Source organism: Stratiformator vulcanicus (assembly GCF_007744515.1).
Classification (GTDB): domain Bacteria; phylum Planctomycetota; class Planctomycetia; order Planctomycetales; family Planctomycetaceae; genus Stratiformator; species Stratiformator vulcanicus.
Map to the genome: position 1 here is coordinate 5,075,613 of NZ_CP036268.1, position 115,343 is coordinate 5,190,955.

General features: G+C 59.2%; 98 protein-coding genes (1 of these 98 only partly in view). 63 read left to right on the forward strand and 35 right to left on the reverse strand.

Translation table 11 applies throughout. The annotated features are described in order from the left end of the window. Window positions 1-112: 112 nt before the first annotated feature. Complete coding sequence (metG, locus tag Pan189_RS20410; RefSeq protein ID WP_145365922.1) at window positions 113-2,143, forward strand: methionine--tRNA ligase; 2,031 nt, start codon at window positions 113-115, stop codon at window positions 2,141-2,143. 7 nt (window positions 2,144-2,150) lie between these two features. Here the strand turns inward: metG and Pan189_RS20415 are convergent, their stop codons facing one another. Beyond that, window positions 2,151-3,500: a glycosyltransferase family protein gene (locus Pan189_RS20415; RefSeq protein WP_145365923.1), complete on the reverse strand. Its 1,350-nt coding sequence runs from the start codon at window positions 3,498-3,500 to the stop codon at window positions 2,151-2,153. Between the two features lie 285 nt (window positions 3,501-3,785). On the opposite strand from Pan189_RS20415, the gene Pan189_RS20420 reads away from it, so the two are divergent. The 3 genes from Pan189_RS20420 to Pan189_RS20430 all read left to right on the forward strand — a co-directional run bounded on the left by Pan189_RS20420 (window position 3,786) and on the right by Pan189_RS20430 (window position 7,343). Next, window positions 3,786-4,049, forward strand: coding sequence for a hypothetical protein (locus tag Pan189_RS20420; protein ID WP_145365924.1), 264 nt, complete (start codon window positions 3,786-3,788; stop codon window positions 4,047-4,049). Window positions 4,050-4,087: 38 nt separating this feature from the next. Then, entirely contained in the window at window positions 4,088-4,744 is a 657-nt protein-coding gene (locus Pan189_RS20425) for a 3-keto-disaccharide hydrolase (protein WP_145365925.1), read from the forward strand. A gap of 265 nt (window positions 4,745-5,009) precedes the next feature. Further along, a complete protein-coding gene (locus tag Pan189_RS20430) occupies window positions 5,010-7,343 on the forward strand; it encodes a M1 family aminopeptidase (protein ID WP_145365926.1) in 2,334 nt (777 codons plus the stop codon). 130 nt (window positions 7,344-7,473) lie between these two features. Here the strand turns inward: Pan189_RS20430 and Pan189_RS20435 are convergent, their stop codons facing one another. After that, the gene (locus tag Pan189_RS20435; RefSeq protein WP_145365927.1) at window positions 7,474-8,736 is read right to left on the reverse strand and encodes an NAD(P)/FAD-dependent oxidoreductase; all 1,263 of its coding nucleotides are present in this window, start codon (window positions 8,734-8,736) and stop codon (window positions 7,474-7,476) included. Between the two features lie 179 nt (window positions 8,737-8,915). Here Pan189_RS20435 and Pan189_RS20440 point away from each other — a divergent pair, with 179 nt between their 5' ends. The 9 genes from Pan189_RS20440 to Pan189_RS20480 all read left to right on the forward strand — a co-directional run bounded on the left by Pan189_RS20440 (window position 8,916) and on the right by Pan189_RS20480 (window position 17,274). Then, window positions 8,916-9,539, forward strand: a complete 624-nt coding sequence (locus tag Pan189_RS20440; RefSeq protein ID WP_145365928.1) for a hypothetical protein — start codon at window positions 8,916-8,918, stop codon at window positions 9,537-9,539. 25 nt (window positions 9,540-9,564) lie between these two features. Next, complete coding sequence (locus Pan189_RS20445) at window positions 9,565-10,107, forward strand: hypothetical protein (protein ID WP_145365929.1); 543 nt, start codon at window positions 9,565-9,567, stop codon at window positions 10,105-10,107. Continuing rightward, a complete protein-coding gene (locus Pan189_RS20450; protein ID WP_145365930.1) occupies window positions 10,100-10,675 on the forward strand; it encodes a hypothetical protein in 576 nt (191 codons plus the stop codon). The genes Pan189_RS20445 and Pan189_RS20450 overlap by 8 nt, the downstream gene beginning before the upstream one ends. Continuing rightward, entirely contained in the window at window positions 10,672-11,190 is a 519-nt protein-coding gene (locus Pan189_RS20455; RefSeq protein ID WP_145365931.1) for a hypothetical protein, read from the forward strand. Before Pan189_RS20450 ends, Pan189_RS20455 begins: the two co-directional genes overlap by 4 nt. 109 nt (window positions 11,191-11,299) lie before the next feature. Next, window positions 11,300-11,860, forward strand: coding sequence for a hypothetical protein (locus tag Pan189_RS20460; protein WP_145365932.1), 561 nt, complete (start codon window positions 11,300-11,302; stop codon window positions 11,858-11,860). Window positions 11,861-11,944: 84 nt separating this feature from the next. After that, window positions 11,945-12,442 (forward strand): hypothetical protein, encoded by a 498-nt coding sequence (locus Pan189_RS20465; RefSeq protein ID WP_145365933.1) that lies wholly within the window; start codon window positions 11,945-11,947, stop codon window positions 12,440-12,442. 72 nt (window positions 12,443-12,514) lie between these two features. Further along, window positions 12,515-14,041, forward strand: coding sequence for a radical SAM protein (locus tag Pan189_RS20470; protein ID WP_145365934.1), 1,527 nt, complete (start codon window positions 12,515-12,517; stop codon window positions 14,039-14,041). Window positions 14,042-14,250: 209 nt separating this feature from the next. Further along, window positions 14,251-14,985 (forward strand): prolipoprotein diacylglyceryl transferase, encoded by a 735-nt coding sequence (locus Pan189_RS20475; protein WP_145365935.1) that lies wholly within the window; start codon window positions 14,251-14,253, stop codon window positions 14,983-14,985. 186 nt (window positions 14,986-15,171) lie between these two features. Then, entirely contained in the window at window positions 15,172-17,274 is a 2,103-nt protein-coding gene (locus tag Pan189_RS20480; RefSeq protein ID WP_145365936.1) for a cytochrome c peroxidase, read from the forward strand. A 121-nt stretch (window positions 17,275-17,395) separates the two neighbouring features. Here the strand turns inward: Pan189_RS20480 and Pan189_RS20485 are convergent, their stop codons facing one another. From Pan189_RS20485 to Pan189_RS20495, 3 genes are all read right to left on the reverse strand, one after another. After that, window positions 17,396-17,797 carry a ribosome-binding factor A gene (locus Pan189_RS20485; RefSeq protein ID WP_145365937.1) on the reverse strand — a complete coding sequence of 134 codons (402 nt, stop codon included), beginning with the start codon at window positions 17,795-17,797 and terminating at the stop codon, window positions 17,396-17,398. 343 nt (window positions 17,798-18,140) lie between these two features. Next, a complete protein-coding gene (gene ilvB, locus Pan189_RS20490; RefSeq protein ID WP_145365938.1) occupies window positions 18,141-19,949 on the reverse strand; it encodes a biosynthetic-type acetolactate synthase large subunit in 1,809 nt (602 codons plus the stop codon). A gap of 430 nt (window positions 19,950-20,379) precedes the next feature. Further along, on the reverse strand, window positions 20,380-22,446 hold the full coding sequence (locus Pan189_RS20495; protein WP_145365939.1) for a vWA domain-containing protein: 2,067 nt from the start codon (window positions 22,444-22,446) through the stop codon (window positions 20,380-20,382). Window positions 22,447-22,654: 208 nt separating this feature from the next. On the opposite strand from Pan189_RS20495, the gene Pan189_RS20500 reads away from it, so the two are divergent. Then, window positions 22,655-23,593: a cell division protein FtsQ/DivIB gene (locus Pan189_RS20500; RefSeq protein WP_145365940.1), complete on the forward strand. Its 939-nt coding sequence runs from the start codon at window positions 22,655-22,657 to the stop codon at window positions 23,591-23,593. Window positions 23,594-23,858: 265 nt separating this feature from the next. Then, window positions 23,859-24,230 (forward strand): aspartate 1-decarboxylase, encoded by a 372-nt coding sequence (gene panD / locus Pan189_RS20505; protein WP_145365941.1) that lies wholly within the window; start codon window positions 23,859-23,861, stop codon window positions 24,228-24,230. 56 nt (window positions 24,231-24,286) lie between these two features. Here the strand turns inward: panD and Pan189_RS20510 are convergent, their stop codons facing one another. Further along, entirely contained in the window at window positions 24,287-25,342 is a 1,056-nt protein-coding gene (locus tag Pan189_RS20510; protein ID WP_145365942.1) for a DUF1559 domain-containing protein, read from the reverse strand. Window positions 25,343-26,097: 755 nt separating this feature from the next. Between Pan189_RS20510 and Pan189_RS20520 the strand changes: the two genes are divergently transcribed. Then, window positions 26,098-27,030: a ParA family protein gene (locus Pan189_RS20520; protein WP_145365944.1), complete on the forward strand. Its 933-nt coding sequence runs from the start codon at window positions 26,098-26,100 to the stop codon at window positions 27,028-27,030. 78 nt (window positions 27,031-27,108) lie between these two features. Here the strand turns inward: Pan189_RS20520 and Pan189_RS20525 are convergent, their stop codons facing one another. Continuing rightward, a complete protein-coding gene (locus Pan189_RS20525) occupies window positions 27,109-27,810 on the reverse strand; it encodes a metallophosphoesterase family protein (protein WP_145365945.1) in 702 nt (233 codons plus the stop codon). A 170-nt stretch (window positions 27,811-27,980) separates the two neighbouring features. Here Pan189_RS20525 and Pan189_RS20530 point away from each other — a divergent pair, with 170 nt between their 5' ends. Next, the gene (locus Pan189_RS20530) at window positions 27,981-28,304 is read left to right on the forward strand and encodes a hypothetical protein (protein WP_310820842.1); all 324 of its coding nucleotides are present in this window, start codon (window positions 27,981-27,983) and stop codon (window positions 28,302-28,304) included. Window positions 28,305-28,468: 164 nt separating this feature from the next. Next, window positions 28,469-31,336, forward strand: a complete 2,868-nt coding sequence (locus tag Pan189_RS20535; protein WP_145365947.1) for a serine/threonine-protein kinase — start codon at window positions 28,469-28,471, stop codon at window positions 31,334-31,336. Between the two features lie 40 nt (window positions 31,337-31,376). On the opposite strand, the gene Pan189_RS20540 is transcribed toward Pan189_RS20535, so the two are convergent. Further along, on the reverse strand, window positions 31,377-32,369 hold the full coding sequence (locus Pan189_RS20540; protein ID WP_145365948.1) for an adenosine kinase: 993 nt from the start codon (window positions 32,367-32,369) through the stop codon (window positions 31,377-31,379). Between the two features lie 418 nt (window positions 32,370-32,787). Between Pan189_RS20540 and thiC the strand changes: the two genes are divergently transcribed. Next, a complete protein-coding gene (thiC, locus tag Pan189_RS20545; RefSeq protein WP_375154918.1) occupies window positions 32,788-34,491 on the forward strand; it encodes a phosphomethylpyrimidine synthase ThiC in 1,704 nt (567 codons plus the stop codon). 51 nt (window positions 34,492-34,542) lie between these two features. Here the strand turns inward: thiC and Pan189_RS20550 are convergent, their stop codons facing one another. Beyond that, window positions 34,543-35,511, reverse strand: coding sequence for an IS1 family transposase (locus Pan189_RS20550; RefSeq protein WP_310820843.1), 969 nt, complete (start codon window positions 35,509-35,511; stop codon window positions 34,543-34,545). Between the two features lie 630 nt (window positions 35,512-36,141). Here Pan189_RS20550 and Pan189_RS20555 point away from each other — a divergent pair. From Pan189_RS20555 to Pan189_RS20585, 8 genes are all read left to right on the forward strand, one after another. Further along, the gene (locus Pan189_RS20555; RefSeq protein ID WP_310820844.1) at window positions 36,142-36,690 is read left to right on the forward strand and encodes a DUF433 domain-containing protein; all 549 of its coding nucleotides are present in this window, start codon (window positions 36,142-36,144) and stop codon (window positions 36,688-36,690) included. Continuing rightward, window positions 36,687-37,073, forward strand: a complete 387-nt coding sequence (locus Pan189_RS21780) for a DUF5615 family PIN-like protein (protein WP_375154893.1) — start codon at window positions 36,687-36,689, stop codon at window positions 37,071-37,073. The genes Pan189_RS20555 and Pan189_RS21780 overlap by 4 nt, the downstream gene beginning before the upstream one ends. A gap of 101 nt (window positions 37,074-37,174) precedes the next feature. Further along, the gene (locus Pan189_RS20560) at window positions 37,175-37,603 is read left to right on the forward strand and encodes an aspartyl protease family protein (protein WP_145365952.1); all 429 of its coding nucleotides are present in this window, start codon (window positions 37,175-37,177) and stop codon (window positions 37,601-37,603) included. Between the two features lie 89 nt (window positions 37,604-37,692). Next, on the forward strand, window positions 37,693-38,190 hold the full coding sequence (locus Pan189_RS20565) for a transposase (RefSeq protein WP_145365953.1): 498 nt from the start codon (window positions 37,693-37,695) through the stop codon (window positions 38,188-38,190). Window positions 38,191-38,311: 121 nt separating this feature from the next. Next, on the forward strand, window positions 38,312-39,724 hold the full coding sequence (locus Pan189_RS20570) for a sulfatase (protein ID WP_145365954.1): 1,413 nt from the start codon (window positions 38,312-38,314) through the stop codon (window positions 39,722-39,724). A 128-nt stretch (window positions 39,725-39,852) separates the two neighbouring features. Beyond that, the gene (locus Pan189_RS20575) at window positions 39,853-41,691 is read left to right on the forward strand and encodes an ATP-binding cassette domain-containing protein (RefSeq protein WP_145365955.1); all 1,839 of its coding nucleotides are present in this window, start codon (window positions 39,853-39,855) and stop codon (window positions 41,689-41,691) included. Window positions 41,692-41,877: 186 nt separating this feature from the next. Continuing rightward, complete coding sequence (locus Pan189_RS20580; RefSeq protein WP_145365956.1) at window positions 41,878-42,591, forward strand: DUF4058 family protein; 714 nt, start codon at window positions 41,878-41,880, stop codon at window positions 42,589-42,591. A gap of 8 nt (window positions 42,592-42,599) precedes the next feature. After that, window positions 42,600-43,034, forward strand: coding sequence for a hypothetical protein (locus tag Pan189_RS20585; RefSeq protein WP_145365957.1), 435 nt, complete (start codon window positions 42,600-42,602; stop codon window positions 43,032-43,034). Window positions 43,035-43,058: 24 nt separating this feature from the next. On the opposite strand, the gene Pan189_RS20590 is transcribed toward Pan189_RS20585, so the two are convergent. The 6 genes from Pan189_RS20590 to Pan189_RS20615 all read right to left on the reverse strand — a co-directional run bounded on the left by Pan189_RS20590 (window position 43,059) and on the right by Pan189_RS20615 (window position 49,662). Beyond that, window positions 43,059-43,691, reverse strand: a complete 633-nt coding sequence (locus tag Pan189_RS20590) for a vWA domain-containing protein (RefSeq protein WP_145365958.1) — start codon at window positions 43,689-43,691, stop codon at window positions 43,059-43,061. Between the two features lie 169 nt (window positions 43,692-43,860). Further along, window positions 43,861-45,093 (reverse strand): glycosyltransferase, encoded by a 1,233-nt coding sequence (locus Pan189_RS20595; protein WP_145365959.1) that lies wholly within the window; start codon window positions 45,091-45,093, stop codon window positions 43,861-43,863. A 153-nt stretch (window positions 45,094-45,246) separates the two neighbouring features. Beyond that, the gene (locus tag Pan189_RS20600) at window positions 45,247-46,131 is read right to left on the reverse strand and encodes a CAP domain-containing protein (RefSeq protein ID WP_145365960.1); all 885 of its coding nucleotides are present in this window, start codon (window positions 46,129-46,131) and stop codon (window positions 45,247-45,249) included. 160 nt (window positions 46,132-46,291) lie between these two features. Continuing rightward, window positions 46,292-47,359 carry a hypothetical protein gene (locus Pan189_RS20605; protein WP_145365961.1) on the reverse strand — a complete coding sequence of 356 codons (1,068 nt, stop codon included), beginning with the start codon at window positions 47,357-47,359 and terminating at the stop codon, window positions 46,292-46,294. A gap of 232 nt (window positions 47,360-47,591) precedes the next feature. Beyond that, window positions 47,592-48,719 carry a hypothetical protein gene (locus Pan189_RS20610; RefSeq protein WP_145365962.1) on the reverse strand — a complete coding sequence of 376 codons (1,128 nt, stop codon included), beginning with the start codon at window positions 48,717-48,719 and terminating at the stop codon, window positions 47,592-47,594. Between the two features lie 133 nt (window positions 48,720-48,852). Beyond that, window positions 48,853-49,662, reverse strand: coding sequence for a hypothetical protein (locus Pan189_RS20615; RefSeq protein ID WP_310820845.1), 810 nt, complete (start codon window positions 49,660-49,662; stop codon window positions 48,853-48,855). A gap of 277 nt (window positions 49,663-49,939) precedes the next feature. Between Pan189_RS20615 and aroA the strand changes: the two genes are divergently transcribed. Genes aroA through Pan189_RS20630 form a run of 3 tightly spaced genes read left to right on the forward strand, consistent with a single transcriptional unit; the run spans window position 49,940 to window position 52,774 of the window. Continuing rightward, a complete protein-coding gene (gene aroA, locus Pan189_RS20620) occupies window positions 49,940-51,217 on the forward strand; it encodes a 3-phosphoshikimate 1-carboxyvinyltransferase (protein WP_145365964.1) in 1,278 nt (425 codons plus the stop codon). 12 nt (window positions 51,218-51,229) lie between these two features. After that, window positions 51,230-52,105 carry a sulfite exporter TauE/SafE family protein gene (locus Pan189_RS20625; RefSeq protein ID WP_145365965.1) on the forward strand — a complete coding sequence of 292 codons (876 nt, stop codon included), beginning with the start codon at window positions 51,230-51,232 and terminating at the stop codon, window positions 52,103-52,105. A gap of 33 nt (window positions 52,106-52,138) precedes the next feature. Then, entirely contained in the window at window positions 52,139-52,774 is a 636-nt protein-coding gene (locus tag Pan189_RS20630) for a putative signal transducing protein (RefSeq protein ID WP_145365966.1), read from the forward strand. Window positions 52,775-52,820: 46 nt separating this feature from the next. On the opposite strand, the gene Pan189_RS20635 is transcribed toward Pan189_RS20630, so the two are convergent. Beyond that, window positions 52,821-54,245 (reverse strand): sulfatase, encoded by a 1,425-nt coding sequence (locus Pan189_RS20635; RefSeq protein ID WP_145365967.1) that lies wholly within the window; start codon window positions 54,243-54,245, stop codon window positions 52,821-52,823. Window positions 54,246-54,443: 198 nt separating this feature from the next. Between Pan189_RS20635 and Pan189_RS20640 the strand changes: the two genes are divergently transcribed. Together Pan189_RS20640 and Pan189_RS20645 are read left to right on the forward strand one after the other, a co-directional pair. Beyond that, complete coding sequence (locus Pan189_RS20640; RefSeq protein WP_145365968.1) at window positions 54,444-55,025, forward strand: DJ-1/PfpI family protein; 582 nt, start codon at window positions 54,444-54,446, stop codon at window positions 55,023-55,025. A 95-nt stretch (window positions 55,026-55,120) separates the two neighbouring features. Further along, window positions 55,121-55,579, forward strand: a complete 459-nt coding sequence (locus Pan189_RS20645) for a DUF423 domain-containing protein (protein WP_145365969.1) — start codon at window positions 55,121-55,123, stop codon at window positions 55,577-55,579. Window positions 55,580-55,692: 113 nt separating this feature from the next. Here Pan189_RS20645 and Pan189_RS20650 read toward each other — a convergent pair whose 3' ends face one another. The 3 genes from Pan189_RS20650 to Pan189_RS20660 all read right to left on the reverse strand — a co-directional run bounded on the left by Pan189_RS20650 (window position 55,693) and on the right by Pan189_RS20660 (window position 59,703). Then, a complete protein-coding gene (locus Pan189_RS20650) occupies window positions 55,693-56,091 on the reverse strand; it encodes a hypothetical protein (RefSeq protein ID WP_145365970.1) in 399 nt (132 codons plus the stop codon). Between the two features lie 921 nt (window positions 56,092-57,012). After that, window positions 57,013-58,149, reverse strand: a complete 1,137-nt coding sequence (locus Pan189_RS20655; RefSeq protein ID WP_310820847.1) for a hypothetical protein — start codon at window positions 58,147-58,149, stop codon at window positions 57,013-57,015. Window positions 58,150-58,386: 237 nt separating this feature from the next. After that, window positions 58,387-59,703 carry a M28 family metallopeptidase gene (locus tag Pan189_RS20660; RefSeq protein ID WP_145365972.1) on the reverse strand — a complete coding sequence of 439 codons (1,317 nt, stop codon included), beginning with the start codon at window positions 59,701-59,703 and terminating at the stop codon, window positions 58,387-58,389. 294 nt (window positions 59,704-59,997) lie between these two features. On the opposite strand from Pan189_RS20660, the gene Pan189_RS20665 reads away from it, so the two are divergent. The 4 genes from Pan189_RS20665 (at window position 59,998) to Pan189_RS20680 (ending at window position 63,460) form a co-directional block, all read left to right on the forward strand. After that, complete coding sequence (locus Pan189_RS20665; protein WP_145365973.1) at window positions 59,998-60,300, forward strand: hypothetical protein; 303 nt, start codon at window positions 59,998-60,000, stop codon at window positions 60,298-60,300. Window positions 60,301-60,619: 319 nt separating this feature from the next. Further along, a complete protein-coding gene (locus Pan189_RS20670; RefSeq protein WP_145365974.1) occupies window positions 60,620-61,930 on the forward strand; it encodes a tetratricopeptide repeat protein in 1,311 nt (436 codons plus the stop codon). A 59-nt stretch (window positions 61,931-61,989) separates the two neighbouring features. Next, window positions 61,990-62,496: an LPS assembly lipoprotein LptE gene (gene lptE, locus Pan189_RS20675; RefSeq protein ID WP_310820849.1), complete on the forward strand. Its 507-nt coding sequence runs from the start codon at window positions 61,990-61,992 to the stop codon at window positions 62,494-62,496. Window positions 62,497-62,677: 181 nt separating this feature from the next. Further along, window positions 62,678-63,460: an endonuclease/exonuclease/phosphatase family protein gene (locus tag Pan189_RS20680; protein ID WP_310820851.1), complete on the forward strand. Its 783-nt coding sequence runs from the start codon at window positions 62,678-62,680 to the stop codon at window positions 63,458-63,460. Between the two features lie 18 nt (window positions 63,461-63,478). On the opposite strand, the gene Pan189_RS20685 is transcribed toward Pan189_RS20680, so the two are convergent. After that, window positions 63,479-63,976 (reverse strand): hypothetical protein, encoded by a 498-nt coding sequence (locus Pan189_RS20685; protein ID WP_145365976.1) that lies wholly within the window; start codon window positions 63,974-63,976, stop codon window positions 63,479-63,481. A gap of 211 nt (window positions 63,977-64,187) precedes the next feature. On the opposite strand from Pan189_RS20685, the gene lpdA reads away from it, so the two are divergent. The 3 genes from lpdA to Pan189_RS20700 all read left to right on the forward strand — a co-directional run bounded on the left by lpdA (window position 64,188) and on the right by Pan189_RS20700 (window position 67,704). After that, window positions 64,188-65,570, forward strand: coding sequence for a dihydrolipoyl dehydrogenase (gene lpdA / locus Pan189_RS20690; protein WP_145365977.1), 1,383 nt, complete (start codon window positions 64,188-64,190; stop codon window positions 65,568-65,570). A 113-nt stretch (window positions 65,571-65,683) separates the two neighbouring features. Next, window positions 65,684-66,952: a sulfatase family protein gene (locus Pan189_RS20695; protein ID WP_145365978.1), complete on the forward strand. Its 1,269-nt coding sequence runs from the start codon at window positions 65,684-65,686 to the stop codon at window positions 66,950-66,952. After that, window positions 66,949-67,704, forward strand: coding sequence for a lipoate--protein ligase family protein (locus tag Pan189_RS20700; protein ID WP_145365979.1), 756 nt, complete (start codon window positions 66,949-66,951; stop codon window positions 67,702-67,704). Before Pan189_RS20695 ends, Pan189_RS20700 begins: the two co-directional genes overlap by 4 nt. A gap of 191 nt (window positions 67,705-67,895) precedes the next feature. On the opposite strand, the gene Pan189_RS20705 is transcribed toward Pan189_RS20700, so the two are convergent. The 3 genes from Pan189_RS20705 to Pan189_RS21555 form a co-directional block, all read right to left on the reverse strand. After that, window positions 67,896-69,773, reverse strand: coding sequence for a hypothetical protein (locus Pan189_RS20705; protein ID WP_145365980.1), 1,878 nt, complete (start codon window positions 69,771-69,773; stop codon window positions 67,896-67,898). Window positions 69,774-70,241: 468 nt separating this feature from the next. Continuing rightward, complete coding sequence (locus Pan189_RS20710; protein WP_145365981.1) at window positions 70,242-72,503, reverse strand: serine/threonine-protein kinase; 2,262 nt, start codon at window positions 72,501-72,503, stop codon at window positions 70,242-70,244. A 49-nt stretch (window positions 72,504-72,552) separates the two neighbouring features. Then, complete coding sequence (locus tag Pan189_RS21555) at window positions 72,553-72,720, reverse strand: hypothetical protein (protein WP_310820853.1); 168 nt, start codon at window positions 72,718-72,720, stop codon at window positions 72,553-72,555. A gap of 34 nt (window positions 72,721-72,754) precedes the next feature. Here Pan189_RS21555 and Pan189_RS20715 point away from each other — a divergent pair, with 34 nt between their 5' ends. Both Pan189_RS20715 and Pan189_RS20720 read left to right on the forward strand, forming a co-directional pair. Beyond that, window positions 72,755-73,417, forward strand: a complete 663-nt coding sequence (locus tag Pan189_RS20715) for a sigma-70 family RNA polymerase sigma factor (RefSeq protein ID WP_310820854.1) — start codon at window positions 72,755-72,757, stop codon at window positions 73,415-73,417. Between the two features lie 12 nt (window positions 73,418-73,429). Next, entirely contained in the window at window positions 73,430-73,684 is a 255-nt protein-coding gene (locus tag Pan189_RS20720) for a hypothetical protein (protein ID WP_145365983.1), read from the forward strand. Here the strand turns inward: Pan189_RS20720 and Pan189_RS20725 are convergent. From Pan189_RS20725 to Pan189_RS20740, 5 genes are all read right to left on the reverse strand, one after another. Continuing rightward, a complete protein-coding gene (locus Pan189_RS20725) occupies window positions 73,663-74,472 on the reverse strand; it encodes an Fpg/Nei family DNA glycosylase (RefSeq protein WP_145365984.1) in 810 nt (269 codons plus the stop codon). The genes Pan189_RS20720 and Pan189_RS20725 overlap by 22 nt on opposite strands. A 108-nt stretch (window positions 74,473-74,580) precedes the next feature. Then, complete coding sequence (locus tag Pan189_RS20730) at window positions 74,581-74,916, reverse strand: hypothetical protein (protein WP_145365985.1); 336 nt, start codon at window positions 74,914-74,916, stop codon at window positions 74,581-74,583. Between the two features lie 107 nt (window positions 74,917-75,023). Next, window positions 75,024-76,388 carry a transcription antitermination factor NusB gene (locus Pan189_RS20735; RefSeq protein WP_145365986.1) on the reverse strand — a complete coding sequence of 455 codons (1,365 nt, stop codon included), beginning with the start codon at window positions 76,386-76,388 and terminating at the stop codon, window positions 75,024-75,026. A 39-nt stretch (window positions 76,389-76,427) separates the two neighbouring features. Further along, complete coding sequence (locus Pan189_RS21560; protein ID WP_310820857.1) at window positions 76,428-76,565, reverse strand: hypothetical protein; 138 nt, start codon at window positions 76,563-76,565, stop codon at window positions 76,428-76,430. 220 nt (window positions 76,566-76,785) lie between these two features. Then, a complete protein-coding gene (locus Pan189_RS20740) occupies window positions 76,786-77,961 on the reverse strand; it encodes a hypothetical protein (protein ID WP_145365987.1) in 1,176 nt (391 codons plus the stop codon). 445 nt (window positions 77,962-78,406) lie between these two features. Here Pan189_RS20740 and Pan189_RS20745 point away from each other — a divergent pair, with 445 nt between their 5' ends. Both Pan189_RS20745 and Pan189_RS20750 read left to right on the forward strand, forming a co-directional pair. Continuing rightward, entirely contained in the window at window positions 78,407-79,300 is an 894-nt protein-coding gene (locus tag Pan189_RS20745) for an ADP-ribosylglycohydrolase family protein (protein ID WP_145365988.1), read from the forward strand. Beyond that, on the forward strand, window positions 79,300-79,749 hold the full coding sequence (locus tag Pan189_RS20750; RefSeq protein WP_145365989.1) for a hypothetical protein: 450 nt from the start codon (window positions 79,300-79,302) through the stop codon (window positions 79,747-79,749). The genes Pan189_RS20745 and Pan189_RS20750 overlap by 1 nt, the downstream gene beginning before the upstream one ends. Before the next feature lie 33 nt (window positions 79,750-79,782). On the opposite strand, the gene Pan189_RS20755 is transcribed toward Pan189_RS20750, so the two are convergent. The 3 genes from Pan189_RS20755 to Pan189_RS20765 form a co-directional block, all read right to left on the reverse strand. Further along, window positions 79,783-83,169: an efflux RND transporter permease subunit gene (locus Pan189_RS20755; RefSeq protein ID WP_310820859.1), complete on the reverse strand. Its 3,387-nt coding sequence runs from the start codon at window positions 83,167-83,169 to the stop codon at window positions 79,783-79,785. A 190-nt stretch (window positions 83,170-83,359) separates the two neighbouring features. Continuing rightward, window positions 83,360-84,751, reverse strand: a complete 1,392-nt coding sequence (locus tag Pan189_RS20760) for an efflux RND transporter periplasmic adaptor subunit (protein ID WP_145365991.1) — start codon at window positions 84,749-84,751, stop codon at window positions 83,360-83,362. Window positions 84,752-84,786: 35 nt separating this feature from the next. Beyond that, window positions 84,787-85,272 carry a MarR family winged helix-turn-helix transcriptional regulator gene (locus Pan189_RS20765; protein ID WP_145365992.1) on the reverse strand — a complete coding sequence of 162 codons (486 nt, stop codon included), beginning with the start codon at window positions 85,270-85,272 and terminating at the stop codon, window positions 84,787-84,789. A 469-nt stretch (window positions 85,273-85,741) separates the two neighbouring features. On the opposite strand from Pan189_RS20765, the gene Pan189_RS20770 reads away from it, so the two are divergent. Continuing rightward, window positions 85,742-86,860, forward strand: a complete 1,119-nt coding sequence (locus tag Pan189_RS20770; RefSeq protein WP_145365993.1) for a serine hydrolase domain-containing protein — start codon at window positions 85,742-85,744, stop codon at window positions 86,858-86,860. 158 nt (window positions 86,861-87,018) lie between these two features. Beyond that, the gene (locus Pan189_RS20775) at window positions 87,019-87,504 is read left to right on the forward strand and encodes a hypothetical protein (RefSeq protein WP_145365994.1); all 486 of its coding nucleotides are present in this window, start codon (window positions 87,019-87,021) and stop codon (window positions 87,502-87,504) included. An 812-nt stretch (window positions 87,505-88,316) separates the two neighbouring features. On the opposite strand, the gene Pan189_RS20780 is transcribed toward Pan189_RS20775, so the two are convergent. Then, complete coding sequence (locus Pan189_RS20780; RefSeq protein ID WP_145365995.1) at window positions 88,317-89,267, reverse strand: GDP-L-fucose synthase family protein; 951 nt, start codon at window positions 89,265-89,267, stop codon at window positions 88,317-88,319. Window positions 89,268-89,828: 561 nt separating this feature from the next. Here Pan189_RS20780 and Pan189_RS20785 point away from each other — a divergent pair. Next, window positions 89,829-91,586, forward strand: a complete 1,758-nt coding sequence (locus Pan189_RS20785; RefSeq protein ID WP_145365996.1) for an Lpg1974 family pore-forming outer membrane protein — start codon at window positions 89,829-89,831, stop codon at window positions 91,584-91,586. A gap of 90 nt (window positions 91,587-91,676) precedes the next feature. Here the strand turns inward: Pan189_RS20785 and Pan189_RS20790 are convergent, their stop codons facing one another. Further along, a complete protein-coding gene (locus Pan189_RS20790; protein ID WP_145365997.1) occupies window positions 91,677-92,597 on the reverse strand; it encodes an HDOD domain-containing protein in 921 nt (306 codons plus the stop codon). A gap of 452 nt (window positions 92,598-93,049) precedes the next feature. Between Pan189_RS20790 and Pan189_RS20795 the strand changes: the two genes are divergently transcribed. The 9 genes from Pan189_RS20795 to Pan189_RS20835 all read left to right on the forward strand — a co-directional run bounded on the left by Pan189_RS20795 (window position 93,050) and on the right by Pan189_RS20835 (window position 106,938). Then, complete coding sequence (locus tag Pan189_RS20795) at window positions 93,050-95,002, forward strand: coiled-coil domain-containing protein (protein ID WP_145365998.1); 1,953 nt, start codon at window positions 93,050-93,052, stop codon at window positions 95,000-95,002. Window positions 95,003-95,195: 193 nt separating this feature from the next. Next, complete coding sequence (locus Pan189_RS20800; protein WP_310820860.1) at window positions 95,196-97,343, forward strand: diguanylate cyclase; 2,148 nt, start codon at window positions 95,196-95,198, stop codon at window positions 97,341-97,343. 280 nt (window positions 97,344-97,623) lie between these two features. Continuing rightward, window positions 97,624-98,832 (forward strand): FAD-dependent oxidoreductase, encoded by a 1,209-nt coding sequence (locus Pan189_RS20805; protein ID WP_145366000.1) that lies wholly within the window; start codon window positions 97,624-97,626, stop codon window positions 98,830-98,832. A 40-nt stretch (window positions 98,833-98,872) separates the two neighbouring features. After that, window positions 98,873-99,661 carry an aldo/keto reductase gene (locus Pan189_RS20810; protein WP_145366001.1) on the forward strand — a complete coding sequence of 263 codons (789 nt, stop codon included), beginning with the start codon at window positions 98,873-98,875 and terminating at the stop codon, window positions 99,659-99,661. A 75-nt stretch (window positions 99,662-99,736) separates the two neighbouring features. Beyond that, window positions 99,737-100,729: a glycosyltransferase family 2 protein gene (locus Pan189_RS20815; RefSeq protein WP_145366002.1), complete on the forward strand. Its 993-nt coding sequence runs from the start codon at window positions 99,737-99,739 to the stop codon at window positions 100,727-100,729. A gap of 137 nt (window positions 100,730-100,866) precedes the next feature. Beyond that, on the forward strand, window positions 100,867-103,485 hold the full coding sequence (clpB, locus tag Pan189_RS20820; RefSeq protein ID WP_145366003.1) for an ATP-dependent chaperone ClpB: 2,619 nt from the start codon (window positions 100,867-100,869) through the stop codon (window positions 103,483-103,485). 81 nt (window positions 103,486-103,566) lie between these two features. Beyond that, window positions 103,567-104,877, forward strand: a complete 1,311-nt coding sequence (locus tag Pan189_RS20825; protein ID WP_145366004.1) for a Gfo/Idh/MocA family protein — start codon at window positions 103,567-103,569, stop codon at window positions 104,875-104,877. A gap of 208 nt (window positions 104,878-105,085) precedes the next feature. After that, window positions 105,086-105,661 carry a tetratricopeptide repeat protein gene (locus tag Pan189_RS20830; RefSeq protein WP_145366005.1) on the forward strand — a complete coding sequence of 192 codons (576 nt, stop codon included), beginning with the start codon at window positions 105,086-105,088 and terminating at the stop codon, window positions 105,659-105,661. A gap of 131 nt (window positions 105,662-105,792) precedes the next feature. Continuing rightward, window positions 105,793-106,938: a WD40/YVTN/BNR-like repeat-containing protein gene (locus Pan189_RS20835; protein WP_145366006.1), complete on the forward strand. Its 1,146-nt coding sequence runs from the start codon at window positions 105,793-105,795 to the stop codon at window positions 106,936-106,938. A gap of 152 nt (window positions 106,939-107,090) precedes the next feature. Here the strand turns inward: Pan189_RS20835 and Pan189_RS20840 are convergent, their stop codons facing one another. Together Pan189_RS20840 and Pan189_RS20845 are read right to left on the reverse strand one after the other, a co-directional pair. After that, window positions 107,091-107,369 carry a TM2 domain-containing protein gene (locus tag Pan189_RS20840; protein ID WP_145366007.1) on the reverse strand — a complete coding sequence of 93 codons (279 nt, stop codon included), beginning with the start codon at window positions 107,367-107,369 and terminating at the stop codon, window positions 107,091-107,093. 34 nt (window positions 107,370-107,403) lie between these two features. Then, the gene (locus Pan189_RS20845; protein ID WP_145366008.1) at window positions 107,404-107,739 is read right to left on the reverse strand and encodes a TM2 domain-containing protein; all 336 of its coding nucleotides are present in this window, start codon (window positions 107,737-107,739) and stop codon (window positions 107,404-107,406) included. Between the two features lie 176 nt (window positions 107,740-107,915). On the opposite strand from Pan189_RS20845, the gene Pan189_RS20850 reads away from it, so the two are divergent. The 8 genes from Pan189_RS20850 to Pan189_RS20885 form a co-directional block, all read left to right on the forward strand. Further along, window positions 107,916-110,219, forward strand: coding sequence for an ATP-dependent DNA helicase RecG (locus Pan189_RS20850; RefSeq protein WP_145366009.1), 2,304 nt, complete (start codon window positions 107,916-107,918; stop codon window positions 110,217-110,219). A 148-nt stretch (window positions 110,220-110,367) separates the two neighbouring features. Next, a complete protein-coding gene (locus Pan189_RS20855) occupies window positions 110,368-110,829 on the forward strand; it encodes a DUF1569 domain-containing protein (protein ID WP_145366010.1) in 462 nt (153 codons plus the stop codon). A 193-nt stretch (window positions 110,830-111,022) separates the two neighbouring features. Beyond that, window positions 111,023-111,532 (forward strand): REP-associated tyrosine transposase, encoded by a 510-nt coding sequence (locus Pan189_RS20860; protein WP_145366011.1) that lies wholly within the window; start codon window positions 111,023-111,025, stop codon window positions 111,530-111,532. A gap of 391 nt (window positions 111,533-111,923) precedes the next feature. Continuing rightward, window positions 111,924-112,517, forward strand: coding sequence for a TetR family transcriptional regulator C-terminal domain-containing protein (locus Pan189_RS20865; protein WP_310820861.1), 594 nt, complete (start codon window positions 111,924-111,926; stop codon window positions 112,515-112,517). A gap of 72 nt (window positions 112,518-112,589) precedes the next feature. After that, window positions 112,590-112,931, forward strand: a complete 342-nt coding sequence (gene trxA, locus Pan189_RS20870; protein ID WP_145366013.1) for a thioredoxin — start codon at window positions 112,590-112,592, stop codon at window positions 112,929-112,931. A 106-nt stretch (window positions 112,932-113,037) separates the two neighbouring features. Next, the gene (locus tag Pan189_RS20875; protein ID WP_145366014.1) at window positions 113,038-113,607 is read left to right on the forward strand and encodes a carboxymuconolactone decarboxylase family protein; all 570 of its coding nucleotides are present in this window, start codon (window positions 113,038-113,040) and stop codon (window positions 113,605-113,607) included. A gap of 391 nt (window positions 113,608-113,998) precedes the next feature. Beyond that, entirely contained in the window at window positions 113,999-114,982 is a 984-nt protein-coding gene (locus Pan189_RS20880; RefSeq protein WP_145366015.1) for a hypothetical protein, read from the forward strand. A 97-nt stretch (window positions 114,983-115,079) separates the two neighbouring features. Continuing rightward, window positions 115,080-115,343, forward strand: partial view of an NAD(P)H-dependent oxidoreductase gene (locus tag Pan189_RS20885; RefSeq protein WP_145366016.1) — the beginning only. Its footprint extends 315 nt past the window's final position; the window shows 264 of its 579 coding nt (coding positions 1-264); the start codon lies at window positions 115,080-115,082; its stop codon lies beyond the right edge, outside the window.

The window sequence follows — 115,343 nt, forward strand, 5'->3', positions numbered from 1 at the left end:
AGAATCGGCGTCCGCTTTGGCGGCTCGAAGGGCACAACTCGATCCTGTAGACTTCGTACAGCGGCCGCGCCGTTGACTACTTACCCTCGACTCTCAACTCTAGACTCTCGCCTTGTCCCGCCGCATTCTCGTCACCGCCGCCCTGCCCTACGCCAATGGGCCGATTCATATCGGCCACCTGGTGGAGTACATCCAGACCGATATCTGGGTGCGGTTCCAGAAGCTGCGGGGGCATGACTGCCGGTTCTTCTGTGCCGACGACACGCACGGCACGGCGATCATGATCTCCGCCAAACGAGCCGGGGTCAGCGAGGAGGAGTTCATCGCGAAGGTCTCCGAAGAGCACCAGCGGGACTTCGCGGCGTTCGATGTCGATTTCGACCACTACGGCAGCACCAACAGCCCCCAGAACCGCAAGCTGTGCGACGAAATCTGGACGGCCCTGCACGAGCAGAACCTCGTCGTCGAGAAAATGGTCTCGCAGCTTTACGACCCAGTGGAGAACACGTTTCTCGCCGATCGGTTCGTGAAGGGGACGTGTCCTGAGTGCGGCCTCGAAAACTCCAACGGCGACAGTTGCAACAACGGCCACACTTACACCCCGGCCGACCTTGTCGATCCGGTAAGCGTCCTTTCAGGCGCGACGCCCGAGGTCCGGCAGGCTCCGCACCTGTTCGTGCAAATCGAACCGCTGCGGCAACAACTCGCCGAGTGGGTCGACTCGGGAACGGTGCAGCCCGAGGTCGCTAATTACCTTAAGGGGCAGTTCCTCGGTGATGAACTGCGCGACTGGGATGTCAGCCGGCCCGCGCCGTACTTCGGCTTCGAAATCCCCGATGCCCCGGGCAATTACTGGTACGTCTGGTTCGACGCACCGATCGGCTATTTCGCCAGTTGCACGACGTGGTGCGAAGAGAACGGCGAGGACGCCCACCAATGGCTGCGAGACCCGTCGACCGAAATCCACCACTTCATCGGCCGCGACATCACCTATTTCCACTGCCTGTTCTGGCCGGCGATGCTCTATTCCTCGGGCTTTAATCTCCCGAAGCAGGTGCATATCCACGGCTTCCTGTTGGTCGACGGCGAGAAGATGTCCAAGAGTAAGGGCACCTTTATTAAGGCCGAGACTTACGAGAAGTATCTCGACCCGAGCCACTTAAGATATTACTACGCCAGCAAACTCGGGCCGCGGTGGGACGACCTCGACCTGAACCTCGAAGACTTCGCCAATAAGGTGAATGCGGACCTCGTCGGCAAAGTCGTGAACTTGGCCAGCCGGACGGCGAAGTTCGTCAGCGGTCAACAGCTCGCCGCGACTTATCCCGACGACGGCGGCCTATTCAAGAACGCCGCCGCGAAGAGCGATGCAATCGCCGAATGCTATGAAAAATGCGATTTCAATGCGGCCATGCGTGAGGTCATGCTGCTGGCCGATGCGGCGAATCAATTTGTTGAAAACGCCGCACCGTGGACGCTGAAGAAAGACCCTGAAAAGGCAGAAGAATTAAACGCCATCTGCTCGGTAGCGCTCAATCTTTTCCGGCAGATCGTCGTGTATCTCACACCGGTTCTGCCACAGTTGGCGGAGCAGACGGGGACGCTACTGAATACGCCGATTAAGTCATGGGACGACGCGCAGACGCCGCTCACCGGCACGCCCGTCGCACCCTTCAAACATATGATGCAACGAGTCGATCTCAAGAAAGTCGAGGCGATGGTGGAAGAGAGTAAAGAAGATGCCCCCCAAGCCGATGCCATGGCATCGACGCACCAGGATTCGAAGGAATACCTCGAAGCCGAGCCCCTCGCCGAGGAATGCACGATCGACGACTTTATGAAAGTCGACTTTCGCGTTGCCCGGGTGATCGAGTGCGAAGAGGTTCCCGAGGCGCGTAAACTCTTAAAGCTCACACTCGGTCTCGGCGGCGACGAAACCCGACAAGTCTTCGCCGGTATTAAGAGCGCCTATAAACCCGAAGAACTGCAGGGCAAGCTCGTCGTCATGGTCGCCAATTTAAAACCCCGCCAAATGAAGTTCGGCCTCTCCGAAGGCATGGTTTGCGCCGCCGGAGCCGGTGGCTCCGAAATCTTCGTGCTGTCCCCCGATGAAGGGGCCAAGCCGGGGATGCGGGTGCATTGATGCGCGGTTAGCTGTCAGGGTGACGACCGCATTGCCCGCACTCGACGACCTTATTCGGATACCCGCGAAGTAACATTTTTGTGAACCATAAGGCCCCCGCAACGGCGAAGCCTTGCTCGACGATCAATAGCGGCAGCCGAAAGCGGCCTTCAACAGACCAGGTAATGGCGACGACTCCCAGCTCAATGGCAAGTAATGCCAGAGCAATCCAGGCGATGCGTTCTCGATAGGAAGCGGCGATACCGATCAACATAAAAAGCGCAAGAGTTGCTTCAGCGACGCTGCGTGGTCGGACTTCCTGCCAAATCTTCAGCGGCATCAACGCGATTGTCTTCACAAGATGAGCTGTGATCCAATTCAGCGCAATCCGCCGGCCGTGTTCTGCCTTTAAGACCTCCGTCTCGATGAAGTTGTCCGCCGAAATATTTTGATAGAAACCGGCTACGTAGGGATTCTGCCAGACGCCTTGATGCTTCCATGCCAGGTCGCTGTAGCCGGTTGGAAGATCGTGCAGACCGTGGACGCCCGCCGGCATGAATCTTCCCGTCACGAAGCAGTTACGGACTGCCCAGGGGGCGAAGACCATCACGGCTATTAACCCGACGACAGCCGCACCGGCAAACGAGCGTCGCACGCCTGCTCCGGCCTGCCAAGCGATTAAATAGATGAGAGCAGCGATACCCGGCAGCCATAAAATGCATGCTAATCGGGTCAGCATCGCCACCCCGAACACGGCTCCGGCGAGAGCCGCGGGGGCTAAGACCTTTCCCTTCCTCACGCGGAGTAACAAGATCAAGAGAACGCATCCAAAGAGGGCAGATAGCGGCTCGGTCAGCAGCGTGCGACCGTAAAGCCTGACGCGGACATCGAGGACGAGAAACGTCAGCACGAAGACAACAACGGCGATGAGTCCGTCCCTGCGAAAGAAGTACGTCGCAACAACTGCCCCGACCGCGCTGATGCAACAGGTATTCAAAACCCGCATTATCCAAAACTGACGATCGGCTGCGAAATTCGAGAGCGCGATCAAAGCCGGAAATACCGGCGGCCGCTTCACATCCGGCTTGGCCGTCCAGTCCGGCGGCACGGCATCGGGATGAGCTTCGGCATAAGGGCGGATGAAATCGCGACGTGTCAGGTCGACCTGATACCCCCGGCCGCCGGCCAACTCCCAACCCAGTGAGTCGTAACCAATCTCATCGCCGCTCGATGACGGCGGGCCTGTCAACCATCCGCGAGCAGAGTAGTAGCCCAGCAGCATTAGTGTGATGAGCAGCCAAATGGCCACCGCGGTCAGCAACGCCCGGCACGTTGGCGAACTTACCGCGGACGAAGTTTGACTAGTGCAGTCCGACATACAGCGGATTCAAATTCGGATTGAAAAGGCTTGGAGTTGCGGCGTTAGAGCGTACCTCCCGACCGCAATCGTCCCAACCTTAATGGCAACTTCCGATCATGTGAACAAATAAGTCATTCGGCTCGTCACTGACCCGGCGAAACTCGAAACCGGAAGGCTCTACCTCACTCGCGTTCTTGAATGGTTGTTGCATCGGACTTGGGGAATGCCTGACAAATGCGGTAATATCGGGCTCGACTGGTGCCGGTTCGTCGGTGCCCCATCAATCATCGAACGGACTCCAAAATGATTTCCCGTCCTATTCGTTTTCCAAACATGATCATCCGAGTCACGATGGTTGTGGTGCTTGCCGGATTTGCAGTGACCGCTGTTGCGCATCCCGGCCACGGCAGCGACGGGGGTTCGCATTCCCCGATGCACTATGCGACGGAGCCGCCTCATTCGACGGTGTCGGCCCTCACGATCGCGGTCGTCGTTATGGCGGTGCTCCTTGCGATCGCCGGTCCGGGTCTGGTTGTCGCGTGGCGTCGTTCCCGTCAGGGTCAATAAGTCGCTGACCATTTCTCTGCTGCTCGAGGAGACCACCTGTGATTCGCTCATTGACGACCGCCGCACTTGTCTGCTCCGCCGCAACCTTGCTCGCGCAGGGCAGCGAACGCCCCTTCGATGCTGAAAATCTCGACGCTTGGGATTTCGTCGCCTCAAAGGAGGGCTTCGCGAAGGATGATGTCTGGTCGATCGAAGACGGGGTTGTCCGCACAACGGGAAAGCCGTCCGGATACATCAAGACGAAGAAATCGTACCAGGACTATAAGCTCGACATCGAATGGCGTTGGCCACCGGGGACCGAAGGCGGCAACAACGGCGTCCTCGTTCACGCGACTGATCCGAACGCTCTCGGCGTGTGGCCGCAATCATTGGAAGTGCAACTTTTTAAGAATAATGCGGGTGATTTTTGGGTGATCGGCACCGAGATCGACGTTCCCGCTGAAGGCGTTCCCGGCTACGAAAAGCGCATTCAGGGCCGCCGACACCTCAACTTCACCGACGGCTCCGAGAAGCCGCTCGGCGAGTGGAACAAGATGACGATCATCTGTCGCGACGAAACCGTCACGGTCTTCGTCAATGGCGACCTCGTCAACTACGGCTTCGACAGCAGCGTCGATGAAGGTTCGATCTGCCTGCAGTCCGAGGGAGCCGCGTGCGCGTACCGCAATCTTGTGATCACGCCGCTTGAGGATTGATCGCGATTTCTAAAATTCTTGGCCTGTGTCTTCAATAAGGCGTGGTTCGAGAGCGAATCCCTTGCTTGCGCTGCGGGCTTGTGTGGCTCGATCGCACTTAATTGCCGCGTCGTTCAGCCGCGACCGTTAGGGAGCGCTCCGCAAATTTACAAGGGAGCATCCTTGCTTGCGGTGTGATACCTACTTTACCGTCGTCAGGAATCTCTCTCGTCGTGACCTATGATTTAGGGTCTACGGAGAATCCGACCTCGCGATAACCGATAATATGCGCATCATCGTACCCCTCGTCGCCGCCGCAGGCGCGTTGCTCGTTCCGAGTCTCAGCAGCGCTCAAGACCCAACCCTGCCGCCCAATCCGTTTCGGCAGCTTGATACCGATGGGCTGCTCTCGACACCGACCGATGAGCGGCTCGCCAGTGGGGCGCCGGGGCCGGGGTATTGGCAGCAGCAGGTCGATTACGAGATCGACGTGACGCTCGACGAGGAGGCGAAGACGCTCTCCGGCGAGGCGACGATCACCTATCACAATAATTCGCCGCACGAACTCGACTATCTGTGGTTGCAGCTCGACCCGAACCGCTTCAGCCCCGACGCCGATGCACGGCTGTCCGATGCCCGCGGCGTGCCGAAGGATATGTCGTTTAATGACATGCAGCGGCTGCTCGCGGCGGCGACTTTTGACGGGGGAATCAAACAGCTTCGCGTGACCGACGCGGCAGGCGAGAAACTTTCTCACCGCGTGATCCGGCAAATGATGCGGGTCGATCCGCCACAACCAATCGCCAGCGGCGAGACGTTCTCATTCCACGTCGCCTGGAAATACACGATCAACAACGCTGAGGAGGTCGCGGGGCGCACCGGTTACGAGCTATTCGGCGAAGATGAATTGCCGGTGTTCTGCATTGCGCAGTGGTACCCCCGGATGTGCGCCTACACCGATTACGGCGGCTGGCAGCATAAACAGTTCCTGCGGTTCGGCGAGTTCACGCTCGAGTTCGGTAAATTCAAAGTTCGGATCACCGCTCCCGACAATCACACCGTCACCGCGACCGGTTCCTTAACGAACGCCAAGGATGTCTTAACGAAGAAGCAACGCCGCCGATTGAAAGAAGCCGGAGGCGCCGACGCGCCGGTTTTCATTATCAATGACAAAGAAGCGGCGAAGAATCGGAAGTCGAAAGCGAAAAGCACGAAGACGTGGGAGTTTGAAGCGGAGAACGTTCGCGACTTCGCTTGGGCCTCATCGCGCGGATTTGTCTGGGATGCGATGGCCGCCAAATTGAGTGAATCGGACGAGACCGTACTCGCCCAGTCGTTTTATCCGAAAGAAGGGATGCCGCTCTGGGACAAATACGCGACGGAGTCGGTCGCTCATGCGGTCGAAGTCTACTCGCGATATGTCTTCGACTATCCCTACCCGACGGCGATTGCCGTCATGGGAGTCGTCGGTGGCGGAATGGAATACCCGATGATCAGCTTCAACGGACCGCGACCGGAGAAAGATGGCACTTACAGCAAGGCGACACGCGACAAGTTAATTTTCGTCATCATCCACGAAACGGGGCACAACTGGTTCCCGATGATCGTTAATAGCGATGAAAGACAGTGGATGTGGATGGACGAAGGCTTAAACTCCTTTGTGCAATATATCGCCGAACAGGAGTGGGACGCGAACTTCGAAGGCGACAACGGCGAGGCCGCCGGGGCCGTCTGGTATATGAAGTCGAAAGACCAGCAACCCATCATGACGCAGGCCGACTCCGTGACCGTGCTGGGCGGTAACGCCTATCAGAAGCCCGCTTCGGCATTGGGAGCACTGCGAGAGACGATTCTGGGCCGCGAACTCTTTCATGACGCGTTTCGAGAGTATGCCCGCCGATGGAAGTTCAAACGCCCGACGCCAAGCGACTTCTTTCGCTCGATCGAAGACACCTCCGGGACCGATCTCGACTGGTTCTTCCGCGGCTGGTTCTTCACGACCCAGCATGTCGACTTCGCGATCAGCAACCTCCGGCTGTACCGCATCGACGCCAAGGACCCAGCGGACCTGAAGAAGCGGGCCGAGCAGAAAAAGACTGACGCACCCAAGCCGATCGCCCGCGTCCGTAACGAATCACTGACTCGACGCACCGAGGGCAAGCCGGAACTGGAGGACTTCTATAGCACCTTCGACCCGCACGCGGTGACTGAGAAAAAGCTGAAGAGCTACAAAGAATTCATCGAGAAACTGTCACCCGAAGAATTCGAGTTGCTGAAATCGAATCGACTGTTCTATGTGCTCGATATTAAGAATGAAGGCGGCCTAGTGATGCCGATCATTCTTAAAGTGACCTACGAGGATGGCTCCACCGAAGAACTCCGCTACCCCGCGGAGATCTGGCGCAAGTCGCCAACGAATATCTCACCGATGATCCTCGCCGACCAAAAAATCACCCGCATCGAACTCGACCCCCGCAACGAAACGGCCGACACGGACCGGGACAACAATTACATCCCGCGGCAGGTGCCAGAAGACTACTTCAAACTGAACAAGCCGGATGAGGCCATTAAGAATCCGTTGAAGGATTCGCTTGAACTCAAAGAGACGGGAGAAGAGTGAGGGCGAAGGCAAGGGGTCTTCGGTGCGAGGGGGCGTTCGTCACCGGAAACAATTTCAAACTACGTTTGTAACTCCTGTCTTCTGACTTCTAACTACTGACTTCTGCCTCCTTACTACTCGCTCCCCGCTCCTACGCCTCCACCTCACGCTCAAGCACCGCCTCTGCCGCGCGGCGGCCGGTTTCCATGGCGCCGTTAAGTGACGAGTTGGCCCAATGATCGCCGCAGACATAAACGCCTCCCGCGTGAAGCGGATCGCGGCCATCGAGATTACTCGTCGGCGGAATCATCTTGGGCAGCGCTTGCGGGATACGGTATGTCTTGAGAAGTCGCCAGTTTTCAACTGATTGCCCGAACCATCGCTTCGCCTGACGCTTGACCGGGTCGATGAGTTCATCGCCATCACCGAATTCTGACTTGGTCGAAATACAAATCAACGAACGCCCCTGCGGCGCATAGCTCCGGCAAATCTGACTCGGAACCGTCAGGTTACTGATCGGCCCGTCGTTTTCGGTCGCGCTTAAGACCAACAAGGGTTCCCTTAAGGGCGGGCGGTCAGCCTCGAAGTACAGGCAGGTCGTCGAGTTCCACTGTGGCGGCTCGACATCGTCCAGCCACGTCGCGGCCGCAATGCCATCGGTCGCAATGATCACGTGCGAGGAGTCGACACGTTCGCCACTCTCGAGCGTCACCCCCGCCTTGTCAACGGAAGAAACCGGAGTGTTCAGGCGAAGCGAACCGGCGGGAAGACGATCGGCCAACTGTTGGGGAATCGCCTGCATCCCCGCGGCGGGAAGTGCCGCGTGACCCTTGGCAAACATCCCGAACACGAACATCAGCATCCGATCGGTCGTGGCGAGATCATGCTCCAAATAGATGCCGCCGAGAAATGGTCGGAAGAACCGGTCGATCATCCGGTCGGTAAATCCGAACTCATCTCGCAATGCGGTGAGCGTCGACTTTTCTTCCCGTAACCAGACGGCATCGAGCGATATGGCCTCGGCAGCGCGACGCAATTTCGCAACCCGCAGTTTGTCCGTGAGTGATCCCGCCGGGTTGGTCGCCGTCGCGACGAGATGCTGCGGACGTCGCCAAGGATCGACAAACCGGCGCAGCGAACTTCCGATCGCAAGCATTGCCCCGGGGTCGAATCGGCCGAGCCGGAGCGCATCGTAGTCGAGATGCTTCCGCGCTTCAGGGTAGGCGGTCAGCAGCACCTGAAAGCCGCGATCGAGTTGAAAACCATCGACGGCGTCAGTCCGCACGCGTCCGCCGACGGCATCAGCCGCTTCGAGAACCAGGACGCGGCGACCGGCTTCAGTAAGAACTTTAGCGCAAGTCAGTCCGGCGACACCGGCACCGACGATAATCGTCTCTGGTGATTCATTCGGCATGATTGGCAGGGGAGCAGAGAAGTTTGAGTTTGGATGACGGACATCGGCGGTTTGATGGTTTCATAGGCAGCCGTGGCGCGACATTCAAGAAACGGGGAGAATCCCGATCCTTTCAGGAATTGCGCTTGTCGCTTCGGGTGTGGGGGATTCCAATGAGCAGGCATCGTGTGGAGCCACCCATGTCCAGCAGCAATGCCGCGACCCGATCACCAACCGACGCGGCACCTTCAACGGTTTCGATATCGCGATCGTCAGCGGAGCGGATCAATCTCATCCGATTGATCTCGGTTGCCGCGTTCTACGCCGTTGAAGTTCTCAATTACTACAACGTCTCGCTGGGGCCCTACGGCTTTCCGGACGAAGTCTGGGAGTCGACGCACCGTTCCATTACGGCAATCGCGTCGGCGTGGGTGCTTCTGGGGGCTGCCTCGGCGTTTATGCCGACTCAGATTCGTTGGTTCGCGGCCTTTGAAACGGTCGCCGATCTGTTATTGCTCAGCCTGCTGATGTGCGTCGCCGGCGGACCGCGCGGCCCGATGGCGGTCGGCTATTTTCTGATCATTGCGCTCTCAGGCCTGCGATTTCGCCTCCCACTCGTGCGGCTGGCGACGCTCGGATCGATCATCGGCTATCTCTGCGTCAGCGGTTACGCCCGCTGGTACGCGGTCGATCCCTCGGAACTGGTCGTGCCGCGTTACCATCAGGTGATCGTGCTGATTGCTCTCGGGTTGTGCGGGGTCACCATCGGTCAAATCGTGCGAATCGCGGCCAATGCGACGGGCGGCAACGGTAGAGCCACTTGAGAAGGGATTGAACCCGGGCTAATTCATGAACGATTCCGACGATTCGTCCGACAACTCGAACGACTTTGACGGAGCGTTCGTGCCCGAAGTCGTCGTCGAAGACGGCGTCCCGCAGGGCAACCAGTCGACGGCGGTGCTGATCGCGCTGGGCATCACGCTCACTCTTGTCGTCGGCGCGTCAATCCTAACGGTTCCGGGTATCGGTATCGCCCTTTTGATTCTGGGACTCGTGCCACTTGCGCGGACGGTCATCGTCGTTCGCCAGCGGTCGCAGTTCGGTCGCGACACGTCGACCGGCAAGACCATCGGGATGTTCTTGCTGTCGTCCGCCGTGACTTTGGGGCTGGCCTGGTTCCTTTGCGGTGCGGTCCTGCTCGCGTCGTTTCTCGCCTTCTTCGTCGTCTGCTGGGGGGTGATCGGGACTTCGCAAGCTTTGCCGCAGGAAATGGCCGAGTTTGTCTTATTTGCAGCACCGATCACCGCAGGAGTGCTTTCGTTGCTGTTCGGAGGTTGGATGATCTGGCAGGTGGCCCGCGCCCGGTACAAGCATGATTTGAAACGTGACTGATCTCGATTCCCCAATTCAGTTCGAAGCATTAGAGGCAATCGGCGAGCGCTATGAGCATGACGAAAAGCGCATTGACGAGCGCTCCCAACGCAGCCAGTTTCGTCGCTCGTTATTGATTTGGTCGGCCGTTTCGGCATTTCTCATGGGCTGCTTCGGCTTCGGTCTGCTTGTCGCCATTGTCGCAGCACCAGACCTTGTGAACCGGTATCTTCGGATTCACCGATATCGCAGACCGCGCGACTCCGTGTTCCCGCCACTATTCCTGTGGATTGTCGTCGCATTCGCGATTCAGTCGTCGGCTATGTGCGGCTTCGCGGGTTTGGCAGGGTCGATGTTTCTGTTTGAGAAAGCTGGTATCGGACCGCTCGATATCGACAAAGCTTGGTTCGGCTTCTCCGATCTCACTTCGACGTTCATCTACGCGATCGTAATCTTCTTGGAAGCAATCGCCGTCTTAGCATTCGTGCTGGCGGCCATTGGAATACCCACCACGATTTGGAGCCACTTTCTTCTCTCGCCAGGCTGCCCGTTCGGTTTGCCGGAACGCGAGGCGGAGCATCCGTCGTGAGTGACGCTTCAGACGTTAATAGGTCGCCTCGACGCTGCAGTCGCGATGTTGTCCCGCCACCGTCGATGCGAGAGGACCCGCGGGCAAATCGATCTCCGGCCGCGCAAGTTCTCGGTCTGATTATCGCCATCGCCGCCATAGAAATTTTGACGATCTGGATGTTGGGGCTGGGAGTTCTGCTGTCGATCGCGATGATCGGTCCGCTCGCCAAGGCCATTGGGCAATTGCGACGCAGCAACCCGGACGAAGAGTCGCGCGTCGAGAAGTTCGGCCGCATCATGCTGGCAATTCTTATCGTTCAATCAGTGACGACTGCCGGAATTACGGTACTGGCCGTCGCTTGCTACACGGCCGCAATCGGGGCTGTGGATTCCTCCGTCGCCTCGCTAATCGGACTACTCGGGGCCGCAGGCGTTGTTTGGCTCGCCGCAATGATTTGGATGTACATTCTGGCTTCAAACCGTCAGATTCAATTAAATGGATCAGACGGCGAAACCCCCGCAGACGCAGGTTAATTATGCTCCCTCTTTGCGGCCGTAGTTTGCTCGGCCTGAAGAATTCGCTCTGTCCGAAGTGCGGGCCGCGGGCCGAAGTCGAACGCAGTGCCGCTGAGGGGCGACTGTAATGATGCCGCTCTTCGAACCACCGAAGACACCTTCCTCACTGCCCGAACCGGCGACCGCCGGTCCGACCCGGCCCTACCAACCGTCGGCCGAGCGAAAGCTCATGGGCCAAATCATGGGTCTTGCGTTCATCGAACTTGTTACCATCGGTTTCTACGGCCTCGGCCTCGTACTGCTCATTTTGATGTCGATCCCACTCGCCCGGACGCTGAAAGAATTGCGGACCCGACCCGATCACGTCGACACGCCTTTAGAACAACTCGGTCGGATTGCACTGATGATCGTGGTCGTCCAATCGGTCGCAGTCGCCGGCTTCACCGCAACGCTCGGTTCCTGCACCCTCGGTTCAATGATTGCTTTCGGCGCGATGGGCAGCGGGGGCGAATCAATTTTCATCGTCGCAATGCTATTATCGATCGGTATTCTGCCGCTGAGCCTGTGGGGCGCATCTAAAGCATGGATGCACTTCCTAATGCCGGCGCCTGAATTCCGACCGCGTGCGTCTCCCGACGAAGTTCCCGAACAGATCGACGAAAGCCATGCTCCCTCTCCGCGGACATAGTTTGCTCGGCCTGACGAAATCACTCTGCCCGAGTTGCCTCGACACGGTCGAAGCCGAGATAACCGGACCGCCGCGGAGCCTGCCGTGAGCGATCCCCATGCCGAGACAGACGCACTCTGGCGGGCGAATCGCCGTGAGGAGCGGGACGACGCGTTGCGGTTTCATATCCTTGCGATCGCCACGATCGAATTGTTGACAGTCTGGTTCTACGGTATTGGATTGCTCTTTGCAGTTGCCGCAGCCATTCCGCTATCGCGCAAACTCAGGAATTTACGGGAAGACGTTTCGATACCCGCAACACTGACCGAACGGTTTGGTTATTTTGCGCTTACGGTCGTCGTACTGCAGTCGGTTGCGGTGGCAGCCGGCACTGGGTTCGCTGTCCCCTGTATCTCCGGGCTGTTTCTGGCAAGCACGGTGCTTAGGCCGATCAACAGCACTGTATTCGCGCTTTGTTTCTCGCTCGGCGGAATCGTACTCTCATTTACTTTGCTAGGCTTTACTCTCTGGTATGCGACACGAATTTGGATACGAATCCTTACACCTGACTATCAACAACCTGAAGAGATCAAACGCGATTAAGCATGATACTTTATCATATAAGTACAAACTGCGTACGCTCGACTGGCAATCCAACAAACGAGATGATCCCCCATGCTCCCTCTCCGCGGACATAGTTTGCTCGGCCTGACGAAATCGCTCTGCCCGAGTTGTCTCGACACGGTCGAGGCGAAGATCATCGAACGCGGCGGGCGGGTTTACTTCCGCAAGCGCTGTCCGAAGTGCGGCCCGCGTGACGATTTCGTGTGCAGCGACGTGACCTGGTACGACCGGCTTGAGTACGTCACGCCCGGGAAAATCCCCAAGATTCATGCCATCGAGCCGAAGGAGGGCTGCCCGCGCGACTGCGGACTTTGCACCGATCACGAGCAACACACCTGCATCGGCATTGTCGAACTCACCGACAGTTGTAATCTCAAATGCCCGATGTGCTACGCGGGTAGTGCGCCGGGCTTAAAACATCACTCCGTTGATGATTGCAAACGCGCGATCGATCGCCTCGTGGAAGTCGAAGGCCGACCCGAGGTGGTTCAGCTCTCCGGCGGCGAGCCGACCGTCCATCCGCAGTTTCGAGAAATCTACGACTACGCCTGCCAACAGCCGATCGACTATGTGATGATCAATACGAACGGCTTAAATTTTGTGCGAGACCCATCACTGGTCGAGTACGTCGCCGAGCGGAAAAAACGGACCGAAGTCTACTTTCAATTTGATAGCTTTAAGGAATCGGCCACGTTGGAACTGCGCGGGGCGAAACTCGTCACCGAAAAATTAAAGGCGATCGATGCCCTGTGCGATGCCGATATCCATATCATTCTGGTCTGCACCCTGCAGCCCGGCTTAAATGATGACGAAATCGGGAAGCTCGTCGACTTCGGATTACAGCGGCCCTGTATTACGGGGATCAGCTTTCAACCGGCCACCTATTCGGGACGCAATTTCACGCCGGAAGTGCTGGAGAATCGGATCACATTCCCTGACGTCATCTCCAAGGTTTGCGAGCAGACCTCCGAGGGTACGGTCTTCACGCCGCAGGACTTTATGCCGCTGCCCTGTGCTCATCCGAATTGCCATCAACTGACCTACGCCTATCGCAAAGGTGGTCAGGTCACGCCGCTGCCCCGCTTCATCGATGCCAAAGAAAACCTTGATCTGCTCGCCAACGGAATCACGTTCACCCGCCCCCGCGTTCGCGCACTCGTCGAGCGGTTCTTAAGTCGCATGGGACAGGGCTGCTGCGCGGGAGGGGACTGCGAGACGGAAGAGGCAAACGTCCGGGAGATAGCGGGAGACGCAAACGGGCTTTCAATCCTTGAGTCTTCCATTCCCTCCTTCGCCAGCTCTCCCGCTCTCCAAGGCGACGGCTTCATCGCCTCCAACGCCCGTAAATTCTTCGCCGCCGGGCTCGCCGAGACGCTCACGCCGAAAGACGTCTTCCGCATCACGATTACGAACTTTCTGGACGCCTATAATTTCGACGTCCGTCGCTTAATGAAATGCTGCACGCACCACGTTCTGCCGAGCGGGCATGTCGTCCCGTTTTGCGCCTACAATACGCTCTATCGCAACGGCCATATTCCGTTGCCCGCGCTTAATCAGGAAGATGCCATGCTAATTTAGATGGCTCGAGAACTAATGACACAGCCGATGTCGAGTGACGCCTCTCGAGAATGACCTTGCGACTTTTGAGAAAGCGAGTTTATAGGAAATTGAACAGACAAGATTAACGTCGGAACTTAACCGAGAGTGTTTCGGGTTCCAAAGCGACCGCGTCTTGTTCTGACATTTTCTTAAAATCATTCAATGACGGCTTAATCGAAGTTGGCTTGATGCCCGTACCACCCGCCTATCCGCTGATCATGCTGTGCGCCGTCGCTGCGGGGATCCTGCTGTCGCGCGGGCAGCGCAAATCGCTCGGCCTGTCTCGTGCCGAGCGATTCGCCATTGCCCTCGGAGCGTTTTGCGGGGCGATGGTGGGGGCGAAGGTGCCGTTTCTGCTGTATGACTTAGAGGGCTTCGCGACAGGGACGGCGTGGCTGGCGAGTGGGAAGACGATTCTGGGCGGTCTCGTCGGCGGCTATCTGGGCGTCGAACTGGCGAAGTGGTCGGTCGACGTGAAAGTCTCGACGGGCGACACCTATGCCGTGGCGGTTCCGACTTCGATTGCGATCGGGCGACTCGGCTGCTTCGTCGCCGGCTGTTGCTTTGGGACGCCTTCAGCGATGCCTTGGGCGGTCACGTTCGGCGAGTTGGGTCGACGGCACCCCACCCAACTCTACGAATCGGCGTTTCATCTGCTCTGCGCGATCGCCTTGTGGGGACTGCGACGGGACGGCATGCTCCGAGGGCACCTGATTCAGCTCTACATCATCGGCTATTGCGGTTATCGCTTCGCGACGGAGTTCATTCGGCCGGAGCCTCGGCTGTGGGGCGGGCTGACGGGCTATCAATGGGCGGCCGGCGCAATCATGATGCTTTTGGTGGGGCTGTGGATTTGGCAGAGCCGCTCGGCTTCGGCCCTCGCCGGGCGGAACGAGTCGGACAAAATTTCGCCGCAAGTGTGAGGCATTTCGCATCCGCGGGTGGAATCCTGGTGAATACTACCACGGGACGGCGTAAAATCCTGCGGGCTGGATGCGTCTGAACGGACGTGTTCGAGGGCGTTTGCGGGATTGTCGCATGGCGCCATAAGACTCCGAACGTGCTTCGAGTTTGGCACGCATCTCAATCCGCATTTCGAGAAGACCTTCGTGTCGCAGGAACCCGAAAAGACTTTCATTTCCAATGCATCGGAGGGAGTCGATCAGACGCTCGTCACGCCGTCGTCGCTGGGCAATCCTGCTGCGATTGATTCGGTCAATGCCGGCGTAGGAGAGACCGTGGTCCGGAAATCGGACCTGCCGCAGATCGAAGGTTACGAGCTTCACGATCAGATCGGCCTCGGAGCGATGGGAGCGGTCTACCGGGCGAAGCAGCACCGGCTGAACCGGATCGTCGCGCTGAAGATCCTGCGGCCTGAGGCGGCCAAACAGGCCGATCGCTTCCGCGTCGAGGCCGAAGCTGCGGCACAACTCCAGCATCCGAACGTAGTGCAGGTCTTCGATGTCGGCATCGATCGGGGTCGCCCGTTCGTGGCCCTCGAAATGGTGTCGGGGCGAAGTCTCGATCGCAAGATGAAGGGGCAACCTTGGTCCGGCCGCGACGCCGCTGAAATCACCACCAAGATTGCTCGGGGCGTTCAAGCCGCGCACGACAAAGGCATCATTCACCGCGACCTCAAGCCCGCCAATATTTTGCTCGACGACCAGGGTGAGCCGAAGGTCTCGGACTTCGGTCTGGCGAAGCGGCTCGACACCGATTCGAGCCAGACCAAAGCGGGGGATGTGCTTGGCACTCCGAATTACATGGCGCCGGAGCAGGCATCGGGGCGGCTGCAGAATCTCGGTCCGGAGGCTGATGTCTACGCGCTCGGCGCGATCTTGTACGACCTGACGACGGCCCGTCCGCCTCATGTCGCCGACACGGTGATCGAGACCCTCGAGCTGGTGAAGCACGCGGACGTGAAACCGCCGCGGGTCTACAACCCGGCGTTGCACCGCGATCTCAGCACGATTGTGATGAAATGCTTGCGGAAAGAGCCTCGGCTGCGCTACCGAAACGCCGGAGAATTGGCCGCCGACCTCGAGCGGTTTATGCGGGGCGAGGTCATTGCCGCCCGGCCGATGTCGCTCGGGGAGAAGGTCGGCCGGACACTGAAAAAGCGAGCCGTTCCACTTTCGATCGCAGCGGTCCTCTTTGCGGCCGTGACAGCGACGGCGGCGGCGGTTTTCGCATGGGGCGAGGCGTCGCAGAAGTCGAAAGAGGTGGTAGCACTTCGGGAGAAAGCGGAGACCGAGACGGAACAGTTGAGGGCATTGCAGGCAGTGGCCCTCGAAGTGCCGTTGGGACTTTCCTCACCACCGGTGCCGGGAGACAACCCGCTGACCGAAGCGAAAGTCGAACTTGGGAAGCAACTGTTCTTTGACAAGCGATTGTCACGGGATAACTCGATCTCATGCGCCGATTGCCACAACCCGACCGCGGGCTGGAGTGAACGGCGGATGAAGTCGGTCGGGATTGAGGGCCGTATGGCGACACGGAACTCGCCGACGGTGGTAAACGCGGTCTATCACAGATTCCTGTTTTGGGACGGCCGGTCGCCGTCGCTTGAACATCAGGCGGGGGGACCTATTCAAAATCCGAACGAGATGGGAATGTCGTCGGTCGATGAGGTCGCCGAGAAGCTATCTGAGATCCCCGGCTATGTGGAAGGCTTCGAGAAAGCGTTCGGCGAGGGGCCAACGGCCAAGACAGTGACCAAGGCCATCGGCGCGTTCGAGCGGACACTGATCGCCGGCAACAGCCCGTATGACCGATACGAAACGGGCGACGAGAGCGCGTTGAGTGCCGCGGCGGTCCGCGGGAAGAAGCTGTTCTTCGGCAAAGCCCACTGCTCGGCCTGTCACGTGGGCGAGCACCTGACCGACTTCGCCTTCCATAACATCGGGACGAGCAGCGGCGACGTGGGGCGATTCGCCGTCAGCGGACTTCTTGGCGACAAAGGCGCCTTCAAGACCCCGACGCTGCGTGATGTCGACCGGACCAGCCCCTACATGCATGACGGGAGTCTGAAGACGCTCGAAGAAGTCATCCGTCACTATGATAAAGGCGGAAACCCGAACCCGCGACAGGACGAAGAGATCTTCCCGCTTCACCTGTCCGAGTCAGAGCAGCAGGACCTGCTCGCTTTTCTGACCGAGGGACTGCGAAGCGACGACTACCCCATGATCAGTCTGCCGGAGCTGCCGAACTGATCACTATTCGAGGTCAAGTGGAAGCACCATCAACAAGCCGCGCATGACGTAAGCGGTTGTTACAATTTAGCAATCCCCTTATGTCGTGCGCGTCTTGTGTGACGCCGAACGCCCAAGGCAATCAGCCATCCATTGCCTCCGATGAATACCCCGTTTCGCCGCGCTCCGCGTCGGAGGGTTCGCTGGCGACGGTGAAGTGCAGTTCCGGAACTTTGCGACGGCTGATCGATGCGGCGACTTCACTGCGCAGCTTTCCGCCGACAATACCGAGCCGCTCAACGACGTCGGCCGGCTCGGGCGGATTTTCACGATCGAGACTCGAGACGGTCACGAGTAGATTGGATGCATCCGGCAACGGATTGACGCTCTCCACGTAGAGCCCGCGGAGCACGTCGTCGTCACATTCGCCCGTGAGGACGTATTCGAGCGTGTGCTTGACCTGTTGGCAGAGCTGAAGCGTTTTCCGGTCGGGGCGGCGATCGCGACGCCCGGCCGATGCTGCTCCTTGACGACGTGATCGCACGAGTCTTCTCCCGCCTGTGTTTCGGTTATTCACACAATGCTATCAGCCCGATCGGCCGATTCCGAATCGGCTCTTGGAGACCGCTTATCGGTCTGGCAAGAAAGAACCGCGGAGACGATCAGTCGCCTCCAGCAAACTGAGAGGTTAGGACGACGCGGGGTTCGGTGAGAGGTCAAGCGGTCTTGTGGGACGCTGCTTACGCGACGGTGATCGAACGCCAAGGGCGCTCTTTATCGGCCGAAGTCTCGACTCGGCAACGAGTAGACCGATCGTCACCGAGAACCGAGCAACTGAAATGGTGCCAGCCGATCGCTCGAGTTCCCCATCTCAATTCGGCTTCACACTACTCCGTAATGATATCCCGCACCGTCTTACCCGACGGGATCATCGGCAGGACGTGTTCCTGATAGGGGCAAATGACCTCGAGCAGGTAGGGCCCGTCGGTTTCGACCATCCGCTTCACTGCGGCGTCGTATTCCGACTTGTCACGCACCTGCTCGGCCGGGATGCCGTAGCCCTTCGCGATTGCGACGAAATCCGGGTAGGTGTCGGACCCGTGGGTGCCGTCTCCCTGCCCCAGTGCTTCCGGCTTATCGACCGGACCGAGGTACGTGTGAGCCCGGCGACCGTCCATGAAGCGGTCTTCCCACTGCGTGACCATGCCGAGGTGCTGGTTGTTGAGCAGCAGGATTTTGACCGGCAAGTTCTCGCAGCGGAGCGTGGCCAGTTCCTGGATATTCATTTGGAACGAGCCGTCGCCGTCGATGTCGATAACAAGTTCGTTCGGGAACTCGGCGGCCACGCCCATCGCGGCGGGCAGACCGAAGCCCATCGTGCCGAGGCCGCTTGAAGAGAGCCAGTGACGCGGCTTGTTGAAGCGGAAGAATTGAGCCGACCACATCTGGTGCTGACCGACGCCAACTGCCACATAGGGATCGCGCTCGCGGACGAGTTGCCACAGTCGCTCGATCGCGTACTGCTGAAGGATTTCGTCGCTGCTGTCGCGAAACTTGAGCGGATACTGCTGTTTCCACTCGTCGATCTGGCTGTGCCAGTCGCTGACGTCCGGAATGGCCTCGTCCTCGACCATCGCGTTGAGTGCCTGCAGTGTCTTCTTCAGATCGGCGACGATCGGAATGTGAGCCTCTTTGTTTTTGTGAATCTCCGAGGCATCAATGTCGACATGGATGATTTTGCCGTGCTGGGCGAACTCATCGAGCTTGCCCGTCACGCGGTCATCGAAGCGGACACCGAAAGCAAGCAACAGGTCGGCTTCGTTAATCGCGCGGTTCGCGTAGACGGTTCCGTGCATCCCCAGCATGTGCAGGCACTGCGGGTCTTCAGCCGGAAAGGAGCCGAGGCCCATCACGGTCATCGTCACGGGGATGCCGGTCTTCTTGGCAAACTTGGTCAGCTCTTCGGAGGCGCCCGACGTGATGCAGCCGCCACCGACGTACAGAATTGGCCGCTTGCTGTGGCGGATCGCCGCGAGGATCTGCCGCACCTGATCGGGATGCGGGCCGTGCGTCACCGGATGGTAGCCCGGCAGGTTCATCGGCGGGTCAAAGTCGATCTCGTCGGCTTCGAGGGTCGCGAGCTGTACGTCTTTCGGGAAGTCGATCAACACCGGTCCCGGACGACCCGTTGTGGCGATCGTGAAGGCTTCTTTAACGATCCGCGCGACATCGTGAATGTCGGTGATCATGTAGTGGTGTTTGGTAATGGCCCGAGAGACCTCGACCATCGGCGTCTCTTGAAACGCATCCGATCCGATGACGCTCTGCGGCACCTGTCCGGTGATCGCCACCATCGGCACGCTGTCGAGCTTGGCATCGGCGATCGAGGTAACCAGGTTCGTCGCACCCGGGCCGCTGGTCGCCATACAAACGCCGGCCTTGCCGGTTGTGCGGGCTACACCCTGAGCGGCGAAGGCGCCCCCTTGCTCGTGTCGCGGCAGGATCGTCCGCAGTCGCTCTCGGCCCTTCAGCAGAGCTTGGTGGAGCGGCATACTTGCACCGCCCGGATAGGCGAACACGAAATCGACATCATGCCTGATCAGGCACTCGACGAGGATTTCGGCCCCGTTCAACGTGCTCGTTTCAGTCTGTGGCAGCGTGGGTGAAGCGGTCGACACTGGCAGTTCCTCACTCATCGTGCGTCGGCAAAGCGACGGACTCTATTGCACCGGGCAAGCCCAATGGCGGTTCATGAAATCAAACGAGAATGACTTAAGCTTTGGGAGAACGTCTCGCCGAGGCAATCAATTTTGTCTGAAAAACGACAGGCGGATGACGAAACGAAGCCGGGCAACATGGAATCAAGGTTGAGCCAAGAGTGGACCGAACCGTTTTCCAACCACTTCTGACTCGACCGCAATCGTCTCTACCGTCCGCCAAGCAGGGAGAGAAATTGCGACCGCCAGGACGGATTCTGCCCTGCGAAATGACAAGGCTAACGTTGACGCCCACCAAATTCGAGGCCCGAAGCGGTTCGGACTCCGTTGGCAGCAACGGCTCGATTTCGAAACCGTTATTTCCTGCTCAACCCCCCTGACCACCTTGGTCCGTGAGAGGTTCGGAATTCTATCCCGTTCGGGCTAAGAGGAAATCGATCGAGATCGCCGCGAGGCAGAGGCCCAATAGGAGAATCCGCAGGGGAAGGACATCGGCTTGAACAAAGCTCCACCCGCCCCGGTCAGCCGGCCCCAATGGCGACAGGTCCGCGATCGCCGTCGGTTCTTCCCCCCTAGAAACTTGGACTGCGAAGCCGGTCAGGACTTCACCGGACTGAGACAAAACCTCGTAACATCCCGGCCATTGCGTCTCGCTGAATCGATATTCGCCCTCGGGACCAACATCCGCTTGCCACTCGGCAGAGCGCGCCTTCCCGTCCGGGCAGCGAATTGAAACTTGTGATCCCGACACAGTTCCGGGCAGCACGAAAGAGACCGACTCGCCGACCGCTACGTCTTCAATCGAATGCCCGTTTGCAACGTACCTCACCGTTTCCTGAAGCAGCGGCAGATAGCTATTCCCCCAGACCGGCCAAGGACCGGCCAAGTCGGTATCAAGGGATGTCGTGACCACGGCAAACCGTCCCCGGCCCAGCGCACCCGTGACGAGAAAAGGTTGCCCGTTCGAAAGTTCGAGTACCTCATCGATCGACACATCCGGCGACTCGACGGGCATCATCGGAACAAAACCCGTGACGAAGTCGGCGGTCAACCAGCCGTCGCTTCGTGCCCCGATATTCGTCAAAATCGGGTGTTGGGCGTTGGTATTACGGAGTTCAAAAACGGACCCGTCGTCGAGCACTTGAACCGGAGCCTCCGATCGAACTGGAATGCCGAATTGCGACAGGTTCGTTGATTCGGCCAATCCGACAATCAAACCGGTGCCCGCCGACACCTTCTGCGCAATCGACTCCCATTCGGCCGGGGTGATTCGCGACGGACTCGTCACCACGATCACACCCCCGGAAGACAGACTTCTTACGTCGCCCGCACTCGCCGTTCGTCGAATCTCAAATGGAGCTTCCGCGCCTCCAAATCTTTCGGCGGCCCGGAGCGCCTCGGTAGTAAATCTTCCACTACGGTCGTCACCGGTCACGGTCGATTCGACAATGAGAACCGAGATTTGATCGTGGAGCGGGACGACGCGGTAGCGGTTATTGTCCGGGGGAAAAGCGTCGTCAGGAATCGATACCCGCAATGGCAACGCCGCGGCGGACCGGTTGGTCGGAATTTGGATCGATGCGACTTGCCGATTCCGTTCTCGAGTCGGATTCGCTTGGGCCGAGATGCGCCGGCCATTGTAATCAAAAAAGACGCGACGATTCGTCGGCCCGCTCGCTGCGGCATCGGTGGAGATTTCGACGGTGACGTCCAAGGGATCGCCCGCGATGGCCACTCGATCCGGCAATATGATCGAGTCGATCCCCACATTGACGATCGGTTGACCGACTCGGATGGCTTCCGCCTTCAGAAGGCTCAGACCATTGATCGCCCCAGAAGTCCAATCGCCGCGTTCGAAATCACTGGCGACCCAACATGCCGAAACCTGATCCCGCGAATCTGTCGCTCCATGACAGAGCTTCTCGATTTCGCCGACGAATTCCTCCGCGTCGAGTGTTCCGTACGTCGGCTTCAGTCGATGCAGGACTTCGATCGTGCGCGACCGGTCGATCGAAGACCGTGTCAATAATTCGGTCTCTCCGCGGAAGTTCGACGCGGCGATCAGAAATCTCGACGTGTCGCCGGCCGACTCGATTCGATTCGTAAGCTCAGTAATTGCGTCCTCGAAACGGGTGCCCGAGTCGCTTTTTGCTCGCATGGAAGCCGAACGATCCAAGGCGATCAGCACTTCCGGCGAGCCGAGTTCTTCGCCGGGGATCTTCGCATTCGACGAGAGCTGCGGTGCGGCGATCGCCGTAATCAAAGCGGCGACGGCGAAGCATTGCAGCAATGCGGAGAGGGTTCGGCTGCGCAATCCCACCTTCCGCCGCGCTGCGATCGCACGTTCCAACACTCGCATCGGCCCCCATTCGGTGCTCCTCGGGCTCGGCGAAAGCCAACGGGCGGCCAGCCACGGCACTAGTGCCAGCGGCAGCAGCCACAAGAAGTTCGGGTTGAGGAAATTGAGAGAGGTCATGCCGAAAAAGTGAAAACCGATGCGCGGGCGGCCGAAGCAACAACCTGACCATCATATCCGGCGGGAGGCTCCGAATTCCTTCGCGAGCGAAGGATCGAGCCGTAGACGAGTCGCAACGCGAGCCGATGATGACCGATGCCCACACTATCCCGGAATGGATCCGGCTTTTCGCCACGGACGGTGCCTCGCGACGCGCACCCCGATTCTCATGGCGAAAGTCCGCAAGAACCAGACATCGGAGAAAGCGGAGTCGCGAGACGACGAGCCGCCAAAACCGAGCTTACTCGCCAAAGCCCGGCGGCGTGCGATCGCGTTCCTATTTCAGCCGAAGAGATTGGCCCTCGCCGCGATCGCACCGGCGGTCCTGTTGCTCGTGCCGAGCCTGCTGGCCGCGTTGCCGGACATCGGCGATGCCCCGGAATATCAACTTCGCGGCCGCGACATTCAAATCGCCGGAGATCGACCGAGCCTCGTCCCGCACGATTTGCTGGAGCAAGTTGTCGGGACCAACGCTCTCGACGAAAGCTTCAGCATCCTCGACCCGACGCTCGCCCCGCGACTGTCGGAGGCCTTCGAGCGACACCCCTGGATCTCGGACGTGACTCGCGTCACAAAAGACTTTCCGCCACGGGTCGAAGTGTTCGCCTTGTTCAGACGACCGATCGCGATGATCGACACAGGCGACGGCCTGTTTCCCGTCGACGCGAATGCGGTGGTGCTGCCGACGGAAGACTTTGATCTCGCAGCCGCGCGCCGCTTCCCGCTCGTGAAGAATGTCTCATCGAAGCCCTCAGAACCGGCCGGGGTGAAGTGGGACGACCCCGCCGTATTGGGCGCAGCACGAATTGCCGAAGCACTAACGCCCGTGTGGGACGAGTTGGGCCTGACGTCAATCCGTGCGCCCCGGCGCCTAAGTGAACAGGATCGGCTTGTCGACCTGCACTTCGAACTCGATACCGTCGGCGGTTCACGCATCCTGTGGGGACGAGCCCCCGGCAGCGGGCATCCCGGAGAACTGACCATCGCCCAGAAGATCGGACGGCTCAAAAAATATTTGTCCGACTTCGGCAAGTTCGACAAACCGGCCGGGCCCTACGAAATCGACATTCGCCACTGGCAGGAAATGACGCGTCGATCGATCGAATAACAGGAGCGGCGAGAAATCAGATCCCACTCAACAAGCCCGACGCGCCAGCAAGGGACCACGCTCCTCATCTCGCCGAATTTCAGCGGCACACACCAAATGACTGCTCAAAGAATCTGATCGACCCACGTCACAAACGGCAGATCGGAATCGTCATATTTCCCCCGGCGGAAATCCTCACGCGCGGATGGGCTGGTTGCTCTCTGATTGTCCGTGAACACGGCTCTGCTAAGATGGGGGTAGACTTCGAATTGAACCGAGATTTCTCATGCGGCGGACGCTGCTCAAATCGAAAATTCACCGCGCGACCGTGACGGAAGCCGACCTCGACTACGTCGGTAGCGTGACGATCGACCCGGACCTGATGCGCGCCGCCGACATCGTGCCGCATGAACGGGTCGAGATTTACGACATCACCAACGGTCATCGGCTCAATACCTACGCCATCGAAGGCCGGGCCGAAAGTGGTGAGATTTGCATCAACGGCGCCGCCGCGCATCTCGTGACGGCGGGCGATCTCGTTATTATCGCCTCGTACGCCGAGTACGATCGCGACGAGGTCGTCACGCACGAACCGGTGGTCGTGCATGTCGACGCGGAGAACCGCATCTGCTCTGCCGTTGCGAACGCCAATACATAAAAAGCCCACGGGTTGCGACCCGTGGGCTTAAAACGCGTAAGCGCGACACTTCCGGTTTAAAACTCGCCGACGACTTCGCCGCCGTTCATTGAGCCGATGGCCCCAAAGATGGCGTCATCGATATTCTCGCTGATGAACGTGACGTGCCCGTCAGCGAGGATGAACTGCGCACCTCCGGTGTGTGCGCTGCTGAAGTCCTCAAGGTGAACTTCACTGCAAGCGCTCGTGTTTTCCGGAAAGTTCGGCGGATGATCGGCGACGGCCAAAATTCGGGCAAAAGCCTCTTCGCCTTCGGGAATCACACCAGCCCAAGTCGATTCAAACGGGCCCGATTCGGCAACGCAATTCGGGTTGCGAATCAAGCTGCGACGTTCGCCGACCATGATCGTATTGCTCGTGCCGTCTGTAATGTCGCGGATTTGGTTATTCGAATTGTGCGAGAACAAACCGTTCGACTGGCATTCCTGCCCCAAACCGTCGACTCCCTCGCAACCATCGATTTCCAACTCCGCACCGACGCCGCCGATCGCGTTCGGATTCGAATTCACACCCCCGCCGTTACCAAAAATGCCGGGGTAGTTAGAAGATGCGAGATCAACAAGCGCATCCGCCGGGAGCGTTCCGCCCTCTTCCACAATCGTCCAAGTATCTAGTTTTGGGTCCGACGGACAGGCGAACGTCGGGATGAACGTGGAAATCGCGGCTTGGTTGGCGGCGTTGTCGATCGACAAATTGAAGTTCATCGACTCATACAAGTTGGTCTGTTCGAGCTGCGGAAGGATGAATGCCGACCACGCGAAACCGTTGCGGATGTCGGTCCCGCCACCGTTCGAGTTCGTGTCCCCTTCGTAGTCGCCACTCGGGATCGACGCCGAGCCGTCGATGTCGTTACCGACCCACCCCGGCGGGAAGACGCCGTGCGTGTCATGGTAGTTATGCAATCCCAGCCCGATCTGCTTCAGATTGTTCTTGCACTGGCTGCGGCGAGCGGCCTCGCGGGCCTGTTGCACGGCTGGAAGCAACAGGGCGATCAGGATCGCGATAATCGCGATCACAACGAGGAGTTCGATCAGCGTGAATCCGCGGCGGGCGCGGATATTCCGAGTCGTCATGGTTATTCCTTTCGAAGCGACCGTTACGGTCGCCGAATTGCTTGAAAATAAAGTCGTTCGAAGTCGTGCATGCACCGACCGAACCCGAAATCGGGATCTTGGCGCAAGCGGTCGTCCTTCGTGCGAACACGAAGAAAAGCGCAAAATCAACGCTAGCAGCCGATCGTCGGCGGCCCACGCGATTCGAACGTCCGGGGCAAAGCGTGCCCGCGGCAGGACTTCAGCCGCTCAATAGTCGCGGCCAGCAATTCGCCTTCATCGACGATGGCCGGAAGAACCGGCCCGGTCGCCCAGAGGGCTCGAAACTCACAGATCGGACATTCCGAGTGATCGCAGGGAGCTTCTTCGGAGGTCGGCTCGGCGGCGTCATCCGTTGCGGAACCCGAATGCGAATGATCGTGCCCGTGACCGTCATGGTGCCCGCACGAATGCGGGTGCGAGTGAGCACGCGAATGCGAATGCCCGCACCCGGTGATCTCAGATCGCTCCGCAGTTCCCGGGCCAAAGTGTGCGTGATCCCCTCCCGACAAAATCAGCGCAGCCGCATAACCGGCCAACGCTAAAGTTGCGGCGAGTCTTCGCAGGTGAAGCATGGTTCGGGACGTAACGGTCGCCGGATTCGTTTTGGCGATCCTTCGCCGACCTACCGATAGTCTATGCGGGGCCACTGGTGGAAATCAAATTCCGCCCCCGTGAATCACTGGTGAAGAGCGTGCTTCAAGGCGGAAGTACGTCTGACTTGAAAAGGATTTCGCATGCGCACGATTGCGTTGATGAACCAAAAGGGCGGCGTCGGCAAGACGACGACCAGCGTCAATCTCGCGGCCGGTCTGGCCCGCATGGGCCACCGCGTGTGTGTGATCGATCTCGACCCTCAGGGTCACTCTTCGATGCATCTGGGCATCGAAGCGGCTAAGCAGAAGGCGACCGTTTACGACGTTTTTTCGGGTCAGGCAAAACTGGTCGACGCGCGGCGGATGGCCGCGGCGAATCTGTGGGTCGTCCCCGCCGATCTCGACCTTGCCGCCGCAGAGATGGAATTGGTCGATGCCAAGAATCGCGAGTTCGTGCTCAAGCGGGCGATCCGCGAGATGGTCGCCGTTGACCCGTTCGACTACATCCTGTTCGACTGCCCGCCGTCGCTGGGCGTTTTGACAATTAATGCCCTGACCGCCGCCGACGAGGTCATCATTCCGCTACAGCCTCACTTCTTCGCGCTGCAGGGCCTCTCGAAATTGTTGCAGACGACGCAACTGATCTCGCATCGCCTCAATCCGCAGCTCGAAGTCTCAGGCGTCGTACTTTGCCTGTATGAATCGGGAACACGCCTCGCGGCCGACGTGACGGACGACATGACCGAGTTCCTCAAGAAAGCTCCCGCGAATGCCCCTTGGGCAGGTGCGAAAATCTTTGACGCGCGGATTCGGCGGAATATCAAACTCGCGGAAGCCCCGAGTTTCGGTCAGTCGATTTTTGCCTACGCCCCAAGCTGTCCCGGCGGCAAAGACTACGAAGCGCTCGCCGGCGAAGTTCACGCACTGAAATTGACGAACGCGACTGCCGACTCGGAAACGACGGACGAGCCGACGACGATTCCGTTCTCACCGCCAGGCGAATCGAATTCGTCGGAAGCGGAGAATGTCGCAGCCGAGGGCAATCTCGCAGACGATGCCCGAAGCGCTGCGTGACCTGAACGGGGAGCGAGATTTTGCTGCAACGTGCGGTGGCTGCGTTGTCGCTTTGATTCAACGTTCTTTCGCGAAGTTCTACGCGGACTTGTCGGTGCTTCCAGTTCGCAAAACCTGCTCCGCTCTCATCATCACCTGGATGGGAACCGCGGCTTCTCGCAGCGTCGCAATAGTCGCTTCGACGTCATATTCGGTCCGTTTCAACGTCACTACGCCATCGTCGATAATCGCGTAAGCGGCCCGCGCATCGCCATCGCGCGGTTGACCGAGGCTTCCCGGATTGAGGACGGTCTTGTCGCCCAATTCGAGCACGAACGGCAAATGGGTGTGCCCGACGAGCACGAAGTCGGCGTTCACGTGCTTGAGCCTGTCGCGCCACATGTCGGGATCGGCCCCGATGTATTCGTCCATCGGATCTCTGGGCGTGCCATGGACGAGAAAGAATGTGCGATCGTCGAGCACCAATCGCCGTGTGAGCGGGAGCCGCGCGAGGTATTTCATCTCTTGAGGGCCGAGCAACTGCCACTGCAATGCCCGCGTCGCTGCAGACCACTCGCGAAATCGGCCGCCCCCCTTCCCGACCACACGCTGAGCGACGGCATGATCGTGATTGCCGCGAACTCCGGCCGTGACGTTTTCTCTCACCCAGCGCACGCATTCGACCGGTTGGGCCCCGTAGTCAACGATATCACCGGCACACAGGCACGCGTCAAACGGCTCGTCGATAGCGCGTAACGCCTCCCAGTTGGCATGGATGTCGGCGAGGACGAGTATGCGCATGACTGCTCAACCGGCAGGTCGCTGCGTTCGACGCCGGGCCCCTGTTGCGGCGACCAATGCAAACAGGCGGCAAGGAGGGTAAATATACTTAAACGTCAGCGCCATCAAATGTTAAATGAAAACTGCGACAAAGATTTCTTGTCCGCCCCCGGCGATTCCTGATACCCTCTATGGGGCAAACACATCAGGAGCAATTGATGACCGACGACCCGACCTCGAGCTTGACCCTTCGCGAGCAGGTCGTTGAAGCGATCCGACTCAATCGCGAATTGGTCGAGCACCTGAGTTTGGGATTCACGCCGAAAGCGCATGACCTCAAGCGCCTGACACGTTCGGAAAAAAACGATCCGGAACTCGTCAGCGACAACGCCGTCCGGCATCAGGCTGCGGCTGTGCTCGATTCGGACATGTTCGCCCGGCAGCTATTCGAGAAAGTCGATCGTTTCTGCACGTCGATCGAATCCGCAATGGAAGAAATTGCGGACAACCGTTGATTGTCGCAGAAACGTCGCGATCGTCTTTCAAATGACCGTTTTCGATCTGGTCCGTCGAAACGAGAACGAACATCCTTCTGCCTTCAATGTCCTATACTTAGACGCGGCTCGTTTTTGTCGCGACCGACTTTCCCGCCCCGACCGATAGCCAACCGAAGAAACTGATGCACAACGTCGAATCCGACAGTGCATTCACTTCCGAAGAGTCCGTCGAAGCAGACCTGCTCGACGGGCCGCCGCACATTCCGCGCAACGACACCGTCGTGCGTGACGACACAGGCTCTGAGCCGTCGGCCGAGTCCGACCTGTCGGGATCAACCGAGACCTATCACAACCCCGAACTTGACTCGGCAATCGTCCGCCGACTGTTTCCCCCGGCCGATGGAACCCCGGCGGAGCAACTCGCCCCCGATGCGGGCGGTATCGAAATCGACTATTTTACGATCGAAAAACGCATCGGCATCGGCGGCATGGGCGCGGTGTTTCGCGCACTTGACACCCGGTTGCAGCGAATCGTCGCATTGAAAGTGCTCTCGCCATCACTCTCGGCAGAGCCGAATGCCGTGCTACGCTTCAAGAACGAAGCCCGCGCTGCGGCGCGGCTCGACGACTCCGGGATCGCCCGCGTCTACCATTACGGCGAAGCCTCCGGACTGCACTACATCGCGTTTGAATTTATTGAAGGCGTCAACGTCCGCGATCAGATTTGTAAGGTCAATCGCGTCGCCCCGGCCGAAGCCGTCCGCATTGCACTGCACATCACGGCCGCCCTGAAGCACACTGCCGCGATGGGGGTCGTCCACCGCGACATCAAGCCGTCAAATATCATCTTGATGCCGGACGGCCGGGCGAAGCTGGTTGATCTCGGCTTGGCCAGAAAACCGTCGACCGACTCGTATGGAGAATTGACCGTTCCGGGCACCACGCTCGGCACGTTTGATTATATTTCGCCCGAGCAGGCCAAAGATCCGCGGACCGTCGACGTCCGTGGGGACATCTATTCGCTCGGCTGCACGCTGTACCACATGCTGACCGGCGAGCCTCCCTATTCCGAAGGAACGCTGCTTCAGAAACTGCTCGACCATCAAGGAAAATCGGTCCCCGATGCGCGAGTCAAGAACTCATCCGTTCCGGTCGCCCTGTCGGCTGTGCTGAAAAAGATGATGGCGAGCCAGCCGAAACAGCGCTACGCCACGCCGGACGACCTGCGGTTTGATCTGGAACGCGTTGCGAGGGCCGTCGGCTTGCGACTCGACGTGCCGGTCTCCCCCCTTCCCGATCGCCAACCGCACGGCGCGTTCTGGGAGCGCAACGCCATCTGGTTCCTGGCTGGTTCGGTTCTGCTGCTACTTGTCGCCGGGGTTGAGCACTTCGCGACGACCTCGGATGTCGATTCCGGCGTCGAGAATCTCCTCGCCGGCTTGGAACAAGTCGGCCCGTCGACAACCGAAAGCGACGAGGTCTCTCCGACCTCTTCGATGGGGGGAACGTCAGGCTCATCGCAACTAGTCGATGGCTCGGCTGACGGTGCGACGCAACCAGTCGGCGTCGCAATCGGGAGTCCGGAAAGCACGGACGAGTCTCCTTTCCTCTTAGGCACAGACTTGGCCGACGGCCCGGTCCCTCCGTCGCCCGCCGCACCAATCAATCTCCCGAAGCCTCCCTGGAAGGCACCGATTGCCGCCATTGGACCGGCCGAATACTCAGGGGGAGGTTCCGTCAAACCGCAGACGCTGGCCGACCCTCCCGGCGCATCGGGACCTGCGGCTGGCGAGACCGGAACTGTTCTCGCACCACGACCGACGGAAACGCCCGACGGAAAACTGGTACGGCTGATCTCAGCGGACTCCGGCACCTCGACTGCCTTTCGAAGCATCGAATCGGCGTGCGCTTCGGCAGCCAACAATGACGTCATCGAACTGGCATTCGACGGCCCAGCCCAACTTGGGCCCGAACGCCGACCGATTTTGATCGACGGCAAGAACCTGACGATCCGGGCCGTTGAACGGTCTGACGACGGCAAACCCTACCGGCCCGTGCTGCAATTTGAGTCCGATTCGACCATGACTGCTCCGACGAGCGCTCGGATCATCATTCGCGACGGATCGCTGCGGCTTCAAGGCGTCGCCATTTCGGCCACCGTTCCTACCGACGCGAGCGCATGGACTCTAATTTCGTTCCCCCCCCGAGGTTCGCTTCGAATCAGCGACGCCTCGATTACGGTCCGCAATCCGTCGCGCCGCCCCGGCGCCGTGTTCACACCGGCTCCAAGGTCGTCCACAGCGATTTCAACAGTGGTCGCACTTGGCAGTGCCAAGCCGCCAGCGAGCTTTAGCGTTGAAATCGACAATTCGTTCATCCGCGCGGAATCTGCCCTGCTCAAGACGAACGGGAATTCTCCCGGTCGACTCGATTTGAGAAACGTCGCCATCGCGACCGACGGGCCAGTGATGCAACTGACCGGCGGCGTCGAAAACGTGGCCGAAGGCGCCGCGATCGACATGCGGCTTGATCACACCACGATCGTCAGCCGCGGTCCCTTTTTGACCGCAGATGCCGGCTCCGTCCGACAGTCACTCATGCCCATCGGCGTGACCGCGCGTGATTCCATTTTCCGAATCGGTTCTGATCAGCCGTTGATCTCGTTTGTCGGGGAATCGGATGTTGATTCGTTGCGGCGGCTGCTGACATGGACCGGCGAGAACAACCGGTACGACGGACCGGTGGAATTCTGGAGCATCGAAGCGCCGGGCCAAATGATTCCCTCATCGTCACGCGATTTCGATCAGTGGGTCGCCTACTGGTCGGATTCGATGCAAAGCGGCAACGAAGCAACCGCCTCGACCGAACGATTGCCCTGGCTCAACGACCCCGCCTTGATTCCACCCATCGAAATGACACCCGACTACGTTGCCTTCTCGATTAGTTCGATATCCCCCGAAGACATTCCGCTCATTCAGGGAACGCAACATTCGCCCGTCGGCGTCAAGCCGGACGAACTGCCGAGATTTCTCGACACGTCTCGTCCATGACGTCGGCTTCATAATTCAGTTAGCAGGCGCGGAATCGGCTCTAAACCATTCCCGCAAGCTCGTTCACTTCAGCTTCAGTGAACGGCTTCTTCAGACGCGCGCCCATTTGCGACACGATTCTCGCTGCGGCGTGGCTGGCCAAATGGCCGGACTGCTTCCAAGTCAGGCCGTTGGTCACGCCGTACAAAACGCCTGCGGCATACATATCACCGGCCCCGGTCGTGTCGATCGCATCAACAGACACGCCCTCGATCGGGATCACCTCGCCGCCGTGCATTACGATCGACCCGTTCGCGCCGAGTGTCATCGCGACGTTCGAGCAGTGCTGGTGCAACTCTTGAGCACACTCGATCGGATCGTTGAGCGTTGTCAGTGCCCGCGCCTCTTCCAAATTGCAAAACAGCAAGTCGACCGGCCCCTCGATCAGCTTCAGAAACTCGTCCCGGAACTGATGAATGAGAAACGGATCCGACACCGTAAACGCCACCTTCACACCGTTGCGGACGGCGACATCGATGCAATGCAGCGCCGCCGACTTCGTCGGTTCTCCCGAGAAGAGATAGCCTTCGATATAAACGTAGTCCGCCTGCTTGATTTCTTCTTCGCTGACATCTTCGGGGCTGAGAGAAGCCGACACTCCAAGGTGCGTCAGCATCGTTCGCTCGGCGTCCGGCGTGATCAAAATCACGCACGTCCCGGATTGCCCATCGGAAGCTTGGGGGACCTCGATTTCGACCCCGAGCGACCGCATGTCCTGAAGAAAGAAATCGCCAATCTCGTCGTCCCCGACTTTCGCCGCGTAGGCGACCTTGCCGCCGAAGTCGGCAATGCCCGCCACCGTATTCGCCCCACTGCCGCCCGCGCAGCGCGTCGTTTCGGCCCCGTCGAGCGAATTCAACACGCGGATCTGTGTCTCCTCGTCGACCAGAGTCATGATCCCTTTGGCGAACCTCAGCTCCGTGACCAGATCGTCCGATATCCGGGCTTGGATATCGGTCAACGCGTTTCCGATCGCGTATACGTCGTAGGACATCCGTCGTTCCCTTCGCTGCGGCCTGCTGTCGCTGTGAAATTGGAATTCGCCAATTGATCGAGGATGCCGCAGATCGGCCCGAACATCAACCAAGGCACCGGCTCACAGACTCCGGCAGCCCCACCACGCGTTGCATTCCCACCGGCCCCATCTACGATACGGGTTGCGACGGTCGCGCTCCGATTGCGCTGCCCTTCGCTGCAATTTGCCACCAGCCCGAAGACATCCCGCGAGTACGCCGGGGCGTCCATCAGGAGATACCTTCGAGATGACCGACCGCAGCTACGCCTACCCGACGCTCGGCTCCAATCCTTCCACCGCCGCCCAAGGCACCACGCCGGGCAGCTTCGCGAACCGGCCGCAGATCGCGCCCGGAATCGACGGCCGGCTCACCTACTCCTCCCCCGACACCCCCGGCATGCCCGAGCCGAGCGACAAAACGGCTTGGGACTTCCTGCCAGAAGGCTGGAAAGTCAACATGGCGAGCCGGGCGGCGTCAGCCCCCGGAGCCCCCGAGTCAAACGGCCATCACGCCGCAAAAAGCATTGAATTCACCCAAGCCGACGGTACCCCGGTCACCGTCACTCACCCCGCCGACTTCACCCCCTCCACCCAGCTCGAACACGCGCGCCTCGGCATCATCACGCCTGAGATGAAACGCGTCGCCGAGCGAGAGCCGCATCTCACCGCGGCTCAGGTTCGGGACGAAGTCGCCGCGGGGCGGATGGTCATCCCCGCCAACAAGCAGCACCTGAAGTATCAGCTTGACCCGATGGCGATCGGCCGGGCCTCGAAGACCAAGGTCAACGCCAACATGGGGGCCAGCCCCGTCTCCAGCGGCACCGACGAAGAGGTCGAAAAACTAAAGTGGGCCGAGAAGTGGGGAGCCGACACCGTCATGGACCTCTCGACGGGAGGCGACCTCGACGAATGCCGTGAGGCAATTATTAAGAACAGCACGACCCCCATTGGCACCGTGCCGATTTATTCGATGATCATCGGTCGCAAAATCGAAGATCTCGATAAGGCGATGATCCTCGAAACCTTAGAGCATCAAGCCGCCCAAGGAGTCGACTACTTCACGATCCACGCCGGCACGCTCCAGGCACATATCGACTTAATTAAAGATCGACTAATCGGCATTGTTTCCCGTGGCGGTTCGCTCCTCGCGAAGTGGATGATCCACCACGACGCCGAGAACCCCATGTATACGGCGTGGGAAGACATTTGCGATGTCATGCGGGAGCATGACGTCACCTTCAGCATCGGCGACGGACTCCGCCCCGGCGGCTTGGCCGACGCCTCCGACGCGGCTCAATTCGCAGAGCTGCAAGCGCTCGGTGAATTAACCGAGCGGGCCTGGCGGAAGGGCGTGCAAGTTATGATCGAGGGGCCCGGGCATGTGCCGTTCGACCAGATTGAATTTAATGCCAAGTTGCAGCGCCGGCTGTGCCACGGGGCTCCCTTCTATGTGCTCGGCCCCCTCGTAACCGATATCTTCCCCGGCTACGACCATATTACGAGCTGCATCGGTGCGACGAGCATGGCCTACCACGGCGCGAGCATGCTCTGCTACGTCACCCCGAAGGAGCACCTCGGCCTACCCAAGAAGGACGACGTTAAGCAGGGCTGCATCGCCTATAAGATCGCCGCCCACGCCGCCGATGTCGCGTTGGGCATTCAAGGCACCCGCGACCGCGATGACGAATTAACGAAAGCCCGTGCGGCTTTAAACTGGGAGAAGCATTTCGAATTAAGCTTCGACCCCGACACCGCCCGCGCCTATCACGACGAAGACCTCGACGTCGACACCGACTTCTGCGCCATGTGCGGCCACGACTGGTGCAGCGTCAGGATCAGTAAAGAAATCCAGGAATTCGCCAGCGGCAAAGCCGCCGACTACGCCTGGGAGAAGGCCAAGAAAAGCGAAGCTCTCACCCCCGAGCAATTAGAGATTCTTAAGAGCCGCGGCAACCTCAGCCCCCAAGAAATCCACAAACTCGCGTCGAAGACGAAGAAAGCCGTCGGAGCGGAAGAAGGTGAAAAGGCGAGTTGCCACTCGGACTATGTGGATGACAACACGGCGAAACAGGTGCAGGATGAATTGGTGGTTCTCGAATAAATCGTTCAGCCGCGGGCGCCAGCCCGCGCACTTCGACAACCCGGTACTGTCCTAAGAGTGTGTTGCTTTTGCGGCCTCAGTCAGAAGCCGTTCCATGCTCCACTGCTCCGATTCTAACTTGTGAGCGACGGCGGGCGTAGTCTTAATTGTTGAGTGCTTCCGCACGAAGTTATACCACGCGAAGTAGATCGCGAGCATAGCGTCGTGCTGCTCCCACGTCTTGCTGAATCCGTTTGTAAGGCGGGTCATGCGGCGGCACTGCATCCGCAGCGTGAGGTTGCTACGTTCAATGTGTGACGTGCAGACTTTGCTTTTCATCGGTCGGCCAAGTGCGGCAGTTCGTTCGATGCCTATTATTGCGGCCGGGCTGTAACGCCGCGGCCCGTCTCCGTTCGGATCGTTGCCGTACTTCTTAACCAGAACGCCGTGGTCGACTCGACCGTTCAGGTGCGAGTAGACCGCCGTGCGGTACGGATGAAAGCCGTCTGTCGACAACTGGAAGTGCCCGGAAGTCGCTCCGTCGAGTTGTTCGATGAAGGCGTCCGTCGAATCACTGTTCCGCTTGCCGATCATGTAGCAGTAGACCAGCTTCGTTTTGCGTTCGATCGCGATGAAGGTGTAGGCATCGCCGTTCAGCGGGTCGTGATTCAGGCGGCGGGCGTTCTTTTCTTTCGCGCCAACGAATCCCCAAATCTCGTCGCACTGAACATCTTTGGCCGGGATGTTCTGCATCCGGTTGTCGAGGAACTTCTGGCAGTTCGCCCCGACTGTCGAGACGAGTGAGCAAATTGTGTCGCGGTGCAGGTTCGTCATGCGTTCCACGGCCCGAATGCTCATGCCTTCCAGAAGCAGATTGAGGGCAAAGACGGCTTTGTCCATTTCGATCCGCATATCGCCCAACGGACGAACGCCAGTGTCGACGGTCGTCTTCTTGCAGTCCCGGCACCGATACCGCTGGTTGCCGTTCCGGTCTTTGCCATGTTTTGCGAGGCGTTCCCCGCCACATTCCGAACACTTCACGATCACACCTTTTCGCCGTTGCGGCGAAGCCGTATAATCGTCTCTGCCAAGAGTGATTCGGGCTTCGCCTGATTCGCTGTGCCCGGTCGGTGCCAGCCGACCGGGTGTTTTCTTGCGCCGTGGTGCCAGCCACGACCGACTTATTGTAATACAGAAAGTCGACATCACAAGGCTTGATCTGTTACTTTTTTTGTATTACGGTAAGTGCATGAGCAAGCGCATGGGGAGACCACCAAAGCCGGAGTCGGAATCTCTGTCTGAACTCCTGCAATGCCGCGTTACAGCGGAAGACCGCCGCATGTTTGAGCAAGCGGCGCAAGACTCGGGTGGTGTTCTGTCGGATTGGATGCGCGAGCAACTTCGCAGGGCTGCGAAACGTCGGATTGTGAGACAGAAGCGAGAGCGTGTTGAGAAGAGTGCCTGACTACAATGCAGGTGACGTAGACACTTGTTGCGACTCAGGGTATGACAACAAGCACTCAGCGCGGTTCGGGGGGCAACAGCCTAATGGGTATGAAGACGACACGTAAATACGTCGGGAAGGGGCTATACACCGTCCCGGAGGTGGCACGGATCATTGGAGCGCCGTCGTCAACTGTACGCAATTGGGCCGGAGATCGGCCTACATTTGTGCCAATCATTTCACGCGAGCTATCAGCCGATCGGATTATTACATTTGCCGAGTTGATGGAGCTTTATTTCGTCAATCTCTTTCGGCGAGAAGGCGTATCGATGCACACGATTCGCAAGGCTGCCAAAGCAGCAGAGAGGCGGTTCGGAACAAAGCTGCCGTTTTCGGTGAAACGCTTCGATACCGATGGTAGAGCGATCTTTTCCACTCTCTGTCGCTTCGAAGATAACAAAGAGATTGTCGAAGACTTAGCTCGTGCTCAACTAGTCTTCGGCGAGATAATCAAGCCATTCTTTCGTAAGCTTGAGTACGGCACACAAATGATTGAGCGATACTGGCCGCTCGAAAAGTCGGGTCGCATTGTGCTAGACCCAGAGAGACGTTTCGGGCAGCCAATTGACGCCGAAACGGGAGTGCCGGTCGACGCGATTCTTACTGCACTAAAAGCTGGACACGGTCAGGATGAAAAAGCCGTGGCATTTGAATATGAAATCCCTGTGGAGGCCGTGAAGGCAGCGATCAAATATAACAAGTCGCTTGCGGCGTGACCTATTATTTTGACAACAACATTTCGCCGCACCTTGCGCGAATGCTCTGTGAGTTGGAAGTGGATGCCATTGCATTGCGCGATGACATCCCGGCGAACACGCCCGACCACGAAGTATTGATGCGACTGGCGAATAGTGGGCGGGTGTTTGTGACCGGCGACCGAAAAATGCGCCGCGACCCACTGACTAAGGTTGTACTTCAAGATAGGAATGTAACCTGTCTCTTCTTTGCCCCATTTTGGGACCACCTCCAGTTGTGGCCTTGCGCAGCTTGGATGACTCGACATTGGCCTAAAGTGGATGGGTTTGCCGCCAAGATGAAAAGGGGCGAGTGCGCGGAGATTAAGCAACGCGGCTCGTGTGAGTTTCGTCCGATCACATGAGTTTGATACCAACACACTCTTAGGACAGTACCGACAACCCGACCAGCGTGGACATCGGCTTCGCCCTATGATGGAATAGTGACCAGAAAGGAACCTCTTCCATGAACGAGCAACAGATGGGTCGCTTCAGCGTCGAGTTCGAGATCGTAAACGACGAGGACCTGATCCTTGCGAAGCGAGGGCATTTGGACCCATCGCAGGTTCGCCGCAAGACGATCTCCGGCTGCGTCGACACAGGTGCCAGCCGACTCGTACTGCCCCAATCGGTGGTCGAGGAACTCGGCTTGCCAAGCCGCGGTACGATGCGTGTCCGCTACGCCGACGAACGCAAAGCGGTCCTTAACGTCGTGGACGAGGCCCGCGTGTTCCTCTTTGGCCGCACCGGCACCTTCACCGCCGCCGTGGAACCGAATCGCGAAGAAGCCCTGATCGGCGCGATTGTGTTGGAAGACCTCGATTTCCTGGTCGACTGCCCGACTCAGAAACTCGTGCCGCGGGATCCGGAGATGGTATTTACGGAGCTTGAGTAGGAAGCCAGTAACAGCCCGAGGCATTAAACGTCGAAAAAGACAAGCCCGAGGCGCAAGCCGTCGGGAGAGAGCGGAGGGGAAGTTCGAACATGGCCCAACCTCCGCAGCCGGAACCGCTCGCCTTCCTGCTCACTTGGACGACTTACGGCACGTGGCTGCCGGGCGACGCGCGTGGGTGGTTCAAAAAACGAACTTATCGTCAAGAGACTGGCGATGCCGTGAGGCTTCGGCGAGCGAACGAACTGATGTCAGAGTCAGCCGTGATTCTTTCGCCGGAACAACGGCAAGTAGTCGACGCAATCATCCGCCGACATGCTGAGGTGCAGGAGTGGAACCTTCTTGCCGTGAACGCGCGAACGAATCATGTGCACGTCGTGATTGGCTACGCGGGCATTAACCCCAAGATAATGCGTCAGCAGTTTAAACAATGGAGTACACGGGAGCTTAAGAAGCGCGACCCTGCTCGCAAGAAGTGGTGGACCGAGGAGGGGAGTTGCCGGCATCTGAACCATGAGGAGCACGTGGAGGCGGCGGTCGAGTACGTCTTGAACGGGCAGGATGGTCGGCGGTTTGAAGTCATGGAGTAGCGAGGGACGCTCGTTGATCATCCCGACGGCTGGCGCCTCGGGCTTGTATGCTTAGTCCGGTGGACGAAGCGGCGCAACCGGGTTAGCCTCGGTATTGAAATAGTTCCAGCCGGGTGAAAGCATGTTTCGCTCATTATTCGCTGCATTCCTGATAGCTTTCAGCTACGCGAGTGCCTCCGCAGCAGCCCCCAACATCCTCCTCATCTGCGTTGACGACCTGCGGCCCGAGCTAAATTGCTTTGCGGTCGACTACATTCATTCGCCGAACATCGATCGGTTGGCGGCGGAGGGGCGGTCCTTCTCGCGGCACTATGTGCAGGCGCCGACGTGTGGCGTTTCGCGCTACTCGCTGCTGACCGGGCGGTACGGCAATTATAACTATGGGAATCACCTCTTGGCCGAACGGGCGAAGAGGATCAAGCGCGGGGAAGAAGTACCCGCCAGCATGCCCGCCTATTTTCGAGAACGTGGATATCGGACCGTATCGATCGGCAAGGTCTCTCACTATCCGGGCGGGCTTGGCGGCGAGGCATGGAACGACCGGTCGCAAGTGGAGATGCCCAATTCATGGGACGAGCAGTTGATGCCGTGCGGGGCGTGGGAGACGCCGCAGGGAGCGATGCACGGGCTCGCCCACGGGCAGACCCGGCAGGACCAGCCCAAGAAATCGATGCCGGTGTTTCAATCGGAGGAGGGACCGGACGACATTTATCCCGATGGGGTGATGATCGAGGGAGCTCTTAAGAAAATGGAAGAGTTGTCGGCCGGTGATGAGCCGTTCTTCTTCGCCGTGGGCATTATTCGACCCCACCTGCCGTTCGGCGCACCGGCGAAATATATGGAGCCGTATCGCCACATCAAACTGCCGGCGATTCCGCATCCCGAAAAGCCCGACTTCCCGACCACATGGCACCGGTCGGGTGAATTTAATCGCTATCAACTTTGGGGCAAGAATCCCAATCAAGACCAGGAGTTCGCCGACGAAGTTCGCAAGCACTATGCCGCCTGCGTGACGTACGCCGACGCCTTGGTCGGTCGGCTGCTTAAGAAATTGGAGGCGGGTGGGAAGTCGGAGAATACCATTGTCGTCCTCTGGGGCGATCACGGCTGGCACCTCGGCGAGCACGCCGTGTGGGGCAAGCACACACTGTTCGAAGAGTCGCTGCGGTCGCCGCTGATAATTAGGGTGCCGGGCATGGATCGGCCGGGCGAAATGTCCGGCTCGATTGTCGAAACGATCGACATCTTCCCCACACTCGCCGACCTCTCTGACCTGCCGCAGCCGGAGTATATCGACGGCGTATCGCTTCGTCCGATTCTAGCCGACCCGACGGCACCAGGACACCCGGCGGTCTCCTACACCAAGGCCAAGACGATCCGCACCGACCGCTGGCGGATGATCCGGCACGCCAACGGATATGTCGAACTTTATGACCACGAGACCGATTCCGGCGAGACGGTCAACGCGGCCGACGAGCATCCGGAGCACGTTGCAGATTTGATGCAGTTACTTGAGAAGCGATTGGGGCTCTAAGTCACGCAGGTTGTCTGCTCCGCAATGCTTTGAGACGCCTATCAGACTACAATGTCGCCGTTACCTACCGATCGTTCCGGCGATAATAGGCTTCTTCTTCCGAGTCCTTCCAAGCGATTCATCCCTAAATGCCCCTGCTGCAACTTCGCGACCTTTCCTTCACCCACGGCGGACCGCTGTTGTTGGACCGGGTGAATCTATCGATCGACCGCGGGGAGCGGGTCGGGCTCGTCGGGCGGAATGGGATGGGGAAGTCGACGCTGTTGGGGCTGCTCGACGGGACGCACACGCCGGACGACGGAGAGGTGTTGCGGGAGTCGGGGGTGCGGATCGCCCGCTTGGTGCAGGAGGTGCCGCAGGGGACCGAAGGCAGGGTCTCGCAGATTGTCTCCGGGGACGATCAGGCGGATGGCGGCGACATCGATCCCGCGAACACTGCTGATCCTGCTGAAATTGATTGGAAGCGGGAGCAGGCGGTCGAGAAGGTACTCAGTCGGATGGACCTCGACGGCGAGGCGATTTTCGCTCGACTCTCTTCCGGGATGAAACGGCGTGTTCTGCTCGCCCGAGCGCTGGTCGATGAGCCGGACGTGTTGCTGTTGGACGAACCAACCAACCATCTTGATATTGAATCGATCGCGTGGTTGGAGCGATTCTTAAAGGGTTACAACGGCGCGATTGTGTTCGTGACGCACGATCGCGTGTTCTTACAAGCGCTCGCGACAAGGATCGTCGAAGTCGAACGTGCCCGCCTGTTTGACTGGACCTGCGATTACGCGACGTTTCTTAAGCGCAAGGAAGCGGCGCTTGACGCCGAAGAGCAGCAGAACAAACTTTTCGACAAGAAGCTCGCTGAAGAAGAAAAATGGATTCGCCAAGGCATCAAGGCCCGGCGAACACGCAATGAGGGCCGGGTCCGGGCGCTCAAGCAGATGCGAGAGGAGCGGGCCCAGCGTCGCGACAAAATGGGCAACGTCCGGATGGGACTCGCCGCGGCGGAGCGGTCGGGGCAGCTTGTCGTGGAGACGGAGTCGCTGCGATACGAAATCGGTGGCCGGACAATTCTGCAAGATGTTGAACTCTTAATCACGCGCGGGGATCGGGTTGGGATCATTGGCCCGAACGGGGCGGGTAAGACGACGCTCTTAAAGCTAATGCTCGGCGGGCTAGAGCCGACCGGTGGGACGGTGAGGCGCGGGACGCATTTAGAGATCGCTTACTTCGATCAGCTGCGCGAGACGCTCGACGAAGACGATTCGGTCGTCAACAACGTGGGTGAGGGTGCCGATCAGATTGAAGTCAAAGGGCAGTCGCGTCACGTCTACGGGTATCTGCAGGACTTTCTCTTCACTCCCGATCGTGCCCGGCAGCCGGTGCGGATGTTGTCCGGCGGTGAGCGCAACCGACTTCTATTGGCAAAACTATTTAAGAAGCCTGCGAACCTGCTCGTCCTCGACGAACCGACGAATGACCTTGACGCCGAGACGTTAGAACTACTCGAAGAACTGCTTTCACAGTTCGGCGGGACACTGCTAGTCGTCAGTCACGATCGCGCATTTCTGAATAATGTTGTCACGCAGATTTTGGCAGTTGAAGGTGACGGCTTCGTTAAGGAATACGCCGGGGGTTACGACGACTACGCGGTTCAAAAACAGGCGGCAACAAAGTCAGAACTTGAGTTGAGTGAGGATTCGCCGTCGAAATCGAAAAGCGGTAACTCGGGTTCGACCAACGGTAAAAAGCCGAAGAAGCTCAGCTTCAAGGAGCGTTCGCTGTTGGATCAACTTCCGCGGACGATTGAAGAGTTGGAAGCCGAACAGGCCGAGCTGCAATCGGACATGTCACAGCCTGAATTTTACCAGCAGCCATCGGATCAGATTACCGCGGTGTCAGACAGGCTCGAGGAAATTTCAGCAAAGCTGTTAAAGCTTTACGAGCAGTGGGAGGCACTGGAATCACGGGCTTGATCGGTAATTCTCGGCGCAGGCGCTTCTCCGCATTCAGAAGATGCACTCGACTAAGAGATTCCGGCACTTCTGTTTCGCCAATCGGCGTCGATCGGAATACAATTTGCAGGTGCAGACGCACTTTCAGGCGAAGTCATCGTCACGGGCGAAGCGATGAGTTACCGATTCTGTTAAAATTGGCGAACCATGCACCAAATCAACGAAATCTTGATTCGGGTTGAGTCAAAGAGGCTGTGGGGCTATTTTCACAAAGATTGGTTAATTCAAATTCGTCAGTCTTTGAGATCCCAAATCCCCTCCACATTTCGGGTCTTCGTTGAGTCGGAAGCGGTTCTGATCACACCGGAGTCGGCAGGCCCGGTGGCGACCAACTTACCCGATATTTCGGTCGGTCGGCTCGATTCTGATTCCCTCGGGGACAGTCGCTTCGCCGCCGAGGCAACGGCCGCGGTGGTTGATGTGGAGGAGCTTTGCGAATCCGAAACTCACTATCAACTTGTAATCCGCCGCAGCCCTGAGAACCGCATCGTCGCCGTACTCGAATTACTCTCGCCATCGAATAAGGGGGTTGGAAATCGGTTTGATCAAGAGCGGCACCTGCGAAAGCGTGACGACTTCATTGCCGCCGGCATCAATCTATTGGAGATTGATGCTTTAAGCGAAGGGCATCGTGATCTGCCAACCGCGTTGACACCTTTAAACGGATTCGAACGCCTCGCGTGGACCGTCAACGCCGATCAAGATAAAAGAAGATTTCGTGGCTGGGGCTGGAATGCCGATCAATCCCCTCCGACGATCGACTGGCAGCTCGATGCTTCGGTCGGTGCGTTGGTCGACTTATCCGCCACAGCCAAAGAAGCGATTGACTTTAACAATTGGGATGAATTGGCTTCGGAGTAGCTTTCTGAATGCACCACCTACTCCTCATTCACGCCGCGGCGACCTGGTATCTCGTCGGGCTGATCTGGACGGTTCAGGTCGTCCATTATCCGTTGTTCGGCAACGTCGGGGTCGAAAAGTTCGTCGACTACGAACGCGAACATACCGAGCGGATCAGCTTCGTGGTGATCGCCCCGATGCTGATCGAACTGGCGACCGCGTTTTTAATTGCCATGCCGTGGCTGATCGGGCTCGAATTGAAGCGAGATCAAACGGTGGCCTGGCTCGGTGTGGGACTGGTCGCCTTGATTTGGCTGTCGACGTTCGTATTACAAGTGCCCCAGCATACGAAGCTGGGAGCGGGTTTCGATGAGACTGCCCATCGGATCCTCGTCACCACGAATTGGATTCGAACACTGGCTTGGACGCTGCGCGGCGGGATTGCGCTGTGGTTATTGAGATGACTCAGCAACATTTTGGCCCGCGTCTTATTTCATCTCGTCGCGTTCCTGCGCTGTAAAGTCATTGCTGACCGTTTCGCCGGAACGTCGCTGTCTTCGCATCCGCGAGACCTTCGCGCTGGTCATCGCGTAGGCGGCGGCGACCTTATCTTGGGCGAAGTTGGCCGCCCCGGATGCGTGCATCCCCATGCCGCCGGCTTCGGCGAAGGCGTCCTGGTTGGCGCCGAGGAACGTGAATTGCCAGTTGTAGTCTTTCTGCTGGCGTTCGATCATGTTCCGGAGTTGGCCCTTATCGAACTCACGGCTGGAATTCTCATGCCCGTCGGTCATGATCACGAAAATCACAAGGCCCGGGCGATCCTGCTCACTCATTCTTGAGAGCCGCTCGCCCGTTTCGTTGATCGCGCGGCCTACGGCGTCGAGCAGCGCCGTCATGCCGCGAGGCACAAGTTCGTACTTCGGCACGTCTCCAATCGGGACGCCGCGGTGGACGAACTCGTACTCGGTGTCGAACTGCACGAGCGTGAGAACAGCGTCGCCTTCCTCAAGTGCCTGTTCAGAGATAAACGAATTCACGCCCCCTTCAGCATCGGAATGAACCTGCTGCATCGATCCGCTGCGGTCGACGACAAGGGTGATGTCGGTGAGATCCTGTTTCATGGCGAAGTCCTTTCGAAGTGACGATTTGAGATGACTTCTATTGAGACGCGATTTGATGGCAGCCGGTTCACAGATTTCGGCGAGTTCGATCGTTAAGCCAACATGTGTGAAGACATTCGCTCAATGCCGGCCAACTTCGGCTTCTGAAAAATCTTCGAGGAATTGCTTCTCACAACCGTTCGACGGCGTCAGCCGCTCGCCGGAGCCCCTCCGATGCCGACAGCCGCCTGCTCAACTCCTCGGCCCGGCGCTGCATCTGTTCGTCAGCCAATAATTGTCGAAGAGCATCCGCGGCACCACGTCGGTTAAATCGCGGCATAGGGACCGTTAAACCAATTGCCAGACGCTCTAAGCGGCTGGCGTTGTCCGGCTGATCATTCGCGATGGGCACGATAAGCTGCCGGACGCCCGCGGCGATCGCTTGCGCGACAGTGCCGATTCCGCCGGGATGAACAATCGCCGAGACGTGCGGCAGCAGTTCTGAGAGCGGCACGTAGTCCACCAAATTAATTGATTCCGGCAGAGACTTGGGTCGGTTTTCGCCGAACCTCGTCAATAAAATAGCCGGTCGCTTGATCATATCGCAGGCGGCGACAGCCTCACGGACGAAGCTCGCCGCTTGCCGGTTCGCCGTTCCGGGCGTGAAGACAATCGGCTGCGGGTGCCGGTTCAAAAACTGTTGTAAATTGGCCGGCAGTTCCGCTTCTTGATTCTCATCCCACAGCGGGAAAGAGGTCAGCGTCAATTGCCGTGGCCAATCGGGCTGCGATGGCCCGTACCATTCCGGCCACAGACCGAGCACCGAATCGGGCGAGTTCCACCAGCGAAACGTATTGCGTACTGGCGGGAGGCGGAGTTCCGAGCGAAGCTCATCCGTCACGCCACGAACGGCGGGATCGACCACGACGTTGCGGCCGAACCACAACTGAAATCGGCGGACCCAGCGGGGAGCGTTCGCCGTGATGCCGTAGAGTGCCGGCGATTGGTAATCGCTCCAGAGCATCGACGGTTGCAAGTGGACGGTGACCAACTTGATCCCGAGCGACTCCTGTGCGGTTCGGGCGGCGAACCCGAACGCATTCGCAACGACAACGAGGTCTCCCTCGTGATGAAGTCGCTCGATCAACCGATACTGCTCCCGCAGAATCCGGCCGACGCCGTCATGTGTAAGAACGTTGAAACTCCGCCGCGGGTTTAATAAATCGGGGTGCGTTGTCACGTATTCGTAGTCTTCTTCCGTTCCGAAGGGAACGAATTCAAGCCCCTGCCGCTCGGCGAGCCCTGCGAAGTGGGCACTGGTGGCGAGCGTGACGCGATGGCCGCGCCTTTTCAGTTCGAGTCCCAAGCCGACGAACGGGTGGACATCCCCGTGACTGCCGAACGGGAGCAGGAGCGCGTGCATGCGGAGCGAGGTATTGAAGAAAGGCCTTGAGAGATCGATACCATAAGCGGAAGCGGCAATGCGTCATAACCGTGGACGCGTATAAAAACGCGGCGGCACCTTGAAGTACCCGCCGCGATTCAACCGAACTCGGCTCAAAATGTCGGCGGCCGCTCAGCGACCGTTATTAGCTTTGGACGGAATTTCGATCGCTTCTTCGACCTTTTCGGATGAGACGGCGAGCTCTCCGTCTTTCGAGGTGACCTCAAACTTGCGACCGTCAGCCTCCGCAAACTTCGCGAAGGGCTTGGACTGAAACTGTGGCTCCGCGGCATCGTCGTCGAGCGCGTAAAATGTCAACTCACCCGGCTGGCACATCCGGTAAATCCATCCGGCCCGAGCTGGAATTTTCATGGTCCGGTTGCCCCAGCGACATTGAATTGCCGACTGCGTCTTATTGAGAATCTTAAACCGAATCGACGCCGACTGCGGACGACCGAACAACTGCACCGCGTAATATTTTCCTGACTTCTCACTCTGTCGAATCGCCACGGCTGTCTGAGTCACAGCCGGATGCAACATGTTCCGACGATGGCCTTCGCTGTTGATCCAACCTTCAGCAAATCGTTTCGCCAAGTCGGCCGTCTTGAAACCCTTGGAGCGAAATTGCAGGGCGATGTTCTCGGATGTGTGGCAATACTCATAACCGGTTGCCGCGACGCGTTCATGCGGCTTGCTGCCGTCGGCCTCGTGGCCGTATTCATCGTTTTCGGCCATGAACTTCGCAAATTCGACGGCCGCTTCATTCAACTTGTCATTCTTTTTCAATGCATCACGCTCGTGCTCAGAGCGAAATTTATTCGTGCGCTCGATGATTAACTCGACGGCCCGGTCGAGGTCAGGGTCGACGGCGCCCGGCGATTCCCCAGAAGTTTCGGGCACCTTTTGCGTTGTCTCTTCCGCCAGAGCGAAGCTGCTACTGACATCAGCCGGGAATCGCACGGCAATCGTCAAGACAAGCAAGGCCAGCGGAAGAAAAAATCTTGATTGAGAAAGCATGTTGCACCATCACAGTTACAGAACATCACTCTGTTGAACTTAAGGCACCAGACAGGGAAACGCAGCAGACAATTCGACAATAGCGTTCCTGCCGGTGGGCACGCTCGGAAATCTCCCCATGCAGCGCAATTCCCACCGACCGGCACCGACCGGCTCGGACTTACTCCGAGACACCAGTCAGCCGGTGTTTGCGGACGACGTCCCACACCGTCTCCTGAAGTGCTTTGATCAACTCCGCATCCTGCTGCGGGTCGAACATCTCGTAAGGCTCTGTGGTCAACCCGACCGGGCTTTCCCCTGTCAGCGTCGCGTAGAACGTGAGAGCCGCGACGTAGGAGCCGATCGCTCCCGAGTCGGCCCCGTTGTGTGGTTGGTCGTTCAAGTGAACGCCGTCGGCGTAGAAATTGAGAACGCCCGCCTCGTGTTGGAACTCTTCGGGATCGAACGGCGACTTCCTATTGTTATTTCGTCGGGCTTTTCGGAAGTAAGCCTGATTTCGCGCATAGAAGGGTTCGATTCCGGGTAATCGCCCCTCACGAATTCTCTCGTCGAGTTCGCAGAAGACATCGCCGAGCGGGACGATACGGACGGGAACCGGTAACTCGGGATGCCGCTCGTTGAGTCGATCGACGAGGGTCTCGAAGTACGCCCGGCAATGCAGTCCTTCTTCGTACTTTTGCGAGTCCCACACCTTCCGGTAGGTTCCGGCTTCCAAAATGTCTTTGGCGGAAGGGAATGTCGCGTAGATATAAAATCGGTCGGTCGCGACGTTCTTGGTATTGGGATGCTGCCGATGCCAACCTTCATCACCGGGGACCGTCTCCCCACGAGCGTAGTCGATGAACTCACTTGCCGACTGTAAGGCCCCGGCCGTGTACCACGGCCAACGGGATAAGACTTTCGGTTCCTCGTCTAACCGCTCGCGGTAGGGTTGCAGGACCACGGCGTCGAACTTGAAGTTCTTAAAAGCTTGATCGTACTCGCCGTAGGGCTTTTTAAGGTTGTACTTCCCTTCCCCCGGCTTGTTGCTGTGATTTCGCTTCGACAGATGCTTTTGCAACTGATGCCCACCGCCGAGCTGAATTCCGTAATCGTATTTGCCCCCGGCGGCTTCGAACAGTTGCGCCAGCCGTTCGACCGGGATATTTCGCGTCAGACTGTTCCCGATGTGATAGACGCGAATATCCTTACCGGGCGGTCCGTCCGCGGCCGGAATCGAAGATGTCACCAGACAAAGACAAGCAGCTAATACGATCGAGCAGCGCATAGGGCAATACGTCCGAGAGTTCGCGGCAAAAGACGACAGGTAAGATCAGCCGATCTCACTATCGTCGCCTGCAGGGCGGAGCGAATGCAACACTATGGTGAATGCTTCGCATCGAAGCGCATTCACGCTCAATCCAAGGAAGAACCTTAACTGGCCGCAAAACACCGAGCGACCGGAGCCCGAACGGACTCGGCTACTCGTCTTCCGCATCGCGCGGCGGGCGGGAGGACTTGATCCACAGCAATGCCCGACCCTCTTCATCGCGCCGCAATTCGCGGTCGAGAAAGTGCGGCAGTGTCACGTCGCGAAGCACGATGCTCCAACTCGTTTTGCGCGGCCGAACCTTGACGGTCAGCTCGGCGGGATCGATCCCCGCTTTCGACAGACCGTCGTGGTCGATCAGAATCGGGATGTCGGTTTGCGCCTCGACCGCACGGAGGACGTCGGCGAGTTTGGCCTGCCGGAAATCGACGGCGACGACGCTAAACAATGCCGGTGCAAAAGCGGCTCGATCGGCCCCTTCACCGTTCAACGTCCAGCCGACCGGCCATAGATCTTCGCCCTCATCGATCGATTCGACCATTAGCTTGATGCCGCCCTCGGGAGTACGAAGGGGACGAAAGCCCAATCCGAATTCGTTCAGGACTGCGGCGAGGGTCGTGCCGACCGAGAGGTCCCTTGGAGAATGTTTGACGAAGCGATGATCGGTCTGCTTCATCGACTCCATCGCAGCAGCCGAGAACTTGAGTTGATACACCGACGGCAAACCCAGTTTTCGAATCGCCTCGGGTAGTTTCAGCCCGGTCACGTCGGCGGCAGCTTTTTCCGAAACCGCGGCGTAGAACTTATCGAATTGGGTCTTATTGAGTCCCCACATCGCTTTGCCGTCGGGCGTCCCCTGAGCGCCGAAGCTCTTGAGTTCGTCCAGCCACTCTTGCAATTCGGCGACGTCGGTCGGCTCGAATGTCTGCGATGGGAAGAGCAGTCGCCCGCGATCGTCGATCGCCCCGATCACCTTGACGGTGCGTAACGGTCCCCGTTTTTTCTCAGTGACCGAGATACCTTCGCCCGGCAGCCCGCGTCGGATTCGTACGGCATAGCCGAATCGTTCGAAGCGTTGGCTCCATCGCTGGGCGTCGAGTCCGATCCCTTCGGCAGAGATGATCTCGATCGAGAGGGTCGTCAGACCGGCATCGCTGCGATCGATCGTGCGGGGACGCGTTCCGCCACGGTACTGAAACGTCTGGGCGACAGCCTCAGTGACCGTGCCGGCGATCAGTGCCCCGACCACAAGACTTGCCGGAATCAAAATCCGATGCATGACATTAGCTCTGAGAGAATAGGCAGTTGCGCGCTTCTCTCTATGCTATGCCGAACGGGCGAGCAGAGGCGAGAGGAATTTTGGCGAAAGCCCGTCACCCCACACGCCTCACCCCTCTGGCGATGCTTCTCTGTTAGTACCGCTCAACGACACCGTCGATCGCAATGCGTTGGATGGGCCGGTCGTTTTCGATGACCCGCCGGACCGCTTCCAGTTGTGCTCGCATCTGCTGCCAGGAGGCCAGCACTTTCGCCCGGCTCAGGCCGACGGCCACTTCGCCGATCTGCTCTAAACCACGGCGAACGTCGGCCAGCGATGCCGCGGCGAGTTCGACGACATCAGCCAAGTAGCCCTCGAAGGGTTCCGAATCTGCCACGGTCACCGGAACGTCAGGACGGGCGGCTTCAACAGGAATTTCAATCTCGCCCAGTTTCGCCACAACTACGGCGTCTTTTTCCAGAATGACGCCCGCCATCGTTGTGACTCCCTCGAAATCGGCCCGGCTCGTCGCGATCACGAATCCGAGGGCTTCCTCCAGACCCGCGGTCAGCACCTCGGCCGCTGAGTCCGACGGTAAGTGCGCCGCGTGTCGGTCCGCCATTTTCTTCACCACCGGCCCCCATGCCGCCACGGTCATCTCCCCGTGCAGCCACAGATCGCAAGCGAGATTGAATTCCCGATCGGACGGGACGGCCACGATCTCGCGCTTCGGCTCAACCGGTCGCTTCGACCACTCGCAGCCCCCGGCGGTGGCGATCGAGAGACGTTGAAAGTGATCGGAGAGCAACACGAGATCTTCGCCGATCTCATCGCTCCATCCGGGAATCGCCTTCGGCAGCGGCGCCGCCGATGCCGGTCCCGCCAAATAAGCCCCCGCCTGTAGCACCGTCAGCATGGTGATCATCGTTCGAACAGCGCGATCGGTCAGCAGGGTAATCATCATGAAAGACTCCGGTTCGATAGCGGGGGCAGGCCGGGGAGAACAGGAAAGCTGGGGCGGCGATACAAGATATATCGGAGCCTGCCGATCGCACCTTGCCCCATCCAACGGTCCGATCGCGAAAAGCTGGCGAATGGCGTAAACAGGGGCGCATAGTCCGACCGGGCGGAGCAACCCGACTTTTCCGGCTCGCTCTGTGCCGGTCCGCAATACCTTCCCGCAAGTCGGTGCGTTATCCTCAAGGATTCCCGATCGTCAGCCGAAGCCCCTCCGTCGACCGATGCAAGAGCCGCTTTCCATTCGTCCCGTTTCCAAACCGGTCGAGGGCTCGGTCCGCCCGCCCGGCTCGAAGAGCATCACGAATCGCGCGCTGGTCGTCGCCGCGCTGGCCGATGGTCGCTCCACCCTGACGGGTGTTCTCGACAGTGACGACACGCGGGTGATGATCGAAAGCCTGCGCCGGCTCGGACTGAACATTCATCAGGACTTCGATGCTCAGACGGTCGTGATCGATGGCTGCGGTGATTGTATTCCCCGCAAAGAGGCCCAACTGTTTCTGCAAAACAGCGGCACAAGCATCCGATTCCTCACCGCCCTGTGCGCCGTCGGTGACGGGCGGTACCGACTCGATGGCAATGAGCGGATGCGTGAGCGCCCCATCGGCGATCTCGCGCGAACCTTGACCGCGCTCGGAGCCGAAGTCACCTGTGAAAACAAGAACGATTGCCCGCCGGTCATTGTCGCCGGCCCGCCACTCCCCGGAGGCACGGCCGAGGTCGCCGGCAATATCTCGAGCCAGTACCTCAGCGCCCTCTTAATGGCCGCCCCTGCCGCGCGCGGAGTGGTCGAACTCGACATTAAAGGCGAACTCGTCTCGAAACCTTACGTCGACATGACACTACGCGTCATGGAGTCATTCGGCGGCGGCGTGATGGCCGATGGCTATGAGAAGTTCACGATCGCTCCGCACGCCTATCAGGAGACGAATTACGACATCGAGCCAGACGCTTCCGCGGCGAGTTACTTCTTCGGCGCGGCGGCGATCACCGGAGGCCGCGTCACCGTCGAGGGCCTCAATCGCGATGCCCTGCAGGGTGATGTGCTTTTCGTTGACGCCTTAAAACAGATGGGCTGCACCGTTGAAGAAAGCGAGTCGTCGATCACCGTCACCGGCGGATCACTGCACGGCATCGATATTGATATGAATGCCATCAGCGACACGGCTCAAACTTTGGCCGCCGTTGCCGTATTCGCCGACGGGCCGACAACGATCCGCAACATCGCGCACGTGCGACACAAAGAAACCGATCGCATCGCCGCGGTCGCCGCTGAGCTCCGAAAATTAGGACAAATCGTCGAAGAATTTGACGACGGCCTCACCATCACGCCCCGCCCCATCACTCCCGCCACGATCGCCACCTATGACGACCATCGCATGGCGATGAGTTTCGCTCTGATCGGTTTAAAAGCCGACGGCGTTCAAATCGCCGACCCCGGCTGCACCGCGAAGACCTATCCGCGGTATTGGGACGACCTGAAAACGCTGACGGGAAACTGACAGACCGGCGTTATGTTCGATCCCACAATTCACCCGGCCGCCGCCCTGATTGGTCTGATCGTCGGTCTGCTCTCCGGCCTGTTCGGTGTCGGCGGCGGCTTTTTGCTCGTCCCAGTCCTCACTGTCATTCTCGGAGTGCCGGTCGAGATCGCCGTCGGCTCCAGCGCGTGCCAGGTGCTCGGCCCCGCGACGACGGCTCTATTGACACGACGACCAACGCGGGAGACCTTCCGCCTGCCACTGGTCATTACCGGCGGTCTGTTCATCGGCGTAATCGCCGGGGCGTGGTTCCTCGGCATCGCCAAACAGGCCGGCACGATTACATTCTTCAGCCGAACCCTTCCCGCCGCCGATCTGGCGGTCATGGGAATTTACTTTGTTCTCTTCGTCGTGCTGGGCGTCTTTTCGATTGTGGAATCGGGGCAGTCGGCGGGGCGGATGGTTCACCTGCTCGGCGTTCCGGCTCGTGCGAAGATTCCGCCAATGTCTTACTTCGAAGGTTGCCGACGTCGGCTGTCTGTGCCGGTCATTTGCTGGCTCGGCCTAATTACGGGCGCGCTTTCCGGCCTGCTCGGGATGAGCGGCGGGCTGGTCTTAATACCCGGTCTGATCTATTTGCTCGGGATGCAAACCTCGAAGGCGACCGCCGCCTCCTTGGTTATTGTCTGGCTTATTTCGTTCCAAGCCACAATCGCCCACGCCTGGGCCGATCGCATCGACCTGCCCCTCGTGGCCGCGCTACTGCTCGGGGGAACCATCGGGGCACGCCTCGGCACGATGATCGCCGCAAAAACCCACGCCCGCACCTTAAGAGGCCGCTTCGGCTGGCTACTACTTGCCGCCGCCGGGCTGACCGGGTATCGGTTGTGGGTGATTCTTACCCAATAATCCGGCCGCCAGCTTCATCGAATTTCGCCTCACATGAATTCTGGACTCACAGAAATCACGACCTGCGCCTCAGAAGTGAATGCGAATCACCTTAAGGCTGTGCTTGCAGCTGAGGGGATTGAAGCATTCGTGGCCGGTGGCAGGGCCGAGACGATGATGTCTTACGTCGGCGTTGCTTTGGGCGGTGTGAATCTCCTGACTCGACCTGCACAAGCCGAAGCGGCACGAGAGATAATTTCGGGCCGACAACACTCGAATGACGCCACACAGCCCGATTGGTATTGCCGCGACTGCAAGGTTGCCGTTGACTGCGGCTTCGAGTGCTGCTGGTCGTGCGAACAATCGCGAGGTCTTGTCGGCGGTGAGATTCCGCCTGGCGAGATCGATTCCGATGAAGAAGCACTCGGTGAAATCGCCGAGGTGGACGCCGCCGATATCGAAGCCCGCGTGACGAGAGCCTATCGAGCGGCTCTATTCGGCATCGGGCTGTTCCCCGGCTTTCTACACCTCTACTCGAGCTACTTATTGAATTCTGTCATTGGGCACTTCCACGCAATGAGCCTACCGACGGTTCGTCGCTGGTATGCGGCAATGATCGTCAATATTGCCATGATTTTCGTCATACACTACGTGCTGCTGTACTACGGCCTCCCGGCTTTTACGGATTAGTCGCCCGAACCGAGACGGCAACGGGCGTAGCATCATCTCAACTTCTTCAGCGAAGCGATTTAAGATGCTCTTGCAGTTGTTGTCGGCAGAGTTTTAGGACGGAGGCCTCTTCAGCGTCACCGACCAAATTTACAAACTGCCCCGGATCCTCCTGCATGTCGTAGAGCTCGTCTTCACCATTTTTATACCGAATATAGGCCCAGCGATCGGTCCGCAGCATGTGGCCGTTGCCGTGATAGCTGTAGGCGGTCTCACGGAGTTGCGCATCAGGGTCCTTAAGCGCCGGTGCCAGGCTGACGCCCTGGCAGTGCGGCGGGATGTCGAATCCGGCCAGGTCGGCTAGTGTCGGATAGATGTCGATCTGCTCGGCGAGCGTGTCAGCCGTCTCGTCTTTGAGTCCATCTGGGGCGGAGAAGATAAGCGGGATGCGGACCGATTCCTCGTGTAGATTCATTTTCTGCCACATGTGATGTTCGCCGAGGAGATAACCGTGGTCGGACGTAAACACGACGATCGTGTTCTCGGCGTGACCACTCTCTTCCAGAGCTTCTAAGACTCGCCCCACTTGATCATCCATAAATTCGACGCACGCGTAATAGGCCTGAAGCGCTTTATGCTGATCCTCTTCCGTGAGGCCGATCCGCGATGACAGCCGGCTCTGCCCGATCCGCGGGATGTCGGACAGGTCGTCCTCCGGCACGAAGGCCAGCTTCATGTCGTCGGCGGGATATCGCTCGAAATAGTGAGCCGGCGCGACGAGCGGCACGTGCGGGCGAACGAAACCCACGGCGAGAAAGAAGGGCTTCTTGCTCGACTGGCGATTTAATATCTCGACGGCTTGCGAAGCCGCCTGCACGTCCGCCTGGGCCGCCCCGCTCGCATCACTCGCCTTCACGGAATACAAAGCCGGGCCGAAGCCGAGGCTATAATGTTTATCACGATCAAACTTTAATTTCTCGTTCGAGAGATGCTCCGCTTCTCCCTCGGTCATCCACTCCGGCGCGTGCATGTTATAGGCCTCGTTCCATGAGGCCGCATGATCGGGACCGGCCACGCCTTTGGTAATGTCACCCGGCACTCGCATGTGGTAAATTTTACTGACACGCGCGGTGTGGTAACCGTTGTTCTTAAAATGCTCTGCCATAGAGGGTCGATCGCCGAGATTTTTCGTAAACCGGGTCGACGCCCCGTTGCCCGTCACCCCGATCGACTGCGCATACATTCCCGACATCAACGCGGCTCGTGAAGGCCCGCAAATCGGAAACTGGCAATAGGTGCGCGTGAACTTCACCCCTCGTTTCGCAAGCGAATCGATGTTCGGCGTCCGCACCTGTTCGTTGCCATAGCAGGCCAACGCCTCGGCGGTGAGGTCGTCGCTGATCAGAAACAGCACATTGGGCTGAGCCGACGCGGCGATTTCGGAAACCGCAAAAGGCAAACAAGAGGCGACCAAGAGTAGCGCAAATCGCATGACAGGCTCCGCTGAGCTGGGTTCGAGACGCGTTGAAGATGGCAGACGATTGCCACCATCCGCAAGGGAGAGCCGAGGCGGCACCTGACGAATCAGTCGCTCGGCACCGCGGGCGTGATGATTCGAATCGCGGACGTTAGAGTTATTCAAAGGGAGTGATGTAGATGACTTCTATCGGATGACGCGAGAGGTGCCGGAATGGCTGCGAAAAAACTGTTGTTTCTCGTTGGCGACTTCGTCGAGGACTACGAAGTCATGGTGCCGTTTCAGGCCCTCACAATGGTCGGGCATACGTGCCACGCCGTCTGCCCGGGGAAGAAAGCGGGCGATTCGGTGCGGACCGCCGTGCATGATTTTGAGGGCGACCAGACCTACAGCGAGAAGCCGGGACACAACTTTTCGCTCAATGAGACGTTCGCCGAAGTCGATGCGTCCAGCTACGACGGGCTTGTCGTGCCGGGGGGACGTGCGCCGGAATATCTCCGGCTGAACGAAGACGTGCAGAAGATCGTGCGGCATTTTGTTGAGGCCGACAAACCGATCGCCGCCATCTGCCACGGCCTGCAAATTTTGGCCGCGGCCGGTGTGCTGAAGGGCCGCTCCTGCACGGCTTACCCGGCATGCGGACCAGAGGTCACGCTCGCGGGCGGCACGTTCAAAGAAATAGAAGTTGATCAGGCACACGTCGACGGCAATCTCGTCACGGCGCCAGCTTGGCCGGCCCATCCTGCTTGGCTGGCGGAATTCTTAAAAGTACTCGGCACAAACATTGAACTTTAAGGAAGATAAGCCGCGCACTAAGTAAGCGGATCATTATGTGATCCCGTTGCCTTCAATCGACCCGCTTACTTCGTGCGCGGCTTGTCGAACGAGATATGTCACCCAAATTTTGGTTTGTCACGGGTTCAATTCTCGGCGGGCTTGGGGTCGTGATCGGAGCATTCGGCGCACACGGCGTCGGCGATCTGCTCGTCGAGATTCATCAGGATGCAGAACCCAAAATGGTCGCGGGGCACGAGGTCCCGGCGTCTTACAAATACCTGCAGGATTTTAAGACCGGGGCAGAGTATCAACTGACCCACGCGCTGGCACTTCTTGCGATCGGACTGCTCGGATGGGCGACGAAGCCCTGCCGGACGTTGTCGGTCGCCGGGTGGTCGTTCCTGATCGGTGTCGTGTTTTTCAGCGGGAGTCTTTACGCACTGGTGTTAACGGGCCAGCGGTGGTGGGGTGCCGTGGCACCGATCGGAGGCACGGCCTTCATCGTGGGGTGGATCGCATTGGCGATCGCGGGAGCCCAACGCGTCGCAAGTCCGCGGCAACCAGAAGACTGACATCGTTACGAACCGCGTTACGGATCGACGTCAAATAAGAGAGCGGCAACGGATGCAGTCCCTTGCCGCTCTTTGAACTCGCAGTGACTGAATTCAGGCTGCGAGTTCGATAATTAGCTCGTCAGCGGAGTCGGTTGCGACTTCGCCGCGCTCGGATCAATTATTCCCGCCGCCTTCGGGACGGTTTCCTCTTCGCTCCGGTCCGCCTTCTGCCCTCGGACCCCGGCGTCCGGCGCGCTCGCCGTCTTCACCGCGCGGACCGCGCTCACCCCTTTCGCCACGCCGACCGTCTTCACCCCGTGGGCCCCGATCACCTCTCTCACCGCCGGGACCACGCTCTGCGTTGTCGCCGCGCGGACCACGTTCACCTCGCGGGCCGCGGTCGCCGTCTTCTCCGCGGGGGCCGCCTCGACCGTTCTCGCCGCGAGGACCGCCGTCACCCCTCGGGCCGCGTTCGCCATTATCGCCGCGGGGACCACGCTCTCCTTTTGGGCCACGATTTTCGTTCTCACCACGGGGGCCGCGCTCTCCTTTGTCGCCGCGTGGACCGCGTTCACCCTTTGGTCCGCGATTTCCGTTCTCACCTCGGGGGCCACCCTCTCCTCTGGGCCCGCGTTCGCCCTTCGGGCCTCGGTTGCCTTTCTCGGCGCCGGGACCCCGGTTGCCGTTTTGGCCTTGAGGGCCCCCGTTTCCATTTCGTCCGCGCTGGCCGCCTTGGCCACGTGGACCGCGGTTCGCGTTATCGCCACGGGAACCGCGATTGCCGTTCATGCCGCGTTGGCCTCGGTTCCCCGATCCGCCTTGGCGTCCACGTTCTCTGTTACCACCCCGACTGCCGCGTTGCCGTCCGGCATTCTTATTGCCGCCTTTCTGGCATGTCGCAGCCTGTCGATGATTGCTACGTGATGAAACGCCTGCCGTCTCGCTGGCGACGTCAACTTTCGCCGTCGATTGATCTTCGCGATCTTGACTCGCAGAAGAGGGCGAGCCGACGTCCGCGCGACTGATCGCAGTGCTGAAGGTGATCAAAGCGGTCGTGGCAAAAGCGATTGTAAGTAACTTCATGTCGTTGACTCCGGCGCGGAAGTTTTATGAGCGAGTCAAACCTCGCAGTCAGGGGTCATAAACCCTCTCGACATGAAAAAGTTTCTGTGAAACGGATTGTTTTCTGAAACCGGCAGATAATTGTCGATTAACAGAGCAACGACCACACTTTCCGCAATTGATTAATGACATCCCCCATCAGTGTCTTGTGGTCGAGCGCATAAAAAAGCGGAAAGTTCAAAGAACTCTCCGCTGCACGCGATGGCAAAATCAATTAAGAAGTGGCTTTCAGTCGGTTCAAATATTTCCCCGAGGCGGCAGCATCGTGAACATATCAGGTTGACCGACTATCGGATTTTGTCGCCGGCTGGTAATGAAGTCGCTTCTTGTTAGGCGTCATTCTCATTGGGCACGTTGTCCCGTTTCGGGCGGTCGCCGCTCTTGGGGCCCATCGACTTAATTTCTGCTTCGTCGAGGTAGCCGTCGCCGTTGGTGTCGGCTCGTTCGAAGAGACGCTCCATCCGTTCGGGGGCTTCCTCTTTCGAAATCTTTCCGTCTTTGTCGACATCGAGATTCATCAGCCGATCGGCCATCACGCCACGGTCGCCGGTTCCTTCAGGACGCTCGCCGCGCGGGCCGCGGCCTTCACGGTCGCCACCGCGATTTCCGCCGCGATCCCGCATCTTTTTCGCCATCGCTTCGAATTCTGCTTTGGTGGCTTTGCCGTCACCATCGGCATCGATGCGATCGAAGAAGCGGCTCATGCGTTCGCCGGCTTCGTCTTTGCTGATCGCGCCGTCGCCGTCTTTATCAAGTCGTTCGATGATCGCGCCCGGCTCGGGTCGTTGTCCGCCCTGGCCACGGGGGCCATCGCCATCACCTCGGCCCTTGATGCGATCCCGGACTGCGGCAGCCTCTGACTTATCAACCACGCCATCGTTGTTGACGTCGAGCCGCGAGAAGAACTCGCCCCCGCGACCTTCGGGCAATTCATCTTTCGAAATCTCCCCGTCGCCATTCTTGTCGAGACGGTCGAAAATTTCGGTACCGTCGCCGCCGGGGCGTCCGCGCCGGCCTTCGGGACGATCGCCGTCACGACGGGGCCGATCTCCTTCAGGTCGATCACGATCGCCGCGTGGCCGATCACCTTCGGGGCGGTCGCCGTCACCGCGCGGAGGCCGATCGCCGCGTTCCGGGCGGGGCGGCCGCATTTCTTCGCGATCCAACTCCCCGTCGCCGTTCTTGTCGAGCGACTTCAGCGTGCTGGCCGCAGCGGCAATCTCGTCGGCCGAAAGACTGCCGTCTTTATCGGTATCCAGCGCGATCATCAGCGGCGGAGTCGGCGGGCGAAAACCTTCACGTCCCCCGTCACGTGGCCCACGCGGACCGCGCTCGCCGCCTTCACGATCGCGACCGAATCGCGGGCGGTCGCCCTCAGGGCGATCACCATCATTCTCAGCAAAACATGGGTCCGCCACGAAGGCGGCGGCGAGCAAGCCCGCGCAACAACTGATCAAGTTTTTCATCATTCGCTCCGACGCTGAGTCGCTTGAAAGACTAATTTTGAAGGCGATATTCCCCTCGTTATGAGAATGAAACACCGCGAACCGCCGAGAGTTGCGGTCCCGCGGCAAATTTTTCGCGTCGTGCTCTCGATTTCAACAAGCCAAGGCCGAGGCGACGAGTCTCCAAGAAGTTGGAGACACCGGTCGCTTTGTGCCTCGCTCACGCTCCAATGCAGTGTGCCGGGAACTCTCAGGGAGCTAGAGCGACGTCAGCAGCATCAGGCGGGCCAACCGGGTCAGCCAGATGCGCTCGTCCTGCGTCATTGTCCCTCGTCGGAGAATTGTCCCGCTACGGCTCTTCGCCTGTGAGATGGTCAGTCGCTGGATGGCATTGAGATTCTGGGCATCGGCCCGGTTGAGCAACCGCGTCGCGACGGTGTTCAAAATGCGGACCTCGCCCAGGTCCATCGGGGCTTTCTCTTGCCACGTCGGGGTGATCGGGTCGTTGGCGACTTCGACGACCGTGCGATAGACAAGCGTCGAAATTCGGCCGAGATTGTCAAAGTCGATTCGCTCCGCCGTGTCGCGCGGCGTGTGATAGTCGGGATGCACGCCGGTTGAGAAAAAGAGGAAGGGGATGTCGCGGTCACGGAAGGGGCCGTAGTCGCTGCGAGTGCCGATCAGTTCAATACCCAAGTTCAGCACGTCGAGACCGTCCGGCACGCCGATGCGGCTCATCTGGGTCGAAAGATACGGCGCGTGTTCGGCTCCGAGTACAAATACCTCGTCGTAGTCCATTCCGCCGAGCGACCGGCCGATCATGTCCGCGGTAATGAACAACTTCAGTTTCGACTGCGGAAAGGGCATATTCGCGGCGAAATAGCGAGATCCGAACAGCAACCGTTCTTCGAGATCGAATCCGACAAATGCGATGGACCGCTTGTGAGGCCGCTTCGCCAGTGCGAGCCGATCGGCGACTTCCAGCATCATGGCGACGCCACTGGCGTTATCGTCGGCCCCCGGATACATGCGGTTGCCGCGCCGTCCTAAGTGATCGTAGTGGGCGCTCAAAATAATGACTTCATCGCGAAGCTCCGGATCACTTCCCCGGAGCAGCGCTCCGACGTTGAAGCCCTGCGGACCAGCCGTGCCGAGCGGCTTGCCGTCTTCGTCGAAGTGAGTACGGCCCGGGATCGGCTGCAAATAGGAATTGCCGAACAACGGCTCCAGTCCGAGCACCCGGAACTGTTCGACGAGATAATTCCGCGATGCGATCGCAACGCCGCCGGGTCGTCCGCCCTGCTCAGGAGCGGCCAGGAACTCGACATGCGGCCGGACATCGCCTCCGACGATAAGCGGAACCTCGGCTGACCGTTCTTCGCCGATGGCCGGAGCAACGCTTGGCAAAATCGCCGTCGAAAGGACCAACGGAACCAGCAGACGCTTCAGAAATTTTCGGGGACGTTCCTGCTCGTTCGGTTGTTGTGATTTTCGCAGGTCGACGGCAAGTCGCCCTCGGCCGCTAGTGGAGATCGTAATCGTTTCGAGCAGGTGGCGAAACAAAACCATTCGCATGCGAACCTCTTGCTATCCGCTGAGCCACTGTGTTTTCGGGGTCGGCGACGGTCCGATCGCACCGATTGGGCCGGTTCTACCGAAGTTTTCTATTCTGACGAAGGCCGGCCTGACGAAACTAGTTCTGGACGGCGGTCTTTCGGACCGACGGCAGCCGGTGTCGCGTGTTATTTCGCGATGAAGGGTGAAGCCCGTCGGACTTGAAGATCACCGAAATCGTCAGGCTCGGCGTCAGACGCCGCGACCGGGTGCGAAGTGCACCGGTCGATACGCGAACTCACGGAGAATTGTTCGATGCTCAAACGCGTGTTGACCACGGCCGTGCTTGCCGCGGCGGTCTGCGGGATCTCGCAATCGCTCACGCCGTCGACGGCGCAGGCCGGCGGAGTCGGACAGCCGACCGACTGGCAGCGGTTCTATTCGTACCCGTACGTCTATTATCCTCAGAACTTTCAGCCGAACGTCGAATACGATTCGATGTATTGGCGATACCCGCAGGATCGGCAGATCCCGACGTACCGCTCGGATTGGTACAACTACTATCCGAATCGTCGGCCGTATCACTCGGGCCACCACTTCCTGCTCGACGTCTTTTAGGCCGACCAGTCCTCGGGTGAGAAAGCGATCGCGAGACCTCGGTCTCGCGATCGCACGGCTTTCGGTCTACCCGCCCTCTGAAGACTGCCGGCTCGACCCGGTCGACGCAGTTTGACGCAAGCCCGGCCGAATTCGTATTGACGCACGGCGCGGAGGCGACTTAGCTTTCCACCCTTGGCACAGATTCCGACGGCAATTCCGCTCGTCACTCTGAGCCCGACCCATCTCCACTCCCCTTTTTGTCCGGCCCCGCTTCTCACCGAAAGGCACCCCTGTGCCACAGAAGCGCAATTCGACTCGGATCAACAGGAATCGCCCGGTGCGAACTTCCTTCTTCTCAGCTTATGCGCTGATCGGCCTTGCGTTGGTCCTCGGATCTGCGGGATGCCAATCAACGGGTGGAGGCTCGCTACTCTCGTTACGCAACGAGAAGTACGACCCCGAGCGCGTGGAAGAGGTCGATCGCATCCGTCCCGTCAAATCGGGCATGCTCAATAAAATCGCACTCGCTGGCGGATTTCTGCCGGACGACAAATCGCCTTACATGGCCGCCGCGGCTCCTCCGAAGGCGCAGGCCGCTTTCAAAGAAGCGGTTACCATCTTCGAAGACGGTGACCTCGCGACCGCCGAGAAGCGCTTCAAGCACATTGCCAGTCGCTATCGCGATACGACGATCGAAGAAGACGCGCTGTTCATGCTCGGCGAGACGCAATTCCGCCGGAAGCGATACCCCAAAGCACAAGACTCGTTCGACGAGCTCTACGAGCGATACCCGACGACGCGGTATATCGATCGTGTCTCCGATCGGATGTACGCGATCGCTCAATATTGGCTGGGGTCCCCGAAGCTGATCGAGCCCTCCGATATTCAACCGGTGAACTTTGAGAAGCCGGCAACGACGCCGCGACCGAAAGTCGCCGCGGCCGGGACGCATCCCAGCGGCCCCGGTTACCTGCCGAACCTATTCGATCGCACCCGCCCGGTCATCGATACGTCCGGCCGGGCCCTACAAGCTCTGCGTTCGATTTGGCTCAACGACCCGACCGGGCCAAAGGCCGACGAAGCCATCATGCTTTCGGCCGACTATCACTTCCGCAACGCGAACTACGTCGAATCGGACCGCTTCTACCAGATGCTCCGCGACGAATATCCCAAGAGCCCTTACCTCGAAGATGCGTTCGTCCTCGGTTCGCACGTCAAACTGCTGTCGTATCAAGGGCCACAGTACGACGGGACGAGCCTCGAAGAAGCGCAGAAGCTGAAGCAGACAGCCGTGCGGCTGTTCCCCGAAGCACAGGCCAAGCCTCGATTGCTCGACGAAATTCGAAAGTCGGAAGCCCAGCAAGCGTCCCGACAGTGGGAACAGGTCCGCTTCTATCAGCGAAAAAACAATGCGACCGCTGTCGCAGTGTCGACACACGCCCTGCTGACCGACTTCCCGAATTCGCAATACGCCCCGGCCGCCCGGCGGATTTACACCAGCCTGCCGGCCTCGGCAAAAAAGAATCTCAAACCGCTTCCGGGAACCCCGAAACGGACCAGTCCGCCGCAGTTGCGTGAAGTGCCGGACGCCGAGCCGTACACTCCGCCCGCTCCGCCTCCTGCAAGACCGGGCCGCGCCTCCCTCTAGTCAATGCGTCAGTTGCTGTGATCCTCATGATCTGTCGGGCAGTGCAACGAGCGAGAAGCGTGCGACTCTTTGTCGTCGCTGCGAGTTGTTGCGCGCTGCTCGGTTGTGGATACACAATCGGCAACGACTTCGATCCGGGGGTCCGTACCGTCGCGGTTCCGGTCTTCAAGTCGATCCTGTTCCGCCGAGAGATCGAATTCCGACTGACCGAAGCGGTCCAAAAAGAAATTCAGAATCGGACGCCCTTTCGCATCGCCCACCAATCGACGGCCGATACGCGGTTGCTCGGCAAAGTGGTCGAGTATCAAAAGCAACAGGGCGTCACCGGCCTGGCCGGACAGCAACGTGGGCTGCCGTTGGTCCTTTCGGTCGAAGTCGTGTGGGAAGACCAACGCGACAAACGGGTTATTGCCCGCTCGCAAGTTCCCATTCGACCGGAGTCGGTGCGTCTGTTCTCACAAGGCAACTTCGCTATCGAAACCGGGCAGTCGATGCGCACCGCCGAGCAAGACGCCATCGACGAACTCGCCACCCGCATCGTCGACCTCATGGAAACCCCCTGGTGAGGCATCCGCCTCCTTGTGCCTGCGGGGGCGTCACGCCCCTTTGTGCCTGCGGCAGCTTTCGCATCGATGCATTGCTCTGACACAAGCCCGCAGCGCAAGCAAGGGACCGAACCAAGTGCGTCCCGACGCACCGCACCCCCGTCCCGCCTCAACACAAAAAGCGGCGAATCCTCTATTTGACGTGAAGGCCGATCTCCTTCGCGGTACAGTGTCATCGCCTAAGAAATCCCGCCCTTCCGCCCGCTTCGCCAATCTTCCGTTGAGAGTCCTCAGCTACAACATTCACAAAGGCGTCGGGGGGAGAGATCGGCAGTATTCGCTCGATCGAATTCTTGACGTCATTCGCGGCGAGCAGCCCGATATGGTCTGCCTGCAGGAAGTCGATCAGAACGTCAAACGCTCAAATTTCGATGACCAGCCGACCGCCATTGCCGGGGCCATCGAGGCGGTCGATTCTCTCTATCAGCTCAACGTGCCCAAGCGCGAGGGAGGATACGGGAACCTGATCGCGACCCGCTTTCCGGTCGTGAGCAAACATCACCTCTCGCTGCGGAAAGGCCGCCGGAAGAATCGCGGCGCGCAGATCGTCGTCGTTCGCACGCCCCGTGGGCGGTTCCGCGTTGTGAATATTCACTTGGGACTGGCTGAAAAGGAACGCATCTGGCAGATCGAGCATTTGCTGTCGCATCGGCTGTTCCTCGAAGCCGACGATCTACCCACGTTGGTGATCGGCGATACAAACGACTGGCGGAACAATCTCGAAGACGGTCCGTTTCTGGCCGCCGGTTTCCGCAAGCTGACCCGACCCCCGAGCCGCTATCGCAGCTTCCCCGCGTTCTTGCCGATGGCCGGTCTCGACAAGGCCTTCGTCCGCGATGTGCCTGAGGCGAAAGCCCGAGTCGTGCGCACCCGGCTCTCGCGAGAGGCCTCGGACCATCTGCCAATTGTGGTCGAGCTCGGCTGACGGCATTGCTACAGGCGATTATCGGCCGAAGGCACCGACGCCGGTGGCGAACATCACGGCGACGAGCACGCCGACAACCACTGCCAATACGAGCAAGCCGATGACTGTCGTCAAACCGGCCAGACCCATCGACTTCGGAAACGAAGTCGGAAGCATTGCCGAAATAAAACCGGAGAGAACGAGGAATGCAACCGGAATCGAAATCGCCGTCGCTACCGTGATCAGCGGACTATCCGGTCCGAAGGTCATTCCGACGAGAAGGCCGACCGTGAATCCCATCAGATTATTCACGATCGTCGAGGCAAACATAATACCGTACGCTTTGCCGAAGTCGGGTTCCGGCACGGCGTCCGCCGACGCGAGCCTGTTGAACAGCGAACAAGCCGCCCTGAATATGACCGCGGTGATCAGGCTACCGATTAAGGCCGAACAAATTGTCCCACCGATAGCTCGGCCCAGCGCCGAAGCCAATCGATTCTCCTGAGCAAACAGGACCACCGGTTCGATCAGTTCCACGTCGCAACTCCTAAAGCGCATTCCGCGAGGCACATTCTGATAGCCGAAGTGCTCAAAGAGTACCCACGGTGTAAGCAAGAACAAGTCTCTTCGGCATCTCATTGAGACAAATCGATTGGAGGCCGATCCGTGAGCGGATGCCTCCGGACGACCGCCGGGTTATGATGAAGCAAATCCCTTCGACGTAACTCGCAACGCCCGCAAGAACACGATGCCGCAACACGATTTGGTGATTATTGGAGCAGGACCCGGCGGATATGTCGCCGCAATTCGAGCCGCCCAGCTCGGACTCAACGTCGCCTGCGTCGAATTCGAAAAAGCCCTCGGAGGAACCTGCCTGCGGGTCGGCTGCATTCCCAGCAAAGCCCTGCTCGAATCGAGCGAGAAGTACGCGGAAGCGAAAGACGGATTCGCCGACCGCGGCATCACGATCGACGGGCTCAAGCTCGATCTGTCGAAGATGATCGGCAACAAGAATCGCACGGTGAAAACGCTCACCGGCGGGATCGACGGCCTGTTCAAAAAGAACAAGGTCACGCGCTACAACGGCTTCGGGCGACTCGACGGACCGGGACGCGTCATCGTGCAGTCTCCCGACGGGAAAGAGACGGAAGTCGAGACGAAGTCGGTCCTCATCGCGACCGGTAGCGTCCCCGCTTCACTGCCCGGCATCGAGATCGACGGCGACTTCGTCGTCTCGAGTACCGAGGCCCTCGACTTTGAAAAGGTTCCCGATCACTTGGTCGTGATCGGCGGCGGCTACATCGGCCTCGAAATGGGGACCGTGTGGCGACGGCTCGGCTCGAAGGTCACCGTGCTCGAATACCTCGACCGCATCCTGCCGATCTCCGACGGAGAGATCGCCAAGGAGGCCGAGAAGATCTTCCGCAAGCAGGGGCTCGACATCCGGCTCGGCACGAAGGTCGTGGGCATCGACTACGACAAGAGCCAAGTGCTCGTCGAAGGCGGCGACCCGATCAAGTGCGACAAGGTGCTGATGTCGGTCGGACGTCGCCCTTACACCGACAGCCTCGGCTTGGAAACAGTCGGTATCGAAACCGATCGCCGCGGATTCATTCCGGTCGACGACCACTACACCACGGCAGCCGAAGGTGTTTACGCAGTCGGCGATGTCATCGGCGGAGCAATGCTCGCCCACAAGGCTGAGGAAGAAGCCATCGCCTGCGTCGAAATGCTCGCGACCGGTCACGGCCACATCAATTACGGTGCGATCCCCAGCGTCGTTTACACCAGCCCCGAGATCGCCGCGGTGGGCCGGACCGAAGAAGAACTCAAAGAAGACGGCGTCTCCTACAAGAAAGGGTCGTTCCCCTTCATGGCCAATGGACGAGCCAAAGCGATCGGGCACACCGAAGGCAAGGTGAAGATTCTGGCTGACGCGAAAACCGACCGCGTTTTGGGCGTTCACATCATCGGCCCGCACGCCGGTGATTTAATTGCCGAGTGTGCCGTCGCCATGGAATTCGGAGCCTCCAGCGAAGACATCGCCCGCAGTTGCCACGCCCACCCGACGTTGGCCGAAGCCGTCAAAGAAGCCGCCCTCGCCGTCGACGGGCGAGCCGTTCACTTCTAATGTCACCAATTATTTCGATTAGCCGCGACCGCGAGGGAGCGCTCCCTCGCGGTCGCGGCTAAACGATCTCTTGATACGAGGACACGATTTTGCGCTCCTTCGTAATCGCTTGCTTGACGGTCGCATCCGGTGCCGGCATCGCCTTCGGCGACCGGCCAAACATCGTCCTCATTATGGCGGACGACCTCGGGGCCGATGCGATCGGCTGCTACGGCGGAGAAGGCGGTGAGACGCCGGTGCTTGATCAGCTCGCCGCGGACGGCATCCGCTTTACGCAGTGCTATTCGCAGCCGCTGTGTACGCCGACGCGGGTGCAGATCATGACCGGGAAATACAACTTCCGGAACTACACCGACTTCGGCTACCTCAATCCGGACGAGACGACCTTCGCCGATGTCCTCAAAGAAGCCGGTTACCGGACGGGAGTCTTCGGTAAATGGCAGCTCTCCGGCAGCGGTCGCGAGTATCCCGCACACGCCGACCCCTCCGATTGGGGCTTCGACGAGTATTGCCTTTGGCAACTTAATTTTCGGCCGGGGCATGGGAATAAGGGCTCTCGTTATTGGGACCCGAAACTGGAAGATCGCGCCGGAATCATCGAGACGAGTGCGGACGACTTCGGCCCGGATATTTTTGTTGAGCGACTGTGCGGATTCATTTCGCAAGAAAGTGCCAAGCCCTTCTTCGCCTACTTTCCGATGGCGATCACTCATGACCCGTTCGTCCCGACACCGGAGCAAACATCCGCGCCGACCGCCGATCACACGAGTTCCAATCCGAAGTACTTCCCGGACATGGTCGCCTACACCGACACGATGGTCGGTCGCATCGTCAAGCAACTCGACGATCTCGGACTCCGCGAAAATACGATCCTGATTTTCACGACGGACAACGGCACGAGTTCGCGAGTCGTGATGTCGACCGTGGAGGGCACGGTTCGCGGAGCGAAAGGCCAGATGAACCGCGAGGGCATGTGGGTTCCACTAATCGTCAATTGGCCCGGCCATGTCGAAGCGGGTCAGGTGACCGACCGCTTGGTCGACTTCACCGACGTGCTACCGACATTGATGGCCGTGGCGAAGATTGACGCGGCTCCAGACCAGACATTGGACGGCCTGCCTTTCCTCGCCTCCCAAGGAGACCTGCCGAAGATCGAGCGGGAATGGATTTATTCCTGGTACGACCCGAAGCACTCCAAGAATGTCGGGCGATACAAAGGTGTGATGGCCGCCGATCGGACGCACCAACTGTTCCTAAAAGGAAAATGGCTGCGGCGGTGGGATGGCGAACCCTTCGCGGACGGCGATCGCGAAGCCGCCCGCAAAAAGCTTCAACCTGTACTTGATCGCTACGCGGCCCAAGGCGGAGTCATGTCCGAATGAACGTCGGTCCGTGCCGACTGCTCGAGCGGACCCATCCGGACTGCGCAGCCGACCTCGCATGCGACGAATTATTGCTGCGCGACCTCGATCAGCACGGTGGCGAGCCGATCTTGCGGTTGTGGGAACGGCCCGATGAAGCCGTTGTCCTCGGACGGGCCAATCGCGTTTCCGCGAACGTGAGCGTTGAAGCTTGCCTGGCCGACGGAGTACCGATCTTGCGGCGATGCAGCGGCGGCGGAACGGTAATGCTCGGACCGGGTTGCCTGTGCTATTCCCTATTCATTCCGATCGATCCGGGCGTCGCCAAAGACATTCACGGAAGCATTTCCGCGGCTCTCGAACCGTTGGCCCATTCGCTGAGCGACGCCTTGACGGGCGGATCTAGTGAGCTCACACCCGACGTCGCCGGAACGAGTGACCTGGTCATTGATGCCGTGAAGTTTTCGGGGAATGCGCAGCGATGGCTCAAGCACGCGATGCTGCATCACGGCACTTTGCTGTACGACTTCGATCTGGACCGGATTGGTCGCTATCTCACGAAGCCGGAGCGATCGCCCGAGTATCGAACTGATCGCACGCACGGCGAATTCGTGCGGAATCTGCCGCTCAGGCGCGCGGCGATTCGTTCCGCTGTGATCGCCGCTTATCAGGCCACAGCGGAAGCCACGATCCGCGAGCCAAACGATGCCGAGATTCAATCGCTCGTCAATGAGCGATACGCAACGCGCGACTGGACTTGGAGCCGGGCTTGAGCGGTAAAGGGGAGCCGACAAGCCGCGCACGTAGTAAGCGGATGAGCGCGGGGAATCGTGCCGCCATTCGATCCGCTTACTTCGTGCGCGGCTTGTGAGCGTGCGAGTTTCGCATTTGATGTGACAAAAAAACGGGGCGGCCTCGAAAGGCCGCCCCGCTCTTCATTGTCAGTCAGTGTCAGTCGATCGGCTTAGAGGCCGAGCATACCGAACAGACCGCACTTCGACTTCTTCGGTGCACAGCAGGTCGGAGCCGGCTCACAGCAAGTCGGGGCCGGGCTGCAACAGGTCGTCGTCGGGCAAGAAGCCTGAACTTCAACCATTTCCGTGTGCGGGACCATCTTGCAGACGGTGTATTCGACTTCCTTTTCGACGGTCTGCGGGACCATCACGGTGTAGGTGCTGGTCTTTTCTTCCTGAACACACTCGTAGGTCGTCACTTCGTACTCGCTGGTGCGCTCTTCAGCGACACAGACGGTCTTGGTGACGTCTTTGGTGCGTTCTTCGTCGACGTAGTTACAAACGGTCTTGGTCCGGGTGCGTTCTTCCGGAACCATCGTGCAGACCTTGTACTCGTAAGGAACTTCTTCGCTCACCCACTCGCAAACCGTCTTGGTACCGGTACGCGTTTCCGGAACCATCGTGCAGACGGTGTACTCGTAAGGAACTTCTTCCTTGACCATTTCGCAGACCTTCTTGGTGCCGGTCCGCTCTTCGGTGGTCATGACGCAGACGGTGTAGTCATGGCTGACTTCTTCGTCGACGTAGTTGCAGACCTTTTTGGTGCGGGTCCGCGTTTCCGGAACCATGTTGCAAACGGTGTACTCGTACGGAACTTCTTCGGTCACGTACTCGCAAACCTTCTTGGTTGCGGTCTTGGTTTCGGGAACCATTTTGCAGACCTTGTATTCGTAGGTCTGCTCTTCATCGACGTATTCGCACTTCTTGACCATCTTCGTCCGGGTTTCCGGATGGCAGACGGTGACGTTGTACTCGTACGGGACTTCTTCAGTCACGTATTCGTACGAAGTGTACTCGACTTCTTTTTGAACGACGTTGGGAACGTAGACCTTGTAGGTCTTTTGCTCGCAGCTGCCGCAAGAAGGAGCCGAGGTGCCGCAGCTATCGCAGCCGCTGTTGCAGCTACCGCAGGCCGGAGCCGGCGAAGCACAGACGCGTTCTTCCCAGTGACCTTCGTTGACGCAAACCGTCTTGGTCTTGGTAACCGGAACGCACTTCTGAACGTGCTTGGTTGCCGTGCGGGTTTCCGTGTGCGGAACCATCACGGTGTATTCCTGCTCAACTTCTGACCAAACCGGCTTACGGACGGTCTTGGTGCCGGTCATGGTTTCGTACGTCGGAACGTGCACCGTGTAGGTGTATTCGACGTCTTTCCACATCGGCTTGCTGACGGTCTTGGTCGCGGTTTTGGTTTCGTAGCTCTTAACCATCACCGTGTACTCTTCGACTTCGTCGCTCCAGACGGCCTTCTTGACAGTCTTGGTCGCGGTCCGCGTTTCGTACGTCGGAACGTTCACCGTGTAGGTGTATTCCTCTTCGCTCCAGACCGGCTTGCAGACGGTTTTCGTCGCGGTCTTGGTCTCGTAGCTCGGCACGTGCACGGTGTACTCGTACTCGACTTCGTTCTGCACCATCTTCTTGTGAGTCTTGGTGCCGGTCTTGGTTTCGTACTGCGGAACCATGACCGTGTAGGTCTCTTCGACCTCGCTGGTGACCGGAACCTTGACGGTGTAAGTCACCGTTTCGGTCGTGGTCTGCGGAACCATCACGGTGTAGGTGCGGGTCTTCGTCTCGGTGACGGGGACCTTCTTCGTAACCGTGTAGGTTTTCGTCCGCTCTTCCGGGACGCAAACGGTTTCGGTGACCGTCCGCGTCTCTGTGACATACTCCGGCTTCATGACGGTCTTTTCGACCATCGTGGTGCCGCAGCTCGCCGGCCCGCAATCGCTGCAGGGTGCGGCTTCGCCACACTCACTGCCGCACGACCCGGCGAAGGCCGCCTGAGCACAACAGACCGCGATAGCGGCCATCCAACCCGAAAAACGCATCCCAATGTCTCCTTGAAAAAGACCCTATGAAGAAATGTGGCCCGATTCCCGAACTCTGGAAATCAAAACTGACCGAGCCGACCTCCGACTGCCGCCTGACCCTCCTGCCGTCCGCCGTCACGCGAGGGGATGAGCGACTCGCCGCAAACCCCAAATTCATCAATCTTCAAATAAAACCTAGCCGACCAATGTTAAGTTTTCCTAAACCCCCCATGTAGCCGATGTCCTTATCTTGTCGCGCGACCGAACCGAACGCAAATGGGGACTGGTGAACTTTGGCAACTTCCGGCGATAAGTGCGGACAGGTGGGATTTTCCGGTTGACCGGACCGTCCGCCATGCCATTCGCCCCCTATCGGACATCAGGAGAAACCCGGAACGAAGGCCCGCCTTGCCACGAGAAGCCGACACGCGATCATTTTTGCGACATCAACGAGCGCGGATCATCACCCACGTCGTGCAGAGAAATTCAGCGCGGCGCCGCGCTCAGTAACGCATCGAAGTCGCCGAGAATCTTCCGAAACAACAACGCCGCAAGGCCAGAACCACACAGGCCTCCGGCGCTCAAGGAGACCAAGACCCATCCCGTCTGCCGTGCCGCGTCGGCGTCGTACAGCGCCAGCGAGGTCAAAGCCATCACGCTCAGCAGCGGGATCAATGCGGCAATCCCCAGATACACCCAGCACCATTGCCGCAGGCGTGTCAGCAATGCCTGATCGGTTTGCAGGTCCAAATTGACCCTTAGCAGCGGCGGGTACAGCACGCGAACGCTGTAAAAAGTCACCAAAAAGAATGGGTACGCTGCCGCGATCAGTCCGCACAAAACGAGCGAGCCGAAGAATTCGACATACTCGATCGTTCGAATTCCCGGCCCGTGCATGATGCGAATCGCAGCCGGGTAAATCATCGCCGCGATCGTCCACAGCGTCACGCTGATCAGCGACGCCACGTGCCCGAAGTCGAGCGCCTGCCGTTTGTGCCGGGTCAGATACTTATCGGGCTTTCTCACGCCTCGGGCCGCCCGGCTCGAAGCCCGGCAGGTCGCCCACGCGTATGCGATCCCGATGCCGAGGCCGAGTGGGAAGAACACCGCATTGACGCACGTTTGCAGCAACTCGAATCGGTCCGCCAATCCAACGGCTTTGATCGAATCGATGATGACAAGCCGGTTGTAACTGTAATTGAAAAACGCGGCCAAGCCGTTCGGCGTCCCGGCCAGAACAATGAACGCCAGCGGCGCGAGCCGCCGCAACCACGATCGCAAGGCACCTTCGGGGGCATATACGATTTCTTCGGCCCGCGGATTCAGACAAAGCTCCAGTTGCTCGGCGAGCCGCTCGCCCGAGTCAAATCGATGCTCGGGATTCGGGTCGAGGCACCGCAGCAGTGCATTGCGCAGCCCGTTGGTGCATGTGCCGCTGGCATCGAGCGACTCCGGATCGGGTCCGGCCTGTCGCCGCTCGATCATTTCATCAAGCAGAGTCAGTCGATCACGACCGGTCACCGGGTCGTCGAACGGCCTCTCGCCGGTCAACAATTCCCACAGCATCACGCCGAGCGAATAGATATCCGATCGCGCATCGAGTTCGTCAGGAGCGATTGGTCGTGCGGGATGACAAGCCGCCAGTTGTTCCGGCGACATGTAAGCGAGGCTGCCTCCGAAGAACGAATCGGCCGTCGCCCCCTCGACGTCACTACCGAAGCTGATATTGAAGTCGGCCAGTTTCGGCGTGCCGTCGGCCGTGAGCAACACGTTCGCCGGCTTGATGTCTCGGTGCAGCACGCCGCGGCGATGCGCATACGCGAGCCCGCGAGCCAATCCGGTACCGATCCGGCAGATAAGGCGGGACCAACTCGAATCTTCATAGCTGCGAGAGGTTGGTAACGTCTCCCCGCGTGATTCCAAAGCCGCTTTCAAGGCGCGACCGAACACGCGTCCGTCGACCTGCCGGTTGTCGGTATGCTTGCGGACACGAACGATGTCGAGGAGCGTTCCCCCGGGCAGATACTGCATGTAGAGCAGCCGGATGCCGCTCCCGGCGAGCGTCCGGACGTCGAACACCCGCACGATATGATCGTGATCGAGTTGGGCCAGAACTTGAGGTTCGGTGCCGCTGTCGCTGCTGATCTTCAGCGCGACGAGCCGCTGCATCGACTGCTGACGAGCGAGAAAGACCTTCGCGAACGCCCCTTCGCCCAGCTTCAATAGCAGTGAGAAGTCGTCGAGTTCGTCCCCCGGCTCGAATGACTCGACCGTCACCTCAGCCCGCCCCTGATAGATGCGCGTCGACTGGAACGGGTCGTCGAGTTGCAACAGCCGGGCCAGGTCGCCCGCTTGGACGGGATACTGCTTGAGATAGCCCTCGCGGGTCACTTCGTCCCCGGCCCGCGCCCGATAGTGAAATTCCTCGTAAATGAGATCGGCCGACAGGCGGTCTTTCGCGAGTTCGGGAAACTCATCGCCGTACGCGTCGAGCGTCTTGGGATGACGCCGATCGGTCCAGCGGTACTCAAGGTCGACCTTCACGAGTTCGACCAGCGTCATCAACCGCGATGGACCTTCCCGCGGGATGAACCGTCCCAGATCGGGCGGACGATCGGGATGCGCCGACCAATCGGCGATCAGGGCGTCCAGCGCGTTCGTCAACGCACTGAGCGTCTCCGAGAACTCCTCGTCGGCGAGGTGGGTCGGCGCATCCGGAACCGCTCTGGTTGTTTCGTCGTTCTGCATGTCCGCAACGCGATCCAACCCCAAGACGGTCAGCCTACCCGCCGTCGCCTCACCAATCTCGACTCGAAATTGCCGTCACGATGGAATCGATCTTCCACCCCGAGTCGACCCTTGCCCCGGACGCAATGGCCCGGCGTTCTTCCGATGCCGCCCGCACGCCACCATTAACCACCGCCGACAGATTCCGCATCGCATATTGTAATCGTGTATCATCCATTCCGGGGATCGCACTACAAGCGGAAGGTTCGGCAATGCCGCCCGAATACGATAACACGGCTGAGGCCGATCTGGTTCAACGCATCGGTTCGGGCGACGCGCACGCCCTCGCCGAGTTCGTCGAATTGAAACGACCGCAATTGACGGCCTATGTCGACCGGCAATTGGGCTCGAAGCTACGGCAGAAGGTCGAACCGTCCGACATCGTGCAGGAAGCCGCGATGAGCGCGCTGTCCGGTTTCGCCGATGTCGAGTTCGGCGACCGCGATCCTTTCGGTTGGCTGTGCAGTCTGTGTGACCGCAGGATCGTCGATGCCCATCGGCGGTACGTCGGAGCCCAAAAACGTTCCGCTTCGAAAGAAGTCGGCTTACAGGCGGGAAAGGCTGCCGCCGGGTCAGAGGCGGGCGGGCTGATCGACATCCTCTCCGTGAGTCTCACCAGCGCCAGCTCGGCCGTGGTCCGCGACGAACGGGCTGTACGGATGCGCGACATGCTCCTGAAACTGCCGGAACTCAATCGCGAAGTGCTCAAACTTCGCTATGTCGACGGCCTGCCGAGCAAAGAAATTGCCGACCGCGTCGGCAAATCGGACGGTGCAACGCGGGTCTTGCTGACGCGATCACTCGACAAATTGCAGAAGGAACTCGCGGACGATGACCTGTTCCACACGTTTGTGAATGCCGCGAAGGGCCGGTGAGCGGAGCACAAAATGCCCTCTCTTTCAAACCGCGACCAAAGTGCGGGTTGTTTCGCGATCGCTGTGCTGTTCGGGAGTGCGATGATCTTCGCCGCGACCGGATTGCAGTACGCGATCCTATTCTTCGGCACCGGTCGTCACGGCGTTGTTGCAATGATTTTTCTCATGATCGCCACACCCTTCGCCATCTCGGGCGAAGCCGCGCGCCGTTGGCGCAGACACAGGGTGAAACGCGGCGATGAGGTTCAATCCAACGAGAAACCCTGACAGATTCCGCAGCCGAACATCTGCCGACCACCCTGCTCCCACTGCACGATCTCCGAACCGCAGCTCAGGCACCGCGGCTGCTTATAAACGCGAAAGCGTTCATCATTGGCCAACTGCGACAGCGGCTTGCCCGCTTCAGCGCGGCTGACAGTTATAATGCGGTCGTATTTGAGTCCGACTTTCATCAGTCGAACCGTCGTTTTCCACAGCTTGTCGAATTCCGAACGGGTCAACGAATTGCCGGGGCGAGTCGGATCGAGCCGAAGTTCGAAGAGAATTTCGGCGCGAAAAATATTCCCGGTCCCCGCGATGACCGATTGGTCGAGCAGCAGTGCCCCGAGTTCTTTCTTGCTCTTGGAAATCTTCGCGAACGCAAGGTCGGCATCGGCCTTCGGATCGAGCGGGTCGGGGCCGAGCCGTTTACAAACGCGCTCATGCTCCCGCTCGTCGATCACGCGGCACGCCGTCGGACCCGTCAGATCGAAGCCGACATCGCGACCGACGAACCGCATTCGGACCTGCCCCTTCGGCTGCGGCAGCGGTAACTCGTGTTCCCGAAATTTTCCATAGCGTCCCAGATGAACATGCACGAATCGACCGGGGGCTTCGTCGCCGAAGTCGTAAAACAGGTGCTTGCCGACTGCGTTCACGTCGGCCAACTCGCGACCATCAACCTTTCGCGCATCGGTTCGAAACCGCCCCTGCGGAGAACTAACCTTGATAGCCTGCCCGCTGAATCGCTCGCGGTGCTGCTGCGCAACAAAATGTGTCTTATGACCTTCGGGCATCAGTCGCTGCGTGACGATTGGGGCTTGGGGGATGAGAGTCTAGAGACGAGACGCCGGGCGTCGACCTCTCACTTGGCATTCGTTCGCTTTCGACGGCGAGGAGCGCCTTTATCCATCAACGGCCGTGATCCCGGTCAGCCAGACGAGCGTTCCGATGCCCATCAGCAGTAGACCACCGACCAGAACGAAAGTGAACGGGATCGCCCAACCGAACGGCAGACAGAGGATCGCCCCGCCACAGATCACGTAAACGGCGTACTCGGCCAGCTTAGCCCCCTGCTGACGATTCTCTTTATTGAGCTTCTCCCGGGCCAAATCGTAAATCTCTTCCGCCTCGGCCGGGCTGAGGCCTTCTTTGATCAGACGACCCCGCACCTGCGGCGGCGTCATACGCCCTCGCAGCCCTTTCACGGCCTTGGCGACATGATCGTTGAGCTGCTGCATGATTGCCTCGGAACAGACTTACGACAGACAGGCTCTCAAGAAATCCAGACTTCGCATACGATGCCGTGCCGAATTCCCACTGGCAACGAAGACCGGGCCGATACGGTTCAAGCATCTCTCACCAGCAGCGCCTGAAAGCCGCCATCCGAGGGTCGGCCGGGCAGGAACAACCGCGACGATTCCAGACGCCACTCGTCGCGACCCGACAGTACCGCCTGCACCACCTGTTCGTTCTCCTCCGGCTCAATGCTGCATGTCGAATACAACACACGCCCGCCGGATCGGGTTCGTTCAAGCGCTCGGGCAAGCAATTTCCGTTGAATTTCGGACAGCACCGTCGCATCACTCGGCTTCAAACGCCAGCGGGCCTCCGGGCGTTTGCCGAGTACACCCGAGTTCGTGCAGGGGGCATCGACCAGCACGCCGTCGAATTCGCCCGGCGGAATGCCCTCGCCCGACTCTAAAATCGCGATGGCATTGACGATCGTCAAACTCAGCCGACGGCAACCGCGCTCGATTCGGCGGACACGATTGTCACTCAGGTCGGTCGCGACAAGTTCTCCTTCGTTCCGCATCAATTCGGCCAGATGGGTTGTCTTTGTGCCCGGAGCAGCACACAAATCGAGAATCCGCTGCCCCGGCTGCGGCGCGAGCGTATCGGCAGCCGACATCGCCGTTTCGTCCTGCACGGTGAACCGACCCTCTGCGAACCCGGGTAGCCGATCAATGACCATCGGCCGAGCCAGCCGAATCGACAGTGGATGAGCCCCGGCCCGGCACGCCACCCCCGCCGCCTGAAATTCTTCGAGCAGAGCCTCACGTGACCCCTTGAGCGAATTGACGCGCAAAGAAGGTGGGACCGCGTGGTCGAAGTAGCGGCCGATTTCGTGCAGGTCATCGCGTCCGAACCGTTTCATCCAGCGCTCGGACATCCAGCGGGGAAAGCTGAACGCGTCGCAGAAATACCCGACCGGGTCCTTCGCCGGATCGGGAAAGACCGGCTCGGCACATCGTCGAAATCCACCGCCCGCCAGCGGGAACGTATCGCGTCCGGGCTCGTCCGCAGCCATATCGGTCACCAACACGGTCGCTTTCCGCAACACCGCATTGGCGAAGCCGATCCAGCGATCTTTTTTGCGGCGCTTCACGACTTCAATCGTCTCATGCACCGCCGCGTGCGGCGGGATCGTATCGAGCATTGCCATCTGATAAACGCCAATCCTCAGCAGCGTCCACAGCTCCGCCTCGGTCTTGAATCGCGATCGACTCGAACAAGCTCGAAGAATCGCGTCGAGCGTCGCCTGCCGACGGATAATGCCGTACACGATCTCGGTCGCGAGTCGGCGATCATCGTCCCGAACCTCGCGCCTCTGGAAGTAGCCGTCGAGCCGGTCTTGCGCAAACACGTCGCGTCGACGATCGGTCAGCACCTCGTAGGCGATGTCTCGGGCAGTCGGGGGCGCCTCGGTCACGGGCGGTTGATCTCAGATAGTCGTGACACGGTGGCCCGCTTAAATTTGATACTCAGGCGACGAAGGCTCATCCCGTCGCCGCGTTCCACTGATCAGATCAAAAATCCAGTTCACGACCACACCCCACGCCACGGGCAGTGCCAGACAAAGCAGGACGTAGAGCAGTCGCGTCAGCATCGATCCGATCCGGAACACATTAATAACTGTCCGGCACCATCCGGAATTGTCCCGACTCCGTCAACAAGCAAGGCCGAGAGAGGTTCAAAAAATCGGAACCGGCCGGAATTAAAAAGCCTGCGGCGCAACCGATCGTCGATTACTGAAGCCTGCGAAAGGCGACTGATCGAGTCGCTGCGACTTCGTACTTGTCGTTTCAAAACTTTCATTCGAGCAGAGACTACTGCGCCATCCCGATGATGCGGGCCGTGTCGACTCGAAATTTCGGCTTGCCGAGTTCGTCAACACCCGCAGCTCGATCGACCGTGCCGACCACTTCAACGATGTCGTTAGTTTTAAATTTGCTGAGCCGTCCGCTGTCGGCCAACGTCAATGAGCCGCCGTATTCGTCATCAATTCCCGGCGAGGTGTTATAGATGATATTCCAGCTCCGCTGTCGCTCGTCGTAGCTGATCATGCCTTTGAGCCAGCGGTATTTTCGGCGATCGTACCCGAACAGCTTGCCGTCTTCGGGCGGATCGCTCGGTGCTTCTGCGACCGGATTGCTCCCGAAATCCTCCCGGCCCGTCGGGTACGCTCCGAAGTCGGCCTCGGCGTTCGGAGGAGTACCGAATGCTTCGCGGCCGGTCGGCACGGCACCGAAGTCGGTCTCGAAATCAGCCGCGGCCAGTCCTCCTCCGGTGTTCAGTCGTGCCGGATTATCGTGACCCGCCGGCCGGATCGCGCCGCGGTTCGGGCGACCGGGAAGATCCTCTTGGGGCCGAGCGCCGAAATTGACGTTCGATTCAGCCAATGGTTGCGGCCGCCCCGGAAGTTCGCCGGGGTCATCCCAACTGCGTGACTGGATCTGCGCGAGGGCTCCCGTCCGCTCATTCGGATTCATTGTGCCTTGGAAGAAAGGCGTATCGTTCGACGGACCGCCTCCACCCGCGGGCGGATTGCCGAAGCCGTCATCAAGAGGCGGTTCGCCGAAGCCGCTGCCGCCTCCAAAGTCACCGTTGCCGAAGTCACCGTTTCCGAAGTCGTCATTACCGAGATCATTTCCCGGGTTGCCACCACCGAAGTCGTTGCTGGTCGGATCGCGGTATCCGGGAACGAGATTGGGGTCGGTTCCGAAGTCATTTCCGCCGCCGCCTCCGGTACCTCCATTGAATGGCGGAGGATTACCGCCCCCTTGCGGTGGAGCGAGTGTCGGCCCGCTCCCGCCGGGGAACGTGGTTCCGGGAGAATTGATGATCGGTCCCTGCTGGAACCCGGGCTGCGTATAGCCCGGCTGCACGTATCCGGGCTGGACGTAACCGCCGGGCGCAGCCGGAGCGCCGTAATAGGCGGGAGGCGAATGAATGCAGCCGCTTGCGCCGGTGAGGACGCAAATCAACCAAAGCTTCCGGTCCATCGGAAGAACCTCGGGATCGTGTCTGGGTCGTCGGACGAAGGGCGCGGGGACGCTTTCGCCACTTTGGCATCACGGTTACGGGCCGCAACACCGATGTCTTCGTCACGGATCCGAGCGACGAAGTGGTTCCCGGGAGAGCCCGCCTGCCGATCACGCGGCCACTCGTTCCCAGCTCACCCCACCGCGGGTCGGCGAGGCACGTTCGGACGAATGGACACGGGAGCCAACAAACAAACCGCCCCCGGACGGGGCCGCGAATTTTAAGGATCGCCCGATTTCTGTCTAGAGCAGGTTCGGCGGGGTGAAAAAGGGCACTGAATCGACGCCAACAGCAATCCAGTCAAAGGCCCATCTGGTTGAAATGAATAAGAGTCCGTATCACGCTCAAATGGAATCCCACGCCAGTGATTCGTCCTTCTGTGTCACATTCAAGAGGTCGCAACCAATGCCCCCCCAACACCGCCTCCCCAACCTGCGTCGATCGCTGAACGGTCTTGCTACTGGGGATGCTTTTGGGCAGCAGTTTTTTTACTTCCCGGAGTTCATTCACCAGCGTGAGTTGCCGGTGGGGCCGTGGGAGTTTACCGACGATACGGTGATGGCATTGGCGATCTGTCACGTGCTGGCGCGGCGCGGTGAGATCGACCAGGAGGAACTCGCTCGGGAGTTTGCCGAGCGTTGGCGGGAAGAACCCGGTCGAGGATACGGCAGCGGGGCTTCTCAGCTCTTGCGGGCGATCGCCGATGCGGGGAATTGGCGAACTTTGTCACGCGAGAGCTTCGGCGGGCAGGGTTCGTTCGGTAACGGAGCCGCGATGCGGGTCGCCCCGCTGGGGGCTTATTTTGCCGACGATCTTGATCGAGTTGTCGAGGAAGCCGATCGCTCGGCGGAGGTCACTCACGCCCATCCCGAGGGCCGCGCCGCTGCCATCGCGGTCGCTGTTGCCGCGGCAGTCTTCGCCAATCGCGACGAGACCGATCCTGCCGATTTCCGCGAATCACTCTTTCATGAAGTTCTTATAAGAACGCCTGACGGCGACGTGCGTGCCGGCATCGTCACCGCCCGTGACTTAAGCGCGAAAGTATCGATCGGCCGGGCCGCCACCGTGCTTGGCAACGGCGATCAGATTACCGCGCCCGATACCGTCCCACTGTGCCTGTGGCTCGCCGCTCGACACGCCTACGATTTCGAAGAGGCGCTCTGGCAAACCATCTCCGCCCTCGGTGATCGTGACACGAACTGCGCGATCGTCGGCGGCATCATCGCGTCGCAACCAAATCCGCCACCCATCCCCGACCGCTGGCTGGTCGAGCGGGAATCGCTGCCGGGGGTGGGCTGATGCGCCTGACCTGTGGCATAACGACCGGTCATTCCCCCGCACATTCCGAGCGGGCGGATTTCCGCGCTCACTGCTTTACTGCGGCCCGCATGATCGGGGGCAACGTTGTCAACTTCGATGACGACCCGCCGTACTACCAAAGCTTCATTTACGAGGTAATTTCGACTCCGAGCGGAAGCGTTAAGATCTTATTGAATTTAGCCGGACAATGTCTCGCCTTCGCAAAGTATCCTCACGTTGAATTCACAGTGCTACACGAATTCATCGACCACGACCGACTCGCAGACGCATTCAAAGTGTTAGGCACATATCGCGTTCTCACACCATCCGATTTGCTGACTCCGCTGAGCGCATGCGATTTAAATGAACTTGCCCTAATCGAACTCAAAGATATCAGGTATTGGAAACCGACCTGCCTCGGCGAGCTCTTGTTCAATTATTGGGACTGACGGTTTTGCTCACTCCTTGCCGCTCACTCCTTATTACGACGAGCCCGCAAAAATCGGCGCCGCGAGATCTTTGTCACTGGCAGGTACCTCCTCTTCATCCGGGTCGCCACTGAAGATTCCGCGGTGGTGTTCGACGTCGACCAGTTTTCCGTAGAGAAGATAGATTACAGGCACCAAATAAACGACCAGCACCGTCGCAAGCATTAAGCCGAAGCTCAGGCTGACGGCCATCGGAATTAAGATCTGTGCCTGGAAGCTGCGTTCCGTGAGCATGGGGAGCAAACCGCAGACGGTGGTGAGGCTTGTCAACATGACCGGGCGGAATCGCCGGCGACCAGCTTCAATCAAGGCCTCTTCGAGCTTCATTCCCCCCGAAATTCGATGGTTAATGAAGTCGATCAGCACGATCGAATCGTTGACCACCACACCGGTGAGCGCGACGATGCCGAACAGGCTGAACAGCGTAACCGGCAGCCCCATGAACGCGTGCCCCCAGATCGCACCAACAATGCCGAACGGGACGATCGCCATAATGATCGCGGGCTGCAGATACGACTTAAACTCCAACGTCAGCAGCACGTACATAATTGCCAAGGCGACGAGCAAGCCGAATAGCAGGCTTTCGAACGATTCCTGTTGCTGCTCGGCCTGACCCTTCCACCGCACCGAGATGCCCGGATATTCTTTATAAATACCGGGCATAAATTCGGCCCTCAGATCGGCCACGATATTCGCCGCATTGCCGACGGCTTCATCGACATCCGCACTGATTGTAATGGAGCGTTGTTGATCGAGCCTTTGTATTTCCGAAGGCCCGCGGCCGATCTCAATGTCCGCCAACTCCGTGATCGGTCGCTGCACGCCGTCGTCCTGCGTTCTCACGCGCACGCGTTCGAAATCGGCGAGACTCTTGCGATCCTCCGTCGGCTGTCGGACCATAATCTTGACTTCATGGCGACCGCGCTGCACACGTTGAACCTCTTCTCCGAAATAAGCCGCTCGCAACGACTGCGTTAATTCCGCTTGCGAGACACCCAGCGCCAAGGCGTCCGGCTTGACCGTGACGCTGAACTCGGCCTTGCCGGGCTGATCATCGTCCGCCACGTCGAACACGCCTTCGTAAGTCGCCAGCTTCTCTTTAATTTTCTCGACAACCTCGGCTTGTGATTCGAGTGCCGACCGGTCAGCAAGTATCTTGAACTCGATCGACTTCGCCGCCGGACCGAAACTGGGGCTCTCGAAAGTCAGCGAGTCGATTCCCGGAATTTCCGGACTCGCCTTGCGCCACTCGGTGACAAGCTCTTGGCTCGAGACATCGCGCTCGGCGGTGTCGATCAACTCGACGAACACCTGTCCGAGGTGGGTACCGTCAGATTGCGACTGCTGCCCGGTCGTGTCGTTGGCAATTAAGTATCCGACGAACCGCCGGGCGACCTTCACCGGCTCTTTCCCGTCAACCGCGTAACGTTGACTGACTTCGAACAGGGACTGCTCTAAGAGTTTGGTCGCCTTTCGCGTGGCGTCCGCGGGTGTCCCGTCTGGAAATTTCACCGTAGCTTGGACGATAGGGCTGTCGAGCTTCGGGAAGATGATAAAGGGGGTAAAGCCCGCCGCCACGAAGCCGCATGTTCCCAGCAACAGCGTAATTGCCCCGGCCACCGACGTGAAGGGTCGGAACAACATCCAGCGGAGCATTGGCTCGTAAACGCGACTGATAAATGAGTCGAGCGCCCCGTCGGCCCGCGGCGTCACGACCTTATCCAACTTGAAGGCGAAATCGAGCACGCCCAGCAGCGCGAAGACCACGTAGACGAGTCCTAACAAGACTGCGGTGCCGATGATCTGAACCAGCAGTCCCACATCTTGACCTAAGAAAATACGCCGCGACCCTTCGACGATTAATAGGACCACAAATGCGCCGAGCACGTACCTTAAGACAGGTGGAATTTTGCCCCACCACGGCTTTTTCGCCTCGTGCGAGAGGTGACACGGCAGAATGAACAGACTCTCAAAAAGCGAAATTAACAGGCACGCCATCAGTGCCAGAGGAAGGACCGCGATGAACTTGCCCATCACGCCACTGACGAAAAACATGGGCGCGAGCGCGATCATGGTCGTCGAGATCGCCGCGACGACGCTGGCAAAGACCTCGGCCGTGCCGTCGATGGCCGCCTGCCAGTACGACTTGCCCATTTCGCGATGAGCGTAAATGTTCTCGCCGACCACGATCGCGTCGTCGACAAGAATTCCCAAACCCATTAAGAAGGCGAACAGGCTGAGCATATTGAGCGTCTGATCGCCGTAAAAAAGAATGATGCAAGAACCGAAAATCGAAATGGGGATGCCGAGCGCCACCCAGAAGGCCAGCCGCAATTCTAGAAACACCGCGAGTGCGATAAAGACCAGCAGCAGCCCTTGCAGCCCGTTCCGCACGAGTAATTCGATGCGGTCTTCAACATCGACGGAACGATCGTCCATCGTGATTAACTCGTAGCCGGCCGGCATCGACCGTCCGGCGACAAACTTATTGACTTCGGCGACCATCTTCAGCAGGTCTTCGTCCTTCGTGCGGTCGACCGAAATGATCATTCCGCGGCGGCCATTAATATAGGTCTCGGAGGTCGTGTCGACGAAGCCGTCTTTCACGACCGCCAGATCGCCGACCGTGAGCACCGTTCCGCCCGGATCACTGACGAGCGGCAGCTCTTCGATTTCCTCGCCCACCTTGCGGCGGTTGTCTCCTTTTAACAGAACATCCTGCGACGGATTCTTTAAAGTCCCGCCGGGCAGTTTGACGTTTTCATCGCGGATGATCGTCGCGACTTGCGTGAGGCTTAAGCCGTAGCGACGGAGCATGTCCTCAGAGATTTGGACATCAATTTGGTAAGCCTTCGCCCCCTGCACATTAGCCTGCGAAACCGCATCGAGTTGAACGAGTTCGTCGCGAACCTGTTCCGAAAGCTCTCGCAATACAAGTTCCGCCTCGAGCCGCTCCGTGGCGTCGTCCCCCAATTTCGTATCGGGTGCGAGCACGCCGACGCGGATCGCCGCCTCCCTGAGAGTGAGCTGCTTTACCTCGTGGTCTTCCGCAAGTTCCGGGAAGAACGTCGCAACTTGATCAACTTCACTACGGACTTCGTTAAGAACCTTTTGAACATTCGGGACATCTGCGTCGAGTTCAAGAACGACCGAGCCGAGGCCGACCTGCGCGATCGAAGTCATTTCTTTGACATATTCGATCCCGCTGACCGATTCCTCGATCTTTTCGCAGATGCTCTCGGAGATTTCGTCCGGATCGGCCCCGGGGTACGGGACCGTAATGACAACGACTTCAAGTTCAAATTCCGGAAATACTTCGCGACGCAGCGTGAACATCGACAATGCTCCGACAGCGAGCAGCGCCACCAGAAGCGTGTTCATTGCGGGCGTGTTGCGGAGCGCCCAAGTCACAAGTGATTTCATAATTCGTAGGACGGGTCAAATCCCGCCGTTGAACGTGGCCGGTGCTTAGTGAATCATTGAAGCGAATTGATCGTTGTGATTAACTCTGACGGGCACAGCCCGCCCTACTTTGATTAAGAAACACTTCGTTGCAGCTAGAAGGAGATTTCTACCCGCGGTCGACCTCGTCGAGCGTCGCTTGCGCTTCGATGTCGAGCCGTTCTTCGCGAACTTCCATTCCGGGGGTCGTCACCGGCAGTGGGGAGACGATCAGTCGATCGCCCGGCTCGATTGGCGAACCTTCCGGTGGCACTAAGAACTCATCTCCTGAGATGTGAGCCAACGGCAATCTTAAGATATTCAGACGGCCGTCACGCACGACCCAGACAATGTTTCCGGGACGGACGGCGTTCTCTGGGACCGTGAGGATCGGATCCCTCGGAGACGTATGTAATTCGACGTCAACGAACATGCCGCGAACGAGCGAAGCCGGGGCCGCGATCGGCATGTCGGTCAACGTGCCGCGCGTCGATACGGAACGAGGACTCTTCACACGCACTCGACACGGCACCGTCCGCGTGCGGGTGTCAACCCCCGACCCATCGTACCGCGACAGGGTACCCTCCCATGCATATTTATTGCCGAGGACTTCACTGGTCACCGTGACCGGCGTTTCGGGAATCGCATAGGCACCTTCGGGTCCTTCGGGTGGTTGCCAGCCGGCAGGCGGATGTGTCCGCAGCCACGCGATCGCCCGCATCTCGAGGTAGCAGGTGATCTCGACTTCCGACGTGTCTTCAATCACGGCAACCTGATCGCCCACGCGGAGGTAGCCATCCTCTTCACAATTATTGGTGACGATGAGCCCGTCGATCGGAGCCCGAATCGAGGTGCGACGTAAATTAAGCTGAGCCTTTTCAAGTCGGGTCTGAGCCAGATCGATACTATGCTGCAATCGCGGTCGGCGGGCTTCTAAGAGCTTCGATTGATTCTGCAAGGTCGTCAAACTATTGCGGGCTTGAATTTCGGCCCGCTGAGCTTCTTCCAGCCCGGTCGCCGTGCCCGCGCCGCGACGCTGGAGCTGTAGTTGACGGGCGACTTCACGATTCCGAATTTGAAGCTCTTCGCGAACGACTTCGATTAAGTCACCGGTATTAAGAATCTCGACTTCCAGCTCAGACAATTGGGTACGTTTCTCACCCAATTCCGCCTGAAGCCGTGATATCTCCAGCTCGTAATCTTCCGGATCGACCCTGACGAGCATTTCATCTTTTGTAATGAAACGCCCTTCCCGCAGCTTCGGATTGTGCTCGACGATTCGTCCTTCGACCTGCGATGAAATTGAGATCTCACGCAGCGGCACGACTGTTCCGTCGGCTTCAATATTAAATTGCACTACTTTCTCGGCGACCGGCACCGTCTTGACGAGCGGCACCGGGGCGACGACGTCTTTCGGTTCGGGCGGCTTTCGAATCGACGCCAACGCAAAGAACGCGGCGAATCCGGCCGCGATGATGCCCAAAGGAATCAGGGCTCGAAAACATGCGGAAACGACATTCATCAGGACAAATCCAATTGGTATTGCGTCAAGACAATTCAGCGTGAGATCGCCGCCGAAATCTCTTTCTCGCTTTGCAATTCGCAGGGCACGTCGGCCGACAAGTTGCGACAAATCTTCTGTAGGACCCCGCGGGCGGTCGCAAGTTCGCTTTCGCTGACCCCACTCATCGCGTGAGCCTTGATCGGGGCCATCACTTCGCGGACCGAATTCCAGACCGGCTCGGCCCGCTCCTTCGCCCGGATGATCCGCTTCCGGCGGTCATTCGGATCGACGACCCGTTCGATCCAATCATCCCGCTCCATCCGATCGAGCATCCGCACCACCGAGGACGGCTCGACCCGCAGCTTCTCAGCCAGCTCGTTCTGCGTGATCTCGCCGTGCACCGCCAGGCAGCCCAGAATCTGCACCTGACGCGACGTAATCCCAAGCGGCGCAAGCGCTTCGTTCATCGACGCCTCCATCGCGTGCGCCGCGGTGAAGACCCAAAAGCCGATACTCGTGTCGAAATCATGTTCCAGCATATTTTGCGCTCCCTACGCAACATGTTAGTTGCACAGACAATTGTTGACCATGCATCTTTTGCGAAGAATCGGAGAATTTTGGGTGCGCATCAACTCACATAACACGAGTACTTTCGCCCGAGCGTCACCTGTGGCTTGTCCGCGGGCTGAGTTTCCAACTCCACTCGAAACGGCCTGATAGTCAGCTCAGCTATTCTCCGGGCTCGATATGAGAGGAAACGCCGCAGAAGATCTTTCTCTTGAATCGTGAAGTATGAGGCGTCCCGAACATTAGGTCCCCGGATGATGGGCCTATATCGAATGAAGGTGCTCAGCCTTCGGTTGAAGTCCGACAGACCATGTGATGCTTTTCGCGATTAGAGGGGCTCTCATTTGAACTTGCTGGCCGTCCTGCGGACGATGGTTTTCAGCCAAACTGCTGCAAGCAGTTCGGAACCACCTCACATCGCCTTTTCCGGGATAATGCGCCATGCGACTACAACTTTGTTTCGTGCCACTCCTCGCTGCGGTCTGGCTCACTTTGAACGCGTCGCCGTCGGTCGGCGGTGATTCAAATGCGGATCGGCTGCCGCGTAGCAGCCCGGAGTCGCAGGGGATCTCGTCCGAGGCAATTCTTGAATTCGTCAACGCAGCCGACCAGCAAGTCGACCAGATGCACAGCTTTATGCTGGTGCGGCATGGCCGGGTTGTTGCGGAGGGTTGGTGGGCGCCCGAAGCAGCCGACAAACCGCATATTTTGTGGTCATTAAGTAAGAGTTTTACGTCCATGGCGGTCGGCCTGGCGGTCGAGGAAGGTAAGCTCTCGATCGATGACAAGGTGCTTTCATTTTTCCCCGACGAAGCTCCGGACGATCCATCGGCCAACCTGAAAGCGATGACAGTCCGCGACCTCCTGACGATGGCGACCGGACACGACCCGATTCCACACATGGAGCCGGATGATCAATGGGTCGAGAAGTTCCTCGCCACGCCCGTAGTTAAGCAACCAGGATCGGATTTTCTTTACAGCACGCCGGGCACGTTTATGCTTTCGGCGATCGTGCAGAAAGTGACGGGCGAGACAGTGAATGATTATCTGAAGCCGCGGCTATTCACCCCGCTTGGAATTAAAGACCCGCGGTGGGACAAGAATCCGCAGGGGATTACGATCGGTGGTTATGGCCTCTATATCTGCACCGAAGACATTGCGGCGTTCGGACAATTCCTGCTGCAAGGCGGCAAGTGGAACGGGAAGCAGCTTGTGCCTGAAGAGTGGGTGGCGAAAGCGACGAGCCTTCAAATCGACAACCCGGACGGCCCGCACTCCGGCAATGCCGATTGGCGACAGGGCTACGGTTTTCAATTCTGGCAATGTCGCCACAACGCATTTCGCGGCGACGGCCGAGACGGGCAAATCTGCCTCGTCCTGCCTGAGCACGATGCCGTGATCGCTATTACGGCGAAGACCAGCCAGATGCAGTTGCAACTCGATCTGATTTGGAAGCACCTGCTTCCGGCCTTTAAAGACAGTCCGTTGCCCGAAGACAAAACGAGTCACGCTCGATTGAAATCGAAATTAAAGATGCTCCGCGTGAAATCTGCGGAATGAGTGCTGCACGTTTTGAACGACGCGGTTCATCGTAATGGCACTTTGCCGAGCCGCAGGGCTGAGGGCGGGAAATATTCCGGCATTGTTCAACTTTGTGTTCGCAATCCCATCAGGCCCGCCACTATGATCGTGGCTCCGTTACCCCTTAGGAGCTGAAGATGACCCTTGCTGCCCGCCTGGTTGGCCTATCGTGCCTTTCGCTTGCGATGCTCGCCGTGTTCGTGGCGATGCCCCGAGAAGCGTTCTCCGAAGACAAAGTCGCGATGTACAAGATCGATTTTGACGATCTCGACGGCGAAACCAAACTGGACGACGGAGACATCATCAAAGTAACGGTGTCCGAACGGCCTGAGGCGTTGGGACGGGCTGAGAATATTTGCTATGTCGAGCTTCGCACCCAAAAGAAAATGTGGTGGAAGGGGATCGTCATGCATCCCAAAGGCAAAGACTACGTGAAAGTCGTCGAAGTCACCGATTCGACGCAACTGTCACAAAATGAAGTATTCGACACCGACTTCGATAAGCGGTTCACGCTCAGTAAGGCCAAGGGACTCGGTGTCCACACCAACGTCTATGAGATCACAGATTTCAAAGACCACCTCGAGCCGAACAAGATTTACCGCTTCACTTGGATTTCTGACTAAGGCTGCTCAACTCGCCAAGCGGCTCGCCGGGGACTATGAATTTCCTCCCGGTCGAGCCGCAGTGGATGCCCCCGCGCAACCATCCCCATGAGGGTAGAGGATTGGTGCACCCCCTCTTTTCACCCCGCCGGTGGGTGAGGCCGCAAGGTCTCTATTGATCCCATGCGGCGGATGTTGCCGCGGCAAAACTGCCGGGCGCGCGTCCGTTTTTTTTAAGAGCTGTCAGCTATCGGCTGTCAGCTACCAGCAAGACTTGGGTAGCCCGGCCTTTCATGGCCGGGTGCCGACAGGCACAAGATGCCGTTCGAAATTATTAAGAAAGAATTGGAGGCCGACACCGAAAGGAAATTAATAAATCCCGAGTGGCACGGACAACGTCCGTGCGGCACAGCCGCCGGAGCATTCAGCTACCGACCACAGATTACATTCGATGCCTCAGCAGCAGGGACACCTCTGCCCGAATGCTCTTGTCGCTACGCGACCCGGACGGTGTCCGGGCCACACTCAAATAGGCCACGCGTGGACTTAATCCCGAGTGGCACGGACAACGTCCGTGCGGCGCAGCCGCAAGAGCATTCAGCTATCGGCCACATATCACATTCGATGCCTCAGCAGCAGGGCAACCTCTGCCTGAATGCTCTTGTCGCTGCGCGACCCGGACGGTGTCCGGGCCACACTCAAATAGGCCACGCGTGGACTTAATCCCGAGTGGCACGGACAACGTCCGTGCGGCAAAGCCGCCAGAGCATTCAGCTACCGGCCACATATCACATTCGATGCCTCAGCAGCAGGGACAACCCTGCCCGAATGCTCTACGCAACGCGGCGTTCGTCTTGATTCTGTTCGAACCACTCGCACGTCTCGCGCAGGCCGGTTTCGAAGTCGATCGCGGCTTTGAAGCCGAAGCGTTCTTCGGCGCGGGTTATGTCGAGGCAGCGGCGGGGTTGGCCGTTGGGCTTGGTTTCGTCCCAGACGATGTCGCCCCGAAAGCCGGTCACACGCTGCAGCGTCTCGGCGAGGTCGCGGATGGAAATCTCCATCCCGCTGCCCAGGTTAACGGGATCAGATTCGTCATAGCGTTCGCNGGCGAGCCGGATGCCGCGGGCGGCGTCGCGAACATGCAGGAACTCACGCGTCGGCGAACCGTCGCCCCAGAAGACGACCTCTTTGGCGCCGCTGTCCCGCGCGGTGATGAATTTGCGGATCATCGCCGGGATGACGTGTGAGGTTTCGAGATCGAAATTATCCCGCGGGCCGTACAGATTCACCGGCATCAGGTAGATGCCGTTAAAGCCGTACTGGTCGCGATACGCCTGACACTGCACCAGCAGCATTTTCTTGGCGAGGCCGTAGGGGGCGTTGGTTTCTTCCGGCATGCCCGACCAGAGCTCGTCTTCTTTAAAGGGAACCGGTGTCATCTTCGGATAAGCGCAAATCGTCCCGGCCACGACCGTCTTTTCGACGCCGGCCCGGCGGCAGTGTTCGATCAGATGCACGCCCATCACGGCGTTTTCATAGAAGAACAGTCCGGGTTGGTCGCGATTCGCCCCGATGCCCCCCACGACGGCGGCCAAATGCACGACCACGTCGGGTCGGTACATCACCAGCATCCGGCTGATGTCGTGTTCGCTGCGGAGATCGAAGTCGACCGACCGCGGCGCGAACAACTGTTCGCAGCCCTGAGCACGGAACTCTTCGCAGACAAATGATCCGAGGAATCCGCCGCCCCCGGTGACCAACACGCGTGCCGATTTTAAGTCCATCCCTGACCGCCTTTGATCGCGTCGCCAGAGGCGTATCGTACGCCCCGATTTGATTTCACTCGCGGCTTTTATATCGGTCGGCCTTTTCCGTCAATTTCGATCCGGACTTGAATTCGATCTGGCGGCAATCCGTATCAGCGAAACGTTCTCGGCTAACAGTTATCGCCTTTCGGCCGGCGGGCACAGCCCGCCCTACGGGTGATCGACAATAATTGCCTGAGTACGCTCGATCGAGTTGAAAAGAAAATTCGATTCGCACCCCAAGTACTCTTGACGGGATTCGGCTCGTGATGATAAACCCCCGCCACCTCTCTCCAATAGTCTCGATTTCCACCGTCACAATTCGGCCTTACCCGGGATGAACGTCCGGCTCTCTATGAGCCAGATGCCCGAGTCGGTCCGCACGTTTCAACGTGTCGGCGGCGATCAACCTCCCCTATCCAATTCCAATCGAATCTTCGTGACGGCGTCCTCGCCATCGGTTCGTGCATTCGCACTCCGAGACGAGTTCGTCCGCCGCATGACTTCACGTCTGCCCTCCGCTTTAGAAGGTCCACCGGCATGTCTCAGCACGCTCGTCTCTCTGCCGCACGCTTCGGCCGGGCGGTCGTCCTCGTGGTCGCGGCGTTCGCCTCGCGGCCCGGTATCGCTCAACTTCAAGAGTCGGGCGGGGCGTATGCGGTCCCCCTGACGGACGCCCCGATCGCCGTCGCTCAAAGCGACTACAGCGATTTGAACGCGTTCGACACACCGCCGGACGTCTACCTGACTCCGCCGAGTGGTCAATCCATCGAGCCGATGCACATGGCTCAGGCGACACCGCCGGCCTTCCTGCCACAAGGCATGCCGCCAGCCGCGCCGATGCCTCAAGCGGCTCCGCCCGCGTACGCACCGCCGATGCAGGCGATGGCGCCGACACAGCAAATGCCGTTCGGCCAGCCGATGCGATATGGCCAGCCCATGCAGCAAATGCCGAACATGACACCGATGCAGCAGATGCCTTACGGGCAGCCCATCCAGCGAACAGCTTATATGCAGCAAATGCCGCCGGCAGCCCCCGCTTCGCAAATGCAGCCAGCTCCCCAAATGCAGGCCATGCCGCCGATGCAACAGATGCAGCCGACCGCACCGGTTGCTCAAGCGGCTCCTTTTCAACAAACCAGTCAGAATCCGGTTTACATGGCGCCTGAAACCGTCGTGGGCGGCGGGCAATATCCCGGTATCGCTCCAGCAGGCGGCCCGGTCTACTCCTCGCCTTATGGCGAACAGGTCTTTGATGGCAGCCCGGCTTTCAATGGCGGCGGCTGCGGTTGTGACACCGGTTGCGGCGTCCCCGAAGTCGGTTGCGGCTCCTGCGGCGACGCTTGTGGCTGCGGCGGAATGTCGTCCTCACTCTATCACGGCTACGGGGGCGGTAACGGCTGCCGCAAAGGCCTCGCCTTCGGTTTTGACTTCGTGTTCTTAAAGCCGCGATTCGGATCGAACGATGCCTTCTTTATTGAGCGACCGAACTCCATCATTAATCAGGAGCTCGGACATGATTTCGAAACCGGATATCGCGTCTGGCTCGAACACATCGGTCCGGACGACTTCGGCGGACGCTTCCGCTACTTCTCCTTCGACGAACGGGCACAGACGGAATTCGCCTCCCCGGCGGTCGGCGAAACCATCATCGTTGATCTCGACGGCATGCAGTTCGCTCCGATCCGCGGTACCAACGGGGCCACGGCGATCGGCGACTTCCAAGCTGATTCCATCGTTGCCACCGGCAATCTCGACGTCAGTGCTTTCGACGCCGAAATGTCGCAACGTATTAAGTTCAATAATTGGCTCTTTAATGTCGGCGGTGGTCTTCGCTACGGTCGCTTTGAGCAAAGCTATCAGTCGATCTACTACAATGGCGACGACATCGTCGGCGGGGCCGCGTCGAGCCGACGGTTCGACGGTATCGGTCCGACGATCTTCGCAGAAATGCGACGCCCGATCGGGTGCAGCGGGTTCTCGATCCTCGCCAACGTCCGAGGCTCGATGTTGTATGGTCGACACCGCGACGATCTGAACAGCTTCGCCAACGGGGTCATCACCGCGGGCGGCACGACGAACAACACGACCTTCGCCTCGTTCCGCAACGACGACTTGATTCCGATCGCCGAAAGCCAACTCGGCGGCGAATGGAGTATCTGGATTTCCCCCAAGACCGTCTTCTCGGTGCAAGTCGCCTGGGAAACGCAGGTCTGGTTCGGAGCCGGCAACACCGTCAGCCGTAATGACGACCTCGGCCTCGACGGCTTCACCGTCCGACTTGGCTTCGAATTCTAAAGCACAGTCGACACAAAACTAAGAAGGGGCTGACATTGGTCAGCCCCTTTTTATTAATGGCTTCACAGGATGACGGCCGGCTGAGCATCGCTACGCCGCGGCGTACTGGCCGACGACCTGATCTTTCGGCGGCAGTTTTTCGCACCGTGTCGTTTCGGTTTCGGCGTCGCTGCCCTCTCTTGCGACTTCGTCGTAGACCTGCTCGACCAACACGAGCGGATCGATCGTCGGGAAGTCCTGCTCCAGCGTGACCGACAATGCGGCGAAGCGGTCGACGCCGGGGTCGACGATCGCCTGTGCGACCGAACCGGCCGTTCGCAGAACAGTTTCAAGCTCGTTCATCTCCACCGAGTCTGAAGAGCCCGCATGATGGCGGGCCACCGCATCGACGACCGGCGACGGTAAGTCCCAGGCGGATAGGAACGTCGCGCCCAGCGCCGGGTGGTCGATCTTAAACAGCTCACGTTCCGCGGAAATTAATTCCGGCCCGTGGACACAGCTCTCGTAAGCGGGCACGTACGACTTGGGGGCATATTGAGCGAGCACGAGGACTCCGATATCGGCCAATACTCCGGCCGTATAGGCATCGTCGGTCGAAATGTCGTAACCGTCTGCATTCGCGTCGACCAAGTGAGCGGCCGCGGTGGCCGTCGTGGCCGCGCGGCGCCAATAGTCGCCGTAGAAGTCATGCAGCGGACCTTTCATCAATCCGCCGATCACGCTGAACGAGAGTGCGAACAACCGTAGCGAGTTCTGACCCAGCAAAGCCGCAGCCTGCTTGACCGAGCCGACTTTGTGCCGCAGTCCGTATCGTGATGAGTTGACGACCCGCAAAATCCGCAGCGAGAGTGCCGGATCTCGCTCCAGACACGCGACAACCTGGTCCATGCGGTAATCGGGCGTGGCGGTCAGGCTGATCAGCTTCCGCGTGACGTCATCGGAAGCTTGAAGCTCACCGAGCGCGAGTGCAAATCGCTCCGCGCCGGTCGGTTTGGAGGTCGTGGCGACCATGAAATATCCGAAAGATGAGATGCGGCGAACGCGGACGTACCGATCGGACGTCTCTATCTCTTAGAACAGCGGCGCGGCGGTGCCTCGAACATCGGTCGATGATCCTGCAGCGACTGACATTTAAGGTTCGGTTGTGCGGCTTCGTACGATTGCGCGGCGGATGTCGTCACGCGGCGGTCATATTGTGCTCTCAGCTCAACACTTCTCCGGCGGCCATATGCGGTGAATTCTCAACAGCCCAGCCGCCCGGCCTTATTTGTGAGCTACTCTTTCTGAAGTCCGCTGTGGATTTCCCACACGGGCCGATCCGCGATCGTCCGGTGGCGCGTTGACTTCCGCATGTTCTCGGCCTCATTCACACGGGCCCGGCGGTCGAGAACGCTCCGGACCACAACGTGCGGCGGCAGCCGGCGGATCATCGACCTTCAGACACATCCAAGCTGGAATTGGGCATGGCCACGCTGCCGACCGGCGAGCAGCTCCGAACTCTGCCACTCCGCGCCGTAATTGCGTACTCGGCTCGCGCGGCTCGGCGGGTCTTTCGCGACTACACCGGCGGTGTCGATGAAACTCAAAAGGCACACGTCGAAGCTGTTACGGCGTCAATCAAATTCGCGTTGGAGTTTGCGTCCGGCCAGACGCCCGACATGGACGCGCTCACCGCCGCGGAAGAAGCGGTCGTCCAAGCCGTCATTGCCGCCGGTTCGATGGAGCGACCCAATCGCACGGTCGCGTTCGCTTCAAACGCCGCCTATGCCGCTATTAATGCGACCGGTGCCGCGGTTGCTTCCAAAGAGGCCGCCGACCGGGCCGGACTGGCCGAGAAGGCCATCATGGCGGCGGTCACCTGTGTCGATGCCGCCGTGGCGGCGCGTCCGAATGTGCGTCACGCCGCGATCCGCGACTTTGCTCAACTGAGCAAATTAAATCTCGGAACGTTTCCCGACTTCGGGCGAAAGATCGATGCCTCCGACCACGGACCGCTCGGCCCGGTTGGGGAACAATCCTCGGCCAACCCATCGGACGAACTTCGCAAGCTCGCCGCGCAAAAGAGTCTCATCCAAAAAGAATTTTTAAAGCTGAAAGAAGCGCAGCAGAAATTTGAAGCAGAGAAGCAGAAATTCGAGCAGCAGCAAAATGATGCTCTTAATGAAGCTGCTGACGCTTCCGCCGCCGACCAAGCGGAACCAGTTAATAGTGAAGAACTAGCCGAGCTTCGCACCAGGGTCGAGGAACTGGCGACACAACTGGACGAAGCCACCGCCCAAAGGCAAGAGGCCGAATCTCAGCGGCAGCAGGCCGAAGAAGAATCAACTTCGCAGATCGAACGGAAGCAGCGGGAACTCGACCAGCTTTCGTCGCAGTTCGATGAAGAACGGAGCCGCCACGAGCAGGCGGTGAACGCCGCACGTGAGGAGATGGAGACCACGCTCTCCGACTTGCGAGAACAATTAGATCGCACGCACGCCGACCGCACCGCGTTGACCGAGCAGCTCGACGGACTGAAATCGTCCTTCGAACAGAAGCAAAAAGAGGCCGAGGAACTCTCGGACCGGTTCGAGCAAAAACGCGAAGAGTTTGAACAGCTCGAGCAAAAGCAGCGTGAGTTCGAAGATCGCGAACGCGAATTCGCCGACCGCGACGAAGCCTTTCGGCAGGAAGTCGAACACCTTTCGCAGGAGCGAAAGAAGCTCTCCGACGAAAAGAATGCGGCCGTCTCCGCCGCCGCGTCGAAACACAAAGCGCTTCTGCAAGTCGAGGAGAAAGAGCGGGAGCTTACTGCCGAGCGGTCGAAAATTAACGCCGCCCGCAAAGTCGTTGATCAGCAACGCCAGCAAAATGAAGTCGACACCGAACGGCTCCGTCGCGAACAGCAGAACTTCGAGAAGCAGGTGCGAAAGCTCGAAGAAGAACAGGAGCGGACCGCCAACGAAACCGATGAACTTAAGCGCCGGGCCGCCCAACTCAAGGCTGATCGACTTACGCTAAAGGGCGAGAAGGTCGACTTTAAACAATCCGTCGAAGAGTTCGAATCGCAGCGCGAACAATCGCAACGCATTGATGCCGAACGGCAGGCCGAACTCGGTCACCGCGAAGAGCAACTTCACCAACGTCAACAGGAACTAGACTCTCGCGAGGAAGACCTTGCGGAGCAGCGGCAACGCCTTGAAATCAATTGGCAGGAGTTGGAGCAGGCCCGCCAAGCAGTCGAAGCCGACCGAAAAGAAGTCGACTCGACCGCCGAGACCGTGCAGCAGGCCCAAGCTGATTTCGACGACGAGCGGGCCGCCTACGCCGAAGAGTTGCAGAGTTATCACGCCGAGCGTCAGCGCTTTCAGGAAGCCGTCGACTCGCTGCGAAACGCGATGCGGCAATATCCCGAATTTGCGGGTGAGACGGTTTAAACGCCCCGATCGATCGATTGAGACCGGTGATAGGGTTGGCGACTGCCTCCCGCTATTGAGCGAATCGGCAACCCTTAAAGGATTTCCCCCAGTTCGGTTTGACTGATGAAGGCCGTGACATAGGTTTTGTCGCGAAATGTCAACACGCGCGAACCGGCCGAGATTCATTAAGGCGGTTTGCCAGGAGCGATTGATGTCATCTGAGCCCAGCTTCGAACTACCGTCACTAAATGAGCCGGTCGCTACGGAAGTGCCTCCGGCGCCGAAAGCCGGCGCGACGCATCCCACCGACTCCGCCGGGACGCTCTTGTCGTTAATGACGCTCGCGAAAACGGCACGGCTCGACGTCAATGACCCCTCCACAGACGAGGCACTGGCTGGCGTCATTGCGCCGGCAACGCTGCGGGCACTCCTCTCGGCATTGAACCATCGGGATCCGAAAACGATCCGACACGTCCGCCGGACGGCACGACTCGCTACGGGTGTCGCGTCTGCGTTCGGCTGGGACGAACGGCCGCTGAAAGCACTTGAGGTCGCGTGCCTGCTTCACGATATCGGCAAAATCGGCGTTCCGGACAGCATTCTCTTTAAGCCAGGCGCTCTCACGGGAGACGAAGCCGAGTTGATGGCACTGCACCACAATATCGGCTGTGACATCCTGCAGGCCTGCCGCGTCGATTCCGAAGTATATGACATCGTCGTGCAAAGCAGCCAGCACTATAACGGCGCGACCGACGGTTATCGCCTGATCGGCAGCGACGTCCATCAGGGTGCGAGAATCCTGGCCGTGGCCGATGCGTACGACTCGCTGCGGACTCAGCAGGTCTACCGCGAAGCGATCCCGCACGATGAGATAATGAAGAAATTAAAGGCTGCGTCCGGAACGCAGTTCGACGGCACGATCGTCGTTGCGCTCGGTCGGTGGATCGAACAGGAAGGCCCCGGCGTGTTCGACCCGGAACTCGACGGCGGAAGCTCCGGCCGCGAGCATCCCAATGCCCCCGGAATGCTCGACCCCAACGCGCTGTGCCAGATCTTTTCTCACCTCTATATCCTCGAAAGTCTCTACGACGGCTTTTATCTGCTCGATGCCGATCTGAAGGTCGTGCTGTGGAACCTCGGTGCCGAACGCCTCTTTAAGAAAGGGCATCAGGAGGTTCTGGGCACGAACTGGAATGCCCGCGCCTGGGAGTTTGCCGACTTGATGGGGAACCCCCTGGGTGAAGGCGAATACCCGCTTCAGCGTGTGCTCAAAGAACCCCGCGCGATTTCTTCCGGCTTAAAATATAAGCGGTTCGACGGCAAGTGGACCGAAATTGAAATCCAAAGCATTCCGCTGATCGACGGCAACGGCCAATTGCAGGGCGTCGCCGAGATCTACCGGGACCTGTGCCGGACGACGTTTCGTCCGAACGAGTATCGCGAGCTGAAAATGGCCGCGAGCCGTGACCCGTTGACGAAAATCGCCAATCGCGGCGAGCTCGAAACCCAACTCGCCCTGCACCTCAGCGAGATCGGTAAGCAGCAGGATCACCAGCCGTTCGGCGTCATTTTCTGCGATATCGACTTCTTTAAAGCGGTCAACGACAATTACGGTCACCAGGTGGGTGACGATGTGCTCGTCAACACCGCCCGGCTGCTTCAAGAAGAATGCTACAGCGGGGAACTCGTCGCCCGATACGGCGGCGAAGAATTCGTCATACTCTGCCCCGACACCGACCTCGAAGGTGCGGTTCGAAGAGCCGAGCGGCTTCGTGGTTTGCTCGCGAAGACTGTGCTCAACGACGAAACCGAATTGAAAGTCACCGGCAGCTTCGGCGTGAGTGTCTATGAGAAAGGCGACAGCGTCGAAAGTTTGTGCCGGCGGGCCGATAAGGCGCTTTATCAGGCCAAAGAAACCGGTCGCAATCGCACATGCTCGATTACGAGCACGCAACTGCATGAAGACCGTCGAAAGACGCCGGATGAACCGATCGAGACCGATCCGTTTCTGGCCGAAGGCCACTTCGAGGCCCAGCTCGCCTCCGACATGATCGTCTACAAACTCGGCGGATTCGTCGACGAGATTTCGGCGAAAGTCAAAGACGTCACCCAACGGCAGGCGACGTTCGCGATCGGCACGACCGGGATGTTTGGCGGGTGGGGTAAGTCGTCTCAGAAACAGGCCGTGCAACTGGTCCTCGAATTCGGGGAGGATCGCCGTGCCTCTCGGCCTTCCAACAGCGGCACGGAAGTTCGCTACCGCTTCACTCCGATCGGACGTCCGCCCAGCCCGGAGGCATTCCACCGGCGGGTGAAAGAGCTGCTCAAGGCCCTCCGCGGTTATTTCGGCGTTCAATAAGTAGCCGTTCAGTAGGATTGTGGCCTTCTGCAAACGAATGCATGCCAAAGCGATTGCGGCTCGAACAAGCAACGCTGACAGCCAATAGCTGACAGCCGACAGCTTCATCCTGTCAAATTCGTCGACCGTCTCCCGGTCGTTGCACGTCGCGCCTCGAAGTCGATTCCGAGCGTAGCCGACAAATGGGGTTTGCGCACGTTCGCGGTCCGGCTAAAACGACCCGCTTGTCGATCCGGAAGGAACCGGACCGCAATCCTATATCGTCGGATGACGAATCGTGATGCACTTGGACGCAGTCATTTTTGGCGGCGGAGCCGCCGGTTTGTGGACACTCGATCGCCTCTGTGCCGGTGGGCATCGCGCGATCCTGCTTGAATCGAACGCCCTGGGAGCGGGCCAGACGGTCGCCTCTCAGGGCATCATTCACGGGGGTCTCAAATACACCCTCACGGGGCTGCTGACCCGCAGCGCCGAGAACATTCGCGACATGCCCGACCTGTGGCGGGAGTGCCTCGCCGGGGAACGTGTCCCCAATCTGTCGGGCACGGTCGTTCGATCCGATTCCTGCTACCTGTGGCGGACCGAGAGTTTGACCGGCCGCGTCGGTATGATCGGCGCCCGCATGGGGCTGCGCGTCACACCAAAAATGTTGGCCCCCGGCGAGCTGCCTTCGGTACTGCAGAGCTGCCAGGGACCGGTCGCCCGGCTCAGTGAGCAGGTGATCTCTCCGGTCAGCTTTTTGGAAAAACTCCGCGAGCGGAACCTCCCCCGCCTGTTTAAAATCGACCCCGAATCGGGTCTGTCCCTTTCGGTCGATGACGGCGGACGGGTCACGCAGATCGGACTGACCGACTCCGAAACCGGGCGGACGTTCGAGTGCGTGCCCAAATCTGTCATCCTCGCTGCCGGCAACGGCAACGCCCGGCTACTGTCGCAAGTCGGAAAATCGGCGACCGTGATGCAGCGACGCCCGCTCCACATGGTGATGGCAAAAGGCGATCTCCCCGAATTCAACGGCCACTGCGTCGACGGAACGGTTACCCGCGTTACGATCACCTCGGAGCGAATCGACGAGCAGACCGTCGTCTGGCAAATCGGGGGGCAGATTGCCGAAGACGGCGTCGGCCTGTCGGAGCCCGACCTCATCGCACGGGCGCGTCGCGAACTGGCCGCCGCCCTACCTGATCTGTCGCAGGATGGCATCGAATGGGCCACCTACCGCGTTGACCGGGCCGAAGGCGAAACGCCGCAAAATCGACGGCCGGACGACATCCAGGTCATGGCCGACGGCAACACCCTGACGTGCTGGCCGACGAAACTGGCACTCGTGCCCGCTATGGCCCGCCGAATCGCCCAACTGCTGCCCCATCCCGAGAATTCGGGTTCGGGTGAATCGCAGCAATTGCCTGAATGGACGCGGCCCGAGGTCGCAGCTCCTCCCTGGGAAACATGTCATTGGTATTCCGACCGCATCACCCGCGCCGCGTGATCGGCTTTCGAATCAATTCGACTGTGTAAAGAAAATTCTTATGGAACGCCGCCCCCTCGGCCGCACCGGTACGGATGTCAGCCCGATCGGTTTCGGCGCCTTTAAAATCGGTCGCAATCAAAAGATCAAATACCCTCAGCCGTATGCCCTGCCCGATGAATCGCAGGTCGACCGGCTTTTGGGCGGCGTGCTCGATCTCGGCATCAATCTGATCGACACCGCCCCGGCTTACGGAGTCAGCGAGGAGCGGATCGGCCGACATCTGTCTCACCGCCGCGACGAGTTCGTTCTTTCGACAAAGGTCGGCGAAAACTTCTGGACCGATCGCACCGGGCAGTCGAACTCGAATTACGAATTCAGCGCCAAGGCGATCATCGCGAGTGTGGAACGCAGCCTGAAGCGACTTCGGTCCGATCGGCTCGACCTCGTTCTGCTGCATTCGGACGGTCGCGACCTGTTCATTCTTCGCGATACTCCCGCGGTTGAAACGCTGGTGTGGCTGAGGGACGCAGGAAAGATCGGACACATCGGGCTCTCCGGCAAGACCGCCGCGGGCCATCACGCCGCCCTCGACTGGGCCGACGTAATCATGGTCGAATACAACGCCCTCGATACCGGGCAGAGCGTCGTGATGGACGAAGCCGCCAAGCGCGGCGTCGGCGTGCTTGTCAAGAAAGGGCTCGCCGCCGGGCATCTTGATCCGGAGACAGCCATTCCGTTCGCGCTCGCGCATGACGCCGTAGCCAGCCTGACGCTTGGCGGGCTGAATCTTGACCACTTCGCCGCGAATGTGTCGCTGGCGGCCGATCGCGTGGCTGCGGCAGCCTGAGCCTGCTCGGCGTGTCGCGTACCTCGGCAAGGACGCACGGTCGACATTCGCTGGCGGGCGTTTGATAATTGGCGAATGCCCGGCCCGTCGGTCTCTGTCATCATTCCGTGCTTCAACGCCGCGCCGTTCCTCGGCGAAGCGATTCGCTCCGCATTGGATCAGTCATTGCCGCCGGTCGAAGTGATCGTGGTCGATGACGGGTCGACCGATGATTCAGCCGAGATCGCCCAGAGTTTCGGACCGCCGGTACGGGTGCTTCGCCAAGAAAATCATGGCGAAAGCGTGGCCCGCAATCGCGGGATAGACGAGGCCGCGGGTGACTGGGTGGCCCTGCTGGATGCCGATGACGTGTGGCTTCCCTCCAAGCTGCGGCAGCAATGGGAGTTGGTCGAGGCCGACCCTTCCGGCGACGAGGTCGTTTGCATTGGGACCCGCTGTTTCGCGTTCGCTGAGGACGGGCGGCAGTCAGAATTCCCGCAGCCCGATACCTTCGATCTACCGGAGCCGTCGCTCGAACTGCTTGTTGAGTGCGCCATCTCGCCCTCGGCTGCGATGTTCCGAAGACGCGACGGCTTGGCCTGCGGGTTTCCCGAGGAGACGCGGTCGAGCGAAGACATGATCTTCTTTGCTCATCTGAGAACACGGGGCCGGTTCCTGCGGGTCGACGACCCGCTAACCGGCTATCGACGTTCGGATGCCCAGCAGACGAAAACACCCGGCCATCTCGCGCGATCGATCCGCTGCCGCTACGAGTGGGCCGAAAGGCACCCGGATGTCATCCCTCCGGCCCGACTGCCGCACCTCCGCTCCCGATTGCTCGACGAAGTCGCGACGTTCATCCGCCGATCCGAAGCGCTCGACGATCTCGTCTCCGCCTCCGAACTTCGAACGATCGCCCTCGAACTTGATCCCGAGCATGACAGCGGGTCACGCCCGACCGGCTGGCGGAAATGGGCCATCCGGGCTGATGCGCACGACGCGGTGCGACGCGGCAGTCGGCGGAATGGCCCTGCCTCGCTCTTTTATCGCATCATGCGTCGCCTCGCCGAAATCGGACAACCGAGGTGAGGCCCGCTGGGGAACCTCCCGACTCCGGTTTTCGGCTCCGACCGTTCATACCTTTCGTCGAGGGCGTATATTGGAGATTGTGAATGGGAGGTTCCTGAAATCCTTTTGCAACGACCGACGCGCCCGGTGAAAGACCAATGCCGTTTCAACCTGAAAAACTGACCGTCAAAGCCTCCGAGGCCGTTCAAAACTCGCAGCACCTCGCCGAAAGCCGGGGCAATCCGCAATTGCTGCCACTGCATCTGCTTAAGGCCCTTCTCGAAGAACAGGGAGGCGTTGTCGCCCCGCTGCTGGGGCGGATCGGCGTCAACATGGGACAGCTTAATTCGCTCGTCGATTCCGAACTCGATCGGCTGCCGAAGATGTCCGGCTCCGGGCAACAGCCGGGACCGGGGCCCTACTTCATGCAGGTGCTCGAAGGCGCGCAATCCCGCGCCGATGAGATGAAGGATGAATACGTCAGCACCGAGCACCTGCTACTCGCACTGGCCACAACGGAAGACGACACGGCAGGCCGGCTGCTTAATATGAACGGTGTTCGCGAACAGGACATTCTCGCAGCGCTCAAAGACATCCGCGGAGGACAATCAGTGCAATCACAGAATCCGGAAGCGACCTATCAATCGCTCGAGAAATACGGAAAAGATCTCGTTGAACTCGCCCGCACGGGCAAGATCGACCCTGTGATCGGGCGAGACACCGAAATCCGTCGCGTCATTCAAGTCCTCAGCCGCCGGCGAAAAAATAACCCGGTCCTGATCGGCGATCCCGGCGTCGGAAAGACGGCCATCGCCGAAGGACTCGCCATGCGGATCGTCGACGGCGACGTCCCCCAGAACTTAAAAGAGAAAACGGTTGTCGCCCTCGACATGGGCGCCCTCGTCGCCGGGGCCAAGTACCGTGGCGAATTTGAAGAACGACTTAAAGCCGTGCTGCAGGAAGTGACCGACTCCGAAGGCCAGATCGTCCTCTTTATTGACGAGCTGCACACCGTCATCGGCGCGGGCAAAACCGACGGCGCGATGGACGCGTCGAACCTATTAAAGCCCGCACTCGCCCGCGGCGAACTGCACTGCATCGGTGCGACAACGCTCGACGAGTACCGTAAATACATCGAGAAAGACCCGGCCCTCGAACGCCGCTTTCAACCGGTGCTGGTCAAGGAACCGAGCGTCGAGGATACCCTCAGTATCCTGAGAGGAATTAAAGAGAAGTATGAAAAGCATCACGGCGTTCGCATTAACGACGAAGCTCTAAGGTCGGCCGCCTCGCTCTCGGACCGCTATATCAACGATCGCTTCCTGCCCGATAAAGCGATTGACTTAATCGACGAAGCCGCGAGTCGACTTAGGATGGAGATCGACTCAATGCCGGTCGAGCTCGATGAGCTCAATCGCGCCCTCGCCCGGATGAAGATCGAGGCGAAGGTGCTCGAAGACGAATCGAGCGAAGAGTCGCAACAGCGACTGGACGCCTTAAAGAAAGACATCGCCGACCGCGAAGAAACCGTCACAGGTCTTCGCGCTCGCTGGGAATCGGAAAAGGAAGTCCTTGCGAATCTCAAGCCGTTGCAAGAAGAGATCGACCAATTAAGAGGCGAACGGGATCGAGCTCTCGGTCAGGCGCAGCGGTCTTCTTCCAATGAGGATTATCAAAAAGCCTACGAAGCCGAAGTAAAGCTGAAAGAAGCCGAGCAAAAGCTCAGCCAACTCGAGGAGCGATTTGAACAGATGCAGCAGTCGGGTGAAGAACGCCTGCTGCGCGAAGCGGTCACGGGCGAAGACATTGCCAAGGTCGTTTCGACTTGGACCGGAGTGCCGGTTGCCCGGATGCTGCAAACGGAGAAGGATAAGCTCTTAAAGATGGAGCAACGAATCCACGAGCGGATGATTAATCAGGAGGAAGCCGTCGAAGCCGTGGCCAATGCCGTTCGTCGCTCGCGCTCGGGTCTGACCGATCAGAAACGACCCATCGGATCGTTCCTGTTTCTTGGCCCGACGGGTGTCGGCAAGACCGAACTTTGTAAGGCGCTCGCCGAATTCTTGTTCGATGACGAGCGCGCGATGGTCCGCATCGATATGTCGGAATTTATGGAGAAGCACTCGGTCGCCCGCATGATCGGTGCCCCTCCCGGATACGTCGGCTATGAAGAAGGAGGCAAACTCACCGAAGCCGTCCGCCGCAATCCTTACAGCGTGATTCTCCTCGACGAAGTCGAAAAGGCGCACCCCGACGTCTTTAACGTGCTGTTGCAGGTGCTCGACGACGGCCGACTCACCGACGGCCAAGGCCGCACCGTCGACTTCACGAACTGCATCATCGCCATGACCTCGAACATCGGCAGTCAGAAAATTCTCGACCTTGCCGACGATGAGCTCTATACCGAAATTAAGAGCCGCGTGATGGAGGACCTCCGACTTCACTTCCGGCCCGAATTCTTAAATCGCGTCGACGAGGTCATCGTCTTTCACCCGCTCGGCCGCAAAGAAATCAGGCAGATCGTCGACCTGCAACTCGAATTCCTGCGGCAGAATCTCGAAGATGAAGGCTACGGTCTTGAGGTCACCGACCAAGCCAAAGACCTGTTGGCTCAAGAAGGTTATGACCCCCAGTATGGAGCACGACCGCTCAAACGAGTCATTCAAAACCGACTGGAAAACTCTCTCGCCAACGAAATCCTCACCGGTCGCTTCGAAGAAGGCACGATAATTAAAGTCGACGCAACACCGGACGGTTTCGTGTTTACGGCGGATTAATTTCCGCCGTGATTCCAACGTCATCTCTTGGTTTCGCGACGACGTGAATCGGACTCATCAATCTCTAAAGTATTGGCCAACATGAAGACACCAACCGGACTTTCACGCCGACACATGCTCAAGACCACGGCCGCGGCGACGGCGGCAGCGTGGTGGAACCCGCTGGCTTCCACCGGCCGAGCGGAGAGTCCGAACGAGAAGCTAAACATTGCCTGTATCGGAATTGGCGGGCAGGGCGCAGCAAACATCCGTAGGGTCGACGGACAGAACCTCATCGCATTTGCGGATGTCGACAAGGAAAGAGCCGCGAAAACTCTTAAGAAGTACCCGGAGGTACCGCTCTACAGCGACTACCGCAAGATGTTCGATCAGCTCGAACAACAGATCGACGCGGTCGTTGTCAGCACACCGGATCACGCTCACTTTCATCCCTCAATGATGGCGATTGAGCGGGGGATGCACCTTTATTGCGAGAAGCCGCTGGCTCATTCGGTGAATGAGGTCCGCTTGCTCACCGAAGCCGCCAAAGCGAAGGGTGTGGCGACGCAACTTGGCACGCAGCGTCACAATCTGTCCTCGATGCGGCGCTCGGTTGAATTGGTTAAGTCGGGGGCGATCGGCGAAGTGAGTGATGTTCACGCGTGGGTTTCGTCGAGCCGGGGGATGCCCAATTACCCCGCGAAGACTGCGGACGTCCCCAAACATCTCGACTGGGATCTATGGCTTAATCGCGCCGCCGAGCGGCCTTATAGTCCGAAGATCTGCCCTTACAATTGGCGGTTCTGGTGGAACTTCGGAACCGGTGAGACCGGCAACTGGGGCTGCCATATTCTCGATACTTCGTTCTGGGCACTCGATCTTAAATACCCCAAGCGGGTCGACGTCACCGACCCCGATCCGCATCCGTACGTCACGCCGAAGTCGATGGCGACAACGCTGACCTTCCCCACTGATAGCGGCAGTGACGTTCGGCTGCACTGGTCGCAGGTGCCATCGGTGCCGGACGCGGTCGTCCGTCAGTCGGGCCTCAGCGAGAACGACCTCAAGCCGCACAACACGCTCTTCGTCGGCGAGAAAGGGATGCTCGCATGTGGCTTCAAAGGCTATCAACTCCTGCCCGCCGGTGACTTCACCGACTTCCAAGAACCCGAGTCGTTTATTCCCAAGCCGAGGGGCTTCCATCAACAGTGGATCGATGCCGCCCGCGGGGGCGACCCGGCTTCGTGCGGCTTCGACTATGGCGGCCCGCTCACCGAGGCCGTACTGCTGGCGAATGTCGCCTTCCGAGCTGGCGGCGGCTTCGACTGGGATGCGGAACTGATGACCGCCTCCGGCACGCCTGCCGCGACGGACTTTCTGACGTCTCACTGCCGGGATGCCTGGCGCATTTAAGGCATCGCGACGGCTCAAATTCTCGTTCCGTTACCGCTGGCATTCGGCGGTGCAAGGCGTCAGACTGCTGTGACATCAGCGGTTGCCGATCTGTCGCGCCGTTGTCCCTTTTGGATTCGACCTCGCGCCGTGCCGGAGTTGCCGACGGCGGCGAGGGGGATGTCCGTCTCACCTGAAGTCAGCGATTAAAAAACGTTCAGGAGAAGTCATGGAGCGAGAGGTCAATCCGAACCGAGCAAAAGTGCTCTTTTTTGCTGTACTGCTCGCGGCGCTAGGCGGCGCTGTCGCTTTCACGTTCTATCGGAACCGCCCCAGCCCTGACCCAACTAATCAATATATTGGCGAACTTGGGCGTGAAATCGGTTTTGACCCTGACGAAGCTAAGGCGAAGGGGGCCGAATTTGCAGCGACACCGGAAGGGCGCGAAGCGATCGAGAATTTCCAACGACGCGCGGCCGAGACCCTTGCAAAGTCTGACGAGGCGGCTGCACAGGTCGAAGACCTATTCGCAAAAGCCAACGAAAATTACGAATCCGGCAACTTTCAAGAAGCACTTGATCTTTGCAATGAAGCACTTGCGATAGAAAAGAGCTCAAAGACGAAGTCGAGCACTACGCCACGCCTGCTCAATCTCGCCGGACTCTCGCTCTGGATGCTTGGAGAACATGACGAGGCAATAAATCATCTCGAAGAGGCTCTGGCGGCAAAGTATCTTCTTTCGAGAGACAAAAAGGTAATTGAAGAAAGCCTTGAGTTCTTTAAAGAGGTCCAAGCTGACCAATAGGGATGGTGAAATTGCTCCGTGGCCAAACACCATTTCCTTTCGGCGTTGCAAACCTGTTAAGAGTCAGCATGCTTTTTCGTTGCCACCCACTGAAATTAGTATCGAACTTTTCGTCCTTCGTAGGAATTATCATGAGATCACTCGTCGCTGCACTTTGCCTGACATTGTCCGTCGCCGTCCACGCCGCCGAGAAGCCTCCTGAAGAATGGGTGGCCAAGGGGGAGGCCCGGCGGCAGGAGATTCCGCTCGGGGGCGACTTTAATCCCGATCCTCAGCAGCCCGTAATTATCGCGGTCGGGCACGGGGCGCGGGTGCTGATGTCGAACGATGACGGTGCAAATTGGAAGCAGGTCTTCTTCGGCTATCCCGGCTCCGATCATGGTGGTTGGGCGACGAATTCAATCGCCTACACCGACGGCGTGTTCGCCTTCCCCGTGGGCTGGACCAAGCCAACCTCTTATTTCGCTTCGGACGACGGCGTGACCTGGCGGCACCTGAGCGACGGCAACACGATTCTTGATCGCCGCAGCAAAGATCCGCGGATCATGCCGACCGCGATGTCGATCGCCGGCGGGGATGGCACATTTGTCATGACCGGCTATATGGACGCGACCTCCACCCCCGACTTCGGCAAGACTTGGAATCAGACATCGTTTCGCAGCGTGAAAGACGACCAGCCGGGCCGCAAACTCGTCACGCACCACATCAAATCGATTTACTGCAAAGACGCGGAACGCTTCCTCGCGATCGGCGATGATCGCAGCAAAGAGGACACCGAGTTCGGCAACCTCTTCGCCAGCGACGACATGGGCAAGACTTGGAAGTGGATCGACCCCAAAGGCCTCGATGGACTCGACAGCAAGAGCGCGATGATTTCCAAGGAAGGCATCGTGCTTTTGGCCGACAAGAAAGGCGAACATGTTTACCGCTCGACCGATGCCGGTGAGACCTGGGAGGGCCCGATCATGACCGGCTCGCGCAACGGCACGCTCTCTGTGGTCGACGGCGAATTCTGGCTCGCCGGCTATCCGTCACGGGCCTCCGAAGACGGTAAAACATGGCGTGACCTACCCAGAGCCGTGCCACAGGGGCAGGTGCTGAAGACCGATAAGGGCACGCTCCTGAGTGTCTCCCGCAAACGGTCCAATATCCTCCGCAGCACCGATGGCGGCGAGTCGTGGGAAGAGGTCTTCAGCTACGAGCCCGAGACAAAATACGTCCACGGCTCACAGGGGCTTAAAGACATTGCCTTCGGTTATGTCAAAGCGGCGAATTAATTCGCGCCGTACCCAATAGGCGCCGATTTGCAGCCGCGACTGGCAAGGAGCGGATCAGGGCGAAGGTTTCAAGAGTTAATGAAACCTTTCACTTGATCCGCTTCCTACCGGGCGCGGCTGCATTGGCGTCTATTGAGCAGGACGACAAGCAATTAAAACCAAGGCTTCTCAGCATTCACATAGGTGTCGACGAATTCTTGGTCGGACATCGTCAAATATTTAATGCCTTCGATAATGCCGATGACCTGCATCACCAACGCTCCGATTCCGCACGTGAGCAGCGACACGAGCAGCATGATGATCCCGGGCGTTGTATATCCCAAGATAAACTTATGAACGCCAAAACTGCCCAGCAGGATCGCGCAGATGCCAGCGGCCAGTTTCTTGTCGGCACCTTCCGGCTTGGCAGCCGGCACTGTTTCTTCAGACATTAGCGGTCCTTTTTTCAAAAGTGAGTCGAGGGGATCAAAACCATTCGCGTTTGCCGACGACATACGTCTCGACAAATTCTTCATCGGTTTTCGTCAGGTAGATAATGCCCTCGGCGATGCTGATGACCTGCATGGCGATCGCGCCAAGGATCGGAATAATCAGGCAGAAGCCGAAGAAACCACAGGAGACCGTGATTGCCAACATAATGGCTCCGGCGACCGGCATGTCGAGAATGAATTTGTGGATGCCCAGACCCGGCAGCAAGATCGCGATCAGCCCTGCCGCGAGCTTCTTCTCTGCACCGGGTGGCGCAGCGCGATAGACCGGCTGCGGAGGTGGCTGTTGGGTGTCGGACGGGTCGCCGCTCATCAGGCTCGCTCAGTGCTGAACATCATCGGTCTGTGGACATCAACATAGACGACGCTGTCGGCTCTTCAAGCAGAATCGCCACTACCGATCCGGCAACGGCGAAATTGGCGACCCGGATCACGAAAATCTTCGCGAAAGTCCCGCTTTTCGGGTGATCGCCTATACTGGTCGGCATCATGTCCGACAGCCCGCTCGACAGCCCCGCCCAATATCTCAAAGGAGCCGGCCCCCGCCGCGCGGCCGCCCTTGAGAAATTGAACCTCTCGACCGTCCGCGACGTCCTGTTCAACCTGCCGCGCGACGTACTCGATCTGACCGATGTGAAGTCGGCCTCTGAGCTGACAGGCAAGTCGATCGAGACGGTCCGCGGCGTCGTGGTTGATCGCGACGCCCGGCTAATCTCCCGCGGCCGGTCCATGACCACCATCCTGCTCGACTCTGGCGGCGAGTACGTTCGCGGCGTGTGGTTCAACCAGCAGTGGATTCTCAAAAAATACTCCGATGGCGAGCCGCTGCTCTTCAGCGCGAAAGCTAAGAAACGCGACGGCCGCTGGGAGATGTCGCATCCCAGAGTGCAACAGTTGGGGGAGGACGAGGCGGCGGAGAGTTTAGAGTTGAGGGGTGAGAGGTCAGAGAAAGAATTACTCGATCCGCAACCCTCACCTCTCACCTCTCACCCCTCACCTCTCACCACTCCGCATGGCGAGGTCCTCCCGCGGTATTCGCTGGTTGAGGGCCTCACGATGGAGGCGTTGCGGACGATCTCGCGGGATGCTGTTGATCGGTATGCCGGTGAAGTCAGCGACCCCCTGCCCGCGACGTTTCGGGACGAAGCCGCTCTACCCGAACTCTCGGACGCGATGCGGGCGCTGCATCGACCGGCGACTGTCGCCGCGTTCGAAGAGGCGAAGCGACGAATTCTGTTTGACGATCTGTTCGAGTTTCAGATCGGCATGGCGCTGCGCCGCCGGGCGTGGACGGCGACCGACGGCTCGCCGCGCATCGAAACGCCTGCCAAGGTCGACGCCCGCATCCGGCGGCTGTTCCCCTTTGAATTCACGCCGGGGCAGAATCAGGCGATCCGGGAAATCACGAGCGACCTTGCCACGCCGCGGGCGATGCACCGGCTCCTTCAGGCAGACGTTGGTGCCGGCAAGACGGTCGTTGCGGTTTACGCGATGCTCTCAGCTATTGCGGCGGGGTATCAGGCGGTCGTGATGGCTCCGACAGAAGTGCTCGCCAATCAGCATTGGAAGACGATCGACGCCGCCTTGTCGCGCAGTCGGGTCAAGCGCCGCCTGCTGACCGGCTCGCTGACCCCTGCCGAGCGCAAGCGCACGCTTGCCGACATCGCCGAAGGGAAAGTCGACCTCGTGGTTGGCACTCAGGCACTGATTCAAGAAGACGTGACGCTTCCGCGGCTGGGCCTCGCGGTGGTCGACGAACAACACAAATTCGGCGTCGCCCAACGCTCGCGATTCGCTCGCGCGAATGAGGTTGAGAGTTTAGAGACGATAGGAGAGCAAGCAGTTAAAGACGCTGACCTCTCGTCTCTGAACTCTCAACCGGAAGCGTCAGCTCCGCATCTGCTCGTGATGACCGCGACTCCGATTCCGCGATCGTTGTGCCTGACGCAGTTCGGGGATTTGGACGTGACGCGGATCACCGATCTCCCCCCCGGTCGGCAGCGCGTCGTGACGAGCCGTGTGGATGGCAAACTGGGACGGAAAAAGGCATGGGAATTCATCCGCCAACGGCTCGCCGAAGGACGGCAGGCCTACGTCGTCTGCCCACGCATCGAACCGAACGGCGAGGACCTTGATGCCGCGGTGCCGGGGAGCGTGGAGACGGTGTTCGAGCGGCTTCGCATGAACGAACTGAGCGAGGGGTGGGGCGAGGCGGGAGATCGGACGAACAAAGACTCGCCCGCTCCCGAAGTCGCTCTGCTTCACGGGCGGATGTCGTCCGATGAGAAAGACGCCGTGATGACGGCGTTTCGTCGCGGCGACATCCGGGTGCTCGTGACCACCACCGTGATCGAGGTCGGGGTCGACGTGCCCAACGCGACGTTGATGGTCATCTATCAGGCCAACCGCTTCGGGCTCTCGCAGTTGCATCAGCTCCGCGGACGCATCGGACGCGGTCGGCACCAGGGGTATTGCTTCCTGCTGCCCGATGGCGAAACCGACGACGCGACGAAGCGACTGGCGGTGATGGAACAGACGAGCGACGGCTTCAAGATTGCCGAAGCCGACTTCGAAATCCGTGGTCCCGGCGACGTGCTAGGCACCCGGCAATCGGGGGGCATGCCGCTGCGCGTGGCTCACCCCGGTCGTGATTTGGAGCTGCTGATCGAGGCACGCCAGCACGCTTTCAACACCGTCGACTCTGGTGCAATTGACGCGGGGGCGTGGGACGAGGTCCGGCAAGTGGTACTCTCACGCTTTGCCGAAACACTGGACCTGCCGCAGGGCGGGTGAGCCGGAGAGATAGGAAATAGGGGATTGGGGATTGGAAATACGCTGGCAGGCCTGTCCCTTACTCATCCCCCATCCCCTATTTCCTATCGCCGAGTCGTTTTGTGGCACAACTGACCATTGGAGCTTGGATTTTCTAGCGGAGCGGGACATGGCTGAAGCACTCAGGGAACTGTCGCTGAGCTCGTATCCGGAGATCGCGGCTGAGATCGAGCGGTTGGAGCGCGCGGGTTACCGACCGCTCGGGAAGTGGAATCTCGGGCAAATCTGCAAGCACCTAAATTACTACTTTCGCGGCTCGCTCGACGGCTTCGGCTTCATGATGCCCTGGCTGGCCCGCAAGTTCTGGGGCCGACCGCTGGTGATGAAATTTCTGGTCGAAGGCAGCATGCGCCGCGGCCAGATGACCGCCCCGCAATCGGTTCCCAAGGGCGAAGTCGACGATGCGGCGGAAATCGCAGCCGCGAAAGAATTGCTCTCGCGGCTGGAAACGGCAGACTCGGTGCACCCCTCACCGCTCGCGGGCGAACTTTCTGTCGAAGAATGGAAGCGGCTGCACTGCATCCACGCCGCGCACCACCTCAGTTTTCTGGTGCCTGAAGAACAAGAATGAGTGGCACGGACAACGTCCGTATCTCGCGCTGCTTCATAGCTCGACAAGCCGCGCACGAAGTAAGCGGATCAACCCGTGCGATATCCGCTCACTTCGTGCGCGGCTTGTATTCGTTGACCTTTCTGACTTCGCTCAATGCTCTTGCGGCTGCGCCGCCCGGACGGTGTCCGGGCCACACGAGGAGTTGCTAATTATGCCGGTTTCTAGACGCATTATTGATGACCGGCTCTACGTTCACTTCGTGACGTTTTCTTGCTACCGGCGTCGGATGCTGCTCGATGCCGACCGATCGAAGCGCATCGTTCTAGGGTGTCTGCATTCCGAAATGCAGCGACAGGCGGCGAAGTGCGTGGGATTCGTGTTGATGTCGAACCATGTTCACTTTCTGCTCTGGTTCGATGTGACGGACCAGCTCTCACATTTCTTGAAGGATTGGAAGCGGAACAGTTCATCGGAGCTCGCGACGTTCCTGCGGCGGACTGAATATGGAAAGTCGATTCCTCCCAGTGACCCGATTTGGACGCCGCGGTACTACGCCTTCGAAATTGAGACCACGGGAGTGCTTGAGCAGAAGCTGAATTACATCCACGACAATCCTGTTCGGGCAGGGATGGTCTCCCGACAGGCCGATTATCGGTGGAGTTCGGCGCGCTGGTACGAACGGCGAGAGGATGTCGGTATCCCAATCTCGTGGACTGACTGAATAAATCAGAGTGGCACGGACAACGTCCGTGTCGCGCAGCGACCAGAGCACTCAGCTCACCATTTCGAGCTTGTCGGGGCGCTGACCACAATCGAAAGAGTCAGCTGAATGCTCTTGCGGCTGCGCCGCCCGGACGATGTCCGGGCCACACGAGGAATTGATTGACTGAATAGACCAGAGTGGCACGGACACCGTCCGTGTCGCGCAGCGACCAGAGCACTCAGCTCACTGTTTCGAGCTTGTCGGGGCGCTGACCATTATCGAAAAAGTCAGCTGAATGCTCCCGCGGCTGCGCCGCCGGGACGATGTCCGGGCCACACCGGCAAAAAATTATTCGAAAAGCGCCAACGTTCCAAGACGACCGGTCGTACTAGAGGCAGGAGACAAAATCATGGCACGACCCAGACTCAGTGACGACAAGCGGCGGGAATTAATCGACCGGGGAGCACAGTTGCTTCTCAGCGGCGGATTCCACGGCACGGGGCTCAAGACGCTGCTCGACGACGTCGGCGTGCCCAAGGGCTCGTTCTACAACTATTTCGAAAGCAAAGAGCACTTCGGGGCCGAGGTCATCCGTGAAGTTGGTCGACGATCGGTCGAGAAGCTGCGGGCCCAAGTCGAACGCTTTCGCGACGGCATTTCGGGCTTGCGGGCGTTCTTTCGCGAACAAATTCGGGGCTATGAAGCCAATCCCTGCCACGGCGGATGCCTTCTGGGCGCAATGGGGAACGAAATTGCGGGCGAAAGTAAGCTGTGCCGGGAAGCCCTCGCCGCTCGCTTCTGTGACTTCGAGGAGACGTTGGCCAAGGGCATCGCGAAGGCACAGGCGGCCGGCAAGGTCCGAGAAGACCTCTCCGCTGAGGTACTCGGTCGGGCGATTTTTGCCGCGTGGGAGGGCGCGTTGATCCGGATGAAAGTCGCCGGTTCGACGGCTCCGCTGACCGAGTTCGAAACCGTTTTTCTGAAAGGCTTCTTGGCAAAATAGACGAGGCATTCTTTTTTAGGTCGCATTTGTAGACGACCGGTCACTTTTTTACCTGAACGAAAGAGAGAAACCATGGCTGCCACAACTTCCAAAGCAACCAGGACATTGACCGACGAGAACTTCCAACGGGAAGTCGAGGACGCTCAGCAACCGGTGCTGGTCGACGTGTGGGCCGAGTGGTGCGGCCCCTGTCGCCTCGTCGGGCCAGTGATCGACGAGGTCGCCGAACAGTTCGCGGGCCGCGCCGTCGTCGGAAAACTCGACGCCGATGCTAATCCGCAAACGGCGGCATCGCTGAAGGTCAGCGCCCTGCCGACGGTCCTGGTCTATCGGGACGGCGAGGTCATCGATCGCATCATCGGCGTGCAGAGCAAGGACCGTTACGCGGGGGCCTTGCAAAAGGCGCTCGGCTGATCGGTACCGCCGCAGTCCGGTTTGTTTCTTCGAAGCCGGCGGCCAGTCGCCGCCGGCCTCATCCGGCTGAATTTTCACTGCAATTTCCGCCTTAAGGACTCTGACAATGGCTGATTTCATCCGACACACTCATGACACCGTTTCTGACGCCGGCCAGGCGGCCTTCCAGAAGGCCGAGCAGACGTGGGGCATGATCCCCAATCTGATTCGATTCCAAGCCGAGGCCCCGGCGGTGGCTGATGCCTACATGACGATGCACGGCATCTTTTCGAAGCAGACGTCGTTCAGCCCGACGGAGCAGCAGGTCGTCCTGATGACGTCAAACTTTGAAAACGACTGCCACTACTGCATGGCCGCTCATTCCATGATTGCTGAGAAAAACGGAATGCCGGAGGACGTGCTCCGAGCGCTTCGCGAAGCAACGCCGATTGCCGATCCGAAATTGGAGGCGCTGCGCGAGTTCAGCCGGAAAGTCGTCGTGAACCGCGGCTGGGTTGAGGAGGCAGACATCAGCGATTTCCTCGACGCCGGCTGGACCAAGCAGCAGGTGCTGGAGGTGATCCTTGGGGTCAGTTTCAAGGTCCTGAGTAACTACACCAACCACGTCGTTGAAACTCCGGTGGATAAACCCTTCGAAGGGCACGCGTGGACGAAACCGGTCGACGCGGCGGTCTAACCGTCGACTCGCCGTGGTTACGACAAACGGCAGAGGAGCCGGATCGCGACGCGCGATTCGGCTCTTGCCGTCTGAAGCGTTCCCCATTGGGAAAAAATCGGGATTGGTCGCAGATCGACCCATCAGCGATTGTGAATATGGGCTAATTTTTCAAGTGACGACCCTCGCAGAGGATTCAGCCTTCCCCCGATGCAAAGATTTCATTAACGTCCGCTGCCTTCCTGATTCTCCCCGGCGAATATCTCTTTAAACGGTTATTCCATAACGCTTTGCAACGCGACACACTCCGTTGTAACGCCGACCGGCCGTTTCCCGCCACGTTGTAAATTCAGCAATAACCCTAAGAGGTTTCCTCGACATATCATCAATTGTTGATCTATAATTGGATGTTATGAACGCCGCACTCCTCCTCACAGTTGCCCTCACCGCATCGCCGGCGACCGACTACGGGTCGCTATTCGAGCGGATGACGCACGCCAACGGCCTCGTTCAAGATCGGCTGACCGATCGTGAAACGGTGAGCTGTGCCGCAACCGGTTTCGTTGCCTACGGGTCCGCCATGCTCGTGGAGCAGGGTGCGGCCGATCGCGACGAAGTGCTGGATCGGCTCCGCCGAGGGTTTCGTACGACCGTTCATGCCAACCCGGCCCGCAATCGCGGCTGGTTGGCACACTTTACGGATAGCGCGGGACGACCGAAGCCGTATTCCGAAATCTCCACGATCGACACCGCGATCTTCTATTCCGGCTATCTGCGAGCCGCTGAAATTCTCGGCGATCGGGAATTCGTCACCGAAGTACAGACCTATTTGGGTCAGATCGACGTCGACTGGATGATGCGCGACGGTTATTTCGTCCACGGTTTCTTCTGGCCGGAACAGGCCGACCATCCGCGCTGGATCAATCACAACTGGAACGACTCGTCCGAAGGGGCGATTCTGTACCACCTGTTCAATCGACCGTTCGAACCTCAGGTCGTGCGGTATGACTTCCCACTATTCGTGTATTGCTATCCGCTTTGCTTCTTCGACGATGCTCGCTACGAGGGATACCTCACGAAGGCGATCGACTACCAAACGCGGACGTTCGGCTATTGCGGCGTGACCGCAACAGACGGGCCCGACGGCTACGTCGTCGACAGCACCGACGTCGTCTCGCCCCTGCTGCTCGGTTCGCTGGCCGGGAAATATCCCGCGGCGCAAAAAACCCTCAGCGACCTCCGCCTCGATCCGAAAGCTCCGGCCGTTCACCTGTCGACCGGTTGGTCGTCGAAGGACCCGATCGCGATCGACATTGCCAGTGCTCTGATTCTACGGCACCGCCTCGAAGCGCAACGCCGCAAAGAGGCGGCTTCGCGAGTCGACACGACGGGCTGAGCACCTTCGGTTTCGATTTAGGAATTTGAATCGGTCCGGCGCTCCCCACTTTCCCTGTCTCGCGCTATCCTTTCGCATCACGCGAGAGAGAGCATAGATGGGACGCAAAGTTCTGGTCGTATTGGGCCACCCGCGAATCGACAGCTACTGCGGCGCATTAGCGACCGCGTACGCCACCGGGGCCGCCGGTGCGGGTCACGATGTCCGTCGGCTCGACCTCGCCGAGTCGGAGTTCGACCCGGTCGTGCGGCTGACCTCCGCCAAAGACCAACCCACCGAGCCGGAGATCATCCGCTCGCGCGAACTGATCGAGTGGTGCGAGCATCTCGTGCTCGTCTATCCCACCTGGTGGGGCACGACG

Bases quoted from the DNA above. Each gene is read 5' to 3' on its own strand.
- Pan189_RS20415 (WP_145365923.1), bottom strand. From the start codon at position 3,500: ATGTCGGACTGCACTAGTCAAACTTCGTCCGCGGTAAGTTCGCCAACG.
- Pan189_RS20420 (WP_145365924.1), top strand. From the start codon at position 3,786: ATGATTTCCCGTCCTATTCGTTTTCCAAACATGATCATCCGAGTCACG.
- Pan189_RS20430 (WP_145365926.1), top strand. From the start codon at position 5,010: ATGCGCATCATCGTACCCCTCGTCGCCGCCGCAGGCGCGTTGCTCGTT.
- Pan189_RS20435 (WP_145365927.1), bottom strand. From the start codon at position 8,736: ATGCCGAATGAATCACCAGAGACGATTATCGTCGGTGCCGGTGTCGCC.
- Pan189_RS20440 (WP_145365928.1), top strand. From the start codon at position 8,916: ATGTCCAGCAGCAATGCCGCGACCCGATCACCAACCGACGCGGCACCT.
- Pan189_RS20445 (WP_145365929.1), top strand. From the start codon at position 9,565: ATGAACGATTCCGACGATTCGTCCGACAACTCGAACGACTTTGACGGA.
- Pan189_RS20460 (WP_145365932.1), top strand. From the start codon at position 11,300: ATGATGCCGCTCTTCGAACCACCGAAGACACCTTCCTCACTGCCCGAA.
- Pan189_RS20470 (WP_145365934.1), top strand. From the start codon at position 12,515: ATGCTCCCTCTCCGCGGACATAGTTTGCTCGGCCTGACGAAATCGCTC.
- Pan189_RS20475 (WP_145365935.1), top strand. From the start codon at position 14,251: ATGCCCGTACCACCCGCCTATCCGCTGATCATGCTGTGCGCCGTCGCT.
- ilvB (WP_145365938.1), bottom strand. From the start codon at position 19,949: ATGAGTGAGGAACTGCCAGTGTCGACCGCTTCACCCACGCTGCCACAG.
- Pan189_RS20495 (WP_145365939.1), bottom strand. From the start codon at position 22,446: ATGACCTCTCTCAATTTCCTCAACCCGAACTTCTTGTGGCTGCTGCCG.
- Pan189_RS20500 (WP_145365940.1), top strand. From the start codon at position 22,655: ATGGCGAAAGTCCGCAAGAACCAGACATCGGAGAAAGCGGAGTCGCGA.
- panD (WP_145365941.1), top strand. From the start codon at position 23,859: ATGCGGCGGACGCTGCTCAAATCGAAAATTCACCGCGCGACCGTGACG.
- Pan189_RS20510 (WP_145365942.1), bottom strand. From the start codon at position 25,342: ATGACGACTCGGAATATCCGCGCCCGCCGCGGATTCACGCTGATCGAA.
- Pan189_RS20520 (WP_145365944.1), top strand. From the start codon at position 26,098: ATGCGCACGATTGCGTTGATGAACCAAAAGGGCGGCGTCGGCAAGACG.
- Pan189_RS20525 (WP_145365945.1), bottom strand. From the start codon at position 27,810: ATGCGCATACTCGTCCTCGCCGACATCCATGCCAACTGGGAGGCGTTA.
- Pan189_RS20530 (WP_310820842.1), top strand. From the start codon at position 27,981: ATGGGGCAAACACATCAGGAGCAATTGATGACCGACGACCCGACCTCG.
- Pan189_RS20535 (WP_145365947.1), top strand. From the start codon at position 28,469: ATGCACAACGTCGAATCCGACAGTGCATTCACTTCCGAAGAGTCCGTC.
- Pan189_RS20540 (WP_145365948.1), bottom strand. From the start codon at position 32,369: ATGTCCTACGACGTATACGCGATCGGAAACGCGTTGACCGATATCCAA.
- thiC (WP_375154918.1), top strand. From the start codon at position 32,788: ATGCCCGAGCCGAGCGACAAAACGGCTTGGGACTTCCTGCCAGAAGGC.
- Pan189_RS20560 (WP_145365952.1), top strand. From the start codon at position 37,175: ATGAACGAGCAACAGATGGGTCGCTTCAGCGTCGAGTTCGAGATCGTA.
- Pan189_RS20565 (WP_145365953.1), top strand. From the start codon at position 37,693: ATGGCCCAACCTCCGCAGCCGGAACCGCTCGCCTTCCTGCTCACTTGG.
- Pan189_RS20570 (WP_145365954.1), top strand. From the start codon at position 38,312: ATGTTTCGCTCATTATTCGCTGCATTCCTGATAGCTTTCAGCTACGCG.
- Pan189_RS20575 (WP_145365955.1), top strand. From the start codon at position 39,853: ATGCCCCTGCTGCAACTTCGCGACCTTTCCTTCACCCACGGCGGACCG.
- Pan189_RS20580 (WP_145365956.1), top strand. From the start codon at position 41,878: ATGCACCAAATCAACGAAATCTTGATTCGGGTTGAGTCAAAGAGGCTG.
- Pan189_RS20585 (WP_145365957.1), top strand. From the start codon at position 42,600: ATGCACCACCTACTCCTCATTCACGCCGCGGCGACCTGGTATCTCGTC.
- Pan189_RS20590 (WP_145365958.1), bottom strand. From the start codon at position 43,691: ATGAAACAGGATCTCACCGACATCACCCTTGTCGTCGACCGCAGCGGA.
- Pan189_RS20595 (WP_145365959.1), bottom strand. From the start codon at position 45,093: ATGCACGCGCTCCTGCTCCCGTTCGGCAGTCACGGGGATGTCCACCCG.
- Pan189_RS20600 (WP_145365960.1), bottom strand. From the start codon at position 46,131: ATGCTTTCTCAATCAAGATTTTTTCTTCCGCTGGCCTTGCTTGTCTTG.
- Pan189_RS20610 (WP_145365962.1), bottom strand. From the start codon at position 48,719: ATGCATCGGATTTTGATTCCGGCAAGTCTTGTGGTCGGGGCACTGATC.
- Pan189_RS20615 (WP_310820845.1), bottom strand. From the start codon at position 49,662: ATGATGATTACCCTGCTGACCGATCGCGCTGTTCGAACGATGATCACC.
- aroA (WP_145365964.1), top strand. From the start codon at position 49,940: ATGCAAGAGCCGCTTTCCATTCGTCCCGTTTCCAAACCGGTCGAGGGC.
- Pan189_RS20625 (WP_145365965.1), top strand. From the start codon at position 51,230: ATGTTCGATCCCACAATTCACCCGGCCGCCGCCCTGATTGGTCTGATC.
- Pan189_RS20630 (WP_145365966.1), top strand. From the start codon at position 52,139: ATGAATTCTGGACTCACAGAAATCACGACCTGCGCCTCAGAAGTGAAT.
- Pan189_RS20635 (WP_145365967.1), bottom strand. From the start codon at position 54,245: ATGCGATTTGCGCTACTCTTGGTCGCCTCTTGTTTGCCTTTTGCGGTT.
- Pan189_RS20640 (WP_145365968.1), top strand. From the start codon at position 54,444: ATGGCTGCGAAAAAACTGTTGTTTCTCGTTGGCGACTTCGTCGAGGAC.
- Pan189_RS20645 (WP_145365969.1), top strand. From the start codon at position 55,121: ATGTCACCCAAATTTTGGTTTGTCACGGGTTCAATTCTCGGCGGGCTT.
- Pan189_RS20655 (WP_310820847.1), bottom strand. From the start codon at position 58,149: ATGAAAAACTTGATCAGTTGTTGCGCGGGCTTGCTCGCCGCCGCCTTC.
- Pan189_RS20660 (WP_145365972.1), bottom strand. From the start codon at position 59,703: ATGCGAATGGTTTTGTTTCGCCACCTGCTCGAAACGATTACGATCTCC.
- Pan189_RS20665 (WP_145365973.1), top strand. From the start codon at position 59,998: ATGCTCAAACGCGTGTTGACCACGGCCGTGCTTGCCGCGGCGGTCTGC.
- lpdA (WP_145365977.1), top strand. From the start codon at position 64,188: ATGCCGCAACACGATTTGGTGATTATTGGAGCAGGACCCGGCGGATAT.
- Pan189_RS20700 (WP_145365979.1), top strand. From the start codon at position 66,949: ATGAACGTCGGTCCGTGCCGACTGCTCGAGCGGACCCATCCGGACTGC.
- Pan189_RS20705 (WP_145365980.1), bottom strand. From the start codon at position 69,773: ATGCGTTTTTCGGGTTGGATGGCCGCTATCGCGGTCTGTTGTGCTCAG.
- Pan189_RS20710 (WP_145365981.1), bottom strand. From the start codon at position 72,503: ATGCAGAACGACGAAACAACCAGAGCGGTTCCGGATGCGCCGACCCAC.
- Pan189_RS21555 (WP_310820853.1), bottom strand. From the start codon at position 72,720: ATGGATGATACACGATTACAATATGCGATGCGGAATCTGTCGGCGGTG.
- Pan189_RS20715 (WP_310820854.1), top strand. From the start codon at position 72,755: ATGCCGCCCGAATACGATAACACGGCTGAGGCCGATCTGGTTCAACGC.
- Pan189_RS20720 (WP_145365983.1), top strand. From the start codon at position 73,430: ATGCCCTCTCTTTCAAACCGCGACCAAAGTGCGGGTTGTTTCGCGATC.
- Pan189_RS20725 (WP_145365984.1), bottom strand. From the start codon at position 74,472: ATGCCCGAAGGTCATAAGACACATTTTGTTGCGCAGCAGCACCGCGAG.
- Pan189_RS20730 (WP_145365985.1), bottom strand. From the start codon at position 74,916: ATGCAGCAGCTCAACGATCATGTCGCCAAGGCCGTGAAAGGGCTGCGA.
- Pan189_RS21560 (WP_310820857.1), bottom strand. From the start codon at position 76,565: ATGCTGACGCGACTGCTCTACGTCCTGCTTTGTCTGGCACTGCCCGTG.
- Pan189_RS20740 (WP_145365987.1), bottom strand. From the start codon at position 77,961: ATGGACCGGAAGCTTTGGTTGATTTGCGTCCTCACCGGCGCAAGCGGC.
- Pan189_RS20745 (WP_145365988.1), top strand. From the start codon at position 78,407: ATGCCCCCCCAACACCGCCTCCCCAACCTGCGTCGATCGCTGAACGGT.
- Pan189_RS20750 (WP_145365989.1), top strand. From the start codon at position 79,300: ATGCGCCTGACCTGTGGCATAACGACCGGTCATTCCCCCGCACATTCC.
- Pan189_RS20755 (WP_310820859.1), bottom strand. From the start codon at position 83,169: ATGAACACGCTTCTGGTGGCGCTGCTCGCTGTCGGAGCATTGTCGATG.
- Pan189_RS20760 (WP_145365991.1), bottom strand. From the start codon at position 84,751: ATGAATGTCGTTTCCGCATGTTTTCGAGCCCTGATTCCTTTGGGCATC.
- Pan189_RS20765 (WP_145365992.1), bottom strand. From the start codon at position 85,272: ATGCTGGAACATGATTTCGACACGAGTATCGGCTTTTGGGTCTTCACC.
- Pan189_RS20770 (WP_145365993.1), top strand. From the start codon at position 85,742: ATGCGACTACAACTTTGTTTCGTGCCACTCCTCGCTGCGGTCTGGCTC.
- Pan189_RS20775 (WP_145365994.1), top strand. From the start codon at position 87,019: ATGACCCTTGCTGCCCGCCTGGTTGGCCTATCGTGCCTTTCGCTTGCG.
- Pan189_RS20785 (WP_145365996.1), top strand. From the start codon at position 89,829: ATGTCTCAGCACGCTCGTCTCTCTGCCGCACGCTTCGGCCGGGCGGTC.
- Pan189_RS20790 (WP_145365997.1), bottom strand. From the start codon at position 92,597: ATGGTCGCCACGACCTCCAAACCGACCGGCGCGGAGCGATTTGCACTC.
- Pan189_RS20795 (WP_145365998.1), top strand. From the start codon at position 93,050: ATGGCCACGCTGCCGACCGGCGAGCAGCTCCGAACTCTGCCACTCCGC.
- Pan189_RS20800 (WP_310820860.1), top strand. From the start codon at position 95,196: ATGTCATCTGAGCCCAGCTTCGAACTACCGTCACTAAATGAGCCGGTC.
- Pan189_RS20805 (WP_145366000.1), top strand. From the start codon at position 97,624: ATGCACTTGGACGCAGTCATTTTTGGCGGCGGAGCCGCCGGTTTGTGG.
- Pan189_RS20810 (WP_145366001.1), top strand. From the start codon at position 98,873: ATGGAACGCCGCCCCCTCGGCCGCACCGGTACGGATGTCAGCCCGATC.
- Pan189_RS20815 (WP_145366002.1), top strand. From the start codon at position 99,737: ATGCCCGGCCCGTCGGTCTCTGTCATCATTCCGTGCTTCAACGCCGCG.
- clpB (WP_145366003.1), top strand. From the start codon at position 100,867: ATGCCGTTTCAACCTGAAAAACTGACCGTCAAAGCCTCCGAGGCCGTT.
- Pan189_RS20825 (WP_145366004.1), top strand. From the start codon at position 103,567: ATGAAGACACCAACCGGACTTTCACGCCGACACATGCTCAAGACCACG.
- Pan189_RS20830 (WP_145366005.1), top strand. From the start codon at position 105,086: ATGGAGCGAGAGGTCAATCCGAACCGAGCAAAAGTGCTCTTTTTTGCT.
- Pan189_RS20835 (WP_145366006.1), top strand. From the start codon at position 105,793: ATGAGATCACTCGTCGCTGCACTTTGCCTGACATTGTCCGTCGCCGTC.
- Pan189_RS20840 (WP_145366007.1), bottom strand. From the start codon at position 107,369: ATGTCTGAAGAAACAGTGCCGGCTGCCAAGCCGGAAGGTGCCGACAAG.
- Pan189_RS20845 (WP_145366008.1), bottom strand. From the start codon at position 107,739: ATGAGCGGCGACCCGTCCGACACCCAACAGCCACCTCCGCAGCCGGTC.
- Pan189_RS20850 (WP_145366009.1), top strand. From the start codon at position 107,916: ATGTCCGACAGCCCGCTCGACAGCCCCGCCCAATATCTCAAAGGAGCC.
- Pan189_RS20855 (WP_145366010.1), top strand. From the start codon at position 110,368: ATGGCTGAAGCACTCAGGGAACTGTCGCTGAGCTCGTATCCGGAGATC.
- Pan189_RS20860 (WP_145366011.1), top strand. From the start codon at position 111,023: ATGCCGGTTTCTAGACGCATTATTGATGACCGGCTCTACGTTCACTTC.
- Pan189_RS20865 (WP_310820861.1), top strand. From the start codon at position 111,924: ATGGCACGACCCAGACTCAGTGACGACAAGCGGCGGGAATTAATCGAC.
- trxA (WP_145366013.1), top strand. From the start codon at position 112,590: ATGGCTGCCACAACTTCCAAAGCAACCAGGACATTGACCGACGAGAAC.
- Pan189_RS20875 (WP_145366014.1), top strand. From the start codon at position 113,038: ATGGCTGATTTCATCCGACACACTCATGACACCGTTTCTGACGCCGGC.
- Pan189_RS20880 (WP_145366015.1), top strand. From the start codon at position 113,999: ATGAACGCCGCACTCCTCCTCACAGTTGCCCTCACCGCATCGCCGGCG.